115 protein-coding genes and 1 pseudogene (1 of these 116 running past the window's edge) are annotated in these 114614 nt (G+C 49.7%); 65 read left to right on the top strand and 51 right to left on the bottom strand.

Going from position 1 to position 114614, the window contains the following annotated elements; all coding sequences use genetic code 11:
* Positions 1 to 633, bottom strand: partial view of a flagellar basal-body MS-ring/collar protein FliF gene (gene fliF / locus BLP64_RS04915; RefSeq protein ID WP_092592350.1) — the 5' portion only. 1062 nt of this gene lie to the left of the window's left edge; the window shows 633 of its 1695 coding nt (coding positions 1-633); the start codon lies at positions 631 to 633; its stop codon lies beyond the left edge, outside the window.
* A 174-nt stretch (positions 634 to 807) separates the two neighbouring features.
* Here fliF and fliE point away from each other — a divergent pair, with 174 nt between their 5' ends.
* Positions 808 to 1161 (top strand): flagellar hook-basal body complex protein FliE, encoded by a 354-nt coding sequence (fliE, locus tag BLP64_RS04910; protein WP_092592348.1) that lies wholly within the window; start codon positions 808 to 810, stop codon positions 1159 to 1161.
* On the opposite strand, the gene BLP64_RS04905 is transcribed toward fliE, so the two are convergent.
* From BLP64_RS04905 to BLP64_RS04895, 3 genes are all read right to left on the bottom strand, one after another.
* Positions 1158 to 1505: a flagellar protein FlaG gene (locus BLP64_RS04905; RefSeq protein WP_092592346.1), complete on the bottom strand. Its 348-nt coding sequence runs from the start codon at positions 1503 to 1505 to the stop codon at positions 1158 to 1160. The two genes, fliE and BLP64_RS04905, sit on opposite strands and share 4 nt — an antisense overlap.
* Positions 1506 to 1576: 71 nt before the next feature.
* Complete coding sequence (locus BLP64_RS04900; RefSeq protein ID WP_092592344.1) at positions 1577 to 1936, bottom strand: hypothetical protein; 360 nt, start codon at positions 1934 to 1936, stop codon at positions 1577 to 1579.
* Between the two features lie 95 nt (positions 1937 to 2031).
* The gene (locus BLP64_RS04895) at positions 2032 to 2826 is read right to left on the bottom strand and encodes a flagellin N-terminal helical domain-containing protein (protein ID WP_092592342.1); all 795 of its coding nucleotides are present in this window, start codon (positions 2824 to 2826) and stop codon (positions 2032 to 2034) included.
* A 243-nt stretch (positions 2827 to 3069) separates the two neighbouring features.
* Here BLP64_RS04895 and BLP64_RS04890 point away from each other — a divergent pair, with 243 nt between their 5' ends.
* From BLP64_RS04890 to BLP64_RS04815, 16 genes are all read left to right on the top strand, one after another.
* Complete coding sequence (locus BLP64_RS04890) at positions 3070 to 4776, top strand: HD domain-containing phosphohydrolase (protein WP_092592340.1); 1707 nt, start codon at positions 3070 to 3072, stop codon at positions 4774 to 4776.
* A 115-nt stretch (positions 4777 to 4891) separates the two neighbouring features.
* Positions 4892 to 6256 carry a flagellar filament capping protein FliD gene (gene fliD / locus BLP64_RS04885; RefSeq protein WP_092592338.1) on the top strand — a complete coding sequence of 455 codons (1365 nt, stop codon included), beginning with the start codon at positions 4892 to 4894 and terminating at the stop codon, positions 6254 to 6256.
* A 15-nt stretch (positions 6257 to 6271) separates the two neighbouring features.
* On the top strand, positions 6272 to 6670 hold the full coding sequence (gene fliS, locus BLP64_RS04880; protein ID WP_176754924.1) for a flagellar export chaperone FliS: 399 nt from the start codon (positions 6272 to 6274) through the stop codon (positions 6668 to 6670).
* 55 nt (positions 6671 to 6725) lie between these two features.
* The gene (locus tag BLP64_RS04875) at positions 6726 to 7028 is read left to right on the top strand and encodes a flagellar protein FliT (RefSeq protein WP_176754923.1); all 303 of its coding nucleotides are present in this window, start codon (positions 6726 to 6728) and stop codon (positions 7026 to 7028) included.
* A complete protein-coding gene (gene fliK, locus BLP64_RS04870; RefSeq protein WP_092592334.1) occupies positions 7025 to 7837 on the top strand; it encodes a flagellar hook-length control protein FliK in 813 nt (270 codons plus the stop codon). Before BLP64_RS04875 ends, fliK begins: the two co-directional genes overlap by 4 nt.
* A complete protein-coding gene (locus BLP64_RS04865) occupies positions 7830 to 8132 on the top strand; it encodes an EscU/YscU/HrcU family type III secretion system export apparatus switch protein (RefSeq protein ID WP_092592332.1) in 303 nt (100 codons plus the stop codon). Before fliK ends, BLP64_RS04865 begins: the two co-directional genes overlap by 8 nt.
* Positions 8133 to 8273: 141 nt before the next feature.
* Positions 8274 to 8573: a flagellar transcriptional regulator FlhD gene (locus tag BLP64_RS04860; RefSeq protein ID WP_092592330.1), complete on the top strand. Its 300-nt coding sequence runs from the start codon at positions 8274 to 8276 to the stop codon at positions 8571 to 8573.
* Between the two features lie 35 nt (positions 8574 to 8608).
* Positions 8609 to 9151 carry a flagellar transcriptional regulator FlhC gene (gene flhC, locus BLP64_RS04855; RefSeq protein ID WP_092592328.1) on the top strand — a complete coding sequence of 181 codons (543 nt, stop codon included), beginning with the start codon at positions 8609 to 8611 and terminating at the stop codon, positions 9149 to 9151.
* Between the two features lie 57 nt (positions 9152 to 9208).
* Entirely contained in the window at positions 9209 to 10072 is an 864-nt protein-coding gene (motA, locus tag BLP64_RS04850) for a flagellar motor stator protein MotA (RefSeq protein ID WP_092592326.1), read from the top strand.
* A 2-nt stretch (positions 10073 to 10074) separates the two neighbouring features.
* Positions 10075 to 10959 (top strand): flagellar motor protein MotB, encoded by an 885-nt coding sequence (gene motB / locus BLP64_RS04845; protein WP_092592324.1) that lies wholly within the window; start codon positions 10075 to 10077, stop codon positions 10957 to 10959.
* 81 nt (positions 10960 to 11040) lie between these two features.
* Entirely contained in the window at positions 11041 to 12183 is a 1143-nt protein-coding gene (flhB, locus tag BLP64_RS04840) for a flagellar biosynthesis protein FlhB (RefSeq protein WP_092592322.1), read from the top strand.
* Positions 12180 to 14264 (top strand): flagellar biosynthesis protein FlhA, encoded by a 2085-nt coding sequence (flhA, locus tag BLP64_RS04835; RefSeq protein WP_092592320.1) that lies wholly within the window; start codon positions 12180 to 12182, stop codon positions 14262 to 14264. The genes flhB and flhA overlap by 4 nt, the downstream gene beginning before the upstream one ends.
* Positions 14261 to 16387: a flagellar biosynthesis GTPase FlhF gene (gene flhF, locus BLP64_RS04830; protein ID WP_092592317.1), complete on the top strand. Its 2127-nt coding sequence runs from the start codon at positions 14261 to 14263 to the stop codon at positions 16385 to 16387. The genes flhA and flhF overlap by 4 nt, the downstream gene beginning before the upstream one ends.
* Positions 16388 to 16397: 10 nt before the next feature.
* Complete coding sequence (locus tag BLP64_RS04825; protein ID WP_092592315.1) at positions 16398 to 16865, top strand: hypothetical protein; 468 nt, start codon at positions 16398 to 16400, stop codon at positions 16863 to 16865.
* A 5-nt stretch (positions 16866 to 16870) separates the two neighbouring features.
* On the top strand, positions 16871 to 17569 hold the full coding sequence (locus BLP64_RS04820) for an RNA polymerase sigma factor FliA (RefSeq protein ID WP_092592313.1): 699 nt from the start codon (positions 16871 to 16873) through the stop codon (positions 17567 to 17569).
* Between the two features lie 84 nt (positions 17570 to 17653).
* Positions 17654 to 18283, top strand: coding sequence for a YiaD family glycine zipper/OmpA-like lipoprotein (locus BLP64_RS04815; protein ID WP_176754922.1), 630 nt, complete (start codon positions 17654 to 17656; stop codon positions 18281 to 18283).
* Here the strand turns inward: BLP64_RS04815 and BLP64_RS04810 are convergent, their stop codons facing one another.
* The 4 genes from BLP64_RS04810 to BLP64_RS04800 all read right to left on the bottom strand — a co-directional run bounded on the left by BLP64_RS04810 (position 18284) and on the right by BLP64_RS04800 (position 22551).
* On the bottom strand, positions 18284 to 19441 hold the full coding sequence (locus BLP64_RS04810; RefSeq protein ID WP_092592311.1) for a dicarboxylate/amino acid:cation symporter: 1158 nt from the start codon (positions 19439 to 19441) through the stop codon (positions 18284 to 18286). It lies immediately after the preceding gene.
* A 139-nt stretch (positions 19442 to 19580) separates the two neighbouring features.
* Positions 19581 to 19712: a putative transporter small subunit gene (locus BLP64_RS10885; protein WP_233340110.1), complete on the bottom strand. Its 132-nt coding sequence runs from the start codon at positions 19710 to 19712 to the stop codon at positions 19581 to 19583.
* Positions 19709 to 21361, bottom strand: coding sequence for a sodium:solute symporter family protein (locus tag BLP64_RS04805; RefSeq protein ID WP_092592309.1), 1653 nt, complete (start codon positions 21359 to 21361; stop codon positions 19709 to 19711). Before BLP64_RS04805 ends, BLP64_RS10885 begins: the two co-directional genes overlap by 4 nt.
* A gap of 272 nt (positions 21362 to 21633) precedes the next feature.
* The gene (locus tag BLP64_RS04800) at positions 21634 to 22551 is read right to left on the bottom strand and encodes a LysR family transcriptional regulator (protein WP_092592307.1); all 918 of its coding nucleotides are present in this window, start codon (positions 22549 to 22551) and stop codon (positions 21634 to 21636) included.
* Positions 22552 to 22663: 112 nt separating this feature from the next.
* Here BLP64_RS04800 and BLP64_RS04795 point away from each other — a divergent pair, with 112 nt between their 5' ends.
* Together BLP64_RS04795 and BLP64_RS04790 are read left to right on the top strand one after the other, a co-directional pair.
* Complete coding sequence (locus BLP64_RS04795; RefSeq protein WP_324615338.1) at positions 22664 to 23488, top strand: DODA-type extradiol aromatic ring-opening family dioxygenase; 825 nt, start codon at positions 22664 to 22666, stop codon at positions 23486 to 23488.
* Between the two features lie 56 nt (positions 23489 to 23544).
* Positions 23545 to 24495, top strand: a complete 951-nt coding sequence (locus BLP64_RS04790; RefSeq protein WP_233340108.1) for an aldo/keto reductase — start codon at positions 23545 to 23547, stop codon at positions 24493 to 24495.
* Between the two features lie 88 nt (positions 24496 to 24583).
* On the opposite strand, the gene mnmE is transcribed toward BLP64_RS04790, so the two are convergent.
* The 5 genes from mnmE to rpmH are packed head-to-tail and all read right to left on the bottom strand — an operon-like array spanning position 24584 to position 28384.
* On the bottom strand, positions 24584 to 25957 hold the full coding sequence (gene mnmE / locus BLP64_RS04785; RefSeq protein WP_092592301.1) for a tRNA uridine-5-carboxymethylaminomethyl(34) synthesis GTPase MnmE: 1374 nt from the start codon (positions 25955 to 25957) through the stop codon (positions 24584 to 24586).
* Positions 25958 to 25963: 6 nt separating this feature from the next.
* The gene (gene yidC / locus BLP64_RS04780; protein WP_092592299.1) at positions 25964 to 27631 is read right to left on the bottom strand and encodes a membrane protein insertase YidC; all 1668 of its coding nucleotides are present in this window, start codon (positions 27629 to 27631) and stop codon (positions 25964 to 25966) included.
* On the bottom strand, positions 27628 to 27918 hold the full coding sequence (yidD, locus tag BLP64_RS04775) for a membrane protein insertion efficiency factor YidD (RefSeq protein ID WP_092592297.1): 291 nt from the start codon (positions 27916 to 27918) through the stop codon (positions 27628 to 27630). The genes yidC and yidD overlap by 4 nt, the downstream gene beginning before the upstream one ends.
* Complete coding sequence (gene rnpA / locus BLP64_RS04770) at positions 27855 to 28247, bottom strand: ribonuclease P protein component (RefSeq protein ID WP_092592295.1); 393 nt, start codon at positions 28245 to 28247, stop codon at positions 27855 to 27857. The genes yidD and rnpA overlap by 64 nt, the downstream gene beginning before the upstream one ends.
* 2 nt (positions 28248 to 28249) lie before the next feature.
* Positions 28250 to 28384 carry a 50S ribosomal protein L34 gene (gene rpmH, locus BLP64_RS04765; RefSeq protein WP_092592293.1) on the bottom strand — a complete coding sequence of 45 codons (135 nt, stop codon included), beginning with the start codon at positions 28382 to 28384 and terminating at the stop codon, positions 28250 to 28252.
* Between the two features lie 289 nt (positions 28385 to 28673).
* Between rpmH and dnaA the strand changes: the two genes are divergently transcribed.
* The 4 genes from dnaA to gyrB are packed head-to-tail and all read left to right on the top strand — an operon-like array spanning position 28674 to position 34763.
* Entirely contained in the window at positions 28674 to 30077 is a 1404-nt protein-coding gene (gene dnaA / locus BLP64_RS04760) for a chromosomal replication initiator protein DnaA (protein ID WP_233340107.1), read from the top strand.
* Between the two features lie 50 nt (positions 30078 to 30127).
* Complete coding sequence (dnaN, locus tag BLP64_RS04755; protein ID WP_092592289.1) at positions 30128 to 31228, top strand: DNA polymerase III subunit beta; 1101 nt, start codon at positions 30128 to 30130, stop codon at positions 31226 to 31228.
* A 20-nt stretch (positions 31229 to 31248) separates the two neighbouring features.
* Positions 31249 to 32331, top strand: a complete 1083-nt coding sequence (gene recF, locus BLP64_RS04750; protein WP_092592287.1) for a DNA replication/repair protein RecF — start codon at positions 31249 to 31251, stop codon at positions 32329 to 32331.
* Between the two features lie 11 nt (positions 32332 to 32342).
* Positions 32343 to 34763 carry a DNA topoisomerase (ATP-hydrolyzing) subunit B gene (gene gyrB, locus BLP64_RS04745; RefSeq protein ID WP_092592285.1) on the top strand — a complete coding sequence of 807 codons (2421 nt, stop codon included), beginning with the start codon at positions 32343 to 32345 and terminating at the stop codon, positions 34761 to 34763.
* Positions 34764 to 34879: 116 nt separating this feature from the next.
* Here gyrB and glyS read toward each other — a convergent pair whose 3' ends face one another.
* Together glyS and glyQ are read right to left on the bottom strand one after the other, a co-directional pair.
* On the bottom strand, positions 34880 to 36952 hold the full coding sequence (glyS, locus tag BLP64_RS04740; protein WP_092592283.1) for a glycine--tRNA ligase subunit beta: 2073 nt from the start codon (positions 36950 to 36952) through the stop codon (positions 34880 to 34882).
* A gap of 2 nt (positions 36953 to 36954) precedes the next feature.
* Positions 36955 to 37878 carry a glycine--tRNA ligase subunit alpha gene (gene glyQ / locus BLP64_RS04735; protein WP_092592281.1) on the bottom strand — a complete coding sequence of 308 codons (924 nt, stop codon included), beginning with the start codon at positions 37876 to 37878 and terminating at the stop codon, positions 36955 to 36957.
* Positions 37879 to 37960: 82 nt separating this feature from the next.
* On the opposite strand from glyQ, the gene BLP64_RS04730 reads away from it, so the two are divergent.
* The 3 genes and pseudogenes from BLP64_RS04730 (at position 37961) to tusA (ending at position 39268) form a co-directional block, all read left to right on the top strand.
* Entirely contained in the window at positions 37961 to 38554 is a 594-nt protein-coding gene (locus tag BLP64_RS04730) for a DNA-3-methyladenine glycosylase I (RefSeq protein ID WP_092592279.1), read from the top strand.
* A 12-nt stretch (positions 38555 to 38566) separates the two neighbouring features.
* A pseudogene (locus BLP64_RS04725) lies at positions 38567 to 38983 on the top strand (N-acetyltransferase family protein); the annotation flags it as partial.
* 27 nt (positions 38984 to 39010) lie between these two features.
* Positions 39011 to 39268: a sulfurtransferase TusA gene (gene tusA / locus BLP64_RS10850; RefSeq protein ID WP_199286045.1), complete on the top strand. Its 258-nt coding sequence runs from the start codon at positions 39011 to 39013 to the stop codon at positions 39266 to 39268.
* 5 nt (positions 39269 to 39273) lie between these two features.
* Here tusA and fadA read toward each other — a convergent pair whose 3' ends face one another.
* Positions 39274 to 40437, bottom strand: a complete 1164-nt coding sequence (gene fadA, locus BLP64_RS04720; protein ID WP_092592275.1) for an acetyl-CoA C-acyltransferase FadA — start codon at positions 40435 to 40437, stop codon at positions 39274 to 39276.
* A 29-nt stretch (positions 40438 to 40466) separates the two neighbouring features.
* Positions 40467 to 42608: a fatty acid oxidation complex subunit alpha FadB gene (gene fadB / locus BLP64_RS04715; protein WP_092592273.1), complete on the bottom strand. Its 2142-nt coding sequence runs from the start codon at positions 42606 to 42608 to the stop codon at positions 40467 to 40469.
* 126 nt (positions 42609 to 42734) lie between these two features.
* On the opposite strand from fadB, the gene BLP64_RS04710 reads away from it, so the two are divergent.
* Genes BLP64_RS04710 through BLP64_RS04700 form a run of 3 tightly spaced genes read left to right on the top strand, consistent with a single transcriptional unit; the run spans position 42735 to position 46799 of the window.
* Positions 42735 to 44720, top strand: a complete 1986-nt coding sequence (locus BLP64_RS04710; RefSeq protein WP_092592272.1) for a transglycosylase SLT domain-containing protein — start codon at positions 42735 to 42737, stop codon at positions 44718 to 44720.
* Positions 44721 to 44727: 7 nt separating this feature from the next.
* Positions 44728 to 45348: a YigZ family protein gene (locus BLP64_RS04705; RefSeq protein ID WP_092592270.1), complete on the top strand. Its 621-nt coding sequence runs from the start codon at positions 44728 to 44730 to the stop codon at positions 45346 to 45348.
* Positions 45348 to 46799, top strand: coding sequence for a TrkH family potassium uptake protein (locus BLP64_RS04700; RefSeq protein WP_092592268.1), 1452 nt, complete (start codon positions 45348 to 45350; stop codon positions 46797 to 46799). Before BLP64_RS04705 ends, BLP64_RS04700 begins: the two co-directional genes overlap by 1 nt.
* Before the next feature lie 4 nt (positions 46800 to 46803).
* On the opposite strand, the gene trkA is transcribed toward BLP64_RS04700, so the two are convergent.
* Genes trkA through def form a run of 4 tightly spaced genes read right to left on the bottom strand, consistent with a single transcriptional unit; the run spans position 46804 to position 50933 of the window.
* Positions 46804 to 48180, bottom strand: coding sequence for a Trk system potassium transporter TrkA (gene trkA / locus BLP64_RS04695; RefSeq protein ID WP_092592266.1), 1377 nt, complete (start codon positions 48178 to 48180; stop codon positions 46804 to 46806).
* Positions 48177 to 49475 (bottom strand): 16S rRNA (cytosine(967)-C(5))-methyltransferase RsmB, encoded by a 1299-nt coding sequence (gene rsmB, locus BLP64_RS04690; RefSeq protein WP_092592264.1) that lies wholly within the window; start codon positions 49473 to 49475, stop codon positions 48177 to 48179. The genes trkA and rsmB overlap by 4 nt, the downstream gene beginning before the upstream one ends.
* Positions 49472 to 50437, bottom strand: coding sequence for a methionyl-tRNA formyltransferase (gene fmt, locus BLP64_RS04685; RefSeq protein WP_092592262.1), 966 nt, complete (start codon positions 50435 to 50437; stop codon positions 49472 to 49474). Before fmt ends, rsmB begins: the two co-directional genes overlap by 4 nt.
* A complete protein-coding gene (gene def, locus BLP64_RS04680; RefSeq protein WP_092592260.1) occupies positions 50427 to 50933 on the bottom strand; it encodes a peptide deformylase in 507 nt (168 codons plus the stop codon). The genes fmt and def overlap by 11 nt, the downstream gene beginning before the upstream one ends.
* A gap of 87 nt (positions 50934 to 51020) precedes the next feature.
* On the opposite strand from def, the gene dprA reads away from it, so the two are divergent.
* The 5 genes from dprA to hemF are packed head-to-tail and all read left to right on the top strand — an operon-like array spanning position 51021 to position 54459.
* Positions 51021 to 52067 carry a DNA-processing protein DprA gene (gene dprA / locus BLP64_RS04675; protein WP_092592258.1) on the top strand — a complete coding sequence of 349 codons (1047 nt, stop codon included), beginning with the start codon at positions 51021 to 51023 and terminating at the stop codon, positions 52065 to 52067.
* Positions 52068 to 52069: 2 nt separating this feature from the next.
* Positions 52070 to 52543, top strand: a complete 474-nt coding sequence (locus BLP64_RS04670) for a DUF494 family protein (RefSeq protein WP_092592256.1) — start codon at positions 52070 to 52072, stop codon at positions 52541 to 52543.
* Positions 52544 to 52939, top strand: coding sequence for a DNA topoisomerase family protein (locus BLP64_RS04665; RefSeq protein ID WP_092592254.1), 396 nt, complete (start codon positions 52544 to 52546; stop codon positions 52937 to 52939).
* A gap of 30 nt (positions 52940 to 52969) precedes the next feature.
* Complete coding sequence (locus BLP64_RS04660) at positions 52970 to 53536, top strand: L-threonylcarbamoyladenylate synthase type 1 TsaC (protein ID WP_092592252.1); 567 nt, start codon at positions 52970 to 52972, stop codon at positions 53534 to 53536.
* Between the two features lie 2 nt (positions 53537 to 53538).
* Positions 53539 to 54459 carry an oxygen-dependent coproporphyrinogen oxidase gene (hemF, locus tag BLP64_RS04655; protein ID WP_092592250.1) on the top strand — a complete coding sequence of 307 codons (921 nt, stop codon included), beginning with the start codon at positions 53539 to 53541 and terminating at the stop codon, positions 54457 to 54459.
* On the opposite strand, the gene BLP64_RS04650 is transcribed toward hemF, so the two are convergent.
* Positions 54456 to 54872 (bottom strand): group II truncated hemoglobin, encoded by a 417-nt coding sequence (locus tag BLP64_RS04650; RefSeq protein WP_092592248.1) that lies wholly within the window; start codon positions 54870 to 54872, stop codon positions 54456 to 54458. The two genes, hemF and BLP64_RS04650, sit on opposite strands and share 4 nt — an antisense overlap.
* On the opposite strand from BLP64_RS04650, the gene aroE reads away from it, so the two are divergent.
* The gene (aroE, locus tag BLP64_RS04645; RefSeq protein WP_092592246.1) at positions 54871 to 55701 is read left to right on the top strand and encodes a shikimate dehydrogenase; all 831 of its coding nucleotides are present in this window, start codon (positions 54871 to 54873) and stop codon (positions 55699 to 55701) included. The genes BLP64_RS04650 and aroE overlap by 2 nt on opposite strands.
* Before the next feature lie 421 nt (positions 55702 to 56122).
* Positions 56123 to 58906: a DNA polymerase I gene (gene polA, locus BLP64_RS04640; RefSeq protein WP_092592244.1), complete on the top strand. Its 2784-nt coding sequence runs from the start codon at positions 56123 to 56125 to the stop codon at positions 58904 to 58906.
* A 173-nt stretch (positions 58907 to 59079) separates the two neighbouring features.
* Here the strand turns inward: polA and BLP64_RS04635 are convergent, their stop codons facing one another.
* Positions 59080 to 59976 (bottom strand): DMT family transporter, encoded by an 897-nt coding sequence (locus BLP64_RS04635; RefSeq protein ID WP_092592242.1) that lies wholly within the window; start codon positions 59974 to 59976, stop codon positions 59080 to 59082.
* The gene (yihA, locus tag BLP64_RS04630) at positions 59963 to 60610 is read right to left on the bottom strand and encodes a ribosome biogenesis GTP-binding protein YihA/YsxC (RefSeq protein ID WP_092592240.1); all 648 of its coding nucleotides are present in this window, start codon (positions 60608 to 60610) and stop codon (positions 59963 to 59965) included. The genes BLP64_RS04635 and yihA overlap by 14 nt, the downstream gene beginning before the upstream one ends.
* A 116-nt stretch (positions 60611 to 60726) precedes the next feature.
* Between yihA and BLP64_RS04625 the strand changes: the two genes are divergently transcribed.
* From BLP64_RS04625 to BLP64_RS04615, 3 genes are all read left to right on the top strand, one after another.
* Entirely contained in the window at positions 60727 to 61353 is a 627-nt protein-coding gene (locus BLP64_RS04625) for a c-type cytochrome (protein WP_092592238.1), read from the top strand.
* A 526-nt stretch (positions 61354 to 61879) separates the two neighbouring features.
* Entirely contained in the window at positions 61880 to 62359 is a 480-nt protein-coding gene (yihI, locus tag BLP64_RS04620; protein WP_176754921.1) for a Der GTPase-activating protein YihI, read from the top strand.
* A complete protein-coding gene (locus BLP64_RS04615; RefSeq protein ID WP_233340106.1) occupies positions 62349 to 62822 on the top strand; it encodes a DUF2489 domain-containing protein in 474 nt (157 codons plus the stop codon). The genes yihI and BLP64_RS04615 overlap by 11 nt, the downstream gene beginning before the upstream one ends.
* A gap of 1 nt (position 62823) precedes the next feature.
* Here the strand turns inward: BLP64_RS04615 and BLP64_RS04610 are convergent, their stop codons facing one another.
* Positions 62824 to 64101, bottom strand: a complete 1278-nt coding sequence (locus BLP64_RS04610; protein WP_407681262.1) for a metal-dependent hydrolase family protein — start codon at positions 64099 to 64101, stop codon at positions 62824 to 62826.
* Positions 64102 to 64284: 183 nt separating this feature from the next.
* On the opposite strand from BLP64_RS04610, the gene cysE reads away from it, so the two are divergent.
* Positions 64285 to 65061: a serine O-acetyltransferase gene (gene cysE / locus BLP64_RS04605; RefSeq protein WP_092592232.1), complete on the top strand. Its 777-nt coding sequence runs from the start codon at positions 64285 to 64287 to the stop codon at positions 65059 to 65061.
* 37 nt (positions 65062 to 65098) lie between these two features.
* Here the strand turns inward: cysE and BLP64_RS04600 are convergent, their stop codons facing one another.
* Entirely contained in the window at positions 65099 to 65305 is a 207-nt protein-coding gene (locus tag BLP64_RS04600) for a cold-shock protein (RefSeq protein WP_055439451.1), read from the bottom strand.
* A 202-nt stretch (positions 65306 to 65507) separates the two neighbouring features.
* Entirely contained in the window at positions 65508 to 66056 is a 549-nt protein-coding gene (locus tag BLP64_RS04595) for a hydrolase (RefSeq protein ID WP_092592230.1), read from the bottom strand.
* Between the two features lie 124 nt (positions 66057 to 66180).
* On the opposite strand from BLP64_RS04595, the gene BLP64_RS04590 reads away from it, so the two are divergent.
* The 3 genes from BLP64_RS04590 to BLP64_RS04580 are packed head-to-tail and all read left to right on the top strand — an operon-like array spanning position 66181 to position 68828.
* Positions 66181 to 67188, top strand: a complete 1008-nt coding sequence (locus tag BLP64_RS04590) for a GGDEF domain-containing protein (protein WP_092592228.1) — start codon at positions 66181 to 66183, stop codon at positions 67186 to 67188.
* Positions 67189 to 67248: 60 nt separating this feature from the next.
* Positions 67249 to 67743 (top strand): 5-(carboxyamino)imidazole ribonucleotide mutase, encoded by a 495-nt coding sequence (gene purE, locus BLP64_RS04585; RefSeq protein WP_092592226.1) that lies wholly within the window; start codon positions 67249 to 67251, stop codon positions 67741 to 67743.
* Positions 67740 to 68828, top strand: coding sequence for a 5-(carboxyamino)imidazole ribonucleotide synthase (locus tag BLP64_RS04580; protein WP_092592224.1), 1089 nt, complete (start codon positions 67740 to 67742; stop codon positions 68826 to 68828). The genes purE and BLP64_RS04580 overlap by 4 nt, the downstream gene beginning before the upstream one ends.
* On the opposite strand, the gene BLP64_RS04575 is transcribed toward BLP64_RS04580, so the two are convergent.
* Both BLP64_RS04575 and BLP64_RS04570 read right to left on the bottom strand, forming a co-directional pair.
* Positions 68825 to 69478, bottom strand: coding sequence for an alpha/beta hydrolase (locus BLP64_RS04575; protein WP_092592222.1), 654 nt, complete (start codon positions 69476 to 69478; stop codon positions 68825 to 68827). The genes BLP64_RS04580 and BLP64_RS04575 overlap by 4 nt on opposite strands.
* 20 nt (positions 69479 to 69498) lie before the next feature.
* On the bottom strand, positions 69499 to 70101 hold the full coding sequence (locus BLP64_RS04570) for a DUF502 domain-containing protein (RefSeq protein WP_092592220.1): 603 nt from the start codon (positions 70099 to 70101) through the stop codon (positions 69499 to 69501).
* A gap of 68 nt (positions 70102 to 70169) precedes the next feature.
* Between BLP64_RS04570 and BLP64_RS04565 the strand changes: the two genes are divergently transcribed.
* On the top strand, positions 70170 to 72308 hold the full coding sequence (locus BLP64_RS04565; RefSeq protein ID WP_092592218.1) for a prolyl oligopeptidase family serine peptidase: 2139 nt from the start codon (positions 70170 to 70172) through the stop codon (positions 72306 to 72308).
* 66 nt (positions 72309 to 72374) lie between these two features.
* Here the strand turns inward: BLP64_RS04565 and BLP64_RS04560 are convergent, their stop codons facing one another.
* On the bottom strand, positions 72375 to 74402 hold the full coding sequence (locus BLP64_RS04560; protein WP_176754920.1) for a tetratricopeptide repeat-containing diguanylate cyclase: 2028 nt from the start codon (positions 74400 to 74402) through the stop codon (positions 72375 to 72377).
* 245 nt (positions 74403 to 74647) lie between these two features.
* Here BLP64_RS04560 and BLP64_RS04555 point away from each other — a divergent pair, with 245 nt between their 5' ends.
* Positions 74648 to 76801, top strand: a complete 2154-nt coding sequence (locus tag BLP64_RS04555) for a S9 family peptidase (RefSeq protein WP_233340105.1) — start codon at positions 74648 to 74650, stop codon at positions 76799 to 76801.
* Between the two features lie 67 nt (positions 76802 to 76868).
* On the opposite strand, the gene BLP64_RS04550 is transcribed toward BLP64_RS04555, so the two are convergent.
* Positions 76869 to 77585, bottom strand: coding sequence for a YebC/PmpR family DNA-binding transcriptional regulator (locus BLP64_RS04550; protein ID WP_092592212.1), 717 nt, complete (start codon positions 77583 to 77585; stop codon positions 76869 to 76871).
* 56 nt (positions 77586 to 77641) lie between these two features.
* On the bottom strand, positions 77642 to 79639 hold the full coding sequence (locus BLP64_RS04545; protein WP_176754919.1) for a TonB-dependent copper receptor: 1998 nt from the start codon (positions 79637 to 79639) through the stop codon (positions 77642 to 77644).
* Between the two features lie 148 nt (positions 79640 to 79787).
* Here BLP64_RS04545 and BLP64_RS04540 point away from each other — a divergent pair, with 148 nt between their 5' ends.
* The 7 genes from BLP64_RS04540 (at position 79788) to BLP64_RS04510 (ending at position 85270) form a co-directional block, all read left to right on the top strand.
* The gene (locus BLP64_RS04540) at positions 79788 to 80816 is read left to right on the top strand and encodes an ATP-binding protein (RefSeq protein ID WP_143001069.1); all 1029 of its coding nucleotides are present in this window, start codon (positions 79788 to 79790) and stop codon (positions 80814 to 80816) included.
* Positions 80809 to 81336, top strand: a complete 528-nt coding sequence (locus BLP64_RS04535) for a response regulator transcription factor (protein ID WP_092592206.1) — start codon at positions 80809 to 80811, stop codon at positions 81334 to 81336. The genes BLP64_RS04540 and BLP64_RS04535 overlap by 8 nt, the downstream gene beginning before the upstream one ends.
* A gap of 16 nt (positions 81337 to 81352) precedes the next feature.
* Positions 81353 to 82219, top strand: a complete 867-nt coding sequence (locus BLP64_RS04530) for an MBL fold metallo-hydrolase (protein WP_092592204.1) — start codon at positions 81353 to 81355, stop codon at positions 82217 to 82219.
* A 24-nt stretch (positions 82220 to 82243) separates the two neighbouring features.
* Positions 82244 to 83191, top strand: a complete 948-nt coding sequence (locus BLP64_RS04525) for a YeiH family protein (protein WP_092592202.1) — start codon at positions 82244 to 82246, stop codon at positions 83189 to 83191.
* A gap of 88 nt (positions 83192 to 83279) precedes the next feature.
* The gene (locus BLP64_RS04520; RefSeq protein WP_092592200.1) at positions 83280 to 83912 is read left to right on the top strand and encodes a peroxiredoxin; all 633 of its coding nucleotides are present in this window, start codon (positions 83280 to 83282) and stop codon (positions 83910 to 83912) included.
* A 12-nt stretch (positions 83913 to 83924) separates the two neighbouring features.
* Entirely contained in the window at positions 83925 to 84536 is a 612-nt protein-coding gene (locus BLP64_RS04515; protein WP_092592198.1) for a 4'-phosphopantetheinyl transferase family protein, read from the top strand.
* Between the two features lie 50 nt (positions 84537 to 84586).
* Complete coding sequence (locus BLP64_RS04510) at positions 84587 to 85270, top strand: dUTPase (protein WP_176754918.1); 684 nt, start codon at positions 84587 to 84589, stop codon at positions 85268 to 85270.
* Positions 85271 to 85298: 28 nt separating this feature from the next.
* Here the strand turns inward: BLP64_RS04510 and BLP64_RS04505 are convergent, their stop codons facing one another.
* Together BLP64_RS04505 and BLP64_RS04500 are read right to left on the bottom strand one after the other, a co-directional pair.
* Complete coding sequence (locus BLP64_RS04505) at positions 85299 to 86213, bottom strand: META domain-containing protein (protein ID WP_176754917.1); 915 nt, start codon at positions 86211 to 86213, stop codon at positions 85299 to 85301.
* Positions 86214 to 86226: 13 nt separating this feature from the next.
* Positions 86227 to 86856 carry a glutathione peroxidase gene (locus BLP64_RS04500; RefSeq protein WP_199286040.1) on the bottom strand — a complete coding sequence of 210 codons (630 nt, stop codon included), beginning with the start codon at positions 86854 to 86856 and terminating at the stop codon, positions 86227 to 86229.
* A gap of 179 nt (positions 86857 to 87035) precedes the next feature.
* Between BLP64_RS04500 and BLP64_RS04495 the strand changes: the two genes are divergently transcribed.
* From BLP64_RS04495 to BLP64_RS04485, 3 genes are read left to right on the top strand one after another with little or no spacing between them, the layout of a single operon-like run.
* Positions 87036 to 88190, top strand: a complete 1155-nt coding sequence (locus BLP64_RS04495; protein ID WP_092592192.1) for an efflux RND transporter periplasmic adaptor subunit — start codon at positions 87036 to 87038, stop codon at positions 88188 to 88190.
* On the top strand, positions 88171 to 89382 hold the full coding sequence (locus tag BLP64_RS04490; RefSeq protein ID WP_199286039.1) for an ABC transporter permease: 1212 nt from the start codon (positions 88171 to 88173) through the stop codon (positions 89380 to 89382). The genes BLP64_RS04495 and BLP64_RS04490 overlap by 20 nt, the downstream gene beginning before the upstream one ends.
* Complete coding sequence (locus BLP64_RS04485) at positions 89375 to 90088, top strand: ABC transporter ATP-binding protein (RefSeq protein ID WP_092592190.1); 714 nt, start codon at positions 89375 to 89377, stop codon at positions 90086 to 90088. Before BLP64_RS04490 ends, BLP64_RS04485 begins: the two co-directional genes overlap by 8 nt.
* A 48-nt stretch (positions 90089 to 90136) precedes the next feature.
* On the opposite strand, the gene BLP64_RS04480 is transcribed toward BLP64_RS04485, so the two are convergent.
* The 4 genes from BLP64_RS04480 to BLP64_RS04465 form a co-directional block, all read right to left on the bottom strand.
* The gene (locus tag BLP64_RS04480) at positions 90137 to 91660 is read right to left on the bottom strand and encodes an acetyl-CoA hydrolase/transferase family protein (protein WP_092592188.1); all 1524 of its coding nucleotides are present in this window, start codon (positions 91658 to 91660) and stop codon (positions 90137 to 90139) included.
* A 123-nt stretch (positions 91661 to 91783) separates the two neighbouring features.
* Positions 91784 to 91999 carry a helix-turn-helix domain-containing protein gene (locus BLP64_RS04475; RefSeq protein ID WP_092592186.1) on the bottom strand — a complete coding sequence of 72 codons (216 nt, stop codon included), beginning with the start codon at positions 91997 to 91999 and terminating at the stop codon, positions 91784 to 91786.
* Positions 92000 to 92003: 4 nt separating this feature from the next.
* On the bottom strand, positions 92004 to 92606 hold the full coding sequence (locus BLP64_RS04470; protein ID WP_092592184.1) for a hypothetical protein: 603 nt from the start codon (positions 92604 to 92606) through the stop codon (positions 92004 to 92006).
* An 81-nt stretch (positions 92607 to 92687) separates the two neighbouring features.
* Positions 92688 to 93713: an isopenicillin N synthase family dioxygenase gene (locus BLP64_RS04465; protein ID WP_233340104.1), complete on the bottom strand. Its 1026-nt coding sequence runs from the start codon at positions 93711 to 93713 to the stop codon at positions 92688 to 92690.
* Between the two features lie 209 nt (positions 93714 to 93922).
* Between BLP64_RS04465 and BLP64_RS04460 the strand changes: the two genes are divergently transcribed.
* Both BLP64_RS04460 and ggt read left to right on the top strand, forming a co-directional pair.
* On the top strand, positions 93923 to 94582 hold the full coding sequence (locus tag BLP64_RS04460; protein WP_092592182.1) for an epoxyqueuosine reductase QueH: 660 nt from the start codon (positions 93923 to 93925) through the stop codon (positions 94580 to 94582).
* A gap of 81 nt (positions 94583 to 94663) precedes the next feature.
* Complete coding sequence (ggt, locus tag BLP64_RS04455; protein WP_199286038.1) at positions 94664 to 96376, top strand: gamma-glutamyltransferase; 1713 nt, start codon at positions 94664 to 94666, stop codon at positions 96374 to 96376.
* A 1-nt stretch (position 96377) separates the two neighbouring features.
* Here ggt and BLP64_RS04450 read toward each other — a convergent pair whose 3' ends face one another.
* The gene (locus BLP64_RS04450; RefSeq protein WP_092592180.1) at positions 96378 to 97379 is read right to left on the bottom strand and encodes a cytochrome-c peroxidase; all 1002 of its coding nucleotides are present in this window, start codon (positions 97377 to 97379) and stop codon (positions 96378 to 96380) included.
* A 181-nt stretch (positions 97380 to 97560) separates the two neighbouring features.
* Here BLP64_RS04450 and nagB point away from each other — a divergent pair, with 181 nt between their 5' ends.
* On the top strand, positions 97561 to 98307 hold the full coding sequence (gene nagB, locus BLP64_RS04445; RefSeq protein WP_092592178.1) for a glucosamine-6-phosphate deaminase: 747 nt from the start codon (positions 97561 to 97563) through the stop codon (positions 98305 to 98307).
* A 123-nt stretch (positions 98308 to 98430) separates the two neighbouring features.
* Positions 98431 to 99951, top strand: coding sequence for a catalase (locus BLP64_RS04440; protein WP_092592176.1), 1521 nt, complete (start codon positions 98431 to 98433; stop codon positions 99949 to 99951).
* Positions 99952 to 100033: 82 nt separating this feature from the next.
* On the opposite strand, the gene BLP64_RS04435 is transcribed toward BLP64_RS04440, so the two are convergent.
* From BLP64_RS04435 to BLP64_RS04425, 3 genes are all read right to left on the bottom strand, one after another.
* Positions 100034 to 100636: a nitroreductase family protein gene (locus BLP64_RS04435; protein ID WP_092592174.1), complete on the bottom strand. Its 603-nt coding sequence runs from the start codon at positions 100634 to 100636 to the stop codon at positions 100034 to 100036.
* Positions 100637 to 100790: 154 nt separating this feature from the next.
* Complete coding sequence (locus BLP64_RS04430) at positions 100791 to 101816, bottom strand: c-type cytochrome (RefSeq protein ID WP_092592172.1); 1026 nt, start codon at positions 101814 to 101816, stop codon at positions 100791 to 100793.
* 13 nt (positions 101817 to 101829) lie between these two features.
* Positions 101830 to 102483 carry a c-type cytochrome gene (locus tag BLP64_RS04425; protein WP_092592170.1) on the bottom strand — a complete coding sequence of 218 codons (654 nt, stop codon included), beginning with the start codon at positions 102481 to 102483 and terminating at the stop codon, positions 101830 to 101832.
* A gap of 153 nt (positions 102484 to 102636) precedes the next feature.
* On the opposite strand from BLP64_RS04425, the gene BLP64_RS04420 reads away from it, so the two are divergent.
* The gene (locus BLP64_RS04420; protein WP_092592168.1) at positions 102637 to 103647 is read left to right on the top strand and encodes a hypothetical protein; all 1011 of its coding nucleotides are present in this window, start codon (positions 102637 to 102639) and stop codon (positions 103645 to 103647) included.
* 4 nt (positions 103648 to 103651) lie between these two features.
* On the opposite strand, the gene BLP64_RS04415 is transcribed toward BLP64_RS04420, so the two are convergent.
* The 3 genes from BLP64_RS04415 to BLP64_RS04405 form a co-directional block, all read right to left on the bottom strand.
* A complete protein-coding gene (locus tag BLP64_RS04415) occupies positions 103652 to 103747 on the bottom strand; it encodes a muconolactone Delta-isomerase family protein (RefSeq protein WP_407681261.1) in 96 nt (31 codons plus the stop codon).
* Positions 103748 to 103778: 31 nt separating this feature from the next.
* Positions 103779 to 104516, bottom strand: a complete 738-nt coding sequence (locus BLP64_RS04410; protein WP_092592166.1) for an endonuclease/exonuclease/phosphatase family protein — start codon at positions 104514 to 104516, stop codon at positions 103779 to 103781.
* Between the two features lie 413 nt (positions 104517 to 104929).
* The gene (locus tag BLP64_RS04405; RefSeq protein WP_092592164.1) at positions 104930 to 105142 is read right to left on the bottom strand and encodes a hypothetical protein; all 213 of its coding nucleotides are present in this window, start codon (positions 105140 to 105142) and stop codon (positions 104930 to 104932) included.
* Between the two features lie 62 nt (positions 105143 to 105204).
* On the opposite strand from BLP64_RS04405, the gene BLP64_RS04400 reads away from it, so the two are divergent.
* Positions 105205 to 105474: a PepSY domain-containing protein gene (locus BLP64_RS04400; protein WP_092592162.1), complete on the top strand. Its 270-nt coding sequence runs from the start codon at positions 105205 to 105207 to the stop codon at positions 105472 to 105474.
* Between the two features lie 112 nt (positions 105475 to 105586).
* Here the strand turns inward: BLP64_RS04400 and BLP64_RS04395 are convergent, their stop codons facing one another.
* From BLP64_RS04395 to BLP64_RS04370, 6 genes are all read right to left on the bottom strand, one after another.
* Positions 105587 to 105976 carry a hypothetical protein gene (locus BLP64_RS04395; protein WP_092592159.1) on the bottom strand — a complete coding sequence of 130 codons (390 nt, stop codon included), beginning with the start codon at positions 105974 to 105976 and terminating at the stop codon, positions 105587 to 105589.
* A 668-nt stretch (positions 105977 to 106644) separates the two neighbouring features.
* Complete coding sequence (locus BLP64_RS04390; RefSeq protein ID WP_233340103.1) at positions 106645 to 107415, bottom strand: nucleotidyl transferase AbiEii/AbiGii toxin family protein; 771 nt, start codon at positions 107413 to 107415, stop codon at positions 106645 to 106647.
* 6 nt (positions 107416 to 107421) lie between these two features.
* Positions 107422 to 108195, bottom strand: a complete 774-nt coding sequence (locus BLP64_RS04385) for a type IV toxin-antitoxin system AbiEi family antitoxin (RefSeq protein ID WP_092592157.1) — start codon at positions 108193 to 108195, stop codon at positions 107422 to 107424.
* Between the two features lie 349 nt (positions 108196 to 108544).
* Positions 108545 to 109804 carry an amidohydrolase family protein gene (locus BLP64_RS04380; protein WP_092592155.1) on the bottom strand — a complete coding sequence of 420 codons (1260 nt, stop codon included), beginning with the start codon at positions 109802 to 109804 and terminating at the stop codon, positions 108545 to 108547.
* 22 nt (positions 109805 to 109826) lie between these two features.
* The gene (locus BLP64_RS04375; protein ID WP_092592153.1) at positions 109827 to 110564 is read right to left on the bottom strand and encodes an ABC transporter permease; all 738 of its coding nucleotides are present in this window, start codon (positions 110562 to 110564) and stop codon (positions 109827 to 109829) included.
* Positions 110565 to 110568: 4 nt separating this feature from the next.
* Positions 110569 to 111282 carry an ABC transporter ATP-binding protein gene (locus BLP64_RS04370; protein WP_092592151.1) on the bottom strand — a complete coding sequence of 238 codons (714 nt, stop codon included), beginning with the start codon at positions 111280 to 111282 and terminating at the stop codon, positions 110569 to 110571.
* Between the two features lie 151 nt (positions 111283 to 111433).
* On the opposite strand from BLP64_RS04370, the gene BLP64_RS04365 reads away from it, so the two are divergent.
* From BLP64_RS04365 to BLP64_RS04355, 4 genes are all read left to right on the top strand, one after another.
* Entirely contained in the window at positions 111434 to 112549 is a 1116-nt protein-coding gene (locus BLP64_RS04365) for a sensor histidine kinase (protein WP_233340102.1), read from the top strand.
* A complete protein-coding gene (locus tag BLP64_RS04360; RefSeq protein WP_092592149.1) occupies positions 112546 to 113142 on the top strand; it encodes a response regulator transcription factor in 597 nt (198 codons plus the stop codon). Before BLP64_RS04365 ends, BLP64_RS04360 begins: the two co-directional genes overlap by 4 nt.
* A 580-nt stretch (positions 113143 to 113722) precedes the next feature.
* Positions 113723 to 113875, top strand: coding sequence for a hypothetical protein (locus BLP64_RS10785; protein WP_162014622.1), 153 nt, complete (start codon positions 113723 to 113725; stop codon positions 113873 to 113875).
* Positions 113865 to 114473: a putative adenosine monophosphate-protein transferase Fic gene (locus BLP64_RS04355; RefSeq protein ID WP_092592147.1), complete on the top strand. Its 609-nt coding sequence runs from the start codon at positions 113865 to 113867 to the stop codon at positions 114471 to 114473. The genes BLP64_RS10785 and BLP64_RS04355 overlap by 11 nt, the downstream gene beginning before the upstream one ends.
* The last annotated feature ends 141 nt before the right edge of the window (positions 114474 to 114614 follow it).

Here is a 114614-nt window from a genome sequence, read left to right as displayed (position 1 = left end):
GGCGCCGTGTTGGTCGACCACCGTAACTTGCTCGGGAGCCAGCTCAGGAACGCTGCTAGACACCATATGAACAATGGCTTGCACTTGGCCTTCCCCAAGAGAACGACCCGGGTGCAAGGTTAACACTACCGAGGCTTTTGCAGGTTCGCGTTCGCGCACAAATACGGAGGGTTTAGCCATGGCTAAATGCACGCGGGCGCGCTGTACCGGCCCGAGTGATTCCATCGAGCTGGCAAGCTCGCCTTCAAGGGCCCGTTGGAAGTTCACCTGCTCGGCAAATTGACTGATCCCGAACGCTTGATTGTCCATCAAGGTAAAACCGACGTTGCCGCCGTTAGGCAAGCCCTGCTCAGCCATTTGCAAACGCAGCTTATGGACTTGGTTGCTCGGAACTAAAATGGTGCCCGCTCCATTGAGTTGATACTTGATTTGCCGGGCTTCCAGTTCATTCACAATTCGGCCGCCGTCCGCTTCGCTTAAGTTACTGTATAATACGCGGTATTCAGGGGCACTGGCCCACAAAATCAAAGCAATTACCAAGCCGACGAAGGTAGCACCGCCCAGCAGTAATGGCACTAAGCCTTGCTGTTTCAGTTTATCCAGCCACGGTGTTTGCGTTTGCGTTGCTTCCATTGGGTCTCTCAGATGGTCGTGCAAAAGGGTTTTATCTATTGCACATTATGCGGACGCAGTCGCAAGTCAAAGGCAAAATAAGCGCACATTTTTATGCCCTATTATGCGCTTCAGCATAGTCAGCCAGTGGTAAATTAGGCCACAGTCAAAAAGTTTGTTTATTGAGGTTTCAGCATGAGTGTGCCAGCCATTCAAACTGCACTGCAACAAATGCAAGCGTTAAAATCTGAAGTTACGACACCTCGGTTAGCGGTTGATTTAAATGTGCAACCTGGCGCGGTGACAGCCAATCAATCAGCCGCGCCTGGTAGTTTTGCGGGGGAGTTAAAGAACTCCATTCAGCGCATTAATCAGTTGCAGCAAACAGCACAAACAAATACGCAGCGCTTCCAGCTGGGGGATCCGTCCGTGTCACTGAATCAGGTGATGGTGGACAAGCAAAAAGCCGCGCTGGCCTTTGAAATGGGCGTGCAAGTCCGTAATAAGCTGGTTAGCGCTTACAAAGAGATTATGAATATGCAGGTTTAAGCCTGCTCTCGCACCAATAAGCCTGATACTTCATGTAAATGAGCGGCAATTCGCAATACTTCTTCTGACGGAATTTGGCGGATAAGTTCGCCGGATTCCTGATTCACTACTTTGATCACTATTTTGCCGTGGTCGTCGCTCATTTCAAAATGAATGCCATAGTTATTCATGACCTCATTCACTTGCTGCAAAGGTTTGACTAGGTCATCCCGTTTCAGCTCTTTTTGCGCTTCACTTTGCCGAACTGCAGGCAGTTGTTGTAAAACCCGATCAAGACGTTGTTGTTCGGCCGCCGCCGTTGCTGCCGGCCAATTGGTACTGGACTCTTTAATTGGTGTTGCCATAGCGAGTACTCCCTTGAATGAATGCCCACGATTCCTAAGGGCATTATCGGCAGCATGATCAGGAACTTAAATTATTCAGCACTAAGTTTAGCGCCTAATTCACTGACCTTGTTGTATAAGTTCACCGCGGCTTGCAGCGCGGTCTGTTCGGACTCAGTTAAATCCAGCACGGTGTTTTCCGGTAGTTGATCAACAGGTTGCAGGATAGGGGCGTAACGCTTGAGTAAGTGCTCCACATTCATGTGAATCATCAGCAGCTCCAGTTCAAACTCCTGCTGTAACTCTGTTAAGCGCGCTAATTCGATGGCGTCTGTGGTGCTGTCGATGGCTCGTGCGAGGCGTTTGCCAATAATAAACTCCACCGCATTGAGTTTCGGCAGCAAATCATTGAGCAAGGAATCGGTACTGATACGAGCATTGATGGCAAGCATAATGAAGCGACCTTAACGATGAGTGTGGGTACCGCTCAAACAAAACAGGCTCCCAAAGGAGCCTGTTGCATTGATGATTCCACTAAAAAGAGGAATTAACCTAACAGTGACAACACTGACTGTGGTACTTGGTTGGCTTGTGCCAATACTGAGGTACCTGCTTGTTGCAAGATTTGCGCACGCGTCATGTTTGACACTTCTACTGCGTAGTCAGCATCTTCAATGCGTGAACGTGCAGCTGACAGGTTAGTCATAGTTGTGCTGATATTGTCGATAGCTGATTCAAAACGGTTTTGTTTAGCACCTAAATCGCTACGTGCAACGTCGACTGCTTCAATCGCTACATCTAAGTCAGCAAGATCGTCTGTATCAACAGCGAATGTCCCCAATTTATAAGCTGTTGAATCTAGCTGTGCAATATTGATAACTTCGCCATCATTCGCGCCAACTTGGATATCAAAGCCATTGGCGTCGCCGTCAAATAACTTAATGCCGTTAAATTCCGCATCGTCAACCACACGGGCGATCTCTAATAAACGCTCATCAACTTCAGCTTGAAGCGCAGCAATGTCTTCAGCAGAGTTTGTTCCGTTGCGAGCTTGAACAGCTAACTCACGGATACGTTGTAAGTTATCGTTTACTTGATTCAAAGTACCTTCTGCAGTTTGAGCCAGAGAGATACCATCGTTTGCATTTCGCTGTGCTTGTGCAAGGCCACGAATCTGTGAAGTCATTTTGTTGGCGATGGCTTGGCCTGCAGCGTCGTCTTTAGCGCTGTTGATCCGTAAGCCAGAGGATAAACGTTCCATTGAAGTTTGCAGTGCAGACTGCGACTTCATCAGGTTTTGTTGACCAATCAATGAGGTCATATTGGTATTGATCACTGACATAGCTCTTTTCCTTCTGTTTCCAAAAAAGTAGGCTGTTTCCAAAGTGGGCAGCCAAGGTTGGCTTGCCGTCGCTAGAGGTTATCGGGGGGATTTAGAAAAACTTTAGGGCAATTTTAAAATAATATTCTGCCACTGCCGGCGCGGGTTGTTATATTAAAGAAACGCGTTGGGTTGCCGATAGTTGTGCTATATCGTCCCAAGGAACCCGAGTTGCAGATTGCATGAAAAGGAAAGGAGCAGCGCGTGAGCGACGCTAAGCAACCAACAAGCAACGACTTTACCCCCGTCAATAGTATTGTAGAACTGGCCACCTATTTTGAGGCGCTGAGCCAGCCTGGGGTGGCCGTGCTCACCTTATTAGGGCCGGCCGAGAAAGGTCATCCGGTGGTGCTGGTTGATCAACTTGAAGAAGACTACCTGCTGTTTGACCTGACCGCGATTCGCGATGTGGTGCCTTCATTACGGCGAGGCGGCAAGTTTATCTTGTCGGGGCACACGCCGGGTGGCTTGGTGCGCAGTAATCCGTTGGCGGTACGAGAGTTCTCGACGGTTGAAGGGCGTTTATTTGCTTATGTGGATTGGCCGCGCGAAATTTTCGTGAAGCAACGTCGTGCCAGCTTCCGAGCCAGTTTGAGGATTGGCATGGATGTGGGCGTGCTACTGCGGAGCACCGAAACCGATGACATGGCGCTGGTGGAATTACGGGGGGACTTAAAAGACCTGTCCGCCACCGGTTGCTTGGTCGAATTCTACATGCAAGACGGTGTGTCCCGAGTGCTGCCTGATTTAGCAACGGAAATTGAGCTGTATTTTCCCAACGGTTCCACCTTCCAAGTACAAGCCAAAGTACGCCATTTAAAAACGGACACCGATCGACAAGTATTGGCGGTGGGGTTTGAATTTGCTGATATTAGCAAAGCTCAAGAGCGGGAGCTGTGGGGCTATGTGCGTGAAATTGAACGGGAAGCCTCACGAAACGCCACCAGCGGCGACAAGCGCAGTGAATCAGAATTATTCCGTATTCGCGATGAAGATGATCAACGTTTAGGGCGTCGCCAGGCGCATACTTATGCCACCCCCATGGCACGGCGCATGGCGCGCATTGCTGGTTACTTGGATAGTCAAATGGTCATGCTCAAACAAGGGCAGCCCGTCAATGCCTACCAATTATCACAGAGTGCCGACCGCTTGCTGGATATGCTCGATGATGACCGCCAAGAATGTTTGTTTGCGGTGTATTGCGTGCAACGAGAATCGCGCTGGGTGAAACACGGGCTTGCGGTGGCGGTGCGATTGGGAGATTTGCTTCACTCGGTGAAGTTGCCACGAGAGGTGCGCAAAGCCTCGGTGGCAGCTGCCATGATGCATGATTTGGGCAAAGGCATGTTGGCACCTGAGCTGTGGCGTGCCACCACCCTAAGTTTGGATTTGTATAAAGAAATGCAAACCCACGTGCAAAAGCTGATGGAAAAAATGAGCGACGTGAAGTGGCTGTCGGATGTGATCTGTCAGAATGTGGTGGTGCAGATTAATGAACGCTTGGATGGTTCCGGTTATCCTCAAGGGTTAAAACACGAAGAGATTGGGCAGTTGGCGCGGGCGGCAGCCGTGGTGGATGCCATTGATGCCTTGCAACGGTCGCGGCCCGATCGACCGGCGTTATCAGCATTTGCGGCGGCGCGGTCCTTGCAAACCAAGTTGGATCAGTTTGACGAGGCTTGGGTAAAACGTTACCAGACCCATTTTGGAGTGTTACCCATTGGCTCCTTGCTGCGCTTCGAAAAAGGTGAATTGGCCTGGGTGGTAGGGTTGGACGCCCAACGGCGAGTGAGCCGAGTACGTCTGGCACCGCATAAAGGGCTACCCGACAGCAAATTGGGAGAAGTGATTGAAGGGGCTCGTCTAAAAGAGTTAGGGCGGATTCGGGATGTGTTAGTACCGGAACACTAAAGAAGCGGTCATGACCGCCGATAACGTTAAATAGACGACATTAATTGTGCTTTTTTACAGCTTTGTTTGCATATTTTTCAGGCAAGCTGTCACCATCGAAAATAGGGGTTTAATCATGGCATCAATTTCAGCTTTGGGGATTGGTTCAGGGCTTGACCTTAGTGGTCTTCTGAATCAGTTAGAAGCCGCTGAACGTCAGCGCTTAGTGCCCATTGTGCAACAAAAACAAAGCTATGAAGCAAAAATTTCAGCCTATGGACGGTTAGAAAGTGGGCTCACCAAGTTTCAAGACGCCATTAAGAAACTTGAAAAAGCAGATACCTACGGTGCCACGAAAAGCTCGGTCAATAATGACGTACTGTCAGTTGCAGCCTCGTCAAACTTAGCCCCAGGCACCTATAACGTCAACGTCAGCCAGTTGGCTCGTTCATATAGTGTGGCCACTCATGGCGTTGCTGATAAGAATCAAGCGTTAGGAAGCGGCCCAGGTGATGTGGTGCTCACCCTAGGTGATGGCACGGTGCATACCATTGAATTAGCCGATGGTAAAACATCGCTGGAAGATATCCGTCGCGCTATTAATAGCGCCCAGTCTGATGTTCAAGCATCGATTATTAATGATGGCAGCGGCACACCGCATCGGTTGGTGTTAAGTTCAGCCAAAACCGGTACTGATGCGGGCATCGCAAACATCAGTTATGGCGGTGCGTTAACCGGTCAGATTAGCATTGATACAGCGACGGAACTTACGGCGCAAAATGCGAGCTTCACCATAAATGGTATCCAGATCAGTAGCCAAACGAACCAAGTTGAAGGCGCTATCGAAGGGGTTACCTTAGCGTTAGCACAAGAAGGCACGGCCACCATCACCGTCAGCCGTGACCAAGACAGTATTGTTGACAGCATCAAAGGCTTTGTTGACGCGTACAACGAATTACAAAAAACGATTGCCAGCTTAAATCACTTCGATTCAAGCGGCGGTGCATCAGGGCAGTTGCTCGGCGATAGCGGTTTGCGCACAGTTCAATCGCAGTTGCGCCAAACAATGTCGGCAGCTACTGAAGGTACGGGAGCCTTTAGCCGGTTGTTTGAAGTTGGCATCGAGGTTGAATTAAACGGTCAGTTAAAACTCGACGAAGACAAATTACGCTCATTGGTTAACGACGATCTTAATGATGTGCGTGCGTTTTTCAGTGGTGTGAATGATGCCAAAGGGTTTGCCGCATTAACCAACCAGACCGTTGACAATTTATTGCACAAAGAAGGCCCGTTGGCGAGCCGTATTGAGGGCTTTAAAACCAGCATTAAACGCACCGAAGACCGTTACATGCGCGAAGAAGAGTTGATTTTAAATACGGTGGAGCGGTATCGGAAGCAGTTTGCTCAGATGGATAGCTTGGTAGCAACCATGAACTCGACCAGTGCTTATTTGCAGCAGCAGTTTTCGATGTTAAGTGCGCAATTGAATCAGAAGAAGTAAACGAGGTTTATTGCTATGTATGGGATGCGTGGAGCTGCAGCGTATGGGCGTGTTAGCGTAGAGAGCGATGTCTTCTCTGCGAGCCCACATAAATTGATTTCTCTGCTGTTCGATGGAGCGCAGAAAAATATCCGTGCAGCTCAGTTACATATTGAACAAGGGAATATTGCAGAAAAAGGCAAAGCAATCACCAAAGCAATCGATATTGTTCAGCAGGGCTTATTAGCGGCGCTGGATAAAGAGGTTGGTGGTGAGATGGCTGATAATCTTGAAGCAATTTATCTCTATGTGAGTGAGTTATTGCTGAAAGCTAATCTGCACAATGACGTCAATAAGTTGGCGGAAGCTGCTCATTTATTGAACGAGATTGGCTCGGCTTGGAAATCCATTCAACCACAGGCGGAAGAGGTCTAGGACAATGGCCAGCAGCCCCCCTCACTCAGCCCAAATGACACCGACGGAGGTCATCATGTCGTATCGAACATTACTACAGCATTCCAATCGGATGTTGGACAGCGTTCGCAATGAAGATTGGGAAGCGTTGATTGAGCTTGAGATTGAGTATGTTCGTGAGGTGGAGCGGTTGAGCCAGACGGAAGACCAGGTGGAACTAAATGAGGATCAGCAGTTAGAAAAGCTGACCTTACTTAGTGCTATTATGGAGCAAGACCGTGAAATTCGAGAAGCGCTGGTGGCGCGGCGTACCATGCTGGAGCAAGCCCTAACGAGCTTGAATACCAAGCAAAAACTTGAGGAAGTTTATCGCAATTGAGTAGCATTACGCCGTTACTGGACACCTTAGTTCAGCAGGTTGCTAAACAGCGCGCGAGTGTTGATTTGTTACCGCGCCATACCCTCCCTATTGCGCCCGTTCCTAGCCCGGCATCCACCACCGAATTTAGCCAAGCCGGGCAACAACTCCTACGATTAGCCACACTGATTCAAACCTTTCAGCAGCAACAACCGCCAACCCCACCTCAAGCGAACTTTATTCAGACTACCGCGCCACTGCTCGGGGATGCGAAGCTGGATGTGTTAACGTTAGTGACACGGTTGCAGCAGTTGGTCAAAAATTCTGGCATCTTCTATGAAGCCGCGGTGGCCCGCTGGGCTGCAGATAAGCTGCCCTTTAGCGAGGTGCGGCAACAGCCCCAAAACCTTGGGACTGGCCCGCAACAGTTGCCGAAGATTCAACAAATTTTAGGGCAGCAATTGGACTTGATCCAAACCGGGGTGCTGCGTATGGAGTTTGAACTGTGGCCGCAGGCGGTGCTGCAATGGTTGGTGCAACCCGAGGTGCCACCACTGGTTCAGCGCTGGCGCGATGAGCAGCGTCGTAAGCAAGGAGAAGCGGCCGAACCTCCAGCCTGGCATAGCGAGCTCAAACTCACCATGCCAGGGCTGGGAGAATTGCGAGCACAGTTGCGTTTCAGTGAACAGCGGCTAGCTATGCAGTTGCAATGTGCGGAGGAATGGCTGGACACATTGCAACAAGACACGGCATTGTTGGTGAAACGGCTCCGCGATAACGCGGGAGTGAGTATTGAGACGATTCAGGTGTTTAAGTTAACCGATGAGTGATGCTAAGTTACCTAAGTTGCCCGGCAAAAAAGCCGTTGCATTGCAGTATGAAGCATTTGCGCCGGCCCCTCGAGTCATCGCTAAAGGGGATGGTCTTGTCGCTAACAAAATAATCGAGTTGGCACAAGCGCATGGCATCTTTATTCATGATTCTCCTGATCTAGTCGACCTTTTGTCGCAAATAGATCTCGATGACTATGTACCACAAACGCTTTGGATTGTTGTTGCGGAATTGTTAATATGGGCCAAAGATATCGCTGACACCTCTCATAGCTCCGCTCGCACGCCTTCCTGATTCAATATCTTATTAACAAACATGTATGCTTTGTATCTAAAATAGCCCCACTTTTTTCATTGACTAGTTATGTTAAGATTTGCTAAAGATATAAGGATATAATTACAAAAATAAATCAAAGTGCGCTGGAGATTTATCCTCATGAGTCAGAATAAGACCATTTCTGAATTGCAGGAACTCAACTTAAGTTACTTGCTTTTAGTTCAGAAATTGCTCGTTGAAGATCGCGATACTGCAATTTTTCGCTTGAAAATAGATGCTGAGTTAGCTGATCTCATTGTTGAGATGTCTGTTCGAGAACTCACTACTTTAGCTCGCCAATCTCATAGTTTGTTGCAACCTAATTTTGGTGATGTGAGCCAGTTAAAGGCAATCCTCACCAATAAACGAGACACCGGCATGCAAGCGACGCATTTAGCCATGCATTTAGTCACCGCCTAATTTTTATTTGATTCGCATCACGAGGAAAAATCTTCATGACTGCCAAAAAGTTACTTGACGAATTGAATCAGGTAAAACTTGCAATTGAACTCATAGAATTAGGGGCGCGATTACAAGTACTTGAATCTGAAGTCAGTTTGAATAGAGGGCGGCTAGTCAGGTTGTACAAGGAGGTTGCGGGCAAATCCCCACCCAAGGGAATGTTGCCTTTTTCGACGGATTGGTTCATGACCTGGCAACCTAACGTTCACTCGTCATTTTTTTATAATATTTATGTTCGTTTACACCAAGAGCAGGGACTGGAACGTTTACCGGCGTTTATTAAGGCCTATCGGTTGTATCAAGAACACATTCAAATGAGCGGCGAAGAAGAAGTTTTGGCGTTAACACGAGCCTGGACGCTGCTGCGTTTTTTTGAAAGTGACATGTTCCAGTTGTCTCGCTGTGTCAGTTGTGGCCTAAATTTTGTGAATCATGCCCATACGCCTGATGACGATTATGTGTGTGGGGTGTGTCAACCGCCGTCGCGGGCAGGAAAACCGCTGAAGAAGACGACGAAAAAGCAAAATGAAATTTAAGTCACCACTATTGCAGCCGATATACCTAAAAGATGTTGATTGGAGAAGGATGAGGCTGTGTTAATCGCGATAGGATTTTTGATTGTACTGCTTTCAGTGTTTGGCGGCTTTGTCCTAACTGGCGGTTCATTGGGGCCGATTTTTCAACCGATAGAGTTACTCATTATTGGTGGTGCTGGGGTGGGCTCGTTTATTGCAGCTAACAATGGTAAAGCGATTACGGCAACCATTCGTTCATCTCGCCGCTTTTATCGGTCGTCAAAGTACAATAGAGAAACTTACCTAGAATTGCTGTCGGTCATTTATAAGCTACTCAATAAAATGCGCCGCGACGGCATGCTGGCGGCTGAGCGCGACATTGAATCCCCACAAGAAAGTACCATTTTTCAGGAGCACCCTGAAATTCTTGAAGATCCAATGATGGTAAACTTCATTGCCGACTATTTGCGCTTGATGATTAGCGGTAATATGGATCCGCAAGAACTGGATGAATTAATGCTGCATGAAATCGAAACGGTGGAAGATGAAGCCAGTATTCCAGCCGATGCACTCCACAAAGTGGGGGATGCTATGCCAGCATTCGGGATTGTCGCCGCGGTACTTGGGGTGGTGCGGGCCTTGAGTACAGCTGACGTGCCTCCAGATGTGATGGGGCAAATGATTGCCCACGCTTTGGTGGGAACCTTCCTAGGGATTCTGTTGGGATATGGCTTTATCACTCCATTAGCAACCCGAATTGAGCGCCAAGTGACTGAAATCGTTAAAACACTGCAAGTGATTCGCGTGACCTTGCTGGCGAGCATGCAAGGCTATGCACCGCAACTAGCGGTTGAATTTGGTCGTAAAGCACTCCACACCGCCGAGCGTCCTAGCTTCACTGAGCTTGAAGATCATGTTCGTGGGGCGAAAACGGAGGCTTAACCATGGCGCAAGTAGGCAGGCCAATCATTATTCGCCGCAGAAAAAAAAAGGTGAAGAAACACCATGGTGGCAGTTGGAAAATTGCCTTGGCCGACTTTATGACTGCTTTAATGGCGCTGTTCTTGGTGATGTGGATTCTTTCCATGTCCAGCGAAAATCAGCGCAAAAGCATTTCTGAATACTTTCGTACGCCCTTGTTAGTGTCTATGGTGGGTGGGGAAAGCAGTGGCAGCTCCTCCAGCGTGATCCCCGGCGGGGGGCCTGACTTCACCAGCAGTGAAGGGGAACAATTGCGCATTACTATGCGCCAGCATACCCGTCCTGCTGATATTCGGCGGCAGTTTTTTGATGTTCGTCGGAGCGTTGAAAATGCCATTCAAGCCGACCCAATTTTACAAACCTTACAAAATCAAATGCGCTTTGACATTACTCGCGAAGGGTTGCGCATTATGATGTTGGACACCGAAGCCAAGCCGATGTTTGAAATTGGTAGTGCCCGAATTGCTTCTTACATGGAACGCTTACTAAAAACCTTAGCCCCCTTACTGAATGAAATTCCGAACGCCATTACCATTAGTGGGCACACCGATAGCTTACCGTACGCTGGGGGGGAACTCGGTTACAGTAACTGGGAGCTTTCGGCTGACCGCGCCCATACCACTCGCAAAGTGTTGTTAGAAGCAGGCTTTGACTCGGAGCGGTTGCTCATGGTGATGGGAACGGCCGACCGCATTCCGCTGGAAGGGACAGCACCTGATGACCCTCGCAACCGACGTATCACCCTTGTGGTTCATACCGAGGAATCGGCTGAATTCATTCGTCGGCAAGGGTATTTCCCTCAAGATCACGGGCTCCACGCCGTAGACCAAGAAATAGCGCCTAATTAACCCGTTATTCTCCTCTTCATTGCCATTGGCGTTCAGGCATACTTGGGCGCAGTGTCCCTAAGTGTCACTTGATTACTAGCCATGGCAGAGAATCAAACAAGCGATCAGGAAAAAACAGAAGAACCCACGGCTCGAAGGCTGGAAAAGTCTCGAGAAGAAGGTCAGGTTGCGCGATCGCGCGAGCTGACCACTTTTGTGATCTTGTTCGGCGGTGTGTTGATGCTGTGGTCCATGGGCAGTAGCTTGTACAACAACTTAGGCTTGATGATGGAGCAAGCGTTTTCGTTTGAACGCTTGCAAGTGTCAGAAGCGGGCCCCATGTTGCAAAACGTGTTAGAACTGGGCCAGGTGGCCTTGTTCAGTTTGTTGCCATTGTTTGCCGTGATGTTGTTGCTGGCATTGGTGGCCCCAGCATTGCTCGGTGGCTGGGTGGTCTCGGCCAAAGCCATGGCGCCAAAATTTGAAAAGCTGAACCCGTTGAAGGGACTCAAACGAATTTTCTCCACCCAAGCCTTGGCAGAGTTGGGTAAAGCTATTGCGAAGACCTTGCTGGTGGGGTCGGTGTTAACGCTGTTTTTATGGCAACAACGCCAGTCATTCATGCGGCTCATGAGCCTTGAGGTGAAAGAAGCCTTAGGCGAGGCCATGGGGCTTGCCGCACTTGCTTGTTTATTGATGATTCTCACGCTGATTGTGGTGGTGGCATTTGATGTGCCCTATCAAATGTTTACCCACAAGAAAAAGCTGCGCATGTCGAAAGAAGAGGTGAAGCGTGAAAACAAAGAAACCGAAGGGGATCCGTTTGTAAAAGGGAAAATTCGGCAGCAACAACAAACCATGGCACGGCGCCGGATGATGAGCGAAGTGCCGAAAGCGGACGTTATTATCACCAACCCGACTCATTATGCCGTGGCGCTTCAGTATGATGAGCATGGGATGGGGGCACCCAAAGTGATTGCGAAGGGGACGGAATTGGTCGCACAGAAAATTCGCGAAATTGGTGATGAACACCAGGTTCCCCGCTTAGAAGCACCTGCATTAGCTCGGGCATTGTATGCGCATGTTGATTTAGGGCGAGAAATTCCAGCGGCATTGTACACAGCTGTCGCTGAAGTACTCGCTTGGGCGTTCCAGTTAAAACGAGCTCGCCAAGGCATCGCCATGATGCCGCCAACCCCGAAAAATATCGAAGTTCCTGAGGATTACGAGGTGGCAGCACCATGAAATTAAGCATGACGGGATTAGCAAAATCATTACAAGGCGCCCAGCTGCAGTTGCTGGTGGGGCCGATACTGATCTTAGTCATTTTGCTGATGATGGTGGTACCGCTACCGCCTTTTGCACTGGATTTTTTCTTTACCTTTAACATCGCGCTTTCCTTGATGGTGCTACTGGTGGCAATGTTCACTGAAAAGCCACTTGAGTTTGCTGCGTTCCCGGCGGTGTTGCTGTTTTCTACACTGCTGCGGTTGTCACTCAACGTTGCATCCACACGTGTCGTGCTGATGGAAGGTCACAACGGCGGTGACGCCGCTGGTAAAGTGATTGAAGCTTTCGGCCAGTTCTTAGTTGGCGGTAACTTCGCAGTCGGCTTAGTCGTGTTCTTAATTTTGGTGGTGATTAACTTTATGGTTATCACTAAGGGTGCAGGGCGGATCGCAGAAGTTGGTGCGCGTTTTACCCTCGATGCGATGCCCGGTAAGCAAATGGCCATTGATGCGGATTTGAACGCAGGCTTGATCGGTGAAGATGAGGCACGCCGCCGCCGCCAAGATGTGGCGCAAGAAGCCGAATTCTACGGCGCCATGGACGGTGCTAGTAAGTTCGTTCGTGGTGACGCGGTGGCAGGCATGGTGATCATGGTGGTCAACATTATTGGCGGTCTGATTATTGGTGTCATGCAACACGATATGAGCGCCGGTGATGCCGCGCATACCTATATTTTGCTGACCATCGGTGACGGTTTAGTCGCACAAATTCCTGCATTGATTATTTCTACCGCGGCCGGGGTAACAGTATCACGGGTTAACACCGAACAAGACGTGGGCCAACAGTTGGTGAAGCAGTTGTTCGTGAGCCCCAAAGTGCTCTTTCTAGCCGGGGGAGTGATTGGTCTGCTTGGGTTAATTCCGGGCATGCCCAACTTTGTCTTTTTACTGTTCACCTCCTTGTTGATCGGGTTTGGTTGGTACTTGCAAAAGCATCAAGCGAAACAAGCAGCAGCACAACAAGCGGAAGAGGCGATGGCACCCGCACCCTCGTTTAGTGCTCCTGAAGCCAGCTGGAATGATGTGCAGTTGGTGGACACGCTGGGCATGGAAGTGGGCCATCGGTTAATTGGCTTGGTGGATGATAACCAGCAAGGTGAACTGCTAGGCCGTATTAAAAGTGTGCGCAAGAAATTCGCTCAAGAAGTTGGGTTTTTGCCACCGGTGGTGCATATTCGCGATAATTTAGAATTGTCGCCCAACACCTATACCATCACCCTGAAAGGGGGGGAGATTGGGCGTGCAGAAATTCATCCAGAACGTTGGCTGGCCATTAATCCGGGGCAAGTGACGGGCGATATTGAAGGCATTCAAACCACGGACCCTGCCTTTGGGTTACCGGCCAAGTGGATTCCGCAAGATCAACGGGAGCACGCTCAGATTTATGGGTACACCGTGGTGGATGCCAGCACCGTGGTGGCCACTCATTTAAACCATTTGCTTCAACGTTATGCAGCTGAGCTCTTGGGGCGCCAAGAAGTACAGCAGTTGGTGGATAAACTCACCCAAGAAAATAAAGCCTTGGTTGAAGATGTGGTACCTAAATGTGTGACCCTTACGACCTTGCAACGAGTCTTACAGAACCTGTTGGATGAAGACGTCTCGATTCGAGACCTGCGCACTATTTTCGATACCTTGGCGGAGTTTGAAGGGCAGCAAGCTGATGCCCACGAACTGACCGCACGTGTACGGATTTCGCTGGGCCGCAACATTGTGCAGAAGTGTTTTGGTGGCGCACGTGAATTGAAAGTGATGGGCTTGGATGCGGGGCTTGAGCAGATGTTAAGCCAAGCGTTGCAACAAAATAGTTCGTTAGAGCCCGGTTTGGCGGTGACCATTCAGGAACAAACGCAACAAGCCATGCAGCACGGGGAAGCCATGGGGCTGCCACCGGTGTTAGTGGTTCCTCATGCTTTGCGTCCGCTGTTATCGCACTTCTTGCGGCGCCAGTTACGTGACCTTGTGGTGTTATCGCAAGCCGAAATCCCTGATGATCGTACCATTCAGGTGGTGAGCGTGATTGGAGGGCAAGCATGACCATTCAACGCTTTAAAGCCGATAGCCAACGGCAAGCCTTACGTCTTGTGCGGGAAGCACTGGGCGACGACGCGGTGATTATTACCTCACGCAAAAGTGGCGCAGAGGTTGAAATTTTTGCCATGCGTGAAGCTGACCTCGACCTGCTTGAAAATGGGCCGACGGCCGCGCCAGAGCCTGCGCCAAGTTCTGAGGCGCCGATGCCACCCATGGCACAAGCCATGGAGCAACTGATGGCTGACATGCAGGCCATGCGCAATTTGTTGCAACAGCAGCAGGGAGAGCCAGTGAGTGACGATAATCGCCAACGACTCTATCGACATTTGCGCAGCGCCGACTTTAGCGATGAATTAGCACAGCAATGTGCTGATTTGTTACCGGCCCATTTAAATCATCAATCAACGCCTTATCAAGATGTGCAAACCTGGTTAAAGCAGCAACTTGCGGCGCGGATTGCGCATCAAGGAGAGTTGGAACCCAACGAATGGCAGTTGTTGCAACACCAAGGGGTGATTGCGCTGATTGGGCCAACCGGGGTAGGGAAAACCACCACCACCGCCAAGCTTGCCGCGAATTACGTGATCCAACATGGCAATGACAGCTTGTTGTTGGTGACCACCGATAGTTATCGAATTGGTGCCCAGCAGCAATTGGCTATTTATGCCGAATTGTTGGAGGTGGAAATGCATGCATTGGCTGATGGTGAAGGTCTCGAAACCTTGGCTGACAAAATGCGTGGCAAACGTTTGGTGTTGGTGGATACCGTGGGCATGAGCCAACGGGATCAGCGCTTGGCGCAAAAGATAGCGGCATTAGCCAGTGAGTCCTTCCGCGATAAAACCCGTTTGGTACTGCTATTGAATGCGGCCTCTCAGCCAGCGACTTTGGATGAAGTTGCACGAATTTATCAAGGCATTGGTCGCGAAAATGGCCTCAGTGTGCACGATTGTATTTTGACCAAATTGGATGAGGCGGGTCGTGTTGGGGCCATTGTCGATACAATTATTCGTTACCAATTACAAATTTTGGCGGTATCCGTGGGGCAACGGGTACCAGAAGATTTATGTGCCCCCAATATTCATCAGTTGATTGATGATAGTCTGGCCAGCGGCACGGCAACGGCCCATTGGATTACTCCGGCCGAACCGCCACGTGCCGACGAACGCGTGGTACCGAAGCAAGTATTCGCTCACGGCAAGGTGATTCAAGCGGTAATGCAAACCTTGCAACTGCGGTTGGGTGGCTTTCGACGGTTGGCACAATGGTGGTGCGACCCCCAGGATGACGGCAGCCCGTTCGTTGCGGTGGATTTCGCTGAATTGGAGCCTGAGGTTGTGCGCTGGGCAGCCCCGCAGCCGTTACAAGGGTGGCAGCATTTAACGCCGCATTTAACCCTGTGCGCGGAGGGCTTGGTGCAGTTGCCGCCAGTCTTGCAAAGCGGTGACCTTACCCCCACAACAGCAGGGGTGCAGTTGTTTGATTATTTGCCCGAACTGTCGGTACTGATCGTTTTAGACCAGCAACAACGAGGTTGGTTAGCGCTCATGAACGTGAATCACCGGGTCTACAGCGAAGGTCGTCAAGTGTCGGTGCAACAATGCATGACCCAACAGCGGATTCCCTTGAGTCGCCAAACTATTTTATATCGCGGCGAACGCCGCCGGCTGGAACTCAGCATTGCTGCCGCACAACTGACCGAGCAAGGCCCCGTTTATCAGTTGATTCACGGTGCGTTGCATGGCGGCGCGGGGAAAAACCCGATTCAACGCCGGTATTGGTTAGTGGACGGTCAGTGCAGTGCCGAGCAAGTGGTGGCGCGGGTGACCATGATGCTGCAAACCGAAGAATATGCACGCTTAACACGATTAGCGTGGCGTCAATTGCATGATGTCTGGTCTCATTTAAATGCCGAGGAGCTGCACGGGGTTGCCGCTGCGATTGCCGCCGCAGTGGTTCATCTGGAGTATCATCCCAGTGCGGAGTTTGCGTCATTGCGCGGCGACTTGTTTAGTTTGAGTGGCAAACGCGGCAGGGTACAAGGTGATAAACTGGTCCCAGCGCTCATTCATGTGTTAAATGCTTATGCGTCGCTGCAAGCGGCAGGACGACAAGTTGAGTGGTAAAGGAAGTAGCATGACAGATCAAGCAGCGGGCTTACGCCAGTGGGCCGCGAAAAGTAAATCAGTAGAATCGACATCACTACAGGTTAATAGCGAGCTTGAGCACGTGGTCGTGTTAGGATTACCGGCCTTAGATAAAGCTCAAGCAACTCGAGCGGTTGAGGTGTTTCAACGTTGGGCCGAGCAAGGCAAAAAGTGGGTAGGTGATCCCAACCATTGGCGCATTATCCCGGTTGCCTCAGATTACCCGGAGTTGAATGAGCTGGCGCAAACTTATCCACGTTGGGCGTTATGGATCGATCAGGATTTAGATAGTTTCCAGCGCGCGTACGAGGCATTAAAAGCGGCTCACCATGCACAAGGGCCCAAGCAAATGATTGCATTATATCCACCGATGCAGTCTCGACGGGGCTTATTGAGTCATGTTCAGCAAGTCGCAAAAAGTTATTTTGATATCGATCTCTTGGTAATTTCAGGCTAAGAATCATGTATACAGCAGACGGTAAAATCAATCGTAACAGTGTCATCGAGCAGTACCTCCCCTTGGTACGCCGGCAGGCGTTTAGCCTGAAAGTAAGGTTGCCGTCTGGCGTTGATGTGGAAGATTTAATCCAAGCCGGGGTTGAAGGGTTGTTAAGCTGTGTGGACCGCTTTGATACAGAGTCGGGCGTCGCTTTTTCGACCTTTGCGCATCAACGGATTCGTGGTGCAATGATTGATGAGCTGCGCAGTCGTGATTGGCTGCCGCGCAGCGTGCGCCGTAGTGGTCGCGAATTGGAAGCAACCTTACGACGCCTTGAACAAGAGCTAGGACGCCCGCCAGAAGAGCGGGAAATGGCTGCTGCGTTAGAAATGAGCCTAGCGGACTATCAGCAACTGTTGCTGGATACCAATAATGGCTTGGTGCTGTCTTATGACGATGTGTTAACCGATAACCCGACTTTAGAAACCAGTGATGAAGAAACACCTGAACCAGAGGCGCAGGTGAGTGCGGACCAATTGAAACAACGGCTCATGGAAGCCATTGAGGCGTTACCAGAACGCGAAAAGCTGGTGATGACCTTGTACTATCAAGAAGAACTCAACCTCAAAGAAATTGGTGCAGTATTGGATGTGACAGAATCACGGGTGTCACAATTACATAGCCAAGCCATTAAGCGCATTCGTGCGCGCCTTGCTGACTAACGTTAATTTGACGCAAACCCACCGCAGCTGCAGCTCCCCTATGCTAGAGTTAAACTCATACAACACTCTGTAAAGGAGCTTATCATGATGAAGAAATTAACCCTTGCGGTCGCTGTATCGACCTTAGTCGTCAGCGGCTGTGCCAATATGAGTAATACCCAAAAAGGCGCAACAATTGGCGCTGTGGCCGGAGCGGTGATCGGGAAAGGAACTGGTGACCACGATAAAAGCCGTTATGTTTGGGGGGCTGTTGCGGGCGCGTTGGCGGGAACCGCTATTGGTGCCTATATGGATAAGCAAGAGCAGGAATTCCGTGACGAGCTGGCCGGCAGTGGCGTTCAGGTGATTCGTGATGGCGATAGCATTCGTTTGCAGTTGCCAAGCAACGTGACCTTTGCGGTGGATAGCACCACCATTGCCAGCAACTTCAATCCGGTGTTAGCGGATGTGGCAAAAGTGCTGAATCGCTATGAGAAAACCACACTGATGATTGAAGGGCATACGGACAGTACCGGGAATGCTTCGTATAACCAGCGGTTATCAGAAAATCGAGCCTTTTCGGTGCGGAATCATTTGATTAGTAATGGTGTTGACCAACGTCGCGTGACCACCATTGGTTACGGAGAAAGCATGCCTATTGCTGATAACAACACAGAAGCAGGACGGCAGCTCAACCGTCGAGTTGAGCTGCGCATTGTGCCGAATCAGGCGTAATTAATCCGCTTTGTTGGCGGTGGCGCTTTCACTGACAAAGAGTGCAATGGCGCCATCGCCGGTAATATTACAGGCAGTACCAAAACTGTCTTGTGCCATGTAAAGTGCAATCATTAAAGCAATTGCCGTTTCCCCAAAGCCCATCATCGATCCCAACAAGCCGATAGCTGACATCACCGCACCGCCAGGCACTCCCGGTGCCGCAAGCATGACGACCCCTAACATAAGAATAAAGGGCAGGATGTCGAAGAATGATGGAATCTCCAGTGCGTTATGCAGGAACATGACAGCAACCGTGCAGCTAACAATGGTGATGGTTGAGCCAGCCAAGTGAATGGTGGCGCAGAGAGGGACTGCAAAGTTAGCGACATCTTCGTTGACTTGGTTGGCTTTGGTGCAGCGCAAGGTCACTGGGATGGTGGCCGCACTGGACATAGTCCCAAGTGCAGTCACATACGCAGGTAACATGTTTTTAATTAGTGAGGCTGGATTCTTGCCGGCTTTTAAGCCCGCCAGCGTGTACATTGCAATAATGTAAACCCAATGCAAAATCACCGCCATGAGGAGCACGAACCCGAAAGTTTTGAGGGTATCGAACACCGTTCCAGCCGCAGCCATTTGGGCAAAAACTCCAGCAATATAGAAGGGTAATAACGGGATAATGACCTTGCCGAGCAGCAATTCAATAATGTCGCGCCCTTGATCGGAAAGTTGCTTGAACTGGGCGGCGCGAGTGGCAGCAATCCCTAGGCCAAAAATAAAGGCCAGAGCGAGCGCTGTCATAATATCAAACACAGGGGGGAGCTTCAGGGTAATGAAGGACTCCAACAAGGCACCAGAGCTCGACTGCGTGCCATTCGCAACGTCACCAAGTAGGGGAACCACGGCACTGGCAATGACAAAAGCAAAAATACCGGCGGCAATGGTCGATATGTAGGAGATCGCCAAGGTACGACCTAACATCCGCCCAGAATTTTGGGGCAATCCTGCGATACCACTCGTAATAAAGAACAAAATCAATAACGGAATGGTAAAGAATAGCAGTTGACCAAACAGCTCTTTAAAGGTCAGTAGTAGCTGAATGACCCCGTCAGGGGTGTATAACCCAATTAAGGTTCCAGCCACTATCCCCAAAATTAACTTAATAATTAAACCCATGGTTGTTCTCTCTGTATTTTTCTATGGTTGTTGTTTCCCTGGAAAACTTGGCGAGTATAACACGGGTCAAAGCGCATGGAACGGAGATGGGTAAAAAGCACTCAGGCAAAGCGTTGGGGCTTTGCCTGAGTGGAAAGGATTAAACGATGTCACGACCCGTGCGTTTGGAGTGAAGGTAGTCACGCACGGTGGCACCCACAATGACGGCGAGTACCGCCAAAGAAATAATGGGCCAGATTAAAATGTAAGAAGTAAGAAACGTTAAACTCATGATTGATGCTCCATGGTTGGGGTGTCGTAATCACGGACACGTTCGTTGATTTTCTTAAAGTCAAAGCGCTGATCAGCCGCTAAGCTCATGCCAACACAAACCAGGGTGCTGACGCCGTAAGCGGTGAGTGATGCTAATAGCACGGTGTATTCGCGCAAGGCGCCGACACAGAAATAGGCAAGCACACAGGCAACTAGGGTACCGATAACAAAACCAACGGTACGTCCGAAGAATCCAAATGCCATCAAGCCAATCACGACGCCGCCACCAACGGCAGCAACCAGCTCGAAAAACACGCCGACAACACCAGTTATTGGAATGAGTGAGAAGCGGACCACACAGAATAGTAGGACGGCCAAAATCACCGACCAAGCAAAGGCCTTATCGGTGACACGGTTCCAGAAGGTGCTGGCAATCACAGGGAACACAATCGCACCCCATAACGCACCGACAAATACCAACATCACTAGAATATCCAGAGCGAGACTGGCAAGCACGATACCGATGGTGGTGGCCACGATCATGGTCAGGCGCCCAATAAACAGCATCTTGCGCGGATCCGGATTATTTTTTGCGATGTTCTTACCGTAAATATCCGCCATGACAATGGCTGATAGCGCACATAAGTCAGCATCAGCGGTGGATGACAGTGACCCGATCACCAAAATAAAGAACAACATAATGAAACCAGCAGGCAGGTACAGTGACACCATTTGCGGAATAATGTTGTTCATATTGCCATCGAGCGGCTCTACACCAGCCAATAATGCCATCAGGCCAATCATCCCTAAGCCAATCACAATACCGCCGTAACCAATGGTAGCAGTTAGGAAAGTGGGTTTAATATGGTCTTCACGAACGGCGAATAGACGCTGTGAAATGGTTTGGTTGCCAATGGAGTAGGCCAGTACCGCAACAAAGAAAGGCGCTCCTTGTTTCAAGAAGGCTTCTTTGGAGAAAATATTTGCTTGCTCTGGCGTTAAGCGATCAAAGTTGGCCATTAACTCTGAGGGACCGCCCATAGCGAACAAGACAGCTGGGATAATAAGAATGGCAATGGTCATCATGGCAACCAGTTGGGCGAAGTCAGTAAGTACAGAAGCTCGAAATCCTGACCATAGGGTGTAACTCAGCACTCCGACACCGGCAATAATGACACCTGCTTGAAACGGCAAAGGCGATAACACCGACACCAAGGCACCGGCGGCGGTAAAGTTCACCATTAAACTAATGGCACTGCCAAGAATGTTAGAGCCGGCCAAAATCAGCTGGCTGGATGAGCCGTGACGAGCATGGATCAGTTCACCAAGCGTATGGGCATTGGGCGCTAATTTACGAAAACGACGACCAAAGGGGTAGATGAATAAAATCATCAAAGCACCCCACATGCCGTAATGTAACGGGCCAGATATCCCGTAGGTATAACCTGACGTGGCAGCGGCATAAAACGAAGCGGCCCAAATCCAAGTGGCTGTCATACTGGCTGCTCCCATCCCAAAGTCAATGGAACGGTTGGATACCATAAATGCGTCGGTATCTTCGTTTTTCTTCTTAATGCATAACGTCAGTAAATAGGTTCCACCGTAAAATGCGAGCAGTAGCAGTAATACGGTGGCGATAGAAAACTGATGAAGACTGGCTTCTTCCACGAATAGGCCTCCTCAAAAAAGTGGATAACAGAGAGTTATTTCAATGAGATTGTTTGTTGCAGACGAGGCAACGAAGAAAAAAGCTTACGTAGGATTACTAACCGGTAGCGTTAGACGCAACTGGTGAGTTGAGCAGTAGATTCGTTTGGAGAAAAAAGTAGGTTGAAAAACGTTAGAGGTTAAATGAATCATTGTTACTAAAGAGCGTGTGCTATTCCTTATGCGAGACAATACGAATTTTAAATAGGCGCGCAGTCTACCATAAACGGCGGTTATTTAGAAATTTGACACTTTTGAGTGCCTTCAAGCACTTCCACCAAGTAATCAATCATGACACGTACCTTTAGCGGCAAGCGGCGGTCGGGGGCGAAGAGCACATGCAATCCGCCCAAGTCTTGCGAGGGGTGATCCAAGGTGAATGCCACCAAGGCCCCGCTGGCGAGCGCATCGGCGACGATAAAGTTGGGCTGATAGATAATGCCTTGCCCTTGAATGGCAGCAGCCAGCAATGCATCCCCATTATTGGCACTCAGGTTTCCGCTCACCGGAACCTGAATTTCCCCATGCGTACCAAACGCCCAAAAACCACTCCGTTGTGACGCGGATAGGTTATAACTTAAGCAGTTATGGTTGGAAAGATCCGTGACCCGTTGTGGGGTGCCATGTTTCTTCAGGTAGTCGGGAGAAGCGCACAGGTGCATGGGACAATTGCCAAGGCGACGAGCCCTGAGGTCACTGTCAGCAAGGTGGCCGATGCGCACAATTAAATCCCAGTTTTCGGTTAGTAAATCTTGCTGGGTGTCGCTCAAGCCAAGTTCCACTTCAACCAGCGGGTAGCGACGAGTGAACTCGGGAATCAGTGGGGCAATGAATCGAGTACCAAAGGATAACGGTGCATTCACCCGTAATTGTCCAATGGCCTGATTGCGATGGGCCGATACTTCGGCCTCCGCTTCGTCGATATCCCGAACAATGCGCTGACAGGCGGCCAAGTAATCACGGCCCACATCGGTGAGAATCAGCTGGCGTGTGGTGCGATTCATGAGTTTTGCACCCAGCCGTGTTTCCAGCGCGGTCAAATGCTTGGACGCCATTGCTGGCGATATATTCAATGCTCGACCCGCTGCTGACAAACTGCCTTTGGCGGCGGCTTGAATAAATACTTGCATACTGGTGTAGCGATCGAGCATGTCATTTCCTACTATGAGTTAAAGCTGCTTATCATTTTGGCCTATTATCATTCCATGAGTGTGAATATACCCTATTGGCCATGTTCCGTGAAGCACTGACTTTTGGAGAAGAATGATGTCGATACAATCAAGCGAAGTTATCAGACAGCCCGTATTTTTTATCCCACATGGGGCAGGTCCGTGTTTTTTTATGGATTGGAACCCTGCCGATACTTGGCATGGTATGGCTGAATTCCTACAAGGAATCGCCAGCCGTTTACCGGCCAAGCCCAAGGCGATTTTAATGGTTTCTGCACACTGGCGTACCTCACAATTTAGTGTCACCAGTGGTCGTGAGCCGACACTGATTTACGATTATTTTGGTTTCCCTGAGCATACTTACGCACTGACCTATCCAGCGCCAGGCTCGCCAGAACTGGCGAAACGAGTCATGAATTTAGTGAATGGCATTGACCAGCCTGTGACTCAAAACCCGACGCGGGGCTTCGATCACGGCATGTTTATTCCGCTTAAATTGATGTTCCCAGCGGCAGATATTCCAGTGGTGCAACTATCATTGCGGCAAGATCTCGACCCGCGCGCTCACTTGCAAGTAGGGCAGGCATTGGCTGCCTTGCGCGATGAAGGTGTCTTGATTGTCGGCAGTGGCATGAGTTTTCACAACATGCGTGGTTATGGGGATAAACGGTTTACACCACGTTCAGAAGCCTTTGATGAGTGGCTCACCGCCGCAGTTGAAGGCAGCCCTGAACAACGTTATCAGCAGCTAAAAGAATGGCACCAAGCACCCCACGCATTCGATTGTCACCCGTTGGGGCACGAAGAGCATTTGCTTCCCTTGATGGTGGTAGCTGGCGCTGCAGGAAATGACGCTGGGCAGAAAGTCTATTCTGAGCGGGTTCTGGAAACTCAATTATCCGCATTTCAATTTGGCTAAGCGGGTGGCATGCTAAATAGTATTAGTTAATGACGGACAAACGATAACAGGACAAGATGATGAAGTTTGAGAAAAGGCCGGTCGGGCGTTCCGGATTAGAAATCGCGCCCTTAGTATTTGGCGGCAACGTATTTGGTTGGACCGCGGATGACCAGAATTCATTTAAGTTGCTCGATCGTTTTGTCGAGCAAGGGTTCAACACCATTGATACCGCCGATGTTTATTCCGCGTGGGCACCAGGCTTGGAAGGCGGTGAATCAGAAGCCGTGATTGGCCGCTGGTTGAAGCAGCGCGGCCGCCGTGACGATGTGGTGTTAATGAGTAAAGTCGGCATGCTAGAGCGCCGCAAAGGGCTCTCCGCCGCCAATATTGAGGCCGCCATTGACGACACCTTATCGCGCATGGGCACCGATTATCTGGACGTGTACTTTGCTCACATTGATGATCAAGAAGTGCCGCTGGAAGAAACCTTGGCCGCCTTTGACCGCCTGATTCAAGCGGGCAAGGTGCGTGCGATTGGGGCATCAAACTATAGCGCAGAACGGTTAGCGCAAGCGTTGGCTATTTCTCAGGAGCAGGGGCTTGCTCGTTATGAGCTGATGCAGCCACTCTATAACTTATACGACCGTGCTGATTTTGAATCCACGCAGGCGCCACTTGCCAAGGAGCACGAGTTGGGTGTGGTGAGTTACTTTTCGCTGGCCAGTGGATTTTTGACCGGCAAATACCGTCAACTGTCCGATCTGGAAGGGAAATCACGCGGTGACTTCGTGAAAGGCTACTTTAATGAGCGCGGATTACGCGTCTTGGATGCGCTTATGTCGGTGGCGGAAGAATTATCCGCAAAACCCGCACAAGTGGCCCTCGCTTGGCTGCTGCACCAGCCGCAGTTAACGGCACCCATTGTTAGTGCAACGTCCCTAGCGCAGCTGGATGAAATCTTGGGCTCCGTCGAGCTCACATTACCGCAAGAGCTGCTCACAAAACTCGACACCGCCAGCCGTTAATTGTTCAAACAACCCCTGGTTCATTGCAGTGGGTGAACCGGGGGTTTACAAAAACTCAGTTGGTGGACTATCCAAAACTACTTTTTCGTTACTTCCCGATACAGAAGCTGCTGAAAATTTTGGTTAGCAAGTCGTCTGAGGTGAATTCCCCAGTGATTTCATTGAGGTGTTGTTGGGTGAGGCGGAGCTCTTCGGCGAGTAGTTCGCCGGCCAGGCTGTGCTCGAGGTGTTCTTGGCCAATCAGCAGGTGCTCACGCGCGCGCTCTAGGGCGTCCAGGTGGCGGCGGCGGGCCATAAAGCTGCCTTCGTTGGTGGAGGTGTAGCCAACGCAATGTTTGAGGTGCTCACGCAGTAATTCGACGCCATGGCCGGTTTTAGCGCTGAGGTGAAGCACGGGAATACCGCTGATATCTTCAATGGTTACGGGCTCGTCGTTTAAATCCACTTTGTTACGAATCACGGTGTAGGGCAAATCGTCGGGTAACTGGGCGAAAAACTCCGGCCAGATATCTTCTGGGTGCACCGCTTGGGTTTCAGTGGCATCGACCATGAATAACACGCGATCGGCATTGCGAATCTCTTCCCACGCACGTTCAATTCCAATTCGTTCCACTTCATCAGGGCTTTCTCGCAAGCCGGCGGTATCGATAATGTGGAGCGGCATGCCGTCAATTTGAATATGTTCACGCAACACGTCGCGAGTGGTGCCCGCAATGGCAGTCACAATCGCTGATTCGCGGCCAGCGAGGGCGTTTAATAAGGATGATTTGCCAGCATTCGGGCGGCCCGCGATCACCACTTTCATGCCTTCACGAAGCAGGGCGCCTTGTTTGGCTTGCACCATCACTTGGTGTAAGCGGTCAATAATGGCTTCTAAATCACCAGCAACTTTCCCGTCACTGAGAAAGTCGATTTCTTCATCAGGGAAGTCGATGGCGGCTTCCACATACATCCGTAAATGAATCACTTCATCAACCAGTTGGTCAATGGCGTGAGAAAAGCCCCCTTGCAAGCTTTGTAAGGCTGCTTTAGCGGCTTGTTCAGAGGTGGTTTCAATGAGGTCAGCAATGGCTTCGGCTTGGGTGAGGTCTAATTTGTCATTCAAGAAAGCTCGCTCACTGAATTCGCCAGGCCGAGCAGGGCGCACGTCTGGGAAGTCTAAAACCGCTTTGATGATCATGTCGATAATGACAGGTCCACCATGGCCTTGTAACTCCAGGACGTCTTCGCCGGTAAAGGAATTGGGGCCTTCAAAGAAGAGGGCAATGCCTTCATCTAGTACGGTGCCCTGTAAATCTTTAAATGGTAAGAATTCGGCGTAGCGTGGGCGCGGGCAATGCCCGAGCATGCCTTCAGCAACGTTTCGCGCTGCCGGCCCACTCACACGAACAATACCGACACCACCACGCCCGGGAGGCGTGGCTTGTGCAACAATGGTGTCAGTGTTGAATTCGATTTTCATGGCCGATTACTTTTTGCTGCGGTCCATCAAGCCTTGCTTTTCAAGGCCGCGATAAATCCACTGCATTTGACCAATGGTAATGAGGTTGCTGCTGAGCCAGTACAGAACCAGACCGGCAGGGAACCACAGGAAGAAAATGGTGAACACGACCGGCATGTATTGCAGCAGTTTTTGTTGCATCGGATCCGTCGCAGGGGTCGGTTGCAACTTCTGCATGATGAACATTGAAGCGCCCATCAAAATTGGCAATACGAAGTAGGGGTCACGTGCCGATAGGTCATTGATCCACAGGAAGAGTGGAGCGTGACGCAATTCGACGCTTTCGAGCAGAACCCAATATAACGCTAAGAAAATTGGCAGTTGTAGCAACATTGGCAAACAACCACCCAGTGGATTCACTTTTTCATCTTTATACATTTTCATCATGGCTTGCGACAGTTTCTGACGGTCGTCACCATAACGCTCACGCAAGGCCTGCATTTTGGGCTGAATCATGCGCATTTTCGCCATTGAAACATATTGTTTCTTGGTTAGCGGGTACAGCAATAGCTTGATGATAATAGTGATGGCGATGATTGAGAGACCCCAGTTCACCAGCAAGCCCTGTACAAATTGCAGGAGTTTGAAAATCGGTTGGGCTAGCCACCACAAGAAGCCGTAATCGACGGTTAAATCGAGGTACTTGGCAACTTTTGCCATGGCGTCTTGGTCTTTCGGTCCCATAAATAAGGTGGCACGGATTTCCGCGGTGGCACCTGGAGCAACCATTGCGGTTGGGTACAATAAGCCAAGAATGGCCTGATCACCGCTCACAACGCGTGAAAATAATTGCTTGGTTCCTTCGGTGCGCGGCACCCATGCTGACACGAAGTAGTGTTCAAGCATTGCCACCCAGCCTTCATCGGTGGTGTGGTTAAGGCGTTGATCACGCATGTCGTCAAAGGAGTACTTTTCGTAACGGTCGTTATCCCACGAGTAAGCACCCCCTTTGTAGGTTGGCATCATCATGTTGCCAGAGCTTTCAGTCATCACTTGCTTTAATTGAGCGTAAAACTGCATTTGTTTATGTTCGTTGGTATGGTTATTGATGGTGTAAACCACATCAACTGCGTATGAACCTGCAGTGAAGATAAAGGTCTTGGTGTACTCGATGCCATTGGCAGAGTAATGGAGCGGTACTTCAAGCGTATCCCCAGTCATTTGGTAGCTTGATTGTTCTACGTGGAACACTGGGCGCCCTTCGGCTGAATCTGTGCCGTGTGTACCCACTAAACCCGATTGTGCGATATACAGTTGGTTCGGGTCGGAATGCAATAATTCGAATCGCTCCGCTGAATTGTGGGTACGTGCGAAATGAAGGAGTTGTGCGTTAATCACATCACCGCCGTGGGTGTCGATGACTATATCAAGCACATCGGTGGTGACACGAACAGTTTGGCTGCGGGTTGCGCTTGGTGTTGCTGGTGCATGGCTGCTGGTTGCTTCAGGTACGAAACTCGCGCCCGCATCAATACTACTGCCTTGCGCTACGGGAACACCAGATTCCATTGCCGGCGGCTGGGTAGGCGTTACTTGCTGCGTGCCTGGAGGCGCAGTATCGATAAGCCAGTTTTGATAGAGGAAAAAGCTCACTACCAAGAATGCGATAAACAAGATAGAACGTGGCGAATTCATAAGTCCTTCGTCTCTGTTTTACTTTGATTCGTTGTATCCGTTTCACAAGAAGGATGACTTGGAACCGGGTCGAAGCCACCGGGATGTCCCGGGTGACATTTTAGAATACGCTTGCTGGCAAGCCAGAAGCCTCGAATGATACCATGAATTTGGATTGCTTCGATGGCGTATTGTGAGCAGGTTGGTGAAAATCGACAGCGCGGCCCTATGAGCGGACTAATGATCAGCTGGTAGAGTCGGATGAGGCCGATTGGTATTGCGCGCAACGCTTGCTTAATGTTCGCCATAAATAATCCAAACGTTGCTGCAATTCTTCCTGAGAAAGATTCACAACGCCGTTTTTCCCAATTACGATAATATCGAATGCCGGTATTTTATGCTGTTTCAGCCGAAAACTCTCGCGAATCTTTCGTTTAATACGATTTCGATCAACAGCTCGTTTCGCCCGTTTTTTAGATAGGGTAATTCCCAACCGAGGGTTAGCGAGATTATTTGGGGTGGCAAGCATGGTGAGTTCAGCTGTTACAGCTTTCACCGGAGGGTTATCGAAGACGGTCTGGAAGTGCGCGGGAGTTAACAGTCTTAACTCCCGCCCGTAAGCGTAGTTCTGCTTCAATATTATGCAGAAAGAACTTTACGGCCTTTGGCGCGACGGCGTGCCAAAATTTGACGACCGTTTTTAGTTGCCATACGAGCACGGAAACCGTGATTGCGCTTACGCTTTAATACGCTTGGTTGAAATGTTCTTTTCATGACGTTAATTCCGTATTCGGGTTACCTATAAATTTAGAGCGCGAATTCTAACGATTAAAAGGATCAAAGTCAACGTAAAAAGCTATCCACAATTAATATATGATAAGGTTTTTGTTTGTGGATAAACTCCGGTTAGGAAGGGGCGCTTTTCGCCGCAAACGCTAGCGATCACGCAGGGGTTTTAGTACAATCATTCTGTTATATTTGAGACGCTGTTGCATGGATCGAGAGGGATCAACAGCGACTCATCAAAGCTGATAATTATAAAAGACAACAACGGGAGACGGGTGTGAATAAATCGCTTTGGCAATTATGTGCTGACAGGCTGCAAAGCGAACTAAGTGCGCAAAACTTCAATACCTGGATCCGTCCGTTGCAATCCGAGTTCGACGGTAATGTGCTCGTGTTGTACGCACCAAACTCATACGTCGTGGATTGGGTGAAAGACAAGTACTTGAATCAAATCAACGAGTACTTGACGGCATTTGCCACCGCGCGCAACGAGGAGTCGCCTCGCGTTGCATTTCGCGTTGGGGGAATTGAACCCATCGAAAGGGCAGCACCCGTGCAGGACGGTTCGACAGTCGCGAAAGGCGAAGCACCGACCATTGCGCGGCGACAGCCACAACGTATTACCCCTCGCGGGCAAAATTCTGCACCTACGCAGGTGTTGGAAAGCAACATTGATGAAGAATATACCTTTGACAACTTTGTTGAGGGTAAGTCAAACCAGTTAGCGCTTGCTGCTGCTCAACAAGTGGCAGAAAACCCAGGTGGTGTGTATAACCCACTATTTGTCTATGGCGGCACGGGCTTGGGTAAAACCCACCTACTGCACGCTGTGGGCAATGCCATTATGGCACATAAGAAAGATGCCAAAGTTTTCTACATGCGCGCAGAACGCTTCGTTCAAGATATGGTGAATGCACTCAAGAATGGCGAGCTCGATGAACTAAAACGATATTATCGTTCGGTGGACGCCTTGTTGATTGACGACATTCACTTCTTTTCCAACAAAAAAGGCACACAAGAAGAATTCTTCCACACATTCAATGCCTTATTGGAAGGGAACCAACAAATTATTCTCACGAGTGATCTGTACCCGAAAGAAATTGAAGGGCTAGAAGATCGGCTTCGATCTCGTTTTGGTTGGGGATTAACCATTGCTATTGAGCCCCCTGAACTCGAAACGCGAGTCGCGATTTTAATTCGAAAGGCGCAAGAGCGTGGCATTCAGTTACCCCACGAGGTGGCATTCTTTATTGCCAAACGTTTGCGTTCCAACGTACGAGAACTTGAAGGGGCACTGAACCGTTTAGTCGCCAACGTGAATCTAACAGGGCGACAAATTACGATTGATTTTGTGCGTGAAGCATTGCGGGATTTAATTGCCGCGCAGGAAAAGCTTGTCACCATTGAAAACATTCAGAAAACGGTGGCAGAGTATTACAACATCAAGATGTCGGATATGCTGTCAAAGCGTCGGACGCGATCCATTGCACGCCCGCGCCAAATGGCAATGGCATTAGCGAAAGAGTTAACCAACCATAGCTTGCCCGAAATTGGGGATGCGTTTGGGGGGCGTGATCATACAACCGTGTTGCATGCGTGCCGTGTGATTGCTCAGTTAAAAGACTCACAAAACGATTTAAAAGAAGATTACCGTAACTTAATACGTACGCTTTCAGCGTAAGCTTAATGCGCCTATAAGCGGCCAGGGACAAACAACAGGGGAAAGTGGGTATGAATTTTTCCATCAGTCGTGATGCTTTTTTAAAGCCACTTCAAGTTGTCAGTGGGGCAGTTGAACGACGGCATACCATTCCGATTTTATCGAATGTGTTAATTCAAGTCGCACCTAATGAGGTGCGTATGACCGGAACTGACTTGGAAGTTGAGTTGGTTTCATCGTGTGTTGTTGACGATGGGGTGGAAGGCGCTGTTACCGTCCCGGCCAAAAAGCTGGTCGATATCATTCGGAGTTTGCCGGATGGCGCTAAGGTTCAATTCAGTGCCGAAGGTGAGAAAGCCATTATTCGTTCAGGGCGTACTAAATTTACCCTGGCCACCTTGCCAGCCAGCGACTTCCCGAATATTGAAGATTGGGACAGTGATATTCAGCTGGTGACCACTCAAGCGGTATTAAAAGGCTTGATGGAGCGCACACACTTTTCAATGGCGAACCAAGATGTTCGTTATTACTTGAACGGTATGTTGTTTGAAACTGACGTGAATTTGATTCGCACGGTAGCAACCGATGGTCACCGTCTTGCATTAAGCAGTTGGGAAATTGGGCAGCCAAATTTGGGCGCCCGACAAGTCATCGTTCCGCGGAAAGGGGTGATGGAGTTGTTGCGATTGCTGGATGATAACGATAGCGAAGTCAAAGTTCTCGTTGGCCACAATCACATTCGCATTGAAACGAACGGCATTGGTTTCACGAGTAAGCTGGTAGACGGTCGTTTCCCAGATTATCGTCGGGTGTTGCCGACTGCAGGTGACAAAACAGTGATTGCCGATCGCGAGCTATTAAAGCAAGCTTGCAGCCGTGCAGCCATTCTTTCCAATGAAAAATTCCGTGGGGTTCGGATTAATCTGAACACCAATGAGATGTGCTTAACGGCTAATAACCCAGAGCAGGAAACGGCCGAAGAGGTTATTGAAGTCGATTATCAAGGCGCGCCGTTAGAGATTGGTTTCAACGTGAGCTACTTGATTGATGTGCTCAATACCATTCAAGGCGACCAGGTGAAGATCAGCTTGTCAGGTCCAGATACGAGTGGACTGATTGAGGATAGTCAGGATGATTCGTCACTTTATGTCGTGATGCCAATGCGCCTGTAAAAAGGCGCATGTGAGTCAATATGTATTTAGAGTCTTTGACGATTACGAATTTTAGAAATTTTTCGACAGCAAGCATAACTCCAAGTCAGACTTTGAATATTATTTCGGGCGCAAATGGCAGTGGGAAAACTAGCCTGATCGAAGCCATTTATTGTTTAGGCTTCGGTCGTTCGTTTCGGTCAGGAACCTATCGCCAATTAATACGGCATGATGAATCGAGCTTTATTGTATTTGCCCGGGTGTTTGATCAAGAAGGGCAGCGCCATCAAGTTGGGTACCAGCGCGATACCACCGGCGATGTGCAATTGCGCATCAATCAAGCCAAAGAGAAACGATTTTCGGCTTTGGCGCGGATGGTACCGATTCAATTGATGACCCCAGAAAGTATTGAATTGATTCTTGGGGGGCCGAAAGTTCGGCGTCAATACGTCGATTGGGGAGTGTTCCACGTGGAACATTCCTTTTATAACGACTGGGTAAGCTTTTCAAAATTGCTGAAGCAGCGAAATAGTTTACTGAAGTCTAAGCGCTTTGCGGTTGAACACCCATACTGGGATCAGCAGTTTGCTGAGTATGGGGAACGAATTCATCAGCATCGACAGCACTATGTGGATGGATTTGTTTCTGTAGTGAAGGAACGCTTGAAAGCGTTTCTCCCAAATTATGAATTTGAGTTTCAGCTGCGGTCAGGGTGGGACAAAGAACTCTCGTTAATCGATGCGCTCGCAAAACATCGTGAGCAAGATATTCGATACGGGCATTCCACCGTCGGCCCACATAAGGCGGAGCTACGAATTTTAGCCAATGGGGAAGAGGTACGGAACTTACTTTCTCGGGGGCAACTGAAGTTGTTAGTCGCTGCACTTAAATTAGTGCAAGGTGAATACCTTCAGCATAAAACTGGCGTACAATGTATCTATCTCGTGGATGACATCACCGCTGAGCTAGATTCAGAAAGTCAGATGAAGTTTTGTGATGCACTGGTTGCGTCCAAGTCACAGGTTTTTGTATCGGCAATTGAAGGAGAGAGTGTGTTGTCTCTTCTGAATAGTCAGGATACTAAAATGTTCCACGTGGAACATGGAACCGTCAAGGAAAAATAGAGAAGCTTATTATGGCAGAGAATAATTACGATTCGTCCAGTATTAAGGTCTTAAAAGGGCTTGATGCAGTTCGTAAACGTCCGGGTATGTACATTGGGGATACTGATGACGGCACGGGCTTACACCACATGGTTTTCGAGGTTGTCGATAACTCCATTGACGAAGCTCTTGCTGGGCACTGCAAGGATATTCTGGTAACGATTCATTCTGACGGCTCAGTATCAGTTCGTGATGATGGGCGGGGAATTCCAGTTGATATTCACCCCGAAGAGGGCGTATCAGCAGCTCAGGTTATCATGACCGTGCTTCACGCTGGTGGTAAGTTCGATGACAACTCTTATAAAGTTTCGGGTGGTCTTCACGGTGTGGGTGTGTCGGTTGTGAACGCGCTTTCCGATAAGTTATTGTTGACCATCAAGCGCCAAGGCCATGTGCATCAGCAAACTTATCGTATGGGAGAGCCTGAGTCACCAATGGCGGTGATCGGCGATACCGATAAAACCGGTACTGAAATTCGTTTCTGGCCAAGCTCTAACATCTTCAGTGACACTGAATTTCATTATGAGATTTTAGCGAAGCGCCTACGCGAGCTATCATTTTTGAACTCGGGCGTTTCTATTATTCTGATTGATGAACGCAATGAACGCCAAGACCACTTCAAATATGAAGGTGGTATTTCTGCCTTTGTTGAATACTTAAATAAATCTAAAACTCCGATTCATCCCCATGCGTTCCACTTTACGCAAGAGCGTGAGGATGGCATTACGGTGGAAGTCGCCATGCAATGGAATGACTCGTTCCAAGAAGGCGTTTACTGCTACACCAACAACATTCCACAACGTGATGGTGGAACTCACTTGGTCGGTTTCCGGACCGCGTTAACACGAACGTTGAACACTTATATGGAAAAAGAAGGGTTCAATAAAAAGTTTAAGACCAACGCGACCGGGGATGATGCGCGAGAAGGGCTGGTTGCGGTGGTATCCGTGAAGGTTCCAGATCCGAAGTTCTCTTCACAAACTAAAGAAAAGCTGGTGTCATCAGAAGTGAAAACTGCTGTTGAGCAGTCGATGAACGAGAAGCTTGCTGAATACCTGTTAGAGAACCCGAATGATGCGAAAATCATCGTTGGGAAAATTATCGATGCCGCACGAGCACGTGAAGCTGCACGTAAAGCACGTGAAATGACACGACGCAAAGGCGCACTCGACTTAGCCGGCTTGCCAGGAAAGCTTGCAGACTGCCAAGAAAAAGACCCAGCTTTATCTGAACTCTACATAGTGGAAGGGGACTCAGCGGGCGGCTCTGCGAAGCAGGGACGTAACCGCAAGTTCCAAGCGATTCTGCCGTTGAAAGGTAAGATTCTGAACGTCGAAAAAGCACGTTTCGATAAGATGCTTTCTTCACAAGAAGTCGCAACGCTGATTACAGCCTTAGGTTGTGGCATTGGTCGGGATGAATATGATCCGGATAAAACACGGTATCACCGCATTATCATCATGACGGACGCCGACGTTGACGGCTCTCACATTCGTACCTTGTTGCTAACTTTCTTCTATCGCCAAATGCCTGAAATTATCGAGCGCGGCTATGTGTATATTGCACAGCCTCCACTTTATAAGGTGAAGAAAGGGAAGCAGGAAACCTACATCAAAGATGACCCAGGCTTGATCGAGTACCTTACCAGTTTAGCCCTTGAAGGCGCATCGCTGTATGTGAACAGTGACGCACCGGGTATTTCTGGGTCAGCATTAGAGACCTTGGTGAATGACTTCCAGTTGGCACAAAACCTAATTGTGAACCGTTTATCGCGTCGTATGCCGGAAGAGTTTTTACAACGGTTGCTGTACGCACCGCGTTTAACAGAAGAGTTGTTGCAAAATGAAGCAGCAATGGCTGATTGGGCGAAACAGCTCGAAGAGGACTTAATGAGAACGGACGTCACCTCGGCGACTTATGAAGTGTCCATCGAGCATGATGAAGAGCGTGGATTGTATCAACCGGTGGTCAGTGTTCGTCGTCACGGCATTGTGACGCCTTACACCTTAACCTATGAATTCATCGTTTCGCGTGATTATGAGCAGCTCATTTCAATTGGCGAACGTATCAACGGATTGCTTGAATCAACCGCATTTGTTCGTCGTGGTGATAAAGATAAGCCTGTTGAGGACTTTGCTCAAGCCGTGGAATGGTTGCTGAACGAATCTAAACGAGGCATCTACATTCAACGATACAAAGGTCTTGGTGAAATGAACCCAGAGCAACTTTGGGAAACCACCATGAACCCAGAAACCCGTCGGATGTTACGTGTGACTATTGAAGATGCAATCGCAGCGGATCAATTGTTCACAACCCTGATGGGGGACGACGTTGAGCCACGGCGTGCGTTTATTGAAACCAACGCATTGCAAGTTGCGAACTTGGATATCTAGTGATAATTCAAGGCTGAGACAAAAAGAAAAGGGAGCTGAAAATGCAGCTCCCTTTTTTTAGCTTTGGAAACGAAGAATCTAAATCGATGATCAATCAAGAATCTTGTTGCTATAGTTTAGTTTAAAACGGAAATATCCGCAATTTGTAAAAACAACTCACGCAGCATGTGCAGTAATGCTAAGCGGTTTTGTCGCACTGCTTCATCCTCAGCATTGACCAGCACATGATCAAAAAACGCATCCACTGGCTCTTGTAATTGCGCCAGTGCAGTTAACGCTTGGGTGTAATCCCCTTGGTCTAACGCTTCAGCTGTCACCGTTTGTGCTTGCTGAACCGCTTGTGCGAGAGCGATTTCTTGCTCCTCTTGGAACAATGCTTCATTCAACGTTGTAGGAATATCACCTTCTACCTTAGCTAGGATGTTGCCTACGCGTTTATTTGCTGCGGCTAATGCCTCTGCTGCAGGTAGCTCACGGAAGGCCGTGACGGCTTTAATACGCTGATCAAAATCCACCGGATTGGTTGGGCGGCGTGCTAACACGGCTTGAATCACGTCCACTGCAATCTCTTGTTCCTGATACCAGCTGCGGAAGCGACCTAACAGGAAATCCACCACATCGGTATGCAACTGCTCGGCAGGTACGGTCAGAATATTGCCAAAGCTGTTCTGTGATAGCTGAACCAACTCAGAGAGATCCAGGGAGTAACCTTGTTCCACCATAATCCGTAACAAACCAATGGCAGCGCGACGCAGGGCAAAAGGGTCCCGATCGCCTTTAGGCGTTTGACCAATGCCGAAAATTCCAACTAAGGTGTCGAGTTTATCTGCAATGGCAACTGCCGCACCCTCAACGGTCTGGGGTAACTCATCGCCGGCAAAGCGTGGCAAATAATGCTCATAAATAGCCGTTGCAACGCCTTCTGGCTCTTGGTCGTGGGTTGCATAATGCATTCCCATCACCCCTTGTGTTTCAGGGAATTCCTGCACCATGTGGGAAATTAAATCCGCCTTACAGAGGTAGCCAGCACGTTGGGCAATGGCCGCTTGACCATTCAAGAGGCTGGCAATGGCAGCCGCAACGGTCGCAATCCGGTCAGATTTATCTTTAATGGAACCAAGTTGCTGCTGGAACAATACGTTGCCAAGCGCTTCCACTCGCTCAGCCAAGGGCACCTTTTTATCAGATTCAAAGAAAAACTGGGCGTCGGCAAGGCGAGGGCGCACCACTTTTTCATTCCCAGCAATCACTAACTGAGGATTTTTCGACTCAATATTGGTGACAAACACAAAGGCTGGTAATAATTCGTTTTGTTCATTCACGAGCGGGAAATAGCGTTGGTCGTCTTTCATCGTAACGATTAAAGGCTCCTTCGGCACCGATAAAAACTCTGCATCGAAGGTTGCTGAGAGCACCACGGGCCATTCCACCAAAGCGGTGACTTCATCCACTAAATCAGCGTCTTCTACTACTTTACCGCCAAGCTGTTGGGCCATTTCTGCAATGCCATTAACAATGCGTTGACGCCGTTTATCAAAGTCTGCAATGACCCAAGCTGATTCTAATGCTGACTCATAATCGTTAGCGTTGGCTAGGCTCACTCCCTGAGGTGCATGGAACCGGTGCCCAAGCAGCTGACGATTGGAGGTAACCCCCATTATTTCTGCCGGGATCACGTCACTGCCATACATGAGGGTGACGGTTTTTACTGGGCGAATAAACTGATCAGAGCCTGCACCCCATCGCATTGGCTTAGGAATAGGTAGATTTTTCAACGCGTTAGATACCATTGAAGGGAGTAGGTCGGCCAAAGACTGTCCTTTGACTGAGGCTTTATAGAGCAACCATTCGCCTTTGTCGGTTACCAAGCGCTCGGCGTCCTCTACGCGAATCCCATTACCCCGCGCCCAGCCCTCGGCAGCCTTGGTTGGCTGGCCATTGTCGTCAAACGCCATAGCAATGGCAGGGCCGCGTTTTTCGACCACTTTATCGGGCTGTTGTGAGGCGACGGCTAAGAGCTGTACGGCAAACCGCCGCGGGGTGGCAAAACTTTTTACCTCACCGAAGGCAACATCTTGCTCACGTAGCTGCTGAGTTAATTGCTCGGTAAAGGCGTCACTTAATGCTTTGAGAGACTTTGGAGGAAGCTCTTCGGTGCCAATTTCAACGAGTAGCGTTTCGTAATGCACGGTTAAGCTCCTTCTTCTACTGCTTTAACTGAATCAACTAATGGAAAACCTAATGCTTCGCGTGCGGCGTAATAGCCTTCGGCGCACCCTTTGGCCATGGTGCGAACCCGTAAAATATAGCGTTGTCGCTCGGTGACAGAAATCGCATTACGCGCATCCAACAAGTTAAATGCATGGGAAGCGCGCATCACTTGCTCGTACGCGGGCAAGGGCAAGTTCACTGAAAGTAGATGGGCACACTCTTTCTCGCAAGCTTCAAACCGCGCAAACAAGGTTGCAACATCGGCATGCTCGAAGTTATAGGTGGATTGTTCCACTTCATTTTGGTGAAACACGTCGCGGTAATACATTTTGCCGCGTGGGCCATCGGTCCAAACGAGGTCATAAATGCTATCGACGCCCTGCACATACATGGCGAGGCGCTCTAGACCATAGGTGATTTCACCGGCTACGGGCTTGCATTCAAGTCCGCCCACCTGCTGGAAGTAAGTGAATTGAGTGACTTCCATGCCGTTGAGCCAAACTTCCCAGCCCAAGCCCCAGGCTCCCAAAGTAGGGGATTCCCAGTTGTCTTCGACGAAGCGAATGTCATGGACCAAGGGGTCGAAGCCTAATACCTCTAAAGAGCCAAGATAGAGCTCTTGTAAGTTACTTGGTGATGGTTTCATCAACACTTGAAACTGATAGTAGTGCTGCAGACGGTTCGGGTTTTCGCCGTAGCGACCGTCGGTAGGACGACGGCAGGGCTGCACATACGCAAAGTTTGCTGGTTCGGGGCCAACCGAACGTAAGAACGTCATTGGGTGGAAGGTTCCGGCGCCAACTTCCATATCCAATGGCTGGACAATGGCGCAACCTTGCTGCGCCCAGTAATCTTGCAGGGCTAATATCAGCCCTTGGAAGGTTTTTACATCATAGCTTGCCATGCGATTTCTCGTGCTGATTTTTAATTAGAATTAGCGTAAATTATACCCTTTGTTGGCCCGAGGTTACAGGATACCACGTGAAATGACGACAATAATTCACCGTTGCCATTGGTGTGGCACTGATCCTGACTATGTTCGTTATCATGACCAGGTGTGGGGCCGTCCGGTGCGTGATAGCCAAGAATTATTTGCCAAACTTTGCCTTGAGGGACAACAAGCTGGATTAAGCTGGATCACTATTCTACGAAAACAGCAGCATTACGAAAATGCATTTTGTCAGTTTAATCCCTACCAATTGGTCACCATGCCGCAAGCCCAGCGTGATGCGTTGATCCACAATGCTGGTATTGTGCGGAATCGGTTAAAAATTGCCGCCATTTTTAAAAATGCCGGAGCTTATCTTGCACTGGCCGAGCAAGGCATTGCGTTCAATGCGTTTTTATGGGAATTCAGTCAAGGCAAGCCGCGGATATTTGCTCGTCAGGGCGGTGATATCCCGGCTACCGATGAGGTCTCTGATGCCATGGCGAAAGCATTAAAAAAATTAGGGTTTAGCTTCGTTGGCAGCACCATCTGCTACGCCTTAATGCAGGCCGTTGGGATGGTCAATGACCATGTGGTTGATTGCCATTGTTATGCGTCCATTTGTGAGCAAATGGAAACTTTTTCACTTTAATAAGAGATAATTATGCTTGAGATAGTACGGGTGGATTATCACAATCCGAGCCACCGCGACGCCTTACTGACATTATTAAATCACTACGCCTGTGACCCTATGGGCGGCGGTGAGCCACTTCCAGCACAAACTCAAGCAACATTATTGGATGAAATGGCCAAACGGCCCCAGGTGTTTTCGTTCCTGGCATACCTGAACGATCAGCCGGTTGGCTTAGTGAACTGTGTGGAAGGGTTTTCCACGTTTGCGGCGAAGCCGTTAATCAACGTGCATGATATTGCTGTGTTGGATGGTTATCGGGGGCAGGGCATTGCCCAGAAATTACTCGCGGCAGTAGAGGCCGAGGCAGTCCAACGGGGTTGTTGTAAGCTCACCCTCGAAGTGTTGCAAGGCAATGAGCCTGGGCAATTGGCTTATCGCAAGTATGGATTTGAGCCCTATCAACTCGATGCCAGCATGGGCAAAGCGGAATTTTGGCAGAAAGTATTGCCGAGCAAGCAATTGGATACCTTGGGCTTGCGCTGTCCTGAGCCGGTGATGATGGTGCGCGTTGCTATTCGCAATATGGCGCCGGGAGACATGCTCGAAGTGATTGCAGATGACCCTGCAACAACCCGGGATATTCCGAGTTTCTGTCGTTTTATGGATCATGAGTTGGTTGCGGCCGAAACCGCAACCACCCCATATCGTTACGTCATTCGCAAAGGCAGCTGAGCGGATTAAATCCGCTCAAATACCGTCGCAATCCCTTGGCCGAAGCCGATACACATGGTTGCGACACCTAAGGTGGCATCCTTGGCTTCCATGAGATTGATCAAGGTGGTCGAAATACGCGCCCCTGAACAACCTAAGGGGTGTCCTAAGGCAATGGCGCCGCCATTCAGGTTGACTTTATCATCCATCACATCGAGCAGCCCCAAGCCTTTTAATACCGGCAATGATTGTGCTGCGAACGCTTCGTTCAGCTCCCACAAATCAATATCGGCTACCGATAAGCCGGCGCGCTTCAGTGCCTTTTCGGTGGCTGGCACAGGGCCATAGCCCATAATGGATGGATCACAGCCAGCAACCGCCATGGCGCGAATACGTACGCGTGGTGTTAGTCCCAGCGCTTTTGCTTTCTCAGCGCTCATTAACAACACTGCTGCCGCACCGTCAGAAAGTGCAGATGAGGTTCCTGCAGTTACGGTACCATTCACCGGATCAAAGACTGGACGTAAGGCAGCCAAGGCTTCAACCGTGGTTTCAGGGCGAATAACTTCGTCAGTTTTGACCAAGTGCAACACGCCATCGGCATCGTGACCTTCAATGGGCAAGATTTCGTTGGCGAAGCGGCCTTCCACCGTTGCGGCATGAGCACGCTGGTGAGACCGTGCGCCAAAAGCGTCTTGCGCGGCGCGATCAATGCCAAACTTGCGTGCCAACAACTCGGCGGTCATGCCCATGCTGCCAGCTGCTCGCGCAACTGATTTATTCAGCCCAGGGTGGAAGTCAATGCCGTGCGTCATGGGAACGTGCCCCATGTGCTCGACACCCCCAGCAATCATGATGTCACCATCGCCGTGCATAATGGCGCGTGCAGCATCGTGAATTGCCTGCATGGACGAGCCACACAAACGGTTTACGGTGACGGCTGCAACATGGTGTGGAATTCCGGCTAAAAGTGCCGCATTGCGCCCAATGTTAAAGCCTTGCTCAAGGGTCTGCTGAACACAGCCCCAGTAAATATCTTCCAGTTCGTTCACATCAACTTGTGGATTACGTCGTAATAATCCTTGCATCAAATGCGCCGATAAATCTTCGGCGCGGACGTGACGAAACACCCCATTCTTAGAGCGTCCCATGGGGGTACGAATACAATCGACAATCACTACATCTTTCATAGAATCCTCCGTTAGCTCAACGCGTTGGCTTAACCGGCTAAGTATGATTTACCCGCCTTGGCCATGTCACGCAGGCCATCGGTTACGTGATACATTTCACCTAAGTGTGCATAGCTGTCGGCCAGAGCAATAAACTTATCTAGGCCGATGGTTTCTAAGTAACGGAACGGTCCACCGCGGAACGGAGGGAAGCCTAAACCGTACAATAACGCAATGTCACACTCAGCGGCAGAAGCAACGATGCCTTCTTCAAGGCAACGTACACACTCATTCACCATGGGAATCATACAGCGAGCAATGATGTCTTCCGCGGCCATGGTTTTATTGGTGATGCCAAGCAGTTCATAAACTTCTGGCGCATGCTCTTTTGCAGGACGACCTTTTTTATCAACGCCGTAATTGTAGAAGCCTTTGCCATTTTTCTGGCCTAAGCGCTCTGCTGCAGCAAGCTTGGCGATGACCCCGTTTGCATCACGTGGCATCCGGCTCGGGAAGCCTTCGGCCATAACTAAGGTGCAATAATCAGCGGTATCAATGCCAACCACGTCGGTCAGGTAAGCAGGGCCCATCGGCCAGCCAAATTCACGCTCCATCACTTTATCGATGGCCGTGAAGTCGACACCTTCTTCAACCAAACCGCTAAACCCTGCTAAGTATGGGAATAACACACGGTTGACTAAGAAGCCTGGGCAATCGTTTACGACAATCGCTGTTTTTCCCATCTGAGTGGCATAGGCCACTACGGCCGCTACGGTTTCATCGGAGGTTTTTTCCCCACGAATAATTTCAACCAGCGGCATTTTATGCACCGGGTTAAAGAAGTGCATGCCACAGAAACGGCTTGGATCACGCAAACTCTTCGCTAAGCGATCAATTGAAATGGTCGAGGTATTGGACACGATAATGGCGTCTGGACCAACAATATCTTCCATTTGCGCCAGTACTTTGGCCTTAACGTCCGGGTTTTCGACCACTGCTTCCACAACAATATCCACGCCTTTTACGGCATCGTCTAATAATGTTGGGGTGATGGAGGAGAGCACTTGTGCCATTTTCTTATGGTCCATGCGCCCACGTTCCACCAATTTACCGAGGATCTTGCTGGCTTCTTTCATGCCTAAATCCAAGGCGTCTTGACGGATATCCTTCATGACCACAGGCACGCCTTTGTAGGCGGATTGGTAAGCAATGCCACCGCCCATAATGCCCGCGCCTAGTACGGCTGCGCGCTCAATGCGACGGGTGGCCTGTTTGCTGGTTTTCTTGGCTTTACTTTTCACTAATTGGTCGGCCATGAAAATGCCAACTTGAGCACGGCAGGCATCCGTTTGAGTGAGCCCCACAAAGGCTTCGTTTTCTGCTTTGAGAGCTGCTTCACGAGCATGCTTCGCACCGTCTTCAATGGCTTTAATGGCAGCGTGAGGAGCAGGATAGTGTTTCCCTGCCTGCGCTGCCGCCATGGCTTTTGCGGTGGCAAAGGTCATGGTGAGTTCAGTGTCATTGGCTTTTAATGGCTCAAGTTTTGGTTGACGTTTCGCGCGCCAGTCCAAGTCACCGGCAGCGGCTGCTTTGACCATTTTGAGGGCTGCTTCACGTAGTTTCTCGGGAGCAACCACAGCGTCCACAAGGCCAATTTTTAACGCATCATCTGGACGATTGTTTTTACCCGTGGTGATCAGTTCCATGGCATTATCTGGGCCAATAATGCGAGGTAAGCGCATGGTGCCACCAAAGCCAGGAATTAAGCCAAGTTTTACTTCCGGTAGACCGATCACAGCGGTGGTGTCGACCACACGGTAGTCACAGGCGAGGGCTGCTTCACAACCGCCGCCTAACGCGAACCCAGTCACTGCAGCAGCAGTTGGGACTGGCAAATCTTCTAATTGATCAAATACGCGAGATGCTTTGGCAACCCACACCTTAGTTTGCTCCACATCGGCAAACAAGGTTAAAAATTCGGTAATGTCGGCGCCAACAATGAAGGTTGGCTTCGCGCTGGTTAAAATCACACCGCGCAAATCTTTGGTATTGGCGAGTGTGGTGAGCGCAGTGCTGAATTCTTCCAAGGTTTTCTGGTCAAACTTGTTAACGGAGCCGGCTGCTGCAAACTGTAGTTCAGCAATCCCGTCTTCAACAAACTCAACCCGAATGCTATCCCCCTGATAAATCATGTTCGATCTCCTTGAGCGGTTACTGATAATCAGATTGCTTTCGGTTAAAGTGGTTCTTATAGTCGTTATAGAGTGTGGCCCGAATAGGGTAAATTTTCAATCTATTTTTAAACGTGCGTTTGAATTATGACACAGTGGTTTCAATCATTGCATAGGGTCGTTATCTACACCTTGTTGGGCGTTGCGCTGACGGCTGCGCCCAAGGTACTCGCCGAGCCCAGCCAGACAACCACCCAACTGGAGCAACAGCGTGAACTGTTTCTGCAAGCTGAAACCGCGTTGACTCGCCGCCAGCTGAATGAGTTTGAAAATTATTATAAGCAGTTGGGGGATTACCCGTTACGTCCTTATCTTGAGGCACAATACTTGCGCGAGCGCGCTCGGTTGGATGAGGTTGACCGCGTTTATCAATTTTTAGCGGAACATGAGTTGTCCCCCTTGGTACGCACAGTGCGGCAATCATGGTTGGGGCGGTTCATGCGGCGGCAGGACTATGATGCGTTTTTGCAACTTTATCGCTTAAACCCAGGCAATGGGGGCACCTATCAGCAACAGTGTTTTGCGGTGACCGCCCAGCTAGCGCTTTATCCTGAACGACGGGACGCCACGCTACGGTTGGTGAATGATATTTGGCTGACAGGGGAATCCTTGCCGAAAGCCTGTGACCCACTGCTCAAAGAGTGGGAAGAAGCAGGGTTACGTTCCACCGATTTAATTTGGCAGCGGGTGGTGTTGGCGGGGGACGGCGGCCGGCATACCTTGATTCCTTATTTGCAGCGCTTATTGCCTGATAACATGCAGTATTTGGCGGAGCACTTCCATCGGGTGCGCCGTAATCCCGGCCAAATTGGGCAATTTAAGTATTTGCATGGCGACTTTCCCGAGCATGAAGCCCAAATTGTGACCTATGGGTTCGGTCGTATGATTTGGCGCGAACCAGAACGCGCACTGCGCCGCTGGCACCAGCTGCCAGAACATATTCAGCTGACCCCTGAGCAAGATTTAAAAATTCGCCAAACCTTTGCCGTCGCACTCAGTGCCAAGGGCATGTCTCAAGCTCGGGAGTGGTTGGCCCAGCTGGCGCCCCATGAACATACCGACGTGACCTTGCATTGGCAGTTGGCGCAATGGCTAAGAGATCAAGACTGGGCCGCGATGCTTGCTTTTGTGCCACAGTTATCAGTGGAACAGCAGCAGTCGGGGCAGTGGCAATACTGGTACGCCCGTGCGTTAGCAGCGACTCAACAGCCTGAGGCAGGTCAAGCGGTATTACAGCCTTTGGCCGAGCAACGGAGTTATTATGGTTTCTTGGCGGCAGCTCACCTGCAGCAACCGTTATCCCTCAGCGACACCCCGTTGCAAGTAACGCCTGAAACGTTGCATCGAGTGCGGCAATTGCCTGGGGTACAACGCGCCTATGAATTATTGCAATTGGAGCGCACGTTAGATGCTCGCCGCGAATGGAATGCTTTATTAGAACACTCTGCGGCCACCGATCAGCGTGCCTTAGCGCGCATTGCCCATGAATGGGGCTGGCATGACCAAAGTATTTATACGCTGGGATTGCTGCAGGAATTCGATGCCGTTGAAGAACGTTTCCCCATGGCCTTTTTGGATCTTCATGAACGTTTTGCCGACGCTGCGCAAATTGATGTGAATTGGGCGTTAGCAGTTTCGCGACGGGAAAGTGCGTTTCGGGTGGATGCGTATTCCCACGCTGGCGCGTACGGGCTCATGCAATTGCTGCCAAGCACCGCCAAACTTGTGGAGCGAGCCGATGTCAGTGCCCATGAACTCTACCAACCAGCTCGTAACATCCGGCTCGGCACGCGCTACTTGGCAAACTTGCAACGGCGTTTGGATGGCAATTGGATCTTGGCGACCGCAGCGTATAATGCAGGCATTTATCGGGTGGTCGATTGGTTGCCCGCCGAAGGGATGGAAGCGGACCGTTGGATTGAGCTCATCCCTTATGCGGAAACCCGCAATTATGTGAAGCAAGTGTTGATGTATCAACAGGTTTATCGCGCCCTTCGTGACCAAGAGCAACAGCCACAGTTATTTGCTGAGCTCGTTCCGATGCGAGTGAGTAAAGCGCAGTATCAACGTTAGGAAAGTCATGAGTGGATATCAGGTGCCCAGCGCACCAGCGACACATGAGTTAGTGATTAAAAACAGTCGTTTTATTACGTCGTTATGGCCTGTTTCAAGTGCTGCGGAGCATCAGCAGCATTTACGTTATTGTCAGCAAGAGTGGCCTGGTGCTACGCATTATTGTACGGCGGCCATTTGGGGGGCTCCGAATAACAGCCAAGCCTATGCCATGAGCGATGATGGCGAGCCCTCGGGAACCGCAGGTCGGCCCATGTTTCATGTGCTTCAAAGCAGTGGGTTAGGCGAGGTGTCGGTGATCGTGGTGCGTTATTTTGGCGGCATCAAGTTAGGGACGGGTGGGCTCCAGCGGGCGTACAGTCAAGCTGTCAGTGAGGTCCTAAAATGCGTGACGACCACGCCGAAAATATTGCGCAAAACCGCCCAAATCAACTACGATTACGGGGACCAAAGCGTGGTGACCCATACCTTACAAAAATATGATGCGGTTATCGCAACGCAAGAGTTTACGGATGTCATTGAAATGCAACTAGAGGTGGTTGCAGACACGGCCTCCGCACTACAAACGGAACTAACCAACATGACTCAAGGGCGCGTAATCATGACCATTGCGGACGAGGCTTCCTAATGCGATGGCGTGGTATTTTAAGAACATTAGGTTTATTAATCTGCTTGTTCAGCGTCACCCTCATCCCGCCCGCTTTAATTGCGCTTTGGTATCAAGATGGCGGCGGTTTAGCGTTTTTAGTGGCATTTGTCGTAAGCCTCATTGTGGGGTTTTGGGTGTGGTACCCGAACCGCGCTGCATATTCTGACCTGAAAGTTCGCGATGGTTTTTTACTGACCGTGCTGTTTTGGTCGGTGTTGGGCTGTGTCGGCATCCTGCCCTTTTGGTTTACCGGTGAACTCGGGCTCAGTTTTACCGATGCCGCATTCGAGTCGTTTTCGGGCTTAACCACCACCGGTGCCACCGTCCTGAGCGGCATTGAAACCCTTCCTCACAGCATTCTTTACTACCGACAGCAATTGCAATGGCTCGGCGGTATGGGGATTATCGTGTTAGCGGTCGCTATTTTACCCATGTTAGGCATTGGTGGCATGCAGCTCTATCGCGCTGAAATTCCGGGGCCATTAAAAGATGCCAAGATGACGCCGCGCATTGCCGATACTGCCAAACACTTATGGTACATCTATGTGGCGCTAACGGTGGCCTGCGCAGCCGCCTATAAAGTTGCTGGCATGGGGTGGTTTGACGCTATTGGCCATGCATTTTCCACGGTCTCGGTGGGAGGCTTTAGTACCTATGATGCCAATTTAGGCTATTTCGATAGTGCTTTGATTAACACCATTTGTGGCATTTTTCTGCTGTTGTCAGCGATGAATTTTGCCGTTCACTACGCGGCCATTACTGGGCGTTCGTTCCGCAGTTATACCCAGGACTCTGAAGTGCGTGCATTCATGCTGGTTCAAGTGACGTTATTCGTTGTGGTGTTTGTGACTTTGTTGAGTCAGCAGGTGTTTGGTAGTGCTGCTGAAACTTTGGATCAAGCCTTTATTCAGAGCGTATCGATTAGCACCACCGCCGGCTTTACCACCGCAGATTTCTCGGTGTGGCCGCTATTTATTCCAGTGCTGTTGATTTTAGCTAGCTTCATTGGGGGCTGTGCCAGTTCCACCGCTGGCGGCTTGAAAGTAGTGCGTGTGTTGCTACTAGCACGGCAGGGGGTGCGTGAATTGAATCGGTTGGTTCATCCACAAGGCGTGTATTCGGTAAAACTAGGTTCGCGTATTGTGCCGCCTCGGGTAGTGGAAGCGGTGTGGGGCTTTTTTGCCGCCTATGCGCTGGTCTTTGCCGTGATCATGCTGGGTTTATTAGCCACTGGGTTGGATCAAGTCACGGCATTTTCTGCGGTCGCCGCCTGTTTAAATAATTTAGGTCCAGGCTTTGGCGAGGTGGTGCAAAACTATGCGGATATTTCAGCTCCAGCTAAATGGATGCTGATGCTTGCGATGTTGTTTGGGCGGTTAGAAATCTTCACCATCTTGGTGCTCTTAACCCCCACTTTCTGGCGTAGTTAAAGTGCTAGAAGAAGAGGGCGCCGGGTTGGAATAGGTGCTCAACTTCGCCGATATATTGCTTATCTACTAAGAACACAATCACGTGGTCATCGGCCTGTAAAATGGTGTCGTGGTGAGCAATCAGCACCTCATGACCGCGCACAATGGCGCCAATGGTTGCGCCGGGTGGTAATTTAATTTCATCAATGCTTTTGCCAATGACTTTGGAGGTTTGTTCATCGCCATGGGCAATCACCTCAATCGCCTCTGCAACGCCTTTACGGAGTGAGTAAGCATTCACTATATCGCCTTTTCTGACCAGCGAAAGTAAGGATGAAACAGTGGCACGTTGCGGTGAAATTGCGATATCGATGACGTGATCTTGGGTTAATTCAATATAGGCTTGGCGCTGAATTAGCACCATGGTTTTCTTCGCACCGAGCCGTTTGGCGAGCATGGCCGACATAATATTGGCCTCATCGTCATTGGTCACGGCAATAAATACATCCATGTCATCCACGTTTTCGTCTAGCAACAATCGTTCATCAGAGGCATTGCCATACAGCACGGTGGTTTTTTCTAAGCGTTCGTTTAATGCTTCCGCGCGCTCGGGATTCTGCTCGATCAGCTTCACATAGTGCTGATTTTCTAATTGTGCCGCCAAGCCCGCACCGACATTGCCGCCCCCAGCAATCAGGATGCGTCGATAAGGGTTTTCAAGTCTCTGCATGGCTTCCATCACCGTTCGTACAGCGCGCGTATCAGTGACAAAAAATACTTCATCGCCGGCTTCGATGATGGTGGTTCCAGTTGGTTTAATCGCGTGTCCGCGCCGAAAAATTGCAGCAACTCGGGCCTCGGCGTTAGATAGGTGATTTTTTAACGCAGCAATGGGGTGGCCCACCAGTTTGCCGCCATAATAAGCACGCACCGCCACTAAGCTGGCTCTGCCATTGGCAAACTCCACCACTTGCAACGCACCCGGGTAATCCACCAAGCGTTTAATATAATCCGTGACTTGTTGCTCCGGTGAAATGACGTGGTCAACGGGAAGGTCATCTTTATGGAACAGGGAATCGGCAAAATCACTGTATTCATGTGAGCGAATACGGGCAATCCGCTTGGGTGTTTTGAATAGGGTGTAGGCCACCTGACATGCCATCATGTTGATTTCATCACTGGTGGTGACGGCAATGAGCATGTCGGCATCTTCGCACCCGGCTGCGCGCAACACGCGTGGATGCGAGGCGTGGCCCTCAATGGTACGAATATCAAGGGCTTCAGCAAGTGATTCCAATCGACGTTTATCAGTATCGACAACAGTAATATCGTTATCTTCGCCTACCAGGTTCTCAGCAAGGGTTGCCCCAACCTGTCCGCCGCCTAGAATCACAATTTTCATGGTCGTTTTTCCAGAGTTGCATAAAAGAAGCCGTCACCATCGTTTTCGCCTGGCAACCATTGCCACTCTAGCGCACCGGTTGGTGCGGTCGCAACCTGAATTGCATCAGCGGTGTGGTCGATAAATCTCGCAATTTGCTGGGTATTTTCTTCTGCCAAAATTGAGCAAGTTGCGTACAGCAGAGTACCGCCCGGTTTTAATAATGGCCAAAGGGTTTGCAAAATCTGCTGCTGTAAGGTGGCCAACTCAGTAATATCAGTGGCACGCCGTAACCATTTTATATCAGGATGACGGCGGATCACGCCGGTTGCTGAACAGGGCGCGTCGAGTAGAATTCGATCAAATAGTTGACCATCCCACCAATCAGTTTGGGTGGCGTCGGCCACTTGTACTTGCGCTTGCAAGCCTAGGCGCTGCAAGTTGTCGTGCACCCGGGTTAAGCGCTGCTCATCCACATCAATGGCGAGTACCTGAGCCGTAGGCTGACGTTCTAAAATGTGCGCCGTTTTCCCTCCTGGGGCAGCGCAGCAGTCCAAAATACGCTCACCGGCTTGGGCGTTCAATAAATAGACCGCGTGTTGTGCAGCAATGTCTTGCACTGATACCCAGCCGTCTGCGAAATGGGGCAAGGATTGCACATCCACGGCTTGCGCTAATTGAATGGCACTGCTGAGCGGTGCTTGGGGCAGGGCGTCAATACCTGCTTGTGCCAGCAAGGCTAAATAGTTGTCGCGGGTGGTGTACTGTTCGTTAATGCGAAGCCACATGGGCGCTTGAGCATTATTGGCTGCAATAACTTGTGCGGCTTGCTGCGGATAATGCGTATGAATCGCGTCTGCCAACCAGCGCGGATGGGCATGGCTGAGTTGTGGGTGTGCGGCAATGGCTGCTTGTAATTCAGGCCATTGGCGCTGAATATTGCGCAATACCGCGTTGACTAGCCCTTTTTGTTTACTGCGTTTCAGTAAATGGGCAGCGTCCACGGTGGCGGATACAGCCGCATGTTCAGCAGCGCCCATGTAGGTAAGTTGGTAAGCGCCCACTAACAAAAGACTGTGGAGGGGCAGTAGTTCCCCTTTCAGCGGCTTGGCCAGCTGTTGGCTAATCATGTAATTCAACGGTGGTAAAAAGCGCAATGTGCCGTAGGCTAATGCTTGCGCCATGCCTTTATCTCGACCACTCAGTGAGCGGGTGAGCTGTGGCAACGCCTGACTTAAGGAGCGCCCTTGTTCAACCACTTGGAACACTGCTTGAGCCGCGGCGGCACGGCTCTCCGCACCGGCCCAGGTGCTCATGATGTCCCCGTTGGTAGTTGCGTGCCAACCACGAGCCAATCACTGCGACCGTTCAAGAAATCGGTGGCAGACATGGGCTTCTTACCGGCGGGTTGCAGCTGGGTGATGCGCAACGCTCCTTGCCCGGTTTGAATCACAATACCGTGCTTATCGGCGTGTAACACTGTGCCTGCAGGGGCGGTACTCTGTTGGTTATCGACTTGCGCTTGCCACACCTTAATGATTTCACCATTCGCGGCAGGGAACCAGCAGATCGGCCAAGGATTAAATGCGCGCACCCAACGCTCCAACTGCACTGCTGGCAATTGCCAGTCCAGTTGTGCTTCTTCTTTGGAGAGTTTATGGGCGTAGGTGGCTTGGCTATCGTCCTGCGGCTGGGCTTGGTCAAGAAGCGTTGGTAATTGGGCCAATGCCTCACATAAGGCTTTAGGGCCTAGTTCGGCCAGCTTCTCGTATAAACTTGCAGAGGTGTCGGTCGGTAGAATGGGCAGTTTTGCCTCTAACAGCACCGGCCCGGTATCCAGCCCGGCTTCCATCCGCATAATGGCCACGCCCGTTTCATCATCGCCGGCCCACAGCGCACGTTGAATCGGTGCTGCGCCGCGCCAGCGAGGTAATAAGGAACCGTGCACGTTCACACAGCCGTAGGTTGGGATATCCAGCACCGCTTGGGGCAGGAGGAGTCCATAGGCAACGACCACCATCACATCGGGTGCATAGTCCCGTAATTGCTGCTGCGCCTCGGCAGATTTGAGTGACACGGGTTGCTCAACGGGCAGCTGATGCGCTTGGGCAAGCTGTTTGACGGCACTGGCTTGCAGCTTTTTGCCACGTCCAGCAGGGCGGTCCGGCTGTGTATAGACAGCAACCACTTCCCAGCGCTCATCTGCTAACAATGCGGCCAAATGTTGGGCGGCAAATTCCGGTGTTCCGGCAAAGACAATTCGTTGTTTATTCGCCATTGAGCCGCGCTTCTTTTTCCAGCTTTTTGCGAATACGGTCACGCTTTAGGGGCGATAAGTAATCCACGAATAACTTGCCATTTAAATGGTCAATCTCGTGCTGAATACAAATCGCGAGTAGTCCTTCAGTGGTTAAACTAAAGGGTTGCCCATTGCGATCGAGAGCTTGCACCGTCACTTTCCCAGCGCGTTCAACTTTGGCATACACGCCAGGGAAGGATAAGCAGCCTTCTTCGTTGGTAAATTCCCCTTCTTTGGCGGTAATTTCAGGGTTAATAAATACCAACGGCTCATCTTGATCAGCGCTGCAGTCGGCGACAAATAACCGGTAATGAAAATCCACTTGAGTGGCAGCTAAGCCCACGCCATTGGATTCATACATGGTTTCCAGCATGTCATCGATTTGGTTCCGCAACGCGTCATCCACTTGCTCAATTGGCTGTGCGACGGTGCGTAAACGTTCGTCTGGGTATTTCAAAATAGTTAATTTACTCATAACCTTTCATTCAATTAATTCAACTTAGCCAATTTTACCTTAATTTGAGGGTAAACACACGAATTTACAACCGTTGAGAGGTTCCGCATGGATGCAGAATTGGCCGAGCAGGTGCTCGCTCTAGCAAGTGCCCCGACCAGGCATCGTCGCTATTTACGTTCGCTGAGTTCGATCGACCACATGCTGGCGCATGCGAACCATTCCAAGACGGTGATTGCGCCCGCTCATTGCCGCCATTTTATGCAGTGGTTGCGGCACCCAGATTGTCGGTATATCACCATTCGTGACGCCGCTTATCCAGAGCGCTTGCGGCAAATTGATGATCCTCCGTTGGTGTTGTTTGTCAGTGGCAACGCCGAATTGTTGCAGGTACCGCAAGTGGCGATTATTGGCAGTCGCAATGCATCCCCAATTGGCCTGCATACGGCGGATTATTTTGCGCGAGGGCTCACCCAAGCGGGGGTGTTAGTTAGCAGTGGGCTGGCAACGGGAATTGATGGGGCTGCTCATCGCGGTGCGCTGGCACAAGGCGCCACGTTGGCCGTACTAGGAAATGGCACGGATATCTATTACCCGCCACGTCATCGGCAATTACAACAACAAGTGCGCCAAGCGGGCGTGTTGGTATCGGAATTTGCGCCTGGTATGCCGCCTAAGCGGGATCATTTTCCGCGGCGCAATCGTATTTTAAGCGGGTTATCGTCGTTGATACTGATTATCGAGGCGAAGTTACGCAGCGGTACCATGACCACGGCTGGGCTGGCTCAGGCGCAGAACAAAGATATTTGGGTGGTGCCCGGATCCATGTGGGACGTTGCCTTTAGCGGCAGTTTCAAACTCCTCAAAGAAGGGGCTGGATTAGCCACCTCGGTGGATGACCTTTTGCGGGAGTTGAATTTTGCCGTGCCGCCACCATCTAGTCAGGCAGTGCCATCCGATAAAATTAATTCCACGCGGAGCTTGGCAAACCACCAATTGTTGGCTAATGTGGGATTGGAAGTCACTTCGGTTGATACGATTGTCGCACGCAGTGGGCTACCCATAGCGATTGTGACAGAACAATTGGTGATGTTAGAACTAGAGGGCGTTGTTACCTCAGTTCCTGGCGGTTACATCAGAATGGGGAGGCGCTAACGATGTTTGATATCCTCATGTATTTGTTCGAAAATTTTATTCATTCGGACATGGAGGTGGTCGTCAATCATGACGAGCTTACTGACGAACTTACGCGGGCTGGCTTCCATCGCCAAGAAATCCTCAAGGCATTGGCGTGGCTTGAGCGATTAGCTGACTTACAAGACAGCCAAGCAATTCCCTACACCCACCAATCACAGCATAAAAGTATCCGTGTTTTTACCGCTGAAGAAGCGGCACGTCTGGATTGTGAAAGCCGAGGCTTTATCATGTATTTAGAAAACCTCGGGGTGTTGGATTTTGCCACACGAGAGATGGTTATTGACCGTGTGATGGAACTGGATACTCAGCAATTTACTTTAGATGATTTGAAATGGGTGATTTTGATGGTGCTGTTTAATGTGCCAGGCCATGAAGACGCCTATGATCAAATGGAAGGGCTGCTGTTTGAAGAGCCTGAGGGTTTATTACATTAAATGTCAGACAATTTTTTAGAACCACAAGCATTGGGGGTGCCATGTCCCCAATGCCAATGTGAGTTGCAGTTGAAAAAGGGTCGCTACGGATTATTTGTCGGGTGCAGTGGCTATCCCGAGTGTGATTACATGACGGCAGCGGACTTCGATCCGGGCACCAACGTGGCGTGTCCCACCTGCCAGCAAGGCAAGTTAGTCCAAAAAACCAGTCGCTATGGGCGTTCTTTTTATGCCTGTGACCGTTATCCTGACTGCTCCTATTCGGTGCAGCTACCACCGGTGGCGCAAGTGTGCCCCCAATGTGAGTTCCCGATTCTGTTAAAGCGCAAAACCGCTGCGGGTGAGCGGCTAATCTGCGCGCAACATTCCTGTGACTACAAATCTCCGCTAAAATAGCGTGACCCAGCAACGACGAGACGAATCATCATGACCGGAGTAACCGATCCTTGGCTATTGGCCAAGCAAGCATTTTCTCAAGGTGAGCTTATCGCCTATCCAACCGAGGCTGTGTTTGGCCTGGGGTGTGATCCACGCAATGAAGCGGCGGTGCAGCAGCTGCTGACCCTGAAACAGCGCAGCCCTGATAAAGGCCTGATACTGATCGCTGCGGATTACAGTCAATTGATAGACTTTGTCGCCGATCAACGTATTCCGCAGGATAAACGTTATGGTGTCTTTTCGCAGTGGCCGGGGCCTGTCACCCTCTTGTTGCCGGCCAAGGAAACAGTGCCCACGTGGTTGCGCGGACAGCATGATTCCATTGCCGTTCGGGTGACGGCGCACGAGCCAGCGCGGCAATTATGCAAAGCCTTGGGCAGTGCCATTGTGTCGACCAGTGCTAATTTGACGGGGCAGCCGGCGTTCAAAACAGTGGCCGACGTGCGCCAGGCGTTTGGTGACCAAATTGGCTGGATTATGGAGGCGCCGGTCGGTTCATTAGCGAAGCCAACCCAAATTATTGATCCCATTCGCCAAACCATTATTCGGGAGTAGCCATGCAACATAACACCATGTTAGACCAGGTCAATGCGTATTTGACTGAGTTACAAGATCGTATCTGCCACGCGCTCGAGCAAGCCGACGGTGACGGCCGCTTTCAAGAAGACCCTTGGCATCGTCCAGGTGGTGGCGGTGGGCGTTCGCGGGTGTTACGGGATGGCGCCGTTATTGAGCAGGGCGGGGTGGGGTATTCCCACGTGTTTGGCGAACAGATGCCAGCGTCGGCCACCGCACATCGTCCGGAACTGGCGGGTCGCAATTTTAATGCCTGTGGGGTGTCATTGGTGATTCATCCCCGTAATCCTTATATTCCGACCAGCCATGCGAATGTGCGGTTCTTTATTGCCGAAAAAGAGGGCGCGGAGCCGGTTTGGTGGTTTGGTGGTGGTTTTGATTTAACCCCATTTTACCCTTTTGATGAAGATATCAAGCATTGGCACCAAGTTGCCTATGATGCACTCAAACCTTTTGGTGACGAGTTGTATCCGAAGTTTAAGCAATGGTGCGATGATTATTTTTGGCTGCGTCATCGCGACGAAACCCGCGGTGTGGGTGGGTTATTCTTTGATGATCTGAATGAGCGTGGATTCGAGGAAAGCTTTGCCATTATGCGCGCCGTGGGCGACGCCTATTTGGAGGCTTATTTACCCATTATTGCACGCCGCAAAGACACCCCTTACGGCGAGCGGGAACGTGATTTCCAGCTGTATCGTCGAGGCCGTTACGTTGAATTTAACTTGGTTTGGGACCGGGGTACTCTGTTTGGATTGCAAACCGGTGGCCGCACGGAATCAATTTTAATGTCGATGCCACCGCTCGTGCGATGGGAATACGGTTACGAGCCGGAGCCCAATAGTCCAGAGGCGCGCTTATATACGGATTATTTGCGCCCCCGTGACTGGCTTACTGAACTCTAATCGGTATTGATCATGTGATGAGCAAGTTGGGTGAACCGTTGCCTTAATTGAATTTTTAGCAATGGGTCGGTGACTTGCTCGTCCAGCACCTGATACATGCAAAGTAACCATTGATCGCGCATCCGCGTATCAATGGTAAAGGGAAGGTGGCGTGCGCGCAGGCGTGGGTGACCATATTTCTCTTCAAACAGCGGTGGCCCACCAAACCAGCCACTCAAAAATTCAAAGAATTTTTGCCGAATCAGATCCATTGGCTGCGGATGCAGAGCTAACAATTCTTTTGCTTGCGGGTGTGTCTCCATGACATCATAAAACCGTTCGGCCATTGCACGAACGGCGGTTTCTCCCCCGAGTTGATCATAGATGGACTGCGGTCCGGGGCTGGTTTTCTTGTTACGTAGGAATTGAAACATGGCGCTCTTTACAGTGTTCGGGAATCCAATTGCGCATAGCCTGTCACCCGCCATTCATCAAGCTTTTGCGGCGCAGGCAGGCATCACCTTGCGTTATACGCGTAGTCTAACATCGACCGCCCAGTTTCGTCGTGCTGTTGCGACATTTTTTCATCAAGGTGGAGCCGGTGCCAATGTGACCGCACCTTTTAAGCAGCAGGCTTTTGCCTTGGTCAATCAGCTTACCCCACGAGCGCAGCTTGCTGGCGCTGTGAACACCTTGGTGTCGCTGGGGCAGGGACAATTGCTCGGTGATAACACCGACGGCGTGGGCTTGGTACGCGCGTTACAGCACCATTGCCAGCAACAATTAACACAACGAGCCATAGTGATTTGTGGTGCTGGTGGCGCGACTCGCGGTGTTCTTGGTCCGTTGTTAGCGCAGCACGTCGATCATATTTTCATTGCCAATCGAACCTTGTCTCGAGCTCAAGAGCTGGTGGCTGCTGTGGGTGATGCACGGGTGCAAGCGGTGACTTATGAACAGCTACAGATTCCTGCTGGCGCCTTGGTGATTCAAGCCACCAGCACCGACCAGTTGCCGTTGGCGGACGAACAACTGGCCTCGGCAACGGCCTGGTATGACATGCGCTATGGAGCGCAGCCCACCCTGATGATGCAGCGTGCGCAGCAAGCAGGCGTGACTCAGGTGTACGATGGCTTGAGTATGTTGGTGGAGCAAGCAGCCGTTGCCTTTCAATTGTGGCACCCTGAGCTTGAGCTTGATACCGAGCCGGTTTTGACCCAATTACGGGCACAGTTGATGAATCAAGGCGCAGTGATTGGCTAATACTTTTTAAGCTCTTTGGCTATAAGAAAAGAAAGCATTGATTAATATTTGTTCTAAGAAAAGCGATGGGAGGGCTAGCAATTGGAATTAATTATGGTAGTCTTCTAATTCGATTCGCGAGAATTGACGCAGCACGCAGTACCCTCCTATGGTTGTGCTTAAAATCAGTTTCCACAACTGACGATGATAATTATAAAGAAGTTGTTGGGGCTTTTGCATTACCCTGAACCCCTTGTTATTCAAGGCTTTACAGAGCTATCCGCCACCAGAGATCGCTGATCTTTCACTGGTGCATTCGGCATTTCTCAACAGACTTATCCACAGCGTTTCCACAGATGACTCCCAGCCATGAGTAGCCAATAAAACGGAGCTGTGGCATGCTTAACAACAGAATTTAGCAGCTTATTTTGAGACAGCACTTATGGCAGCCACTCCAGTCGTTCCTGAAAACCCATTCATCCTTGTTGATGGTTCATCTTACTTATTTCGCGCTTACTATGCGCCGCCTCACTTGACCAACGCAGCGGGTGAACCAACGGGGGCCATTTATGGCGTCGTGAACATGTTGCGGAGTTTGATCATGAAATATCAACCGTCTCATATGGCGGTGGTATTTGATGCGAAAGGCCCCACGTTTCGTAACGAAATTTATAGCGATTACAAAGCCAATCGGCCGCCAATGCCCGATGATCTGCGTCAGCAAATTGCACCGTTACATGCCATCGTCAAAGCCTTAGGGTTACCGCTGTTATGTATTGATGATGTGGAAGCCGATGATGTGATTGGCACTTTGGCCCAACAGGCCGCCGCAGAGCAACGGTTCACCTTGATCAGTACCGGTGATAAGGACATGGCACAATTGGTGAACGACCATGTGATGCTGATTAACACCATGACGGATACCTTGATGGATACCGCAGGGGTGGTGGCCAAATATGGTGTACAACCCAGCCAGATCATTGATTTACTCGCCCTGATGGGGGACAGCTCTGACAATATTCCTGGCTTACCCAAAGTCGGGGAAAAAACGGCGCTAGCCTTGTTGCAAGGAATGGAGAGCATTGACGCTATCTTGGCAGACCCCGATGCCGTGGCCACCTTGAGTTTCCGCGGCGCGAAATCCATGCCTGAAAAAATTCGTGAACATCGCGATATTTTATTAATGTCACGCGAATTGGCGACCATCAAATTGGATGTGGCCTTACCCCAAGCTCCTGATGATTTAAAAATTCAGCCATCGGACAGAGACACACTCATTGAGCTTTATAAGCAATGTGATTTCCGGCGCTGGTTGAGCGAAGCCCTTGATCAAGGGGCGGTGACTGATCGGGTGTTGGGCATCACGCCTGCTGCCGCTGCAGAACCGGTAGAAACCGTGGTCACTGCTCGGGAGCGAGACTATGAAACCGTGACCAGCAAAGAGCGGTTTCAGGCATGGCTGGACGAGCTACGTGACGCCGAAGTGGTTGCTTTTGATACGGAAACCACCAGCCTCAACTATATGGAAGCTGAGCTGGTGGGCATGTCGTTTGCGATGAAGCCAGGGCGCGCTTGTTATATTCCTGTCGGCCACGACTTAGGCATGGCGCCGGAGCAATTAAGTCGTGACTGGGTGCTGGCGCAACTGAAACCGCTCTTTGAAGACCCAAGACCACGCTGGGTGGGACAAAACCTCAAATACGATAGCCATATTTTACGCCGTTACGACATTACCTTAACTGGGATTATCAACGACACCATGCTGGCATCCTATGTGTTGAATAGCGTCGGTTCGCGGCACGATATGGACAGTTTAAGTTTGCAGTATTTAGGGCATCGCGCCATCTCATTTGAAGACATTGCCGGGAAAGGGGCGAAGCAACTCAGCTTTAACCAAATTGCCGTGGAAGAAGCGGCGCCGTACGCTGCCGAAGACGCGGATGTGACGCTGCAATTACACCAAGCAATTTCGGCGGAATTAGAGTCGGAGCCCGGCCTGGTGCAAGTGTTAAAAGAGATTGAGCTGCCGTTGTTGCCGATTTTGGTCAACATGGAACAGTTGGGGGTGCAAGTCGATAGTGCCCTGTTACGTCAGCAAAGTGCTGAATTGGCCGAGGAACTGAAAGAGCTCGAAGCACAAGCGCACGAAATTGCCGGCCAAGCATTTAATTTGAGTTCCACGAAGCAACTACAAACCATTTTGTTTGAAAAAATGCAGTTGCCGGTGCTGAAGAAAACCCCCAAAGGCGCTCCCTCGACTGCCGAAGAGGTTTTGCAGGAATTGGCGCTGGATTATCCGTTACCTGATGTGATTATGCGGTACCGTGGGCTGAGCAAGTTGAAATCGACCTATACGGATAAACTGCCGAAAATGGTGAACACTCATTCAGGTCGTATCCATACGTCGTATCATCAGGCGGTGACCGCCACCGGACGTTTATCCTCCAGTGACCCGAACTTGCAGAATATTCCTATCCGTACCGAGAATGGGCGGCGGGTACGTCAAGCCTTTACCGCTCCGGCGGGATATCAAATTATGGCTATCGACTATAGCCAAATTGAACTACGAATTATGGCTCACTTGTCGGATGATCCGGCCTTGGTGGATGCGTTCTCGAAAGGTCGAGACATTCACAAAGCAACGGCCGCTGAAGTGTTTGGGGTGGCGTTGGAAGAGGTGACGAGTGAGCAGCGGCGCCGAGCCAAAGCGGTCAACTTCGGCTTAATTTACGGGATGTCGGCGTTTGGTCTAGCGCGTCAGCTCGATATTCCTCGTCACGAAGCCCAAACCTATATGGATAAATACTTTGATCGCTTCCCCGGGGTTTTAACCTATATGGAGAACACGCGGAAAAAGGCCAGCGAGGCGGGGTATGTGGAAACCATTTTCGGACGCCGACTGCATTTACCTGATATCAAATCACAGCAAGCCGTCCGCCGTAATGCGGCGGAGCGTGCGGCGATTAATGCCCCCATGCAAGGGTCTGCGGCTGACATCATTAAGCGGGCTATGATTGATGTGGCGGCCGCGATTGATAAAAAGTGGCCGCAGCAAGAGGTACGAATGATTATGCAAGTGCATGATGAACTGGTGTTTGAGGTGCATGAAAACTGCATTGAAGAGGCAAAAGCTGAATTGGTAAAAATAATGGAGCAAGCTGCGGAACTAAAAGTTCCTTTAATTGCCGAAGCAGGAGTAGGACAGAACTGGGACGAAGCGCACTAAAAATATTTTCTTAAAAATTGAATTTTTTTTGAACTATTTTGAAAACGACAAGTCCTAGTTATTGAAAGGCACAATGAAACGTTACTAGGTTCGTTTATCATACCTTTCTGAGATGTTCTCTCCCTGGATTGTAAGAACTTTTGCCCGGCTTTTTAAGCCGGGCTTTTTCTTTTTTAAGACACCCGTTTGCGGTGATTACTAATAAACACACCTAACAAAATCGCGACCAAGCCAACCCCATGGGCGACCAAAAATGGCTCGCCATCCAGCACCCCTAATATCAGCGCGACGATCGGAATAATATACGTCACGGAGCTGGTGAAAGTGGTGTCAGCCAGTTTAACCACGGTATTAAACAAGACCAAGGCCATGGCAGTGCCCACGGTGCCTAGTATCAGTACCGCGCCAAGCGCATGATAAAAGGCCGGATCCGCTTGGCTCACTTGCTCAATAAACGGGGTGCCGACCAATAAATAAATGAGCGCTGGTGGCGCGACTAGAAACAGACTCACTCCGGTAATGGTCAGCGCACCAAGGTCAGGGAGGCGATGTTTAATCAAGTTTAAATTCATCCCGTAGCAAATGGTGGCAGCAATCACGAATAAGGCATACCCGTTGAATTGCAGTTGGTTACCGCCCGCAGCCGTGATCAGCAAAATGGTGCCAAGCAACCCGACCAGCACGCCAATTAATTGCTGTTTAATCAGTGCCTGCTTAAAAATCAAAATACCAATTAATAAGGTCGCGAGGGGGGTAAAGGTATTCAACACCCCAGTCACCCCGCTAGGGAGCTTGGTTTGTGCCACTGAGAATAAAATGGCAGGGATAAAACTACCGACCAACCCCACCGAGATGAGCTTCAGTAAATGATGTGGGCGAACGGTCTTAAAGCGACGTAGCAGAAAGGGAAGCAGAATAAAGCCTGCCGATGAAATTCTGATGGCTGCCAGCTGGGTGGGGGAGAGTTTAGTCAGGCCCACCTTGATGAGCATAAAGGAGCTGCCCCAAATAAGGGCAAGTAGCATCAGCATCAGCCACGCTTTGAGAGGTGGCTGGCTATTGCTCGACATCGCTTGCACCCAAATCAGTCGGTACTTCGTCGGCTTGATTCAGCCATTGGCTAAGAATCAACTCGACTTGCGGAAGTCCTAACTGGTTGAGGGATGAAAACGCTTCAACTTGAACGTTGTCGCCGAATACAAGAGCGGCTTCGCGCGCTTTCAGCAAAGTACTTTTTCGTTGTCCGGCTTTTAATTTATCCGCTTTGGTCAACAAAATCAGCACTGGAATGTTACAATCAGTCGCCCAGTGCAACAATTCCTGATCGGTATCACGGTATGGATGGCGAATATCCATTAATAATACGAGGCCACGCAATGATTTGCGTTGTTGCAGGTATTCACTGAGAGCCCGTTGCCATTTTTCTTTCACCGCAAGCGGGACTTTAGCATAACCATAACCCGGCAAATCGATCAGACGTTTCTGTGGCGCCACTTCAAAAACGTTAATTAATTGCGTACGGCCCGGTGTTTTACTGGTCCGGGCCAGTGACTTTTGTCGCGTTAAGGTGTTTAATGCGCTGGATTTTCCGGCATTAGAACGGCCTGCAAAAGCGATTTCGACGCCGACATCTTCGGGTAACTGTCGAATATTTGCAGCGCTCGTGATAAATTTTGTGGGTTGAAAATTTAGCGTGGTAGTCATAAAAATGCTGTGTGACCTCATCAGAAAGCACATAGTAGCACGAATAGACGTTTAATCCTTACAACTTTTGTGTAAAATAGCGTGTGTCACAATTTCCCAGAGCAGAGATATCGATCATGAAAAAAATCGCAATGTTCGTAGGCCTGTACTTAGGCTTAACAGGTATTGCCATGGCAGCAACAGGTAACGCCGAAGCAGGGCAGCAAAAATCAGCTGTTTGTGCGGCGTGTCACGGCCCTGATGGCAACTCGCCGTTAGATATGTACCCTAAAATTGCTGGCCAGCATGAAAGTTACCTGTTCAAACAGCTAAAAGATTATAAATTAGCTGCTGAAACAGGCGGTGAGCAAGGTCGTGCTGATCCTATCATGCAAGGGCAAGTGATGATGTTAAGCGAGCAAGATATGGCAGACTTAGCGGCATTCTTTGCAGCGCAAGAAATGTCACCAGGTAGCGCTCCAGAAGACGTCATTGCCGAAGGTCAAAAGTTATTTATCGGTGGCGATGAAGCACGCGGTATTGCAGCATGTGCAGCTTGTCACGGTCCTCGCGGTGATGGCATGGCGTTAGCAAACTTCCCTGATATTTCAGGTCAGAGCGCAGCTTACACCAAGCAACAGCTTGAGCGTTTCCGCAGCGGAGAGCGTCAGAATGACCTCAATGGCATGATGCGCGACGTTGCAGCGAAACTCACTGACAAAGACATTGAAATTCTGTCGCAGTATATTCAAGGATTGTATTAATCCACTAAAAGGCAGCTTCGGCTGCCTTTTTAATTTTTTGTTGCAAAAAAATGAAGTGAAATAGCACGGGATTCAGCAGCTTGAGTAAAATGGTTATAAGAAGTGACTTGCTTATAACATAATAATCATTGATAATTTGCTACGAATCAGTACTCTGAATGCCATCGGATTATATGCAGCCCTTATCAAATAAGGGTTTGTTTAGGAAGTATCGTAATAATCCAGGGAATAAGAACATGGCCAGGAGGCCAAAATTAACCAGCACAATAATAACAACAGAGCTTGGTTAATGCGCTTAACTAATAACAATAATAATAAAATCTCTCACGGACGTTATAATTTAAAACAAGGAAGATGTGACAACCGTTCTCGAAATCGCACGTGCGCTGTGTGAAGAGATGAGAATAAATCAGGCGATGGCAACATCGCCTTTTTTATTGCCCGCACGATCAGTTACACTATGCTCTCATAAATGAATGATGGCATGCTGCCATTCAATACCCACTACTTGTGCTGGAACACGGACATGACACGCGTCAAAAAATCTCGTAAAACGGGCCCCCTTGCCCCCTCTAAAGCTGATAAGAAACCTTGGGAGACCCCGAAGGGCAAGCCCAGTTCGGGTAAAGCAATTCGCAAATCAAAAGGGCATCAGCCGGGTAGCCGATTTAACCCGAATATGGGGCAACAGTCGGCAGGGCGGAACTCTCATCCTGCATCGCAAGACCCACGGCATGGTAGCAAGAAGCCTATTCCTCTAGTCACGTTGGAGACAACCACCGAAAGCAAGCCGTTGTTGGCGCAGGATGCTGCGTATGCAGAGCTGCAAGCGCTGGAGAATGACGCGCGCTTGCACGAACTCTTGGATAAAATTGATCAGGAGATCCCTCTGACAGACGCGGAACAAGCCTATGTGGACGAATGCACGGAGCGTTTTGCTGAGTTGGCGGACCAATTAGGCCTCGATTTAGATGACGACGAGGACGACGAGGAAGATGATGATTGAAGCAACAACAACAATGCCAATGTGGCTATGGGGATTGCTGGTGTTGGGCATCCTCATTATTGTGGGGCTCGCATTTTATGCAGGCCGCTTATTCGCCTTATTGAAAAAACAGAACCAAGTACGTGATGAAGCGCTCGCCAAGCGTAATGAGAGGTTGCACGAAAGCATAGTTACCATCGCTAAAGCAATGGCGCAGGGGCAATGCCCGCTGTCAGAAGGGGCGATTCGCTTAGTCGTGCTGCTCGATTTACGGGTTGAATCGACCTCAGCGGGTTATGCTCAAAAATATCCGGCAATCCATGATATGTATGAGCGGATTAAACATATGCCAACCCATGAGGCTCGTAATACGTACCCTAAAGCCGAAATTCGAAAAATGGACCGTGAGCGCGAAGGGTATGAAAAAGAGCTGGAAGAAATCATTTTGCGTGACGTCAACCAGCTCCTGAAGGACTTTGCGTAAGTTATTGTTTGTAGATTGTTCCGTCTTTCATGACGAAATTGACGTGGGCAAGCCGTTGAATATCCTCAAGAGGGTTGCCCTCGACCGCCACTAAATCGGCACGTTTACCTACCGTTAGCGTGCCGATGCTCGAATCTCCTAAGAGTTTCGCAGCCTCAGCCGTGGCACTTCGAATTGCTTCGAGCGGTGGCATGCCTGCTTCCACCATATAAATAAACTCACGGTAGTTCTCGCCGTGGTCAAACACCCCAGCGTCCGTCCCAAATGCGATTTTAACGCCGGCTTGATAGGCTTGGGCAAAGGTTTGCTGAATTTGTGGACCAATGGCAGCTGCCTTCGGGCGGACTAAGTCAGGGAAAAACCCATCGATTTTAGCGCGGTCCGCCACCGAACGCCCGGCAGTAATGGTCGGCACGTAGTAAACATCATGTTTAATCATGGCTGCCATTACTTCTTCATCCATGTAAGTGCCGTGTTCAATGGAGTCAACACCTGCGGCAATGGCGCGGAGCATGCCTTCCTTACCATGGGCATGCACCGTTACTTTCATTTCATAATCACGTGCCGTGGTGACAATGGCTTCAAGTTCATCGGCCATAAACTGCGGGTTATGTCCGCTTTTCGCCACACTTAATACGCCGCCGGTAACGGTTAACTTAATCAGGTCAGCCCCATCCTGATAGCGAGCTCGCACGGCTTGTCGTGCTTCATAAGGTCCATCCAATACGCCCTGTGCTGGTGTTGGAGGAGCAAACAGATCGGGGCGGGCGCCATTGGTGGGGTCGGCATGGCCGCCGGTGGTGGCGAGAGATTTCCCTGCGGTATAAATACGCGGCCCAATGACTTTGCCGGCATTGATGGCATTTCGCAGCGCAATACTGGCATCGTACGCATCACCAAGGTCACGAACCGTGGTAAAGCCAGCCATGAGGGTTTTTTCCGCAAAGTGAACCGCATCTAGGGTGACATCCGCAGCACTTTTAACATAACGATGCAAATAGCTACCAGGGCCCAACTGGGAGGTTAAATGGGTGTGCATGTCAATAAACCCGGGCATGACGGTGCCATCACGGCGATCAATCACCACATCGGTGCTGGAAGGTATTTTAAAACCTCGCTCGATGGCTTTGATCGTGCCGTCTGCAACAACGACGGTCATATTTTTTTGCGGAGCCGTGGGGGTTCCATCAATGAGGGTGCCGGCATAAATCAGCGTATCGGCATGAGCACTGGCGCTGAAGCCAAGTGCGATAGAGAGCGCAAGTAAATGACGCATAATGATTTCCTTGGTTGTGGTGTTTTATGGTTATTATTTATCACCTCCCCACCTTAGCCACGAGTGAGTCGTCAGGTCAATTGGTGGATGTGTTTTTAACCGCTTTTTCTTAGTGAATTAACGCAACCATAAGCAGTTATTGATATAATAGCCGTTTGTTGTCGGACCCATTAGGCAAATCGATTCATGTTTCAACGCATTAGAGAAGATATCAAAAGTGTGTTTGCACGCGACCCTGCAGCACGCAATACGTTTGAAGTATTAACGACTTATCCTGGTTTACATGCCATTTGGTGGCATCGCATCAGTCACCGACTGTGGCGTTGTCGTTGGTTTTGGTTGGCGCGCTGGTTATCCACGTTTTCGCGCTGGCTCACCGGGATTGAAATTCATCCAGGCGCGAAAATTGGGCGGCGCTTCTTTATTGACCATGGCATGGGCGTGGTGATTGGCGAAACCGCTGAAATTGGCGACGATGTTACTATCTATCACGGGGTCACCTTAGGAGGCACCAGTTGGAATCAAGGCAAACGCCATCCAACCTTGTGTGACGGTGTGGTGATTGGAGCAGGCGCCAAAGTGTTGGGGCCCATTGTCGTTGGCGAAAACGCACGGATTGGCTCAAATGCGGTGGTCGTGAAGGATGTCCCTGCAAGTACCACGGTTGTCGGCATCCCTGCACGAGTTGCCCGTAGTGCAATGAGTGAGGAAGTGGCGAAACGACGGGAAGAAATGGCGAAGCAGTATGGTTTCGATGCGTATGCTATTTCTGCAGATAATCCAGACCCAGTCGCAACAGCGATTGGCCGCATGTTAGACCATGTGCAATTGCTCGATGAAAAAGTCACCGAGTTGTGCTCAGCAGTGAATCAGCTGGGGGGTAACGTGTGTGAAGAAATTCCTGATGTTGATTTGGATGACATGGATTTCTTGCAAGAGGAACAAAAAAAGCCGCTCGGATGAGCGGCTTTTTGGAATTCTTCGCTAGAAGAAACGTCGATTACATAGGAACGACGTTAGAAGCTTGTGGGCCTTTAGGGCCTTGCTCGATAGTGAATTGAACAGTTTGGCCTTCAGCTAAGGTTTTGAAACCGTCAGACTGAATAGCGCTGAAATGTACGAATACGTCTGCGCCTTGCTCTTGCTCGATGAAACCGAAGCCTTTAGCTTCGTTAAAGAATTTAACTTTACCAGTTACTGTAGACATGCTGTGATTCCTCGTAGTGCATGTGAAAATCTAGGGTATTGCTAATAAAAATTACGTGTATTACTTGGGGACTTACAAAACGAGGTACAGCAATTGACTTCGTAACAGGCCACAATTAGACAGCCGAATTTTTCTAGCGACGCTCAGTATACGCTGATCCATTCTGCTGTCAATTAAAGTTTGGTTAACTTTTGCAGAATATTTAACCACGAATCCAGTTTTTGGTGATATGGCGGAATTGATCGGTGCCTGATTTAAATAACCACTCATAGGCAGCCATTTCTGTTGACACAATCACCGCACCCGCTTGACGTAAGCGTTTGAGCGCTGCTTGTTTATCGCTATCACGACGTGATCCAACCGCATCCTCAACCACAAATACTTGGTAGTCATCGGCTAATAAATCCAGTGCTGTTTGTAAGATACAAACGTGCGCTTCCATCCCCATCAATAGAATTTGCGGCCGATTGATATCGGTCATCGCGGTCATGAAGTTGGGTTCTTGCACCGCACTGAAGTGCATTTTTTCGATGACCTGGGCATTGGTAATGACGCCTTCCAAATCATCCACGCTAATGCCGAGCCCTTTAGGATACTGCTCGGTGACCAGCACCGGCACGTCCAATTCATTGGCAATTTCACCCAGCCAGCGCATGCGAGCGATGAGCTTATCGCTTTGATGAATCACAGGCGCTAATTTGGTTTGCACATCAATAATTACCAATAAACTTTGGTCAGCTTTCATCAACATTACGATCACTCCTTCGCTTTCGATAGCATTTATTATGCCGTAAACAAGTTGCTATTCCTACGAGTTGCAGTTAATTTGAACGAAAAATATCCATTTGTAATTTTGGGAAGCAGGGTGCAAGGCTATGGCGAGAACCACAGTCAATGGAATGATGGATGACTTTCAGGGGGTGATGCCTCGTAACATGGTGATTGCCGTGGGGATCGCCTCGTTGTTACTGGCAGTGCCGGGATTTTGGACCGGCCATTTACGGCAAGCCATCGTCTTTGTCGTAGTGGGCGCGGTATTGTTGGTACTCGCCGCGTTGTATTGGCGGCGCCCGATGCCGGAATCATGTCGCTTCAGTATTGTGCTGCTGCTCAGTGCCTTGGTGATTTCATTACTGCAATATCATGGCACCCTTGCGGTTTATTGGGTGTTTCCACTACTCGCTATCAGTTACTTTTTATTCAAAGGTTGGGTTGCGATCGCGGTGGCCAGTGTGGCCACGCTAGTGGTCAGCATTGCTGGATTCCTAGTCCTGCCACTGGAGCATGCGTGGCGCATGATGGCAGCACTGCTGATTATTTTAGTATTAGGAAGTGTGTTCACCACCACCATCGGGCGCTTGCAACAGTTATTGCACCGCTTAGTGGTGACCGACACCTTAACGGGCTTGCAAAACCGTCATCAGGTGAACGATGTATTAAGCCGGTTAATTCACAATTTCCGCCGCTATCAGCGGCCTGCCAGCCTTATCCTGCTCGATATCGACCACTTTAAACAAGTGAACGACACCCATGGTCATTTGTACGGTGATCAAATGCTGAAGCAATTAGCGACACGCCTGCAAGCAACGTTACGAGTGAACGACCATGTGTTTCGAGTGGGAGGTGAAGAGTTTTTAGTGGCACTGCCTGAAACGGCTTTCGCCGAAGCATTGACCGTTGCAGAAAAAATCCGTTTAGCAGTGGCGGAGCGGCCGTTTGAGGGAAAAGACGCCACGTCGCAGCTCACGGTTAGCCTCGGTGTGGCCCAGTTGCGTGGCGAGCAAAGTTGGTCAGAATGGATTAGTGTGGCCGATCTTGCGTTGCTCGAAGCCAAGCGAAAAGGACGCAATCAGGTGGTCAAAGGGCGAGCAATTGTACAATAAATTTGCACCGCAGCGGTCTCCTAGCTACAATTCGCTCCTTTGAAAAATGGAGCATTCATCATGGCACCTGTGTTGATTTTAATGGGTTCACAGTCCGATTGGCCCATCATGCAAAATGCTGCCCAAATGCTAAAGGATTTGGGAATTGCGTGGCGTGCAGAAGTGGTTTCAGCCCACCGTACCCCAGATTTATTGAAGAGCACAATGGTGCAAGCCGAGCGCGATGGCGTGCCGGTGGTCATTGCGGGGGCAGGGGGTGCAGCTCACTTGCCAGGCATGTTAGCAGCATTTACCGCGATCCCTGTACTGGGTGTGCCGGTGCCAAGCCAACACTTAAAAGGGCTAGATAGCCTGTTATCCATCGTACAAATGCCCAAAGGCGTGGCCGTGGGAACTATGGCGATTGGCGCAGCGGGTGCTGCAAACGCAGGTTTACTCGCTGCACAAATTATCGGTTCCTTCGATGCCTCAGTGCGGGAACGCGTGGTTGCATTTCGTACGCAACAGCGTGATGCCGTCATGAACGGCCCAGAACTCGAGCTGCCTGAATCATGAAGATTCTGTTTATTGGTGATGGTCAATTAGGCCAAATGCTGGGCGCCAGTGCGACCCGTCATGGTCACGAATGCCTGTTATTCAGTACGCGCACCAACACCGTTAAACCCTTATCTGCGCAGCTAGATTTACCTCATAAACTGACGCAAGCCATTGAGTGGGCTGATGTGGTGAGCTGGGAACACGAAGCTATCCCGGCCGATATTATGACCGCTGCCCGCGCCAAATTTTTGATGGATCCGGAGCGCATTCAGCGCTTAACCGATCGGCGCGATGAAAAATCCTTATTCGACGAGTGTGGTGTACCCACATCCCCCTGGCAGGCTTTCACCACAGCGGCTGAACTGGAGCAGATTTTAGTTCAAGCGGAGCAACCGTTGGTGATTAAAGCGGCACGGGGAGGCTATGATGGCAAGGGACAATGGCGCTATACCATGGCGACCGATCCCCATGAACTGGCCCAGCAAGCCGGACAAGTTCCTGGCATTGTGGAACAGTTGATTCCGTTTAAGCGAGAAGTGTCACTCGTTGGTGCACGCAACCAAGATGGCAGTATTTGCTGTTATCCGTTAGTGACCAATGTGCACGACCGCGGCATTTTAAGTTATAGCTTAGGTGCCATGGATGTGGTGACTGATGCCCTACAACAACAAGCAGAAGCAAGCTTTCGGAAACTCACCGAAGCTCTGCAATATGTGGGTGTGTTAGCCATCGAGTTTTTCGTAGTGGTGGACGGCTCGGACGTGCAATTGCTGGTGAATGAGATTGCACCGCGCGTTCATAACTCAGGGCATTGGACCATGACCGGTGCCAATTGCAGTCAGTTCGACCTTCATATTCGTGCGTTAACGAATATGCCGCTACCGTTATTGCGGTTAGAGCCAACCTTGATGTTGAACGTGATTGGCGCAGCACAAATTCCGGATGCACTTTGGCGTCACCCCGATGTTGAGTGCTTCTGGTACAACAAAGAACCTCGCCCTGGTCGTAAGGTCGGCCATGTCAACGTTCGTACCCCCAATCGTGATACCGCCATGACATGGGTCGAACAATGGGCTGAACAGCTTCAGGTTCTTGCTGATTAAGCAAGAACCTGTTGAAACCATTGATTCATCGCCTGCACTTGTTCACCACATACTTGGTGCTGCATGGCAAATGTCTGGTACTGAGCAGGGTAGTTGCGCGCTAACAACCACTGATATGCGTGCTGACCTAAGCTTTCTGGGACAACTGGATCCTGGGTACCGTGCTGCACTAATACCGGCACATCGGCATTCGCAGCGTGAGGTTGAATGCTGGTATGAGTCGCCAAATAAGTAGACAGTGCCAACACCCCAGCTAAGCGTTGCGGGTAGGTTAAGGCAGCTTCATAGGCCACTGCACCCCCTTGTGAAAATCCTGCAATAAGAATGTTCGCGGCGGGGATGCCTCGCTCAATTTCCCGTTGAATTAAATCATGCACTGCCGCTGCTGACGCACGTAATTGCTGCTCATCCACTTCGCGTTCAATGCTCATACTTAAAATGTCATACCATGCGGGCATCCGCATTCCGCCATTCACTGTCACCGGTAATTGGGGGGCATGAGGGAACACAAAACGGACCGCCGCAGGAGGCGTCAAATGCGGTACTAATGGGGCAAAATCATTGCCATCGGCACCCAGCCCGTGCAGCCAGATAACCGCATGTGTGGCGGGGGATTGAGGTTCGATTTCAACACAAGGTAGGTACGGCATGAGTGCTCCAATTGCATTAATTATTTAGTCGGTTGCTGGCTTTTACTTAGCCCGCCGCTCATGGTCAGTTGCATGGCCTCTGCGGGGGACATTTCTAGGGGTTCCACACAGCTGCGTGGGACAATCACCATATAGCCGCCGACGTTATAAGCCATCGGTAAGAAGACTGCAAGGTGGTCTTCCGCTAACAATGATGACAGTCGATCATCACCGAGCCCCGGCTTTTTGGTCACGATACCGATGAGTTTGACTTCGGCACCCGGCAAGGTGACCATCACCACCGATTCTTCCGCAAAGCTTTTGCCGGACATGAGATCAAAAGCATCGTTGATGGTGCTATACAGGCTTCGTAGCACTGGCATCCGTTCCATAATCCGACCTGGTAATGCCCAGAGATAATTAATGACGCGCCAGCGGGCACTGAACCCAATGAGTATCGCAATGAGCATGAAGCTCGCGAGGGCTAAGCCGGGAATGTAATACTCGGCACCCAAAATTGCTTCCCAGAAGGGACGCAGCCATGCTTCAATAGTCACCAGCAGCCAATAGACGAGAGCAAGCGTGACGATCAAAGGCAATAAAATCGTTAATCCTTTGAATAAATACTGAATGACTCGTTTCATTTTGGTAATCTCAATGGCGATTGAATAACTAGCTTAACATGAACTTAATCAGGGGAGTGAAACCATTCATGAGATATTTAGCAGTCGTGGCGAGCGTTGCGCTTTTAGGCGCATGCTCCTCACATCAGCAAACGGAGGCCGTCGTGGATAGCCAATACAACTATCCGGTCACTGAGCGTGGTCACGTTACCGATGAATACTTTGGGACTGTGGTTGCAGACCCGTACCGCTGGTTAGAAGATGATCGTTCTGCTGCCACCGAAAACTGGGTGAAAGCGCAAAATGAATTAACTTTTAGCTACTTAGAGCAAATCCCGTATCGCCAACAAATTAAAGATCGGTTGGCTGAATTATGGAATTACGAAAAATTAGGCGCACCGTTTAAAGAGGGCAAGTACACCTACTTTTACAAAAACGACGGCTTGCAAAACCAGTATGTGGTGTATCGCACCGATGCTGAGGGAAATACCGAAGTTTTCCTAGACCCTAACACCTTTAGTGAAGATGGTACCACCTCATTGGCGAGCTTAAGCTTCTCTCGTGATGGCTCGTTGGCTGCTTATGCCATTTCAGAGGGTGGGAGTGATTGGCGGAAGATCATCGTCATTGATGTCGAAACCAAACAGCAGCTTGAACCAACGCTGGTGGACGTTAAGTTCAGTGGCATTTCTTGGTACGGCAATGAAGGTTTTTACTACTCCAGCTATGATAAGCCGGAAGGCAGTGAATTATCGGCCATGACGGATCAACATAAGCTGTACTATCACAAGCTGGGCACTGCTCAGGCAGATGACGTGGTGGTATTCGGTGGCACTGAGGCGGAAAAGCATCGTTATGTCGGCGGCTCCGTTACCAGCGATGACCGTTACCTGATCATTACTGCCGCGGTCTCAACTTCTGGCAACAAGTTGTTTATTAAAGACTTAACCAAGCCAGATAGTGAGTTAGTCACCATTGTAGATCACGTGGATTCCGATACCTATGTGCTGGATAATCGTGGCAGCACCTTATACTTAGTCACGAACTTGGATGCGCCAAATAAGCGTGTTGTGACGGTTGATGCGAGCAATCCAACGCCAGAAAACTGGCGCGACTTTATTGCTGAAACCGAGCACGTGTTAAGCCCTTCTACTGGTGCTGGCTACATTTACGCTGAGTACATGGTGGATGCGATTGCCAAAGTAGAGCAATACAGCTACGACGGTACCCGCGTACGTCATATTGAATTACCGGGCGTCGGCAGCGTAGGCGGCTTCAGTGGCAAGCGCTCTGATGAGGTGGTCTATTACACCTTCACCAACTACAGCACGCCAGGCACGATTTACGCATTTGACCCGAAATCGGGTGAGTCATCGGTGTACGCTGAGTCAAAAGCACAATTTGACAGTTCTGCGTATGAATCAAAGCAAGTATTCTATACCTCCAAAGATGGCACCCGTGTGCCCATGATCATTACCTACAAAAAAGGCATTGAGCTGGATGGCACCAACCCAACCATTCTGTATGGTTACGGTGGCTTCAACATTAGCCTGATGCCGTCATTCAGCATGAGCAATGCAATGTGGCTTGAGCTGGGTGGTGTGTACGCGGTTGCCAACTTGCGTGGTGGCGGTGAATACGGGAAAGCGTGGCATATTGCAGGGACTCAAATGCAGAAACAAAATGTGTTTGATGACTTTATCGCTGCCGCCGAGTACTTGATTGATGCGGGTTATGCGTCAAACGAAACCCTAGCTATTCGTGGTGGTTCGAATGGTGGCCTGCTGGTGGGTGCGGTCATGACGCAACGTCCTGACTTGATGAAAGTTGCACTGCCTGCGGTTGGGGTATTGGATATGTTGCGCTATCACACCTTCACGGCTGGTGCTGGTTGGGCGTATGACTACGGTACTGCAGACGATAGCAAGGAAATGTTCGAGTACTTGTATGGCTACTCACCGGTTCATAACGTGAAGCCAGGAGTTGCTTACCCAGCGACCATGATCACCACGGGTGACCATGATGACCGCGTGGTGCCAGCACACTCGTTCAAGTTTGCGGCAGAACTCCAAGCCAAAGCAGGTGGGTCAAATCCACAGTTGATTCGCGTGGAAGTAAACGCAGGGCATGGTGCAGGAACGCCAGTTTCTAAAATCATCGACCAAGCGGCGGATATTTATGGTTTCACCCTGTGGAATATGGGTGTGAAAGAATTACCGTTGCAATAAGCGTTTATTGCTAGCACACATTAAAAGGCTGAGTGGATATCACTCAGCCTTTTTTATTAGCGGAACTTACGAGGCTTTCGGGCCATGCAAAATGGTGACGTCTAGCGCCCCTTGCTCGATAGCTGCCGGTAAATCAGTTTCAAGCAGTTGCTGGATGTCGGCAAAAGGTTGATTGAGTGCCATGATGCCCCAGGCTTGGTTGCGACCATGCACTTTCCCTGCATAAAGCACTAAATCGGCGAGCTGAATGGTTCGTTCCCAGTTGATTGATTGGTCACCAGTCACCGCCAGTGGGTAATTAATGAAGCCAATGGTGGCTGTAACGTTGATGTCTTGTTGCTCCAATGAAATCGGTGTTGAAGCAATGGCATCGAGAATGCGCTGCGCCATAACCGGGAGCTTATCTGGGTCGATATTCACCAGGTAAATCAGAAATTCTTCACCGCCCCAGCGTACTACTAAATCAGAATCCCGGGATGCTTTAATCAACCGTCGTGAGACTTCCATCAGCACTTCATCACCGGCGGCGTGGCCCAAGTGGTCATTGATGCGTTTGAAGTGGTCCACATCGAGCAATAACATCGCATCTTGACGGCCATGAGTTGGCTGGCGTATAGCGTGTTGTAACGCTCGTCGATTTAGCAATCCAGTGAGCGGGTCACGGGCTGATTGTTCTGCTAAGCGACTGTTCGCGACACGCAGCTCGCGGTTATTACGGTAAGCTGAACGATACAGCACAATCACCAAAATCACCGCAAACGAGGTGAGGGCAATCATCAGTTTTAAAATGGTGCGCTTTTGACTGGCGTTTTCAATCAGCTGTTGATTCAGTTCATTTTTTTGTGACAACAACTCGATTTGTAAAGCTTTGTCTTTGCTGTCATACAAGTTTTGCAGCTCTGCCATGCTAGCTTGTTGATCACTGCGATAGACTTGTTCCCGCAGCTCGCGCTGTTTCAAAAGCACTTCAATGGCTTCTGCGTGGCGCCCTAAATGGGTCAATGCATCGGCGTACTCGCCCAGCAGGCTTTCATACTGCACCACGGGTAATGAGGTTTCAGCATTAGTCACAATTTGCTGCATCGCTGCTAGACCTTGCTCTTCATGCCCCAAAAAGATATCCACATAGCTTAAGTTAAATAAAATCACTTCTGGATTTAACAGATCGGGATGCAATTGCGCCAGTTCATAAGCTTCGGTGAGAATCTTGTGGGCGTCTTCATAATGACCGGTACGAATCTTCACGTCGCCCATGTTATTGAGCACCGTCAGATAATAGGCCGTATGCTGTGGTTGTTGCCGCAGTTGTGTGCGTAAGGTGTCGTAATGCGCCAGTGCGGCATCATAATTCTGCCGCATCACCTCAACATAAGCACGCTCGAGGTAGAGGGTATGCCCGAACATGTCCATGAGGTTATTTTTGATTGCGAGACGTTCCGTATCATCGAGTTGCTCGAGCGCCAATTCATAATTTTTTTGTTGACCGTATAAGCTGGCAATTTGCTGCTTGGTAGCAAGCAAACGAATCAGTGTGCGCGAATCATGGGTGGTCGAAATTGCATCGGCCGCATGAATATAGTGTTCAAGAGCGGCATCAAATTGACTACGGTGCTGGTAGATGAACGCCGCCATACTATGGGCGAAATAGCGAATGCGCGGAACCTGAACATCGTCGCTGAGCAATAATGCGGTATTAATGTGAGTTAATGCGGCTGAGGTTTTTCCTTGCAAGGTATACAGCAGCAAGGCGGTGGCTTCTGTTTCGGTAATCGCATCGGTAGAAGCACTATTGTCTGCCAATTCACGAACGCCATTGAGTACGTTCCAAGCGGCGTCGAATTGCCGTACGCGGGCGTATTCAATGGCTAAATAGTTCAGGGCTCGAATTCGGGTCAGGAAGGGGGTCGCCTCACTGAGCTCTGCTGTTAATTGCTGCAACTGTTGCAGTGTTTCAGGGCCATTCGATTGATTGAGGATGTGATCCAGTTGCGCTTCGATGGCTTGGTCCATCTTCCCATGTGACGAGGCCACCGCAGTGAGTGAACCGACTCCACAGCTTAGAACCACAAGCAATAGTGATAAAAACTTAGGCATCCATCCCCCTAACACTCGCAATGAGATTTGTCTGAATGATGACTGTGACATAACTGGTCAGACATGTAATCTGATTTGCGATGAACGTGCCTTATAGTGCTCGGCAATCTTAATTGTTAACTATTTGTTTTTCAATCGGCGATTTTACGCTATTTTTCTAATAAGAGTAACGACAAAATTCATGGGGTTATTGTGTATTTTGATTTGCTCCGTATAGTGTGAGCTATCTTTGTAATTGGAATGAAATGATGGCTTATAAAAATAAAATTGCGTTCAGTTGTTTAACCCTTCCTGTGATTTGGTTAGCGGGATGTACCGGTACCGTCACCCCAGAGCAATCGGCGGGGGCGTTGCCACCTGCTCCCGTGGCGGAGCAGCGCCCGTTTATTGTTGAGTCGCCCCATGGTGACCGTGCCGACCCGTATTATTGGTTGCGGGATGATGAGCGTGCCGACCCCGATGTGATTGCCTATTTAACCGCTGAAAACGAGTATTACGATGCGTATCGGGCAGGTTATGCAGCAACCACAGCCACTATTGAGGCCGAATTGATTGGGCGTATTCAACAAGATGATACCTCGGTGCCTTATCAAAAAGGTGATTATCTCTATTCGGTGCAATATGAAGCGGGCAAAGAATATCCAATTCATGTTCGCGCTGATGCAACCGGTCAGGTGCAAGTGCTGGTGGACGTCAATGAGCTGGCGCTCGGCCACAGCTACATGAATGTCACCAACTTGTCAGTGAGCCCCAATCAACAGCTATTGGCTTACATGGTGGATACCACTGGGCGTCGTCAGTATGAACTGAGAATTCGTGATTTAACCACGGGGCAAGATTATGTGGAAACCTTAACCGGGCTTTCGCCAGCGATTGCTTGGGCGAAAGACAACAAAACCGTATTTGTGATCGAAAATGATCCACAAACGCTGTTATCCACACGGGTATTGAAATACGAAATTGGCAGTGCGCCGGAAACGGCTGAATTGGTTTATGAGGAAACGGATAACACCTTCTACATGTGGGTGAACAACACCACAGATGGGGAATACATCCAAATTCACTTAGACCAAACGGTGTCGACTGAAGTGCGAGTGCTTGACGCGGATACGCCCAATGGTGAGTTCCGGTTATTGGCACCGCGCGAGCGTGATTTCCAATATGTTGCCGATCACATTCAAGGTCGTTGGATTATTTTAACGGACTTGAATGCGCCTAATTATCAGATCATGACGGTTGCCCATGACCAAATTGGCGATAAAAGTCGCTGGCAGCCGCTGATTGAGCATCGTGAGGATGTCTTAATTCAGGACTTTGAAGTTTTTGCCGATTATTTGGCCATTCAAGAGCGCGTGGATGGGTTACGGCAGATTCGTGTCATGCGGTGGGGGCATCCAGAAAAATCGCAAGTGATTACGTCCGATGAGCCGGTGTACGTGACTTATTTTGAACGGAACGTCCAACAAGACACCACGATTCTACGTTACACCTACAGCTCGCTTATCACGCCAGCGACGGTCTATGCCTACGACATGGCAACCGGGGAGCGTGAGGTGCTAAAACGGCAACCAGTTCCTAACTTTGATGCCAGTTTATATACCACCGAACGCACTTGGGCGACGGCTACCGATGGCACGAAAATCCCTGTCTCTTTGTTGTATAAAAAAGGACTACGTCAGGATGGCAGTGCGCCTTTATATCAATATGCCTACGGGTCTTATGGCAGCAGTAGCGAACCGAGTTTCCGCTCGTCGGTATTTAGCTTGGTCGATCGCGGCTTTGTGTACGCCATCGCTCACATTCGGGGTGGACAAGAGATGGGGCGCCATTGGTACGAAGATGGCAAGTTATTGAATAAAATAAATACGTTTACTGACTACATTGCGGTGACCAAGCACTTGGTCGAAAGTGGTTATGCGCACCCCGATAAGGTGTTTGGCATGGGTGGCAGCGCTGGTGGCTTATTGATGGGGGCTGTGGCCAACATGGCACCTGAGCTATACCGTGGGTTAGTGGCGCATGTGCCCTTTGTGGATGTGGTCACAACCATGTTGGATGAAAGCATTCCGCTTACCACCAATGAGTTTGATGAGTGGGGCAACCCCAAGCTACAGCCCTACTATGACTACATTTTGTCATACTCGCCGTACGACCAGTTACAGGAACAAGATTACCCTGCGTTGCTGGTCACCACGGGGTTACATGATTCACAAGTGCAATACTTTGAGCCGGCAAAATGGGTAGCGAAATTGCGGACGCATAAAACCGATGCCAATCCATTGTTGTTTAAAACCAACATGACCGCGGGTCATGGGGGAAGCAGTGGCCGTTTCTCACGGGTTAAAGATGTTGCTGAAGAGTATGCGTTTATTCTAGATTTGTTGGGTTCGGCCCAATAATGTCAGCGGTTGTTGATGAAAAAAGGCGAGGGGGAACCTCGCCTTTTTTAGTGACTGCCTTAGCTGCTTACCACTGGGCGTTGTGATAAATGTTCTGGACATCATCACAGTCGTTGAGCATGTCGATAAGCTTTTCCATTTGGGCGATATCGTCGCCACTCAGGTCAGTCATCAACTGTGGTAAGTATTGCACCTCGTCCACCTCAAACTCGATATCAGCAAAGGCTTCTTGCAATGCGACTTTTGCCTTATGCGATTCGGTATGAGGCGCGAACACGGTGATGAAGCCATCTTCTGATTCAATGTCGGTTACATCCACATCGGCCAGCATTAAAGCTTCTAACACCGCATCTTCGTCGTCCCCAGCAAACTTTAGAATCACACAGTGATCAAACATGTGTGACACACTGCCGGGTGCGCCCAATTTGCATTTGGTTTTGGTAAAGCAGTTACGCACTTCACCAATGGTACGGTTGGGGTTATCGGTCAGAGCGTCCACCAACACCATGCAGTTACCGGGGCCAAACCCTTCGTACAACGCCTGTGCATAGTCTTCGCCAGCACCTCCCTTGGCTTTATCAATGGCTTTATCAATGACGTGGGCAGGGACCTGATCTTTTTTGGCGTTTTCAATCAGGCTTCGCAATTGGAGGTTGGCATTGGGGTCTACACCACCTTGCTTCGCAACAACATAAATTTGGCGACCATACTTGCTGTAAACTTTACTTTTTGCAGCCGCCGTTTTGGCGATGGACTCTTTTCGGTTTTGATACGCGCGACCCATAGTTAATTCCAATTCTCATCAAGTTGTCAGAAAGGTGGCAATTTTATACCCAGTTATCACTGATAATCCAGTTTTAACCAGAAGGTACGTCCAGGTTCATGCACTTGTGCTGTTTGTTCAAAGCCTGCCACCATTGCTCCAGCGGTGCTCAAATGTTCGGCGTACGTATGGTCTAATAGGTTATCAATACCGAAACTAATCTGCCACCGCGGGGCAACTTGCCAGTGGGCATTGATAGCAAGGACCCCGAAACCAGCGGTGGTCTTGAAGTCATTCCCAACAATATTGCCTTGGCCAATGGCCACCCGATTTTGTTGCGCCACAACTCGCCATAAGCCAGCAAAAGTCCAATCGTGCTGACGATATTCTGCGCCAAACTTTAATTCCAGGGGCGGTTGCTGAGCGAGTGGCCGTCGATCACTGAGGTTACTCCCGTGAGTGTATGCAAGAGTGGCATCGAGCAACCATTGCGGCGTCATGCGATAGGTGAGCATGGCCTCAGTGCCCCAACTTTCGGTGGCAATATTCCGCACCAAATCCGGCTGCCGGTGCTGGCCATTTTCGATTAAAATGAAACGGTCAATCCGGTTATAAAAGCCATGCACTAGCCATTCTAGTTCAGCGTTGCGTACGTGATAACCAATATCTAACTGATGCGTGAGTTCAGGAGCGGTATGAAACGCACTGGCTGAGGTTGGGCTTTGGTTACGATTGCCAATTAACTCCCAAAAATCGGGAAAACGCTCCGCTCGCCCGATTCCGACCGACCATTGTTGATGCTGGTGTTGGTATTCCCAGCGGACAAAGGCGCTGTATAAGTCATCGTTACGACGCATATTAGCAGTCGGGTTTGGTTGAGGCATGGTCGGCATCCCTAAGAACTCCCGTTCATCAGTGGCACGCCAATGGTCCCACCGGAGCCCGCCAATCACTTGCTGGCCGGCAGTAAGCGGCACACTTCCTTCTAGGAAGACCCCATATTGAGCCACGCTGGCGGTTTCACGACGCGGTTGGTGCTGGTAGGGCAGTTGCAATTGATTCATGCTGCTGCGGTCACGATGAACTTGGTGTTGATGATCCATCCCTAGTTTTAATTGGCTGAACCAAGGCAGATCCAAGGTTGCTACCATACGACCGCCCCTCGAATAGCGATCGGGGTTGCTGGCGCTGGGGTGGGGCATGGCCATGGAGGGAGTAAACTCACGTAGCGAATAGTTATCCATAACGTGGTCGATATAGCCAAAATATACTTGGCTATCGAGCTCCATCAACCAGGGTGCCAGATTGCTTTGTTGCCAGCGTAAACTGGCGCTGTTTCGATCAAATAACGAGCCATCCATGCCACGATCGGCATAAGCCGCCTCACCGCCACTGGTGCCAACAGACAGAACGAGTAGGGTGTCATGATTAGGCGTCCAACCCCATTGTGTATCAATGGCCCAACGCTGATAGGCACTATGTACCGACTCGCCAGCGCCATCTTGATAATGGTCCGCCTCGCTGAGGCTGCCGGCTAGGCGCCAAAAACCTACGTCGCCGCCTACCTGATAATCGACATTGCCCTCGCGGCGCCCCCACGAACCCGCCACTAAACTGACTCGACCGGGCAGTTCATCAGAGCGAACCTGATCATGGGAACGCTCAAACAAAACGGTCCCTGCCGTCGGCCCATAAAGCACGGTTTGGGGGCCTTTGATAATGCGAATCTGGTCATAGTTTTGAGGGTTAATATAGGCAGTTGGTGGATCCATGCGGCTACTACACCCGCCTAACACCATTTGATCATCGCTGGTAATGGTGAGGCGCGAACCTGCTGCACCTCGAAACACTGGGTCACCGCTGGTGCCGCCCTTGCGGATTAGAGAGAACCCTGGAATCGCTTTGAGGTAGTCGCCTCCATCGTGCGCTGGCAGGGGCTGTTGCGGTGCTTTCGGATCCTTCACCAGTTCGATGGTTGTCAGGGGGCGCGCACCGGTCACCACAATGCGTTCTAAGGGAGCCGGTTCGAGCGCTTGGGGCGCGATAGAAAGAAGCACAGGTAGGGCGATAAACATCTCACTTTTCCTTTTATTTATGGCAGGATGAGTATTATCAACCGATTGATTTAAAATGGGATGTGACAAAATGTCGCAGCTGGAATTCTGCCTGAACTGGTGCATACTTAAGAGGTATTCGCCGCTATCTAACATGGAGTGAGATCCAGTGACATTTCGGGATAGTTTGACCACAGTTCTGTTGCTCATCATCACCGTGGTTGCACACGGCGTGATCTGGCTGCATGGTGCGGCAGAAAACCCTTATGCCGTGCTGGTGTTAGTGCCGATGGCGGCGGCCATGTTGTTACTCCCATTCCATTTAGCGTGGTGTGTGATGGCGGCCGGCGTGGTAGGTCAGTTGTTACAACTGCAAGCGCCACTACCCACAATGCACGGCATGGATACCCATTATCGTGCGATGGTGTACGGGCAAGTCTTTGCCGCATTGTTGTTGGGCGTGACTTTACATTGGCTACGGACGCGTATCCTGAAGCAGCAGGCAGCGTTGCGGGCAATGCATTTGCGGCAGCATCGAGATGAACAGTTGGTGACCATTGGCACCGCTGCGGCTCAGTTTAGTCATGAAGTGGCCACCCCCATTCAAACCATGCAGTTTATGCTTGAAGATGCTCGCCAGCGCTATCCCAACGATGAAGACTTGCAACGTGTGGAGCAACAAATTCGACGGGTTCATAACTTGCTGATGGATTGGCGTGAAGTCGCTGAAGATGTGCGCGCTCACCGGGTGATGGCGTTACCTGTGACCGAGTTGGTCACTCAATTACGTGATGCCATGCTGATTGCTCGCCCCGATGTGCGGATTGACTGGCATCATGAGATTCCCGCCACCGATAGGATTGAGGCGGATCGGACGTTGTTACCCGCGTTACTGAGCTTATTGCACAATGCGGCCGATGCTGCTGTGGTTGACAGCCAAATACAGGTAGCCGCTACTGTCCAGCAAACTCAAACAGGGCGTGAGTGGCAACTGGTGATTCGGAATCATGCGAATCATCACCAAGCAGCACAATTGCGTGAATTGGGGTTACAATTGCAACCCAGCCAACAGGGGGTTGGTGCGGGCACATTTCTCAGTTATGCCACGCTCGAGCGATTTGGTGGGCGCGTAAGATGGTGGCTGGACCACGAAGAAATTGTGACCGAAGTGACGTTGCCGGTGGTGGATCATGACTGAGTCGGTATTAATCATTGATGACGATATTCAACTGTTGCTGGCGCTAAGCCAACGCTTAGAGCGCTCAGGATATCGGGTGTATACTGCGGCCACTCCGGGAGAGCTGGAGCAGCTCGCTCTGAATCAGATAGATCATATTCTATTAGACCTCAAATTTGGTGATTACAACGGTTTAGATCTAATTAAACCGTTGAAACAGCGGTTTAATCCAGCAAATTTAGTGATTTTAACGGGCTATGCCAGTATCGCTACCTCTGTTGCTGCCATTAAAGCCGGTGCGACGGATTACTTAGCCAAACCCATTCAAACATCGGTTTTATTGCAAAGTCTTGCCGTGGATGAGACGGAAATACCTACTGTAAGTGAGCACCCACTCACTCCGGCTCAGTTGGAATGGGAACATATACAGCGAGTCATGCAGGCGCATGAGGGAAATATCTCAGCGACCGCGCGGGCTTTAGGGATGCATCGTCGCACATTGCAGCGTAAACTGAGCAAACATTCCCCGATCAAACAATAATATCAATGAGGGTGTTATGACAGCCATCCAGGTAGCAGCATTTTTAGACGCCGACAGCGAAACCTTTAGTTATGTGGTGTATGAGCCTACGCAGAAGGACGCGGTGGTGATCGACCCTGTTTTAGACTTTGACTATAAGTCGGGACGTACCAGCACGGCGGGTGCGCAACGGCTGGTGGACTTCATCCGCCAGCAGCAGTTAAAGGTGGCATGGATTTTAGAAACCCATGCTCATGCGGATCATTTATCGGCCGCACCTTTCATGCAGGCAGAGGTAGGTGGCAAGCTCGGTATTGGTGAGAATATTCGTCAGGTGCAAGCCATTTTCAAAGAGGTGTACGGGTTAGAAAAAGAGTTCTTACCCAACGGTCATCAGTTTGATCATTTATTTACCGACGGTGAAGTGTTTCAGGTTGGTCTGATGACGTTTAGGGTGATGCATACCCCAGGGCATACCCCGGCAGATGTCTGTTTTGTCGTGAATGAACAGCTTGTATTCGTGGGAGATACGCTCTTTATGCCTGATGTTGGTACGGCGCGTTGCGATTTTCCTGGGGGTGATGCTGCCACCTTGTATCAATCGATCCAGCAGATATTGGCGTTGCCGTCCGCTACCGAGATTTATATTTGTCATGATTACCCGCCGGCTCATCGTGATTACCAGTATCAAACCACCGTGGCGGCTCAGCGAGACCAGAATATCCATGTAAAAACAGGCATCTCACAACAGGAGTTTGTGGCCATGCGTAATGCTCGTGATGCCACCTTAACTATGCCAAGGCTGATTTTGCCGGCCATTCAAGTCAATATCAGAGCAGGGCATTTTCCACCTCCAGCAGCGGATGGTCAGATTTACCTAAAGCTGCCCATTAATCGATTATAACACCGAGCGAATCAGCGAGTCTTTATGCCAAAGTTATTGCCTTCTATTGTCTTTTGGGGTGTTGCCCTGCTGACGTTCACGCCATGGGTGAGTGCGCCATTGGCGCTCGTATTGGGGGCGCTGGTGGTCAATGGGATTGGCTTGCCGCATTATGCTCAGCCAGCGGTTTGGGTGAAGCGCTTACTGGCGTTGGCCATTGTTGGGCTAGGCTTCGGCGTACAGCTAGAAGTCGCCTGGCAAGTGACGCATAGTTATTTTGGTATCATGGTGGTGAGCATTGGCGTGACCTTGTTACTGGCCTTAGTCGGTGGTCGCTGGTTGCGTGTGGATGGCGTCACCAGCCATTTGATTGGTTCGGGCACGGCCATTTGTGGGGGCAGCGCTATTGCGGCCGTAGCACCTGCCATGCATGCCCGTAATGACCAAATGGCGCTGGCACTGGCCTGTATTTTTACTTTAAACGCCATCGCTTTATTAGTGTTCCCGTGGCTTGGCCACCTGTTACAGCTGGACCAATCAACCTTTGGCGCCTGGGCCGCTATAGCTATTCACGACACCAGCTCGGTGGTGGGAGCCGCGCAAGCGTATGGTGATGAAGCCTTGCAAACAGCCACCACCCTCAAACTTGCGCGTGCGTTATGGATTATTCCGTTAGCGCTGGTGACAGCATGGATTTATCAGTGGCATCATGGTGTCGCAACCACTCGTAAGCTTACGGTACCGCTGTTTATTGTTGGTTACATTTTGGCCATGGCTTGTGCTTATATCATGCCTCAATTTGACTCGGTGTATCAGACGATATTCGGTGCTGCAAAACAATTGCTGGTGTTTTGTTTATACTTAGTCGGTGCCAGCATTACTTGGGCACGGTTGCGTGCCGCAGGTTGGCGACCCTTGGTGCTAGCACTCTCCTTGTGGGTGGTGATTGCGACATTCACATTGGGTTGGTTACTGTACGCTGCTAAAGTTTAACGCTATAAGTTAGATAAAAATCGTCTTGCGCAAGCGGCAAAATCTGCGCAGGATCAACGACGCACTAGGTGTCATTGTGGAGGTTAAGATGAGTGTACGTATTGGCGATATCGCCCCGAATTTTGAAATTGCCACCACGCAAGGAAATATTGATTTTCATGCTTGGGCCAAAGGCTCTTGGGTCTTCTTTTTTAGTCATCCAGCGGATTACACGCCGGTGTGCACCACTGAAATGGGGCGTACCGCACAATTAGCAGCAGAATTTGAACGTCGCCAAGTGAAGTGCTTAGGGTTGTCGACGGAAAGCGTGGAACAGCATTTAGGCTGGATTAACGACATTAATGAAACGCAAAATACTCAGGTGCAGTTTCCTATTGTTGCCGACAGCGAGCTTAAAGTTGCGAAGCTGTACGATATGATTCACCCCAATGCCAGTGAAACCGCCACGGTACGGACCGTGTTTATTATTGATCCGAATCTTAAGGTGCGGCTCATGATGACTTATCCCATGAGTGTGGGGCGGAACTTCACTGAAATTCTTCGGGTGATTGATGCGTTGCAAACCGGCGATCAATACGGAGTGGCCTGTCCCGCTGATTGGCAAGTAGGCGGTGATGTTATTATCCCTCCGAGTGTGTCATCAGAAGCTGCCGAGGAAAAATTTCCACAAGGCTTTAAGACGGTGAAGCCCTATTTGCGCTATACCAATGTCTCGAAGTAAGTTTTGCCGTCCATGATTGCAGCCGCTTATGCGACCGACTTTGAGCAGCTAATACCGGCTTTGGCTGAGTGGTTGACGGAGGCGGAACGGCAGACTGCGTTGTCGTATTCCCAACCCAGTCGCCAGCAGCAGTTTTTAGCTGGACGTGGTTTATTGCGCCTACTGGTGGCGCGACAATGGCATTGCGCTGGCGGTGCCGTTGCAATCACTCGTCAAGAAAATGGTGCACCACAACTTACGGTGGGTGGATTGTCGTGGCATTGTTCGATTAGCCACACCAAAGGCGCCGTGTTTGTTGCTGCCAGCCCACAGCAGGTGGTGGGGGTTGATATTGAACCCATCAAGCCACGGCGGCGTTTGGTGGAGATGGCAACGACTTATCAGCAGGGCTTTTTTGCCGGTATTGACGGCACCGATTGGCCCCAATTTTATCAGCGTTGGACGTTAGCAGAAGCGGTGACCAAGGCGGAGCAAGGACTGTTGCTACGCACCTTAAAACAACCGCTGGGCGATTATCCCAGTCGCGCCATGCACTTACGAGTCGAGGACTTGATGCTGTGTTGCTATAGTGCAGCGCCATTAACTCAGGCTGTGCACTTTCAACGCTTTCCCTTTTCCGACTAACGGTTCAATGGTAACCTTGCCGTATCACCATGAAGCCAGATAGGAATGCTATGACCCCCGAACAAGCGAAACAATTGGTCGAGATGCAAATTGCGTTTAACCAAGTGATTGATCCTGCTTATCCCGAAAATCCCCAAGTAAAACGTGATGATGTAAAAGCCATTTTGGTGGAACTTGGCGAATACTTTGAGCATACCGCGTACAAGTGGTGGAAAAAGCAAGCTGCAGATTGGGCGCAAGCCAATATGGAATTAATCGATATTCTGCATTTTGCCATTTCTGATGCCGTGGAAAATGTCTGTCAGCAAGGACGTACTCGTGACCAAGCAGCGGAAGAGGTGGCGCAGCTGATTCTATCGGGTGTGAACGCTGGGGTATCAGTCGCAGATGGGAAAGATTTGGTGGTTGCGTTGGCCCAAGATGGCGATGCAAATAAACCGCTGCGCTGTGGGGAACGCTTATTTGCCACCCTGATGGCAGCGCTGGTGCAGGCATATGGTGATGCTAATACCGTGTATTTAACTTATATCGGCAAGAACGCCCTAAATAATTTGCGGCAATTGCGGGGCTATCGCCAAGGAACTTATGAAAAAACTTGGCAAGGTCGTGAAGATAATGAAGTGATGATGGAATTGCTAGCAACGCACGCGGCAGCCATTATCGCTGCCACTCAGCCGTTGCAGCACGCACAGCAACTGCTCCTCGATTATTATGATACCCACGTGGCGGCCTAAGCCGCCCTCGTGGTGCTGCAATGACCTGTTAGAGTGTTTTGACGAAGCGTAATACTGTGGTGTCATTTGCTTTAAGTTGTAACGTGTTATCTTCCGTTCCAACATCAAATAGAGTGACTTGTTCCAACGCCTGAAACACCTGTTGCTCAATTTCCATTTGCGGTTCGCTGCACATCATTCGAGTTGCTGCGAGGGGCTTGAAGCGCAAGCCTTCACCGGTTAACTCATAGCCGCCATTAAAACGGTTACAACCACTGTAGCCGAATACCGTGCCATCTTCCGTAAACTGAATGGAAGGGGCGGTTTCTAAACCACTAGCATGCATTTCCCATAAGGCGCCGGTAATCAAACGGTGCGGCTCCCCGGCACAACCTGGCATGGCTTGCCCAGCCATGGTGAGCGTGGCGGTATAAGGGTAGGGCATGCCGGTCATAGAATCATGGCAAAGGTCTGCGGCAACCTCCAGTTTGGTATTCTCGTCCAGTTGCAGATGCCACTGGGAGGGGTTTTTCGCCTGCGCGGTCACCGTGATATTCACAAAGTCCTGATCACCTTTCGGTTGGCGCAGTGAGGTGCTGTCTGACTGATGCTGAATCAACCAGAACGGCTCGTTCCCACGGGCACTAAACTGTTGTGGTAATGCCGTCACATCAAGACACAGTGGATAGGTTTGTCCCGCAATGGTCAGGTGCGCCTCTTGGCCTTTGGTCCAAAACTCAATTTCTTGTTCCGCATTGAGATAACGCGCTCCCGAAGCACTGACTTCCTGCGTGAGTTGGGTGGTGTGATTCCCTAAATGAAAGGTGACGTCGGCCCCGGCAAATTCTGCGGCGACAGACAACGCGCCACATTGATAGTTAATGGTGTTGGATGACGGCGCACTATCACAGGCGGTGAGTAATACCACGGCACCGAAAGAGACAACAATTGTATTTAAACGCATGGCGACAGTTCCTTTATTGAGCTTCTTCCAAATAGTCATGAATGACCTGCGTAATTGCGTCATCGAGAGGCTCCACTTTGCTTGGGAAGCTGGTGATTTTCAGCCCGTCAGCAGACACAATGTATTTATGAAAATTCCATGCTGGCGCTTGCTTGGTGGCGGCGCTCAGTTCTTTGAAAATAGGGTTGGCATCGGTGCCAGTCACTTTGCTCGTTGCCATCATCGGAAAGGTCACCCCATAGTTCACAAAACAAACTGTGGCCGTTTCTTCTTCGCTATCGTGTTCCTGTCGGAAGCTATCCGATGGAAAGCCGAGAATCACAAAGTCTTGGCCTTGGTATTGTTGGTGCAGTGCTTCGAGGCCTTCAAACTGGCCGGTGTAGCCACACTGACTGGCGGTGTTGACGACCATCACAACCTTCCCTGCGGTTAACTCACAGAGATCATGTTCGGTATTGGTATGAAGCGCGCGCAGTCGATGTTGGAACATCGGCAGACAAGCGTGCTCGCCGTCGGCCTGATTGGCTGCGCCAGCTAAGACAACTTCTTGTTGGTGCCCGCCCGCAACTTTGTTGTAAAACACCAGACCAATTACCACAATGGCAATCCCCACTGCGATAGTAAAAATGATTCCGCTCCGCATTGCTTGTTTACTCCAACTGTTATGAAGGGTGTTTATTAACTATACGCTGAATCTTTAAAATCCCCCAATCGAATTCCCAAACTTTGCAAAAAATTGTTATCCAATAGGCAGGTTTACAAAGTGATTCGTGTATGATGTTACCAGTGATTCCCTGAGTTATGACCTGAGTTGGAGTACGGATGCAACGATTCTCCCGCACGCAAATAGCATTGGCATTAACCGTCGCAATCATCATGATTTATCTCATGCTGCGCTGGTGGCAGGGTCCCCAAGTTAAGGTTCAACCCGTGGTGTCAGCCCCGCTGGTGCAGTCGGTGGTGGCAGCCGGCCGGGTCACGGCGGATACGCGCATTGAAATTAGCAGTGAAGTGACCGGTGTGGTCAAGCATCGCTGGGTGCATGAAGGCGATGCGGTGACCCAAGGGCAGCCTTTATTCACCTTACGCGCTGATGATCTCGTGGCGCAGGTGCGCCAACTTGAAGTTGCGCTGGTGGAGCTGACGAACCGCACACGGCCCCAAGCGCGTGCTGATTTGGCGCAAGCTCAAACGGAACTCGCGCAGGCGCAGCGTGAAGCAAAGCGCCGAGCCGAATTGGTCGAGCAAGGGGTGATTACTCGTGAGCATTATGAGCAGGCTGAACAACTCGTTCGGCTGGCAGCCTTGAATGTCGAGCGGGCCGAAGTTCAAGTGACTGCTGTAGCTGAGGGTGGCACGGAACAGCAAGTGCTGGAGGAGCAATTATCGGCTGCACAGGCGCTACTCGCAAAAACTGAAATTGTCGCCCCTTTAGATGGGTTAATCCTGACCCGTCATGTGGATGTTGGTGATATCGCTCAGCCGGGGCAGGTGCTGTTAACGTTGGCGGCCTCAGGCGCCATCGAAGTCCGCACTGATATTGATGAGCGTCACTTAAGCCAGTTGGCCATTGGTCAGGCGGCGACGGTGATTGCCGATGCCTACCCAGATTCTCCATTTCCTGCGACCGTGAGCTATATTGCGCCTGTCATTGATGCGACCCGAGGCACCGTTGAAGTACGGTTATCGCTGCCGCAATCGGTGCCATTTTTACGTCAAGATATGACGGTGTCGGTCACCATTGAAGTGGCGCGGCGCGAGCAGGCTTTGGTCATTCCCAATGAAGCTTTAATCAATTCCGACCGGGTCTGGTTAGTCCAACAAGGCCGTTTGCAGCAACAAGAGATTACTCTTGGCGTGCGAGGGTTAACCCATAGTGAAGTCACCCAAGGGCTGCAACTCGGCGATCAGGTGCTAGTGACCATGCCAGCAACGCCAACAGAGGGGCAACGTGTCCGTGCAAAAGTGGTGGACTGATTGGGTCGTGGCCATTGCGTTTTTACGAGATGGTCGGGGCCAAACATTGCTGATTACCGTGGGAGTGGCCATTGGTGTGGCCGTTATCGTGTTTGTGACGGCCTTGATTGAAGGGCTTCAAGCCAACGTCATTGAGCGCACCTTAGGTACTCAGGCGCATATTCGTTTATCGCAACCTGATGAAATGAACCGCGTGGCGCCAATGCCGGCAGGAATCCTGCATGTGGTATTGGAAGACCAACGCGCCCAACGATTACGCAGTATTCAAAACTGGCAAAAATTGATTGTTGCTTTGGATCAACGCACCGAGTTAACCGTGGTCTCCCCCATGGTTTCTGGGCCCGCTTTAGCGAAGCGTGGGGCTGCGGTTGAGTCGGTTGCCTTGGTGGGCATTGATTGGCCGCGCTACCAGCAACTGCTTCCCCTGCAAGATTATTTGGTAGCGGGGCAACTGCGTATTGGCGCCGATGATGTGCTGATTGGCTCGCAGCTCGCGCAGGAGCTCGGAGTATCAGTAGGCGGTAAAATACGTCTTGATAGTGGGCAAGGCAATGCGCGGGTGGTGAACGTGGCGGGTATTTTTGAACTCGGCGTGCGGGAGCTGGATGCGCGCTATATCTATATGGATCTGAAACAAGCTCAGCCCTTGCTCAATTTGGTGGGGGGTGCCACTGTCATTGATCTGCGCGTGACCGATATTTTCGAAGCCGAAGACATTGCACAAATCATGCACCGCTTGACTGGATTAAAAGCGGAGAGCTGGATTGCCACCAACGCACAGCTGATGAATGCGCTCAGCGCCCAAAGTTTATCGACCAACATGATTAAAGTGTTTGTCGGGGTCTCGGTGGCTTTTGGTATTGCCAGTGTGCTGTCGGTTAGTGTGGTGCAGCGTACCCGTGAAATTGGTATTTTGCGCGCCACGGGGGCTGGACGGGACCAAATTCTGCGTATCTTTTTACTGCAAGGTGCACTGTTTGGCTTGTTTGGGGCCACGGCCGGCATAGGGGTCAGTTACGCCTTGGTGTGGGTTTTCAACGCGTTTGGGCCGGGTTTGTTTTATATCCCGATTGCTCCTAGTTTAATTGTTGGCGCCCTCGCTCTCGCTGTGCTCACAGGAATAGGTGCTGCTGCGTGGCCCGCTCGCCGAGCTGCTAATTTAGACCCCGTTGAGGCAATTCGTTATGTCTAATGGTGTTCGAGAAATTCTCCGTTTAGACGGCATTTGCAAGTCGTATCAAGTGGGGCTACCCACCCAAACCGATGTGCTGCACAACATTAGCTTTCAGCTTGATAGCAATGATTTTGCGGCATTGGTGGGGCCTTCGGGTTCAGGAAAAAGTACCTTATTGAATGTGATGGGGTTGCTCGACCAGCCAACGTCTGGGGAATTGTACTTACTTCAGCAAGCAACCAGCACCATGACGGAGCGGCAACGTACCGAGCTGCGGGGCAGTGAAATTGGTTTCGTGTTTCAATTTCACCATTTAATTCAGGCGTTTAGTGCGCTTGATAACGTGCTCATGCCGTTGATGTTAAATCATGGCAAGCCGACTGCTGAAGATCGCGACTATGCCCGTCATTTACTAGCGCAAGTGGGGTTAGAAAAGCTGGCTGGGCGTCGACCTAATGAACTCTCTGGCGGACAGCAGCAACGGGTTGCCGTGGCGCGTGCGTTAGTCACCAAGCCGGCATTGATTCTAGCGGATGAACCAACGGGGAATCTCGACTCAAAATCTGCCGCAACGGTGTTTGAGCTATTTCGGAAAATTCAGGTGGAATATCAGTGTGCGGTGTTATTAGTCACCCATGATGAGCGACTTTCGTCTGCGTGTGAACGAACCATTCAGTTGTTTGACGGGCGTTTACAGTCAGCGGATGAGCATCAAGCAAGATAGGGCGTAACGAGGGATGCACTTCGGGCGGGTGCATCCCTCGATACTTATTTACTCACGGCGCATGGTTCCGGTTTGTTCAAACTGTTCGTGCCAGCTCAACGCCTCTTGGAGTAAATGAGGGGTGTGCATTCCACGACCACTTGCACAAGCACGCTCAAAATAATCGAGCAGCATTGGTTTAAAGTCTGGGTGAGCACAATTTTCGATAATAGCCTTCGCGCGCTGACGTGGTGATAACCCACGTAAGTCTGCAAGACCTTGCTCGGTCACAATGACTTTCACATCGTGCTCCGTATGGTCAACGTGCGAGACCATAGGTACGATGGTCGAGATTTTGCCATCTTTGGCGGTCGACGGTGACATGAAAATTGACAAGTAGCCGTTTCGGGCAAAGTCACCTGAACCACCAATACCGTTCATCATTCGGGTTCCCATAATATGGGTCGAGTTCACGTTGCCGTAAATATCCGCTTCGATCATCGCGTTGGTTGCAATGACCCCAAGTCGACGCGCGATTTCCGGATGGTTACTGATTTCTTGTGGACGTAAAATAATCCGCTCACGATAGAACTCAATATCCTTATCAAACTCAGCGATACCGTCAGGACTCAGCGAAAATGCCGTGGCAGATGCCATCCGTAAGGTTCCGGATTTGAGCATTTTCAACATACCGTCTTGAATCACCTCGGTATAGGCGGTCAAATTCTTATAGTCGCCGCTATCCAGTGCTTCGAGTACCGCGTTCGGGATGTTGCCAACCCCGGACTGCAAAGGTAGTAAGTTTTCTGGCAAGCGGCCTTTGGCGACTTCGCTGTCAAAGAACTTCAGAATATGCTCGGCAATTCGGCGTGATGCGTCATCCGGCTCTTTAAATGGTGAATTACGATCAGGTGCATTGGTTTCGACAATGGCAATGACCTTTTCAATCGGACAGCGTAAATAAAGCTCACCAACGCGTTGATCCGGCTCAGTCAGTTGAATCGGTTTACGGTTTGGTGGTAACGCGGTGCCGTAGTAGATGTCATGCATGCCTTCCATGCGGAGACTCTGAGTATGGTTAACTTCTAAAATGACTTTATCGGCTTGTTCAATCCAGGTTTTGTTATTGCCGACCGATGATGACGGAATTAACGACCCATCTTCGCGAATACCGACCACTTCAATAATGGCAATATCCATTTTTCCGAAAAAGCCAGCCCATGCGTATTGGGCCACTTCGGATAAGTGGTAGTCCGCATAGTTCATGGTGCCTTCGTTAATGCGCGCCCGGCAAATCGGGTCACTTTGGAAGGGTAAGCGCATTTCAATGCCATCTACTTCAGCGAGCTTGCCGTCTAATTCAGGTGCGGTTGAGGCACCGGTTAAAACATTAATCCGGAAAGGTTGCCCGCCCGCAGTATTATGCGCACGGATTCGCTCAGCTAAAGCACCGGGAACCGCTTTTGGATAGCCAGCTCCGGTAAAACCGCTCATTCCAACGTTCGCTCCTGCTGGAATCATCGCTGCCGCTTCTTCGGCACTCATGACCAGGTGTTGTAGAGCTGAACATAAAATTCGGGATTGTTTAGACATGATCTTACCTGTAGGTTAACTCACAAAACTGCATCCTTTGTGTCGTAAGCAATGCAGGTATAAGGGCTCTATTCTATGATGAATTGGAGCCCTTGATCGGTGTATGCGACTAAAGTCTTAGATTTAGGTATGGTCGACGGAGTCAATAAAAGCAAGGATATCCCCCGGTTGGCACTGCAATTCTCGACATATTGCATCAAGCGTGCTGAACCGAATTGCCTTCACTTTGCCAGTTTTCAGGAGTGACAAATTGGTGAGTGAAACGCCCACCCGTTCCGACAATTCCGTCAGGGTCATCTTATTTTTTGCTAACTCAACATCTAAATTTACTTGAATCATTCGTCTATACCACTTCTGCGTACTGCTCAGCGGTTAACCAGTGGATGGCTAAGAGTACCAATAGCGCTGGGAACAATAGATAACCGACAATGGTTAACACCAGCGTGAGGTGGAAAACAGCCATGAAGAGCATGCCGATGCAGAACGCCCGCAATAAATAAGGCAAAGCACGAAAGCGACTTAACGTTGCAATGCACATCGCCAAGGTCGCAATGCAATAGAGCCCGCCCAGAATCAATGTTGCTAAGGATGTAAGCTCAGCAATCTCTTGCGCGGATGAGGTTGTTTGGCTGAGCGCGAACCATACATCAACCAGCACAAGGCCGTGGAACAGGGCAATCAAAAGGGCCATGATTTTGAAGCTGATGGCAGCAAAGCTCCCGTGTAACTGATCGCGGAAGTAATGGCTGAGTTTTAAATAAACATAAACCTCAAGAACGCCAATAATAACAAAGAGTAAATCCCAAGCATCGAGGGTTTGAATGTCAGTATGGATAACATCCAAGCCCCCACTGATCAGGTCCACAATGCCGGTGAGCCAATAAAGTGGAAACAATACCGCAAGTAGTAGGGCAGCAATTCCGGCTAATTTATACGGGTGATTCATGAGCTATCTCCTAAGTAAGGTGAGTTCAAGATAGATCATGTTTTTATGTTATACAATCATTATTTTACGGTAATCGTAAATCTAGCCCGCGTTTTTCAGCAACTCACTGTAGAACCGTTGTGCCACATCAGGGTGAGAACGCAGTCGTCCTTTAAATACATTTTGCCCGACTTGGCGGAATAATGGGTTGTTGGGATCACTGGATGGCCCCTGTGCCAAGCGTTTTAAATGTGCTGGCAGTGCTAAATAGGGCACCTCGGCGGCAAGTTGAGCGGCCATGAAAAAAGCGATGGAGTATCGTTCTTGGGCATTGTTAGGGCTGACAACCCGATGATAGGTGGCTTGTAAATAGCCATCGGACGCCAGTTCTAAGAGCTCCCCAATATTGACCACAAATGCACCGGGTAACGGCACCACAGATAACCATTCACCTTGGTGCTGAACTTCTAGCCCGGACTGTTCGTCTTGTAGAACCAAGGTGAGATACCCAGGATCTTTATGCGCGCCAACCCCTTGGTTGTTATTGCTCGGGCGCTGCGGATAACGAATTAATTTTGTATGGGTGTAGGGCTGCTCGCCAATGGAACGATGAAAAGCAGTCGGTGCTTGCTCCAAAGCCAGGGCAAACGCTTCCAGCAACTCCATGCTGATGCTCGAGAGTTGTTGTTGCCAAGTCAGTAAGGTGTCTCGCATGGATGGCAGGGCGGAAGGCCATTGATTCGGCCCAATCAAATGGTGCCAATGGGTAGTCATGGCTGCAGGGTCGAGCGCCTTTTCTTCTTGCATGTAGTCAAACTGTTCACGCTGATCAGAACGGCCATTGGTTAATTCACTGCCAATGGTCGAGTAACCGCGAAAATGAGGAGAATTCACCATCGCTACTTGCTGCTTCTGAGCCGCCGGTAGCTGAAAAAATTGCTGAGATAATGTCATTACCTGTTCTATCTGCGCAGCGGGAATGCCATGGTCGGTTAAATAAAAAAATCCGTACTCACGGGCGGCGCGGCCTAATTCTTCAACAAATTGCACACGCGCTGCACCCCCTTGGTGCCATTGCGCAAGCTTTAACACAGGTAACGGTAAGGTTACGTGGTGCTGTTGCATCATGATTTGATCCTAATAATCCTAGAATGATGAGACTATTTTAAAGGAAGCGAGTTAGACAGAAAGGAATCAATCACGATTTTATATAGCTAAAGGTTATAAGGGCGGGTGTCGGGCAAATGCGGCGGCTGATATTTCGAGTTAGCGCAGGACTTGCTATACTTATTGATTACTCGTTGTCGTCGAGCTTGAGAAAACCTTTAGGTAGCCGTATGTCTAAGTTAGAAAGTATTGTGTTAGAAGCCCCTACAGAGTCGAACAAAGTGTTGTTGCACTCTTGCTGTGCACCCTGTGCCGGTGATGTGATGGAGCGGATGGTAAATGCCGGAATCGACATCACGGTATTTTTCTATAACCCAAATATTCATCCAGAAAAAGAATATCTCATTCGCAAAGAAGAGAATATCCGCTTCGCGGAAAAACTGGGCATTCCGTTTATTGATGCGGACTACGACACCAAAAATTGGTTCGAGCGGGTGAAGGGGCTAGAGTGGGAGCCGGAACGCGGCGAGCGTTGTACGGCTTGTTTCGATATGCGATTTGAACGAACGGCGCTGTACGCCCATGAGAATGGCTTTGATGCAATTACCAGCTGTTTGGGAATCTCGCGTTGGAAGAATATGGATCAAATCAACGACTGTGGGGTGCGTGCTGCATCACGGTATCCTGACGTCACCTATTGGACCTTTAACTGGCGTAAACAGGGCGGGTCGCAACGGATGGTTGAACTGGCCAAGCGTGAGCGCTTTTACCAGCAGGAATACTGCGGGTGCATATACTCCCTGAGAGACACCAACCGCTGGCGCGTGAAAAATGACCGCCCGCGCATTGAAATTGGTGTCCAATTCTACGGCATGGATGGCACGGAATAAGCGACACATCGAAAGAGCCCCCGCAATGGCCACGTATTCATTGAAGCTGAGTCTGTTTATGCCGACCGATAGGAGCGCAATATGTTGTATCGGACTATCGTAAGTATTTCCCTCATTTTTACTGTCATGGGCTGCTCATTAGCAGACCCTTCCTCGTCATCTACTATGGCTGCTAAAGAGACGCCTAATGCGTCTTTTGGTGCTGTGGCATCGCCGGACCAATACGGAGCCTTGGTGGCGGAACAAATTTTGGCGCAAGGGGGCAATGCCGTGGACGCGGCCATCGCAACCGCATTTAGCCTTGCGGTGACCTATCCCGAGGCTGGGAACATTGGTGGCGGTGGCTTTATGACCATTTGGTACGAAGGCCAGCCATACTACCTTGATTATCGTGAAACCGCCCCCGGAGCAGCCTATCGTGACATGTACCTGGATGAACACGGGGAAGTGATTCCTGATTTGAGTTTGGTGGGTGTTAAAGCCAGTGGTGTTCCTGGCACCGTGATGGGAATGTGGGAAGCGCACCAAAAGTTTGGTCAGTTGCCCTGGGCTGATTTAATTCAACCGGCTATTTACTACGCTGAAAACGGCTTTGAGGTGTCTGACAAACAAGCGATTTACCGTTCGAACCTGTTTGAGAAGTTGGCAGAAACCACCAACTTCATGGATTATTTCGGCACCATGCAAGCGGGGACGCTGTTGGTGCAAGAAGAATTGGCGGCCACGCTAAAACGTATTGCAGAGCAGGGGCCAGCAGACTTTTATCAGGGGCAAACAGCCGCGTTGTTAGTCGCTCAAATGGAACGCGATGGTGGCTTGATTACCCATGAAGATTTACAAAACTACCGAGCGGAATGGCGCACACCGCTTGTTATTGACTGGCAGGGTCATCAACTGGTCACGGCACCACCGCCAAGTTCCGGCGGCATTGCATTGGCTCAGTTGCTGGGCATAAAGGAGCGTTTAGCCGAGCATTTTGAACAGGTGCCTCATAATAGTCCGCAATACGTGCACTTAATTGCAGAAATTGAGAAGCGAGTGTTTGCTGACCGGGCTGATTATTTAGGAGACCCGGCGTTTACTACGGTTCCTCAAGCAGAGTTATTAGCGGTGGACTACTTAGAACGTCGTGCCGCAGAAATTAATCCAACCGCAATTTCTGTCACTGCGGATGTAAAACCTGGGTTGGAAAGCTATAACACCACGCATTTCTCCATTATTGACCAATATGGGAATGCGGTTTCGAATACGTATACCTTGAATCTCAGCTACGGCAATGGAGTGGTCGTCGAAGGTGCCGGGTTCTTGCTGAATAATGAAATGGACGACTTCTCGGCGAAAGCTGGGGTGCCGAATGCGTTTGGCGTGGTCGGCAGTGATGCCAACGCTATCGAGCCGGGTAAACGCATGCTTTCATCCATGGCGCCGACGTTATTGGTCCGCGATGATGAGGTCGCCATGGTGATTGGAACCCCCGGTGGCTCGACAATTTTTACGTCAATTTTCCAAGTTATCAATAACGTGTATGACTTTGGCATGTCGTTGTCAGACGCTGTATCAGCACCGCGCTTCCACCATCAGTTGTTGCCGAAAGATCAGATCACCATGGAGCCTTATGGTGAATTAGATGCAACAACACAAGCTGAGTTGCGGGCGCGGGGTTATCAATTAGTAACCCAAGGCTGGAATTTAGGAGATATTCAGGCCATCCAGGTGGTGGATGGCCAGATTCAGGCGGTAGCAGACCCTCGTGGACGAGGAGTTGCGAAGGTCTTTGAACACCCGCAGAAGTAAGTTATTTGAACGGGTCCGGACGCGGTGTGTCTGGACCTGATTCAGGTAAAAATGGCAAGGTAAGTTCGGGCCGCTCACCAGTGAGTGACTCCATAAATGCCACTAAGCTGGCTAACTCGTCTTCCGTAAAGTTACGACCTAGCTGTAGTTGCCCCATCACTTGAGTCGCTTCTTCCAAGGTTTCTGCGGCACCATCGTGAAAGTACGGATAGGTGAGCGCGACGTTCCGTAAGGTGGGCACTTTAAAGGTAAAGCGATCCATTTCATTGCCGGTCACATCGAATCGTCCTTGAGCCGGAGAGTCTGACTCATAAGGCTGCACCAGCCCCATTTTCATAAAGGACTTGCCACCGAGTGCTTCACCAAAGTGACAGCTAACACAGCCCACACTTTTAAATAACTCATACCCTGCTAACTGTTGGGCAGTGATGGCGTTGTCATCACCTTTTAACCATTGGTCAAAAGGGGAATTAGGAGTGACCAATGTTTTCTCAAATTCTGCAATGGCATCGGTAATGTGGTCCAAGGTGACTTGGTCGGTGCCATAAATTGCTGCGATTTGCTCGCGGTAGCCAGGAATTGATTGAATCACGTCCACCGCCAACGAGTGTGGCATCGCCATTTCTACGTTCGCTGCAATTGGGCCGGCCGCTTGCTCTTGCAGATCAACCGCACGACCATCCCAAAATTGGGCGATTTGTAAGCTGGAGTTAAAAACTGTGGGCGAGTTGACAGGCCCAGCCTGCCATTTATGGCCAATCGAGGTTTTCAGGTTATCGGTACCACCATAGGACAAGTTGTGGCACGTGTTACACGAGATAATGCCCGACATTGAAAGGCGTGGATCAAAGAACAACTGCTTGCCGAGTTCTACTTTGGCAGGCTCTTCACTGATATAGGGCTGAATTACTTGAACGGGTTCATGACGAACTTGTTCAGCGTAGGTGGGGGTAAGTACGGCAATTGAGATTGCTCCCACAGCAATTGCAGAAAACACCTTCATTTTAACAAACCTCATGTTACGACGTATCAGAGAGTATACTTGAGCAAGCACGCTTGACATTGATAATTATCAATAAAGCAATTGCCCTCAGAAATAACGCTCGATATACTGGCCGAATTGCAAAAAAAGGGTTCAATTCGCACGTTATGTGCGCCAAATTAACTAGGAAAGGGCATTCCGCATGTTTGTTGTATTTTCAAACGCTCACGCAATCGCAGATTATCTGACCGATCATATTGCGCAGCAGATTCGGACGAAACCAACGACGTCACTGGGCTTAGCGACCGGTAGCACCATGGAACCTATCTATGCGCGGCTCTTGCAACGAATTCAAGCGGAAGCCTTGGACCTTTCTCAGATTACCACATTTAACTTGGATGAATATATTGGGCTTGCCCCCGATCATCCGCAAAGTTACTTCTATTTTATGCAGCACCATTTGTTTGCCGCAGTCGGATTGCAGCCAGGGCAAGTTCACCTGCCGTGTGGTGTTTGTTCAGATGCCGAGCAAGAGTGCCAAGATTACGCCGCAAAGTTAGCTCGTGTTGGTGGGCTAGATATTCAGCTGCTTGGCATTGGTAGCAATGGCCATATTGGTTTCAATGAACCGGGCACACCGTTTGATAGTCGCACTCATGTGGTGGCGCTGTCGGAAAAAACACGACGTGATAATGGTCGGTTTTTTGAACGGTTCGAGGATGTGCCAACGCATGCCATCACCATGGGGATTGCTGAAATTTTATCGGCCAAGGAAATTTTCTTGGTGGCAACAGGTCGTCATAAAGCTGACATCATGGCGCGGTTATATGAGAGTGGTATCGATGAGCAGCTGCCTGCCTCGGCGTTGAAGCAACATGCTCACCTGCGTGTTTTAGTGGATGAAGCTGCAGCGGAGTTATTGCCCACGCATGTTAAGACCGTGGTGTAACGCTTGCAATATCATTGATCACCTCGAGTAAAAGCTGGGTTACTCCTACTAATCTACCCAATAGTATGCTATCCCTATGGTATGCAGTTTTGCATGTTAACCCCAACATGAAGGAGTCATGGAATGAGCGACAAAAAATGCCCATTTGATCCTACCCCGCTAACCACGAATGCTGGCGCTCCGGTTCCAGATAACCAGAATAGCTTAACCGCAGGCCAACGTGGCCCGTTGTTGACACAAGATCTTTGGCTGAATGAGAAGTTGGCTAACTTCGTACGGGAAGTGATTCCAGAGCGAAGAATGCACGCGAAAGGTTCAGGCGCATTTGGCACATTCACGGTGACCAAAGACATTACCAAATACACTTGTGCGAAAATTTTTAGTGAAGTGGGTAAAAAGACTGAAATGTTTGTGCGGTTTAGTACCGTTGCCGGTGAGCGTGGTGCCGCAGACGCAGAACGTGATATTCGCGGATTTGCGATGAAATTTTACACGGAAGAAGGGAACTGGGACTTGGTTGGTAACAACACGCCAGTGTTTTTCTTACGTGACCCATTAAAATTCCCTGACTTGAACAAAGCGGTGAAGCGTGACCCTCGCACGAACATGCGTTCAGCGACCAATAACTGGGATTTCTGGACGTTGCTACCAGAGGCATTCCACCAAGTTACCGTGGTGATGAGTGATCGCGGTATTCCAGCGTCTTATCGTCACATGCACGGCTTTGGTTCGCATACTTACAGCTTCTGGAACGCCGAAGGCGAGCGGTACTGGGTTAAGTTCCACTTGCGTACTCAGCAAGGCATTAAGAACCTGACGGACGCGGAAGCGGCAGCTGTGGTTGCACAGGATCGTGAAAGCCATCAGCGTGATTTGTACGAAGCCATTGAACAAGGCGATTTCCCGAAATGGAAAATGTACGTGCAAATTATGCCGGAGCAAGACGCAGAGAAGGTCCCTTACCATCCATTCGACCTCACCAAAGTTTGGCCAAAAGGGGATTACCCATTAATTGAAGTGGGTGAGTTTGAGTTGAATCGTAACTCAGACAACTACTTCTTGGATGTTGAGCAAGCAGCGTTTGCGCCCAGCAACTTGGTTCCAGGAATTGGTGTTTCTCCGGATAAAATGTTGCAAGCACGGTTGGTCAACTATGCGGACGCACAACGCTATCGAGTGGGCGTGAACCACTATCAGGTACCGGTTAACCAAGCACGTTGCCCAGTGAATAGTAACGCTCGTGACGGTCAAGGTCGTGCCGATGATAACTATAGCGGCCGTCCACATTATGAGCCGAATAGTTTCTCCCAGTGGCAGGAACAGCCGAAGTATCTGGAGCCACCACTGCGCATTAATGGTGATGCTGCTCGCTATAACTTCCGTCAAGACGATGATGACTATTTCAGCCAGCCGCGCGCGTTGTTTAACTTAATGAGTGATGAGCAAAAGCAAGCACTCTTTAATAACACCGCAGGGGCGATGGGCGATGCTGAAGACTTCATCAAATATCGTCATATCCGTTTATGCCATCACTGCCATCCAGACTATGCGGAAGGCGTCGCGAAAGCGCTTGGCTTAACGGTAGAAGATGCTCTCAAAGCCCGTGATTCTGATCCAGCGAAACATTTAGAAAGTTGTTTCTAATCACCCGTTTGAATCAGGCATAAAAAGAAACACCCCAGTGGCAAAACCACTGGGGTATTTTTATGTACGCTGTATGGAGGAATTACGAAAAAATCAGGAAACGGTCGTCATCATTCATGAATTCTTTGGCACCGAATTCACCTTCGTTTGAACCGAAAGGCATTTGGCCACGAAGGACCCATGATTCAGGCACGTTCCACTCTTTTGCTGCCGCTTCGTCAACCACTGGGTTGTAGTGCTGCAAGCTGGCGCCAATATTGGCAGCAGCCAATGCTGTCCACACGGCGAACTGGGCAATACCGGTGGAATGCTCTGACCAAATTGGGAAGTTATCTGCATACAATGGGAATTGCTCTTGCAACCCTTTCACCACGTTTTGGTCTTCGTAGAATAATACGGTACCCACGCCTGCGGCGAATGAGTTCAGTTTATTTTCAGTACCCGCAAAAGCGTCGGCTGGAACCATTGGGCGTAATGCTTCTTTGGTTAAGTCCCAGAACTTTTCACTTTGCTCACCAAATAAAATCACGGCACGTGAACTTTGCGAGTTAAACGCCGAAGGCGCTTGGCGAATGGCTTCTTGAATCAACTGCTGAAGTTGCTCTTGGCTTAATTCAACGTTCTTACCGAGTGCATATTGGCTTCGACGAGCTGCAAAGAGTCTAATTGCTTTATTATCAATCATTTAAACCTCTCTTAATGGGGATGCTCTGCGTCATAGCAGAGGTTAACTTTGTCTATGGGTGACATCATAGAGGAAATACGAAAATGGGACTAGATGGTAATTTTTAAACCTAGCGTTCCAGAGATGGAACGCTAGGCTCTTCAGGAGGATGGAATTACTGAGGGCTGCTTGCAGGCGTTCCTTCAGTAAATGTCCGCGGTTTTAACACCTCAGGCTTGAGGAATGGTTTTTCACCGGTATTATCATGCTGGCCTAAGACTTTGCCGTTGATTTCAGTGCCATATAAGGTGGCCTTGTGGAAATTCAGATATTTCTCACGGGTTTCTTTGGCGTCGCCAGTATAGCGGGGATCTTGCGGCCGTTCTTGAGCATTAATAAAGTAAGCGACATCCCACGCTTCCTTATCAGTTAAGCGCCCAGGTTGGCCGAGTGGCATGTTATTTTTGATAAACGATGCCGCAGTAAAGACGCGAGATAATCCTGCGCCCCAGTTATAAGAGGCATCGCCCCATAGCGGTGGGAATACCACCTCGCCATTGACTTTTTTACCTTCCCCGTTCGGACCATGGCACACCGCACAATTATGTGCATAAACGACCGCCCCTTGCGTAAAGCTAATATCCTTGGGCATTTCGTTGCCGAGGGAACTAAACCCGCGCCCGCCAATGTTACGATCATATAATTTTGCGCCCTTAGCCATGTATTGATGGTAGGCCACAAGGGAGAGCATGGTATCGCTGCCATATTCAGGCGGGGTTCCATTCATTGAATAGGAAAAACAACCTGCAATCCGTTCTTCAAGCGAGTTGACGTGCCCGTTTTTGCCACGAAAATCCGGGAGTGTTGTTGCCGCAGGCCACACTGGGCCTGACCATGCCATACGCCCTTCACCCATATGACATGATTTACAATTCATGTCGTTGAACACGTATTTACCACGTAACTGCTGGGTGTTCATGAACAAGTCACGACCTTTTAAGATAACTTTACGCAGCTCTGGGTGAAGATCTTTATCATTCTGAATATCGGCCAATGTGGGGGCTTGGTGGTCGTATTGCCCGGGCTTCATACTGGGCAGCTTTACGTGACCGACATCATTGCTCTGTATTGCAAACGCCGCTGAGGCGCCAAATAGCAATGCTGCACTCATACTGATGAACAACGCGTTTAGAGGTTTCATTGTCCTTCTCCTTCTACTGCTTGGCCACAGCGGGCTGGCTTGCTAAATAGGCGGCAACGGCTTCAATTTGTTCTGGACTCAGCCGTTTAGCAATTGCTTCCATTAATTGCACTGGGTCCGAGGTGCGCTGTCCTTGTTGCCACAACTCCAATTGTTGCTTGAGGTAGCTGGCATGCTGCCCAGCGATACCTGGAAAGGTGCCATCAACACCTTGGTTATTAGGTCCATGGCAGCTGGAGCAGGGCGGGAGGTAGTTATCCCAGTCACCTTCTAAGGCAAGCTTTTTACCTAAGGCTAATTGCTCTTCTGACGCAGTTGCTGCGGCTGGAGCTGGCACCGGTAAGGTGGCGAAGTAGGCGGCAAGATCAGCCAGCTGTTGTTCGTCGAAGTTATCAATATTCATGGTCATGGCAGCGTTCACACGTTGTCCTTGCTGGAAGGCAATCATTTGACGCAATGCGTAATCCGCATCGAGTCCGGCAATCCGTGGAAAGGTTGCAGCCGCCATTCCCTCACCTTGCGGACCATGGCATGCTGCGCAGGGAGCGCCGCTACCATCTCCTTGCATGGCTAAGGTTTGGCCATTTGCCGGATCCCCACTTGCATACACTGAGGCTTGCATGAAACCAGTCCATGCTATCGCTACAAGTAATACTTTGATCTTCATCAGTACATCCTTTGTTGGTTGGGCTCATACCTTCGTATTTTAGACTATGCTGATATAAAATACCTATGAATAGTATGGTTAATTAGACACATCGTTGATTTTGTTGATGCTGGTCACCGATTGAGTCGGCATCTGCAGTACGGAGGCAACCTCATGAAAACAAACCATCAGTTCGTCATCGGTGCATTAGCAATGATGGCTGTATCCACCCCTGCATTCGCAGACGACGCAGGGACTAAAATTTCAGGCCAAGTGTTCGCCAACTTCAGTAACATTCAGATTGACGACCAACGCAACGACAATGAAGGGTGGCAGCCTGATTTGAAACGCTTCTATATCAATCTTGATCATCGCTTTAACGAGGATTGGTCGTTGAAAATCACCACGGATGTGCAATGGCAGCGGCAGCAAGATCCAACGGATGTCTGGTTCCGCCATGCCTACTTACAGCGGCGCTGGGATAATGGGTATTACCTGAAGTTAGGGGTGGCAGAGTTACCCTGGATTGATTACATCGCGCAGCGTGTTGGCTACCGCTATGTTGATGCCAGCTTGAACCCGAAGAATCAGCTTGCATCACCGACAGACTTAGGGGTTCATGTCGGACATAAAGGTGAGCGTTTTTCTTACAGCGTGGCCATGGTCACTGGTGCTGGCTTTAAGAAACCCGCTGTTGCAGAGCAGGTAGACATTGAAGCTGCGGCTATCTGGCACATCAGCCCGAGTCTTGATCTTGCAACCGGTTGGTATGAAGGCGCTCGTGCACTGGATAAAAATGATGCACTGGAAAAATTGCATAACGCGCAACGTTGGAATATGGCGCTGAGCTACCGCAGTAAAGGAAAGCGTTTGGGTGTTGAATACGCATATAACGATAACTGGAAGCAAGTGACGTCGTTAGCTGAAGACGCCAGTGATGGTTGGAGTATTTGGGGAAGTTATCCTATTGCTGACGACTATTCTGCGTTTATTCGGTATGACGTAGTGCATCCGAGCCGTCGTTTAAATCCAGAATTAAAACAAGACTATTGGCAACTTGGGGTTGATTGGCAAGCGTTGCCAGGGCTGACGTTAGCGCTTGTTGCGAAACAAAGTGAAACCACTGATTTCACTCTTGACCGCACACAAAATGAAGTCGGTGTCTGGGCCATGTGGAATTGGTAAGGTTTTAACCAAGATAAAGGGGTAACGACATCAGCAGGTCATGAAGTTCTTCGTTGCTTGATACATCGAAGATGCTGATATTTGCGTATTGGCCAGCAATGCGCCGCCAATAAGGCAGCCCTCAGCTTGTGTTATAAACTAAAGCGCGCGTAAAGCGGGTTATGGTCTGAAATTTTGCTGGTATCAATGGCCGACGTATCGTGCAGCGAAAGCTCGCGGTAAAAGATAAAGTCGAGCGGGTGCTGGCGATAGGTTTTGATGTGGTGAGAATCGGCCATGATCGCCTGACGCAGGCCAATGCTGCGGCAAAACTGCATCAGTCGTAAACGCCGCTCACGGTTCCACACGTTAAAATCACCTGCCACAATAAGTGGGCCTTGGTGGCCTAGAATTTCACTTTTGATCAGCTCAATTTCGTGAGAAAACTGGTTGGCACGCACAAAGTTAATGGCATGCACATTCACCACCAACAAGGAGCCTCCCTCCGCCAGCATATGATACGAAAGCATGTAGCTTTTATGAGTTGCAAACATGCCCTCACGCTTTTGGGTGAGACGAGGGTGAGCTTCTCCAAATGCGTATTGGCTTGCGGTAAGCACGCCATATATGGACCGGCGGGTTTGCATATTGGGTGCAACCGCATAGGACCAATGTGGCAATAGTTGATTGCTATTGGTGGTCAATTTGGCTTCTTGAAGCAACAAAAACAAACTGGGATGTGTTTCTAACACGTCGGATAAGGCGTGTTGAAATTCCACTGTTTCGGTACGCTTTTGTGTATTCCAGCACAACACCCCAAACTCGTCACCACGATGGATGGGCTGCTGGTGTATAAATTGCTGAGGAAATACAACTTTGGGTCTAAGCACTACGATTCTGCCCTTTAAAAATCCACAGACTGCTAAATTTCTCTGTTGTCTATATTATATCCACTTTAGCCGAAAATAGCACCCATTGTCGTCGCTGTCATATGACAGTCGTGCCACTGTCGGTAAACTGTCGTCACGCATGCCGGAATGGCATGCTGTAATACGGTTATCAATCACAGCATTACCAATAAGAGGACGTCAAGATGACCGTTACATCGAATCATTCAGAACTCATCAAACCCAACCACAGCGTTAGCGGGGGCGTTTGAGATTGAGCGCAGTTCGCTAGAGCTTCCAGCGATGCCTGGACCCGACGATCAACCAGCCTTAACAAGACAGGTGCCTTGGTGGTGGCTTACTGCGACATTCTTGTGTGGTGTTGGCGTGGGAATGTTGGTACTGAAACTGATGAATTAGGCGGCTTTGGCACGGCTGGCACGAATTTTTAATGAATTAATAGGACGCCAGTCAACGCCCAACATCCAGCTATGGTTAGTCCCTGCTGTACTGTATTCAGCGGTACGCCAAGCTCCGTTTAATTCTAACGATTCGGCAAAGGCGGCATCGGCCAGTAGTGGAACTTTAAACTCAGTAAAGATTTCTGTTACATCGTATTCCCCAGACACTGGATTAGCGGTGTAGTAATTCGCACCTAAGCCTACAGCTCATTTCCATCAGCGGGCACAGTGTGCGCCTCACGTTTCCCGGCGAGTGGCATCCAAACGGGCGCAGTGTGTTGAAGTTTGATGCTACCACTGGCGCGTTGGTAAGCCACTCAGATGTACGTAATAGCAGCCAAGGTTATTTACTTAGCCAGATGATCTATCCGCTTCATGTTGCCGCTGTTGGCGGTATCGCTTGGTTAGTGGTGGTACTCGTTGGTGGGATAGCACTTATTTTGCTACCGATTACGGGAATCTACTCCTGGTGCTGGCGTCAGTACCAGTTATATTTATGATGTAATGGGCAATGGCAATAACAATGCCGTTTTTCACCCCTAACTGCTCCGATTTTTCGGGGAGATTACAGCCCAGCTTTAGTCTGGGCTCCATTTGGTTTCACGTGCTGTATTATGGGGCCATTTGGCCTATTAATTCCCCCAACATGTCATAGGCTTCAGTACATGTCGGAGCCGTGGGGCTGACTTCAGCTTCCTGTCCAAGAATTCTGACTGTTGCTCTAGCTGTACAACTTGCTGACATAGTCGACATCTCGTCGTCGAAATCTGTATTGAAACTTACAGATTTCAATTCAAAGTCAACAGAATATTTTTTCGCTTCGTCATATAATCGCAATAACGCTTGGCGAGAGCTATCACGCTCACTACTTGGTAAAGTTTCGACTAATTTTTCAATACTGATATTATTTTCTAAGGAGTTAGCAGAAACATTGCCACTCACAAGACCAGTAGAAAAAATCACAATTGACGCTAATGCTATGGTTTTAATAAGGTTATACATAATTGTTCTCCATATAATCTACTTTACCATTAGCAAGAAGCATCCAATAGCTTCTGCTATTATTCTGTTAACACAAACACAACCCGAATTCAACTATTAACTGCAACACCCGCTCATAGCTAGTTGCAATTGTGTAATCCCCCCCAGAAAATCGGAGCAGTTATAAGTAGAAAATTCCGTTAAACTAAAACGAAGGAGTTTTCTGTTCTGCGTCGAAATCGACACTTTTGAGACCGATTAATGACAAAGTTGGTCACAGAAAACCAACGTAGAAATTTCAAATTTTGACCTTTGCCTCGCGACAAAAAAATTTTAAATATCCGGAAAAACCTGAGTTTTTAGGTGGAAAAATTCCACTTTTTAACTGGATTTAGGGTACGTAGAGTAGCCTATAATTTAATCAATTCAACATGAGGGGTATGGTAATGAAAACCGCAAAAACTCATGGCAACAAACGAGAGCGCTTTGTTCCAAATATCGAGAACTTCAAAACCAGCCTTCGGTACGAGGGGCTCAAGATGAAAGAGCTTCCTTAAGTTTGTTATAAGCCAGCCGATGCCTTTCCTCACTCATTTTTTCAAGGTTATTCAGTTTCCAACGAACAGCAGGCAACTGCTGAACATTGGCAAGTCCGAGTAATGACCAATCCGGTTTGCGTGACTTAAACGTCAAAAAAACGCTCTCTCTTCGTCAGTAAATGTCGCATGCATGCGCGCTACAATTTCCTCACGCGCAGCCACAAGTTCGGCTAACGGGACGTCAATGTCCGCCATCGACTTAAATTCCCCCTCATAAAGAGCAGCAATATCTTTGAAATTGGGTCGTAATAATTCCGAAATAGGACGCGAATGGCTGATCATATAAACAATTAACGCTTTACGTATATCATCCGTGAGGCCTTCATTATCTAAGAGTAGTTTGACGTCGAACAAGTCCCTAGGGTGTTGCCGATCGAGCGCGGCGCAAATTTTACCAGCATAAAGGTCGGCAAAACTGACCACTGAAATTTCCGCGAACCCGAATTCATTTTCAACCGCTTCGGTAACACTCAAAGCGCTTGATTCGTAGACCGTTCCTCGAAGAACAGGTGATAGTTCTATCTTTATCTGAACCTTTCTACCGCCAACATCACGCTCCACCAATAAACGGAGTGCGTCCTTTATAACTTCAAATGAGCGTATGACAGTCACATCTTGCAGCTTTGCTGTGAGGTTTCCCGCTATTTGCTCTAGGTGACTTGTGATTGTTTGAAGTGCCTCATCCCGATCCATCATAGGTAAAAAGACGAGGTCAATATCAACCGACAACCTTGGAAAATCTCTGACAAATAGGTTAATCGCGGTACCGCCTTTGAGCGCAAAACAGTCATGAGCAGCAACAAATGGAAGCACCTGCATAAGCAACTGAACCTGGCGATAATAAATGCTATTTCTATCCATGATAATTTACATCTCCTTGGGAACCGTAATTTGCCATTTGCTTTCCAGGCGACCATTTACTGCGATAGCTCTTTTACCTGAGCCTAAATCGTAGTCTGTTGGCACTAAATATTTAAACCAAGGATGTTGATTGCGCTCCGCTAGCCAAAAGAATAACCGCTTCACTTTTACATTAAGACAGTTCTTTAGCAGTGTATCTAACTTCCGGGGGGATAAATTATACAACCCCTGAAGCAGCACATCAGCGTGCTCAAAACTTACATGCTTAGGCACCTCATTAAGTATTTCCAGATAAGCTTTTTCAACACATGAATACGTTATTTCCGGCAAGCCTTTTGCCCATTCATAATGACGAAACACACTTTGATCAAGCAGTAATGACTCAGGCCACAGGCGCTTCGTGCCATGCCATGCAAAAGTAGCTTCCACATCTATTTTATTAACCCACGCCGGGAGCTTAACGGGAGAGTATAAGTTAATTACAGGCTTACCACGTTTATTTACGAAATGGCTTACGCCGTTTGCCGCTAACGCACTCAAACCACCGACATGAACAGGAAGCTTAGCCATTTGTTGCAGTGAAGCGACTATGCCTTGCCAATTCGGATGGGCTTCACCTCGATGATAAACACCGGGAACGACTACGACTAAAGCTCCTCTTCGAACGGAATTGTCGATGTAATGCAAACTTAACCCCTGTTCTTGTAGCCAACGTTTCGTTGCGACCATACCAAGCGGAAGTTTTTGTTTTAGCGTTTTGCCTGCTTCGTGATTTAGCATGTGATGCTCTTTTAGGTTTACAATATTATCTATATACGTTGATTATTGACGTGGATTCCACATTAATCAAACCAACATGGTTTGATAATAAAGTTAAACACGTCGATAAACAACGTATATTTGTTACTTTTCAAACTGATTGAGCTCAATAACATCGTGCAGCCGACATAAATAGCGCTCGTTTAGCTGTATGATTCTGTGGGGTAGTTACAGTTGGGTTTTCTACTTATAACTGCTCCGAGTTTTTGGGGGATTACACTGGATGTGCCGCATTTTACGCATCAATGGAAGATTATCAGAAAGAGAACTTTTCAAAGTTAGTCAGCCAGCTCTTTTCAGGGTAGGCTTTTTAGAGTTCAAAGCCATTCTTCCAAACGGCTTGTGGGTGAAAAAGCGCCCGCAAGTTCGTTGTAGCACCGGCATCAAGTAGCAGTAGGTCAGCTTTCATCCCATCGGCAATTCGTCCTTGATGCGGTAGCGCAAAAGCTTTGGCTGGCGCCGCGGTTGCTGCGTGCAGCACTGATTCGAGTGGCAAACCAGCACGCTGCAACATATCGAGTTCTACCAGCAATGACCAACCGTGAGCGGTGGTAGGGTTCGGTGCATCGCTGCCGGCTAGTATTGGCACTCCGGCTTGATACAGTCGTTCGGTGGTGAGTAGCAGATTGTTATAAAAGTGCGCGGGAAACCGAGTGTTGCCAAATGACTTATTGAGGCTGGCCTTTGCACTTGCAGGAAGCTCTGGGTTTTCTGCGGTGAGTAGCTCGTCGTTGAGTTCGCCACGCAACATACCCTCATAAAGCGCCATCGTCGGTATGATAAAAGTCCCGTTGCTGCGCATCAGTTGCACCAGCTCATCGTTCGCGGGGCGGTCAAAGAAACCATGCACCAGGCCGTCTGCACCCGCTTTGACTGCGTCCATCGCTGACGCGTGATCGGCAACATGCACTACCGCTAGATGCTGCGCTTGATGGGCTGCCTTAATGGTGGCTTCCAGTTCCGTATACGAAATTGACGGCGCATGTTGATAAGCGGCACCAGCATGGGTGTAGACGATTTTGATAAAATCAGAGCCACTGTCGAGACGTTTTGCAACAGCTTCGGGGGCTGCGGAAGGTTCACTTAAAGTCGGTACGGGAATACCGTATTGCGTGCCATGGCCGTTAGGTGCAGTGACTAAGTAGCCAGCACCAAAGATATCAGCATGTTTAGCTTGTCGGGTTTCCGCTCGTGCCGCTTTATGCTGCTGCAAAAAGTTAGGGTCACCAAACATATCGATCACGGTGGTCACGCCAAAGTTCAAGCTTTGTTGAAGGGCCTCCCCCCATACGTGCACATGTGCGTCAATCAAGCCTGGCATCAGCACTTGGCCTTGGGTTTCACGGTAGGGTAAGTCAAGGTCAGGTCGTTGCATCGAGAGCTTCGTAATCCAGCCCTCACGCACGACCACGAATTTTTCTTCGCGCCATTTTTCGCCGTCAAAGATGTTCACCGGACCGATCACGAAGCTGTTGTCGTTCGCCACGTCAGCCGTTTTCGGAGTTGGTAAATTCAATACGATAGCCAGTACAGCAACAACAGCGGCAAGTAATAGAAGTATCTTTTTCATAGGTAATAGGCTCTCATTTAAATTAGTGCGAAAGGCGCTGGTAACGCCAGTGCACGAGAACGGTGAGTAGTATGGTGAAGCCGACAAGAGCAGCCACGTGCAGCCAAATGCTATGGCCCTGACTGGTGCCAATCACAGCATGTGCCAATTGTGCATAGTGGTAAGCGGGCAGGCCGTAGGCTATGTATTGCGCGGTTTCCGGCAAAAACTGAATGGGCACCCACAAGCCTGACAAGAAGGCCATGGGTAAATAAACCAAGTTGACGACTGCCGGCGCACCTTTGTCGGACAAACAAAGACCGAGCAATAAGCCGATAAGGGCAAACGGCAGCGTACCAATTAGCAATACCAGCAACAGCGCAAGCCATTGCCAAGAGTAGAGTTCAACGCCAGCAAAAATCCCACCGGTGACAAACAATATTAAGGCAATGCACAGGGCGAATACCAAGCTACTGAAATACTTGGCGGCGACATAAGCACTTAATGGCATAGGCGCAATGCGCTTCAAGGTAAGCCAGCCATGGGCTCGGTCACTCGCGACTGCCGTTGCATAGTTAAACATTGCTGGCCCTATCATGCCGAAACAGGCATAAGAGACGAGCATGTACTGGCCACTGCCCGAACTAAAATTAAAAACGATACCGAAAAAGATATAGAAAGTGACCGGGAATAAAATAGCCGGCAAAAAGAACGCTGGTGTGCGCCATAAACTCAGTAAATCATAGCCCGCTTCTTTAACGTATAAGTTCTGATTAAGCATGGTGTTATTCCTGCATATTGGCTAGGTAGGCTTGCTCGAGTGAACCGTGATCGGCAATCACTTCGGACAAAGTTCCTGCTGCGATGATCTCGCCGTTACGCAACATCGCGACACGGTCGGCCAAACGCTCGGCTTCTTCGATGTAGTGGGTGGTTAGCACAATGGCGGTGCCATCAGAGCGGTATTTTTGAATATGCTGCCAAAGTGCATGACGCGCCTCGACATCCATGCCGACAGTCGGCTCATCAAGAAACAGCAAATCGGGCTTGCCAGCAACGGCGAGGGCGAAAAGGACTTGCTGGCGCTGGCCGCCAGAAAGTTTGCCAAAGCGTTGTTTGGCTATTCTATTTAGGTTGAATTCTTCAATGAGCTCGGCAACCTGAAAACCGTTTTGATAATAGCTACAAAACAGGTCCAACTGCTCGTAGACGGTTAGGTTCGCTGCCAGCGCGCCGAGTTGCATCATGACACCTAAGCGCTGTCTGACGGCGAGCGATCGTTGTTGTGTTAACATAGGCTGCCCCAATAGCTCGAGCTGATCTGTTTGGTAGGAGTGCATGCCAAGCACACTGTTGATCAACGAGGTCTTGCCTGCGCCGTTTTTACCAAGTACCGCAAGAACCTCCCCGCTGTAGGCGGTGAGATCAACGTCGTTAAGAGCGCGATGTTGGCCATAGCTTTTGCTTAAGCCGTGAATAGATAGGTGTGCGACTGCCATGAGTGATCTCCAGTAAATAATGGTATCGCCAAGTTTAGAGGGCAGGGGCTCACGCGGCAGTAGCTTTTATCAGCAATTGAAGGTGACAAATGTCACTGGTCGAATGGGCTAGTAATGGTCATAATGAAAGCACTTCGAACGGAAGAAGCAGATGATGACTAGCGATAACACCACACAAAAAACCTCTAACGAAGAAGCGAAACACACTTGGGTTTACTTATTTAACTTAGGCTTTTACATCCTGCCGATGGTGCTATTCCCCTATACGGTCAGCGAAATCGTGTTGCTTTCGCTCGCCATGTTGGTATTTGTCGCTCTGTATTTTTATTGCTTCTATTTGCCCTACCAACGCATGCTTTGGCCGATTATCGGTATGTATGTTATTGCCTGTGCGGTCACGCCGTGGAACCCAGGGTCCGTTGCCTTATTCAGCTACGTCGGCTTTTTCGTCGGCTTTGCCTACCGTTGGCCGTATGCCTTAGCCGCAGTAGTGGGACTTATCGGGACCTTGGCAGTATTTCAGTGGACTATAGGTACCCATTGGGATCTGTTTTTCCACTACGGCAGTGTCATCGTTATCACCGTTGCGATTTTTGGTCGTATTGAACGCTTGCGGCAGCGGCACGCCGCCTCAGAGCGTCGTAGTGCCGACGAAATCGAACGTCTAGCAACGAGTGTGGAGCGCGAGCGCATCGCGCGCGACTTACACGATATCTTGGGGCATACACTTTCAAGTATTGTATTGAAGTCGGATTTGGCCAAAGCGCAACTCGGCAAACAGCAGTATGATGCTGCCGCGCAACAATTGCAGGGACTTAGCGAAATAGTACGCCACAGCTTATCGCAGGTGCGTCAAAGCGTGTCGGGCTATAAACATAGTGGGCTTGCGCTCGAATTAAAACGCTTAGAACAACGCTTGCATGAAGCCGGTTTTCGCACCGATATTTTAGGTAAACCACCGCTGTTGGATGCACCTCGTGAAACTGCCTTAGTACTCGCCATAACCGAGCTGGTTACGAACGTTATTCGACATAGTTCTGGCCAGATCTGCACTATTCACTTTGATGAAAGCGTCGATGTCTATCGGGTGCAAATTACCGATGACGGAAGTCATGTTGAGGTCCAAAGTGGCAACGGTTTGGTGGGAGTACAACAACGAATGCAAGAGCTCGGCGGCTCCGTCGAAGTGTCTACCACCCGAGGCTGGGTGGTCGCCTTACAGTTACCCAAGCTTGAAATGCCGAAAATCAACGGAGCAACAGCATGAAAATTCTGCTCGCCGAAGACCAAACCATGGTGCGAACCGCCTTAGCCAGTTTGCTTCGCCTAGAGGCCGGTTACGAGGTCGATGAGGCGGTCGACGGCGCTGCGGCGCAGCAACAATTACAGCAGGAGCACTACGAAATACTCCTAACCGACATTGAAATGCCGCACCTTTCTGGGCTAGAGCTTGTGCGGTGGGTGCAGCAACACCAGCCAGCACTCAAAACCGTCATCATTACGACCTTTAATCGCGCCGGCTATATCAAACGTGCCGTCGATGCTGGAGTGAGCGGCTTCTTACTCAAGGATGCCCCTATTGCGACACTCATTGATTCACTACAAAAGGTTTGTTCAGGAGTGCGGGTGATCAGCAACGAATTACTGCTGCAAGCACTCGGCCAACACGACCCGCTAACTGAAAAAGAGCGCAAGGCATTGCAGCTAGCGGGGCAGGGTATGAGTACTCAAGCTATTGCTGAAGCGCTGTTTATTGCTGAGGGAACCGCGCGTAATTATCTCTCAGAGGCCATCAGTAAGTTGCATGCAAGTAATCGCGTCGAAGCGGCACGCATTGCGCATCAAAAAGGGTGGTTGTAGAGGCTATCACCGGTCTAACCCTTCAAAAGCGCATGACCGCTCTACAGATTTAGTAGCAAATTAACACTCCTTTGAAAGTTACAATCAAGCTAGCAACCGAATGTGAATACATGCGTTTTTTCGTTGTTGAGCATCGACTTTAATCATTTTTTTGTTTGCTGACTCAGCACTAACCTTATACCGGTCAAAACACTGAATGAGAATACTGAGGTACGTACTATGGAATAGTCTTTCGATATATGGCGCACCCGACAGGAGTCGAACCTGTGACCTCTGCCTCCGGAGGGCAGTCACGGGTTCGGTGGTAAATCGTTAAAGCTAGGTGTAGCATGGGTTTAAACGGTGTTCTGACAATTTGTTTTGCGTTGAAATTGACACTTTCGAGGCCGTTTAATGACAAATTTGGTCACAGAAAACCGACTCCAAAATTTCAAATTTTGACCTTTGCCTCGCGACAAAAATTTCTGAATCTCCGGAAAAGTCTGAGTTTTGAGGTAGAAAAAATTCCACCGTATTGGACATGGCTTAGACGAGTGGCATAGGTTATAATTTATGCGACTCATCATAAGGGTACATGATAATGAAACGCACAAAAAACAGCCCAGATAAACAAGAGCGCTTTGTTCCAAATATTGAGAACTTCAAAACCAGTCTTGGGTATGAAGGCCTTAAAATGAAAGAGTCTTCTGAAAAGCAGTCTATCGCATCTTTAAAACGTAAATATGCGAGATAAGTACGGCGTTGGGCAAGATCCGTATTGTTACCCAGACGCGGATGTTTTGGTTAACAAGCTCAATATTCGCGATGAGGAAACTCTTGCCGCTGCCGAAATAGAATTTACTACCCTACGTTATAAATCCTACACAGCTACTACATTAAGCATTCAGGAATTCACACTCGAGCATCTACAGCGTATACATCTGCATTTATTTCAGGATGTATATGATTGGGCTGGCGAGTTACGAACAATTGATATTTCAAAAGGTGCAACTCGATTCTGCACGGCTTCAAGAATCAAAGCTGAGGCGGATAGGTTATTTCGCCAAATTCCTTTGTTAGAACATGCGAAAACACCAGAGGTTTTCGTGCGTGAAGTTGCTGATTTATACTGCGAGATTAACTTATTACATCCATTCCGAGAAGGTAATGGGCGTGCGCAACGATTCTTTTTTGAAGAAATGCTATTTGCACTTGGTTATGACGTATTGTGGCCTGAAATTTCGCAGCAAGAGTGGGTCGATGCCAATGTTTCTGGTGTGAATCTCGATCTTCAGCCACTTGTCGATATTTTTTCGAGCGCCATGAAGACAAGAGCAGAGTTCAATCAGTAATAGCACTTTCTATTCATAACCGCTCCGATTTTTCGGGGGGATTACAATACCACCCTCAGATGGTTGATAGATCGACTCCGTAGTTGAGTTCCTCTGCGAAGTCCGGCAGTCCGTAACCGATGGTTTTCTTGTAGAAAGGAG

The organism is Pseudidiomarina indica (assembly GCF_900104245.1).
Classification (GTDB): Bacteria; Pseudomonadota; Gammaproteobacteria; order Enterobacterales; family Alteromonadaceae; genus Pseudidiomarina; species Pseudidiomarina indica.
This window is presented reverse-complemented; position numbering and strand designations above follow the sequence as displayed.

Bases quoted from the DNA above. Each gene is read 5' to 3' on its own strand.
- fliE (WP_092592348.1), top strand. From the start codon at position 808: ATGAGTGTGCCAGCCATTCAAACTGCACTGCAACAAATGCAAGCGTTA.
- BLP64_RS04905 (WP_092592346.1), bottom strand. From the start codon at position 1,505: ATGGCAACACCAATTAAAGAGTCCAGTACCAATTGGCCGGCAGCAACG.
- BLP64_RS04900 (WP_092592344.1), bottom strand. From the start codon at position 1,936: ATGCTTGCCATCAATGCTCGTATCAGTACCGATTCCTTGCTCAATGAT.
- BLP64_RS04895 (WP_092592342.1), bottom strand. From the start codon at position 2,826: ATGTCAGTGATCAATACCAATATGACCTCATTGATTGGTCAACAAAAC.
- fliD (WP_092592338.1), top strand. From the start codon at position 4,892: ATGGCATCAATTTCAGCTTTGGGGATTGGTTCAGGGCTTGACCTTAGT.
- fliS (WP_176754924.1), top strand. From the start codon at position 6,272: ATGTATGGGATGCGTGGAGCTGCAGCGTATGGGCGTGTTAGCGTAGAG.
- BLP64_RS04875 (WP_176754923.1), top strand. From the start codon at position 6,726: ATGTCGTATCGAACATTACTACAGCATTCCAATCGGATGTTGGACAGC.
- BLP64_RS04865 (WP_092592332.1), top strand. From the start codon at position 7,830: ATGAGTGATGCTAAGTTACCTAAGTTGCCCGGCAAAAAAGCCGTTGCA.
- BLP64_RS04860 (WP_092592330.1), top strand. From the start codon at position 8,274: ATGAGTCAGAATAAGACCATTTCTGAATTGCAGGAACTCAACTTAAGT.
- flhC (WP_092592328.1), top strand. From the start codon at position 8,609: ATGACTGCCAAAAAGTTACTTGACGAATTGAATCAGGTAAAACTTGCA.
- motB (WP_092592324.1), top strand. From the start codon at position 10,075: ATGGCGCAAGTAGGCAGGCCAATCATTATTCGCCGCAGAAAAAAAAAG.
- flhB (WP_092592322.1), top strand. From the start codon at position 11,041: ATGGCAGAGAATCAAACAAGCGATCAGGAAAAAACAGAAGAACCCACG.
- flhA (WP_092592320.1), top strand. From the start codon at position 12,180: ATGAAATTAAGCATGACGGGATTAGCAAAATCATTACAAGGCGCCCAG.
- flhF (WP_092592317.1), top strand. From the start codon at position 14,261: ATGACCATTCAACGCTTTAAAGCCGATAGCCAACGGCAAGCCTTACGT.
- BLP64_RS04825 (WP_092592315.1), top strand. From the start codon at position 16,398: ATGACAGATCAAGCAGCGGGCTTACGCCAGTGGGCCGCGAAAAGTAAA.
- BLP64_RS04820 (WP_092592313.1), top strand. From the start codon at position 16,871: ATGTATACAGCAGACGGTAAAATCAATCGTAACAGTGTCATCGAGCAG.
- BLP64_RS04815 (WP_176754922.1), top strand. From the start codon at position 17,654: ATGATGAAGAAATTAACCCTTGCGGTCGCTGTATCGACCTTAGTCGTC.
- BLP64_RS04810 (WP_092592311.1), bottom strand. From the start codon at position 19,441: ATGGGTTTAATTATTAAGTTAATTTTGGGGATAGTGGCTGGAACCTTA.
- BLP64_RS10885 (WP_233340110.1), bottom strand. From the start codon at position 19,712: ATGAGTTTAACGTTTCTTACTTCTTACATTTTAATCTGGCCCATTATT.
- BLP64_RS04800 (WP_092592307.1), bottom strand. From the start codon at position 22,551: ATGCTCGATCGCTACACCAGTATGCAAGTATTTATTCAAGCCGCCGCC.
- BLP64_RS04795 (WP_324615338.1), top strand. From the start codon at position 22,664: ATGATGTCGATACAATCAAGCGAAGTTATCAGACAGCCCGTATTTTTT.
- BLP64_RS04790 (WP_233340108.1), top strand. From the start codon at position 23,545: ATGATGAAGTTTGAGAAAAGGCCGGTCGGGCGTTCCGGATTAGAAATC.
- mnmE (WP_092592301.1), bottom strand. From the start codon at position 25,957: ATGAAAATCGAATTCAACACTGACACCATTGTTGCACAAGCCACGCCT.
- yidC (WP_092592299.1), bottom strand. From the start codon at position 27,631: ATGAATTCGCCACGTTCTATCTTGTTTATCGCATTCTTGGTAGTGAGC.
- yidD (WP_092592297.1), bottom strand. From the start codon at position 27,918: ATGGCGAACATTAAGCAAGCGTTGCGCGCAATACCAATCGGCCTCATC.
- rpmH (WP_092592293.1), bottom strand. From the start codon at position 28,384: ATGAAAAGAACATTTCAACCAAGCGTATTAAAGCGTAAGCGCAATCAC.
- dnaN (WP_092592289.1), top strand. From the start codon at position 30,128: ATGAATTTTTCCATCAGTCGTGATGCTTTTTTAAAGCCACTTCAAGTT.
- recF (WP_092592287.1), top strand. From the start codon at position 31,249: ATGTATTTAGAGTCTTTGACGATTACGAATTTTAGAAATTTTTCGACA.
- gyrB (WP_092592285.1), top strand. From the start codon at position 32,343: ATGGCAGAGAATAATTACGATTCGTCCAGTATTAAGGTCTTAAAAGGG.
- glyQ (WP_092592281.1), bottom strand. From the start codon at position 37,878: ATGGCAAGCTATGATGTAAAAACCTTCCAAGGGCTGATATTAGCCCTG.
- BLP64_RS04730 (WP_092592279.1), top strand. From the start codon at position 37,961: ATGACGACAATAATTCACCGTTGCCATTGGTGTGGCACTGATCCTGAC.
- tusA (WP_199286045.1), top strand. From the start codon at position 39,011: ATGGGCAAAGCGGAATTTTGGCAGAAAGTATTGCCGAGCAAGCAATTG.
- fadA (WP_092592275.1), bottom strand. From the start codon at position 40,437: ATGAAAGATGTAGTGATTGTCGATTGTATTCGTACCCCCATGGGACGC.
- fadB (WP_092592273.1), bottom strand. From the start codon at position 42,608: ATGATTTATCAGGGGGATAGCATTCGGGTTGAGTTTGTTGAAGACGGG.
- BLP64_RS04710 (WP_092592272.1), top strand. From the start codon at position 42,735: ATGACACAGTGGTTTCAATCATTGCATAGGGTCGTTATCTACACCTTG.
- BLP64_RS04705 (WP_092592270.1), top strand. From the start codon at position 44,728: ATGAGTGGATATCAGGTGCCCAGCGCACCAGCGACACATGAGTTAGTG.
- BLP64_RS04700 (WP_092592268.1), top strand. From the start codon at position 45,348: ATGCGATGGCGTGGTATTTTAAGAACATTAGGTTTATTAATCTGCTTG.
- trkA (WP_092592266.1), bottom strand. From the start codon at position 48,180: ATGAAAATTGTGATTCTAGGCGGCGGACAGGTTGGGGCAACCCTTGCT.
- rsmB (WP_092592264.1), bottom strand. From the start codon at position 49,475: ATGAGCACCTGGGCCGGTGCGGAGAGCCGTGCCGCCGCGGCTCAAGCA.
- fmt (WP_092592262.1), bottom strand. From the start codon at position 50,437: ATGGCGAATAAACAACGAATTGTCTTTGCCGGAACACCGGAATTTGCC.
- def (WP_092592260.1), bottom strand. From the start codon at position 50,933: ATGAGTAAATTAACTATTTTGAAATACCCAGACGAACGTTTACGCACC.
- dprA (WP_092592258.1), top strand. From the start codon at position 51,021: ATGGATGCAGAATTGGCCGAGCAGGTGCTCGCTCTAGCAAGTGCCCCG.
- BLP64_RS04670 (WP_092592256.1), top strand. From the start codon at position 52,070: ATGTTTGATATCCTCATGTATTTGTTCGAAAATTTTATTCATTCGGAC.
- BLP64_RS04665 (WP_092592254.1), top strand. From the start codon at position 52,544: ATGTCAGACAATTTTTTAGAACCACAAGCATTGGGGGTGCCATGTCCC.
- BLP64_RS04660 (WP_092592252.1), top strand. From the start codon at position 52,970: ATGACCGGAGTAACCGATCCTTGGCTATTGGCCAAGCAAGCATTTTCT.
- hemF (WP_092592250.1), top strand. From the start codon at position 53,539: ATGCAACATAACACCATGTTAGACCAGGTCAATGCGTATTTGACTGAG.
- aroE (WP_092592246.1), top strand. From the start codon at position 54,871: ATGGCGCTCTTTACAGTGTTCGGGAATCCAATTGCGCATAGCCTGTCA.
- BLP64_RS04650 (WP_092592248.1), bottom strand. From the start codon at position 54,872: ATGTTTCAATTCCTACGTAACAAGAAAACCAGCCCCGGACCGCAGTCC.
- polA (WP_092592244.1), top strand. From the start codon at position 56,123: ATGGCAGCCACTCCAGTCGTTCCTGAAAACCCATTCATCCTTGTTGAT.
- BLP64_RS04635 (WP_092592242.1), bottom strand. From the start codon at position 59,976: ATGTCGAGCAATAGCCAGCCACCTCTCAAAGCGTGGCTGATGCTGATG.
- yihA (WP_092592240.1), bottom strand. From the start codon at position 60,610: ATGACTACCACGCTAAATTTTCAACCCACAAAATTTATCACGAGCGCT.
- BLP64_RS04625 (WP_092592238.1), top strand. From the start codon at position 60,727: ATGAAAAAAATCGCAATGTTCGTAGGCCTGTACTTAGGCTTAACAGGT.
- yihI (WP_176754921.1), top strand. From the start codon at position 61,880: ATGACACGCGTCAAAAAATCTCGTAAAACGGGCCCCCTTGCCCCCTCT.
- BLP64_RS04615 (WP_233340106.1), top strand. From the start codon at position 62,349: ATGATGATTGAAGCAACAACAACAATGCCAATGTGGCTATGGGGATTG.
- cysE (WP_092592232.1), top strand. From the start codon at position 64,285: ATGTTTCAACGCATTAGAGAAGATATCAAAAGTGTGTTTGCACGCGAC.
- BLP64_RS04600 (WP_055439451.1), bottom strand. From the start codon at position 65,305: ATGTCTACAGTAACTGGTAAAGTTAAATTCTTTAACGAAGCTAAAGGC.
- BLP64_RS04595 (WP_092592230.1), bottom strand. From the start codon at position 66,056: ATGTTGATGAAAGCTGACCAAAGTTTATTGGTAATTATTGATGTGCAA.
- BLP64_RS04590 (WP_092592228.1), top strand. From the start codon at position 66,181: ATGGCGAGAACCACAGTCAATGGAATGATGGATGACTTTCAGGGGGTG.
- purE (WP_092592226.1), top strand. From the start codon at position 67,249: ATGGCACCTGTGTTGATTTTAATGGGTTCACAGTCCGATTGGCCCATC.
- BLP64_RS04580 (WP_092592224.1), top strand. From the start codon at position 67,740: ATGAAGATTCTGTTTATTGGTGATGGTCAATTAGGCCAAATGCTGGGC.
- BLP64_RS04575 (WP_092592222.1), bottom strand. From the start codon at position 69,478: ATGCCGTACCTACCTTGTGTTGAAATCGAACCTCAATCCCCCGCCACA.
- BLP64_RS04570 (WP_092592220.1), bottom strand. From the start codon at position 70,101: ATGAAACGAGTCATTCAGTATTTATTCAAAGGATTAACGATTTTATTG.
- BLP64_RS04565 (WP_092592218.1), top strand. From the start codon at position 70,170: ATGAGATATTTAGCAGTCGTGGCGAGCGTTGCGCTTTTAGGCGCATGC.
- BLP64_RS04560 (WP_176754920.1), bottom strand. From the start codon at position 74,402: ATGCCTAAGTTTTTATCACTATTGCTTGTGGTTCTAAGCTGTGGAGTC.
- BLP64_RS04555 (WP_233340105.1), top strand. From the start codon at position 74,648: ATGATGGCTTATAAAAATAAAATTGCGTTCAGTTGTTTAACCCTTCCT.
- BLP64_RS04550 (WP_092592212.1), bottom strand. From the start codon at position 77,585: ATGGGTCGCGCGTATCAAAACCGAAAAGAGTCCATCGCCAAAACGGCG.
- BLP64_RS04545 (WP_176754919.1), bottom strand. From the start codon at position 79,639: ATGTTTATCGCCCTACCTGTGCTTCTTTCTATCGCGCCCCAAGCGCTC.
- BLP64_RS04535 (WP_092592206.1), top strand. From the start codon at position 80,809: ATGACTGAGTCGGTATTAATCATTGATGACGATATTCAACTGTTGCTG.
- BLP64_RS04530 (WP_092592204.1), top strand. From the start codon at position 81,353: ATGACAGCCATCCAGGTAGCAGCATTTTTAGACGCCGACAGCGAAACC.
- BLP64_RS04525 (WP_092592202.1), top strand. From the start codon at position 82,244: ATGCCAAAGTTATTGCCTTCTATTGTCTTTTGGGGTGTTGCCCTGCTG.
- BLP64_RS04520 (WP_092592200.1), top strand. From the start codon at position 83,280: ATGAGTGTACGTATTGGCGATATCGCCCCGAATTTTGAAATTGCCACC.
- BLP64_RS04515 (WP_092592198.1), top strand. From the start codon at position 83,925: ATGATTGCAGCCGCTTATGCGACCGACTTTGAGCAGCTAATACCGGCT.
- BLP64_RS04510 (WP_176754918.1), top strand. From the start codon at position 84,587: ATGACCCCCGAACAAGCGAAACAATTGGTCGAGATGCAAATTGCGTTT.
- BLP64_RS04505 (WP_176754917.1), bottom strand. From the start codon at position 86,213: ATGCGTTTAAATACAATTGTTGTCTCTTTCGGTGCCGTGGTATTACTC.
- BLP64_RS04500 (WP_199286040.1), bottom strand. From the start codon at position 86,856: ATGCGGAGCGGAATCATTTTTACTATCGCAGTGGGGATTGCCATTGTG.
- BLP64_RS04495 (WP_092592192.1), top strand. From the start codon at position 87,036: ATGCAACGATTCTCCCGCACGCAAATAGCATTGGCATTAACCGTCGCA.
- BLP64_RS04485 (WP_092592190.1), top strand. From the start codon at position 89,375: ATGTCTAATGGTGTTCGAGAAATTCTCCGTTTAGACGGCATTTGCAAG.
- BLP64_RS04480 (WP_092592188.1), bottom strand. From the start codon at position 91,660: ATGTCTAAACAATCCCGAATTTTATGTTCAGCTCTACAACACCTGGTC.
- BLP64_RS04475 (WP_092592186.1), bottom strand. From the start codon at position 91,999: ATGATTCAAGTAAATTTAGATGTTGAGTTAGCAAAAAATAAGATGACC.
- BLP64_RS04470 (WP_092592184.1), bottom strand. From the start codon at position 92,606: ATGAATCACCCGTATAAATTAGCCGGAATTGCTGCCCTACTACTTGCG.
- BLP64_RS04465 (WP_233340104.1), bottom strand. From the start codon at position 93,713: ATGATGCAACAGCACCACGTAACCTTACCGTTACCTGTGTTAAAGCTT.
- BLP64_RS04460 (WP_092592182.1), top strand. From the start codon at position 93,923: ATGTCTAAGTTAGAAAGTATTGTGTTAGAAGCCCCTACAGAGTCGAAC.
- ggt (WP_199286038.1), top strand. From the start codon at position 94,664: ATGTTGTATCGGACTATCGTAAGTATTTCCCTCATTTTTACTGTCATG.
- BLP64_RS04450 (WP_092592180.1), bottom strand. From the start codon at position 97,379: ATGAAGGTGTTTTCTGCAATTGCTGTGGGAGCAATCTCAATTGCCGTA.
- nagB (WP_092592178.1), top strand. From the start codon at position 97,561: ATGTTTGTTGTATTTTCAAACGCTCACGCAATCGCAGATTATCTGACC.
- BLP64_RS04440 (WP_092592176.1), top strand. From the start codon at position 98,431: ATGAGCGACAAAAAATGCCCATTTGATCCTACCCCGCTAACCACGAAT.
- BLP64_RS04435 (WP_092592174.1), bottom strand. From the start codon at position 100,636: ATGATTGATAATAAAGCAATTAGACTCTTTGCAGCTCGTCGAAGCCAA.
- BLP64_RS04430 (WP_092592172.1), bottom strand. From the start codon at position 101,816: ATGAAACCTCTAAACGCGTTGTTCATCAGTATGAGTGCAGCATTGCTA.
- BLP64_RS04425 (WP_092592170.1), bottom strand. From the start codon at position 102,483: ATGAAGATCAAAGTATTACTTGTAGCGATAGCATGGACTGGTTTCATG.
- BLP64_RS04420 (WP_092592168.1), top strand. From the start codon at position 102,637: ATGAAAACAAACCATCAGTTCGTCATCGGTGCATTAGCAATGATGGCT.
- BLP64_RS04395 (WP_092592159.1), bottom strand. From the start codon at position 105,976: ATGTATAACCTTATTAAAACCATAGCATTAGCGTCAATTGTGATTTTT.
- BLP64_RS04390 (WP_233340103.1), bottom strand. From the start codon at position 107,415: ATGGATAGAAATAGCATTTATTATCGCCAGGTTCAGTTGCTTATGCAG.
- BLP64_RS04385 (WP_092592157.1), bottom strand. From the start codon at position 108,195: ATGCTAAATCACGAAGCAGGCAAAACGCTAAAACAAAAACTTCCGCTT.
- BLP64_RS04380 (WP_092592155.1), bottom strand. From the start codon at position 109,804: ATGAAAAAGATACTTCTATTACTTGCCGCTGTTGTTGCTGTACTGGCT.
- BLP64_RS04375 (WP_092592153.1), bottom strand. From the start codon at position 110,564: ATGCTTAATCAGAACTTATACGTTAAAGAAGCGGGCTATGATTTACTG.
- BLP64_RS04370 (WP_092592151.1), bottom strand. From the start codon at position 111,282: ATGGCAGTCGCACACCTATCTATTCACGGCTTAAGCAAAAGCTATGGC.
- BLP64_RS04365 (WP_233340102.1), top strand. From the start codon at position 111,434: ATGATGACTAGCGATAACACCACACAAAAAACCTCTAACGAAGAAGCG.
- BLP64_RS04360 (WP_092592149.1), top strand. From the start codon at position 112,546: ATGAAAATTCTGCTCGCCGAAGACCAAACCATGGTGCGAACCGCCTTA.
- BLP64_RS10785 (WP_162014622.1), top strand. From the start codon at position 113,723: ATGAAACGCACAAAAAACAGCCCAGATAAACAAGAGCGCTTTGTTCCA.
- BLP64_RS04355 (WP_092592147.1), top strand. From the start codon at position 113,865: ATGCGAGATAAGTACGGCGTTGGGCAAGATCCGTATTGTTACCCAGAC.